The organism is [Flexibacter] sp. ATCC 35208 (genome assembly GCF_001975825.1).
Taxonomy (GTDB): Bacteria; Bacteroidota; Bacteroidia; order Chitinophagales; family Chitinophagaceae; genus Chitinophaga.
Genome location: NZ_MTKN01000005.1, coordinates 1 through 115343 on the forward strand (window position 1 = coordinate 1; position 115343 = coordinate 115343).

Below are 115343 nucleotides of genomic sequence, written 5' to 3' on the forward strand. Positions count from 1 at the left end.
AGGTACCCCCGGAGGGAAAATTGATAAACACCTTCACCTGACTTTTATTCCTGCTAAATAAGCAGGTACTATTGTGAGCACTGTCAAGAAATGCCAGCATCTGTTGCATGGGGTTCGTACTTACTTCACCTGGTGTACTGCTGGCGAGATACATGACCTTATCCTCTTTGAAGAGGACGATATTGTACTTGCTATTGTGGATGGTTTCTGTGCTATCCAATATACTGTGGTAGTTAGTCCCATCTATTTCAACAGTACCCCGCATACTATCCAGCAAGATTGCTGGTGTATGTTCATTCGCATAAGTATACAGGATATAATAGCTTGTGGGAACTGTAATAATCCTGTCCTGCACCTGTCGTACCAACTGCATGACTTTGGCAATCGCAGCAGTATCCTGTGCACATACGGGGCAGTAACAGATAGCCATTATTATCAATAGAATTATTCGTCTCATTTCTTCACTTTTTTTGATAATAGAATTTCATCTGCCATTTTTCACGACGTCTATTTTGCAGCCGGAACAGGTATGATTGTCCACTGGAAATATTTTTATCACTACCAAAATCAACTTCTAACAGGTTCATACCTGGCTTAACGGAGAGCGTACCTGTTTTTACAATCTTCTGGGAAGCATTGAGGGAAACAATTTCATAAATAACGGTGCTATCATTTGCATCATTTGTGTAACCACATTGAAATGCACCTGAACAGGTAATGGCAGAACCATCTATTTCCTTTTTCAATTGTACATATGCATATTTCACAGCCGCTACAGTATCAGTAGTAACAGGTTTGATTTTAAATGTCCAGACATCTGTTTGTGCAGAGAAAGTATTTCCATTGTTTGCCGTCACCGTCCAGGCATATGTTTTAGAAGTATCCAGTGCTACTGCTGATACCGGATAGTTCAGGAACAAATCTTTATAGTACACACTCCGGTATACAGGGATATTTGCTTGTATGGCTTCAGCAGCAGATTGCCCTGTGTGTAGTTCAACGATGGTAAATGTATAATTCAGGTCACTATAGATGGTGATAGGTGTCGGAGGCAACCAGGTAAACTGTGGCAGGTTGCCTTCCACGACACTTTCATCTGCAGGACTATTTAATAATGGTGGACTTACCGGCTCTACAGTGAAGGGTAAACAATCTTCTGCCAGCAGAGTATTCACTTCGCCTGATTCCTGGAATAAACTGTAACAGGCAATATAATTCCCGGCAGTGAGCAGACCATTTGCATTCCTATCTGCCGCAACAGAAAGATATTCATAGGTTACAGGAGAGACATCGCCTGCCTGTAGCTGTTTTGCTCCTTTATTCAGCAAAATAGAACGGGATACCCCTGTTAATACCGGTTGATTCGTTTCTGCATCTGTGACACGTAATTCAATAAACACATTCATGGAAGAAGATGCCGATACCAACAGGATATTCCATAACTGCGCTTTTTGTAGTACGCCTGTCGGGGGTAACTGCACCGTCATACTGACCTGTGCATTGGTCTGAATGGATAGCCATAATAATGCTATAATGATGTAGCTTTTCATTTAAAAGGTTTTTGTATAGGTGAGCCTTCCTGTATTATTTGAAACCAGCTTCTTTTCTGTGCCGGGAATAAATCCTTTGTCTGCCATCATTTCCAATTGTCCCAGGTAGCGAATCATCACCCTGAAATTGCCTGTATATCCTACTTTACTGAGGTCATACACAGATTGATAACTATACTTCAATCCTCCTCCTATTTCCAGCCATTTAAATGCTTTGAACTGTACACTGCCATTTGCACCGTATAGATCGTATTCCCCATTCATGGCAGCAGAACCGGTGCTTTGTACAGTAAAGCGCCCGAGGAACATCGTATGGTTGAGAAGTATGCTATTTGTATTGTAATAGACATAACTACTGTCATCCATCTTATTATAAAACCTGGTATATGAGAGCAGGGTATTCATCATGATTCGTTTTATTTTGTAGAAGTGGCTGACAGTGCCTACCATGGTATAGAAGGTATTCTCGATATAGGAACCGTCGCTCAGCTTTGTGAGCTGAGAGCTGGGGTAATAACCCAGGCTGAATACAGGGTAATGTTTAATATTCAATGTAGCCTGGATGGTTTTGTAAATAGTGTTACTCTGATAGTTAGCCTGTTGGTAAGTGGTGTTATAATCATTACGACGCACGGATGCAGTGATCATCAACTTCTTTTTAAAGAAAGGCTGATCCACACGTACAGACCAGGCGATTTGTTTAGCGCCTGTGGTATATAAACTAAAAGACTGGAAACCGGCCCCCAATACCTTGTATACACCTGTCAGTTTTGTGTGGGTTTTAGTGATCAAACCATTGGCAGATAATGAATACGCCAGGTTGCGATGTTCACTAAACCTCAGCATGCTTCTGACTTTAGTATCATCATCAGTAATCTGGTAATAAGGTAGCGATGATTTTGCTACTTCCCCCGTCACGTAAACGTTCTTACTGATCTGCCAACGGCTTTCTACAGCCATCCCCATTATATTATAATCAGGCGTGGTACTGTCTGTACCGGTACGCTGATTATAGAGTTGTTTCTTTCCTCTGAAAAAAGAAACATAAAGGTGATTCCCTTCTTTCATTCCATAGCCACCTCTGATCATAGTAAGGTATTGACCAGGCGAGCCATTGTATACCACATAATTCCGGAAACGGTAGTCAATCGTACCTGCTGCAAATGCCACGTAATATCTGGGGTTATACTCAACCTGTATACCCTGGATACTGATGGATTTGGCGGTGAGTTCAGAATAATCAGCAAGGGCACGACCTATTGAAAGCTTACGAATCGCCAGCAATGTTTTATAGCCTTTGGGCAGAACGGAATCCGGAAGATTCATACTATTTAATTGTGCGGAGAGTTCAGCATTATTCCGGCTAGTTGATATCTTTTGCACCATATCACCTTTTAAATTCCCTACCTGTAACTGATGCGCATGATAACTACTATCCATTTGCTGCCATCTTTTTTGCAGACTGTCAAGCTGTTGTTGCCTGGCAGTATATTGCGATTCAATACTGGTATCGGAGAGTAGTCTATTACTACAAGGCTCTCTGATACCAGCCTTGTAGCGTAAATTAATATTGGGTATAGATGGGATAACAGGAATTCCTGACAAAGAATCATTGTGTTTACCATATAATTCTTTTTCCTTTGCTTCCACCAGTCGTTGTAAAACAGCCGGAGAAGATAACCAGCTTTTCAACTGGCTGAGTTCTTTTTCCTTTGCATCCAGCAGGGCTTTCTCATCCATTAATTCCTTTAATTGTTTGATACGGGATACATCCCAGTTCTTTAGTTTTTGAATTAACAGGTTACGAAAGTCACGGTTGGTATATTGTATACTAAATCCTGTGATGTTACGGAACAGTGATGAGTTACCTTGTGTAGTAGAAAAGGCGACATGAACAGGATATTGATCGCGGATTGTAAGATCCATCCATGTAGACAAGGTATGCTGATACACATCTTTCTGCTGATATGGCGTATCAATTTTCCCCTGGTAGTAATAATCATACATCACATTGCCATGTACTACCAGGAAAGGTTTGTGGGGTGGTTGATGCCATACTCCAGTATCATAAAGTTTGTCGGGGAATACGGGGATCATGCGTATATTATTCCCTGTATCCGCTGCAAGCAGATAAGAGACTTGTCCTGAGGATTGTCTTATGCCGCGGGGAAAAACAACAATAGTGCCTTTACCGGGAGCGCCGGGAAGGGTGGTACTGCGTTGCAACTGTGCATAAGTATTCAGGCCCCTCATCATGAGGAGAATTAATATAAAACAATGATTCTTCAACCTGTATTAAACAGTTGGTAATAAAATAGGTAAAGGCTCAGTATTATGATCTATAATACAGCTCTATCAGGGTTGGTATTGTCCATTAACAAGTAAAGTAAATTAATTACATAAGGAAACGTTTATATGTTCGCGTTAAAATATAAGGGAAACAAGTAGTTAACGATAGACTAAATTGGTAAAAGCAAAATTAGTCAAATAATGAGTTATACAAAATAAATCTAAATATGGAAATTGCCAATTGAGCGATAAGAATCAGGGGTTCATAGCCATCAGTATTTTACATCATATATTTGGGGGATGGAAGAAGTTTCAGAGTTGCATGCAGATCAAAAAGAAATCCGGGGAAAATATACCTATGCGCAAAAATCTGTTGGACCATAATCTATGACATTTAGCATTAAAAAGAACTTCTGACATCCACCTATATTTTTATTGTAATAACGACCCGGTTCCCTCACTTCCGCAGTAAATGAATATTCTTCGATTACACACTCAGTCAAAATTAGAAAGAATGATGAGTTGCCAGCCTTCAATTTTGGCTATTCAATCTTTCCGGCAGGAAGCAGACATGATTGAAGTATCAGCTTATCCAAACCCGGTAAGTGACGTATTGTATTTTGATCTAAAACATAAAATGGGTAATTATACTGATAAAGTTGTCCGGGCTGCTACGCTTACGAATTTGGAGGGACAATTGCTATATCAGAAATTATTTACCAAAGGAGATGAATATCGTATTAATATTCCAGTAGCACTGAGGGGCATGTTTATTTTGAAATTAACAGACAACGATGGTGAAATACATACAAAGAAAATACTGATCAATAAAGAACTATAGAATATGGATGCTTAACCCCTTTTTATTGAAATGCCGGTTCCTTTCGGAACCGGCATTATAGTTACTTAAAGAGCTGTACCGTTGCGCCTATCTCAAAGGCGCCATCTACATAAGTCTTTATCCCTCCCGTCTGCGTTGTATACATCGCCTGTACCGACACCATTTGCCATGCTTTTACACCTATTCCCGCCGTCAAACTTTTGGATGAATGATACATCGCCATTATATTCGCCACATTATTCAGGAAACTGACATTCAAACCCGCATCCAGGATATTATCATATCCCTTCACGCCTCTATACACCAGTTTTGGTTCAATAGATGTGACCTCATCACTCCCTGGCAGGAACTTATAAGACACCGCCGTAAAGAAGAGGCCACCGCCGTCGGCCCCCAGGTTATTCCCTGTAAACAGGTTACGTACATTTGGTAATGCCGCCTGTACATTCAGGTGCTTATCCGTATATCCCATTCCAAACTCCGCTTCAAAATAGTTATCCCTGCGATTAAATCCACTAATGGAAGGATCATTTGAATCACCGTTCACTGCCTTTACATCCAGACGTTGTACATTCCAAACAGCAGATAAACCAAAATGAAACTGCTGCTCCTCTAACCCTAATGGGATACGATAGGCATACGTCATCGCAACACGGGTACGATCTATCAATCCAGCTTTATCGCTCATCACCTGTGCACCTACCCCTACCCTGCTATTCACCTGCCAATCGCCGGAGGCAAAGGCTGTGACCGGGGCACCGGGCATACCGCCCAACTGACGACGATAGGCAGCATTGAGACGCATGCCTTGTTCCAGACCAGCCATGGCCGGGTTGGCCAGGTACTGGTTCTGGAAATATTGTGTGCCGGAGGGTTCCAGCAATGATTGAGAATTCCCTAAGGACTGTGCCTTACTTTCATAGGCCATGCATAGACCTCCAAGTAAGAATAAGCATATATACTTTTGTAAGCTCATCACCTAATTGTTAATGGGATCAATGCTGGTCCCTGATGATTGTAATAAAGCCTTTAGCAGGTGTGTTATAACCGGCTGCTTTCAGGATATAATAATAAGTGCCTTCTGCCAGCGGACTACCATTGTAAGTACCATTCCATTCATTGCTGTAATTCTTTTGATGATATACAACACGACCGGTACGGTCATAAATAGTCAGGTCATTGTTTGGATAACGGCTCAGGTCATTAATGATCCATTTATCATTCTTGCCATCGCCATTTGGCGTAAGCAGGTTGATCGCATCTATTTTAAATTCATTCACTACTGTGATCGTCACCGCTCCTTCATTGATACAACCATTATTATCAGTTACCGTCACTGTGTATACTGTGTTCTCTACAGGCTTGATTTGCAGGGTTGCTGTTTGCTGACCGTCTACAATACCGCCGGCATTTGACCATTCATAACTGACACCGCCAGTAGCAGTGAGATTCATGGCTGTTCCTCTGGAGATCACGGTATCCTGATCGGCTGTGATGATGACTGTTGGCAATGCATTTACCTTGATGGCAAATGTGCTGACCAGCGTATCTACACCACCATAGGCAGTACCACCATTATCCTTCACTGTTACGGTTACATTGACTGTACCGCTGATGTTTGGTTGCAGGTAGTATGTAACCAGACCAGTTGCATTTATTGCCAGAGAAGTAAAAAATAGTTGGTCAGCGCTTACGGTGTAGCTCAGGGTTTGCCCGTCTTCTACAGCAGAAGCCCCGGTTGTTTGAACTGTCTGTACAGTTGGGATATCACATACTTCCTGATCAGCAATAGCGTCCAGTGTCGGTGCCTGGTTTACCTGACCTACCTGAATGGTAAAGGATCTTTCAGTGTATAAACCATTTGCCAGTGTAGCACGTATGCTGACATTGTAAGTGTTCCTCACAGCATAATCCAGTATGGCGCTGGTCAACAGCTGGTTTCCTGAAATCGAGAAGAATGCATTGTCAGGGGTGCCTGCAACTAAGGTATAAGTATATACCGGATCAGGTTCCGCTGTTACACCAGAGAGGTGACCTACGAGTGTTCCCACAGGTGTGTTTTCAACAATGATCTGGTTATCCAGGCTGATGTCTGTAGGCGGTAATGGTACGTATACCACACTTACGCCTACTGTGGCAGCATTGCTCACATTCATACCATCACTCACTGTTAGAGTCAGGGTGACGGTTGTATTGTTGTTGGCATTCAATGCAGCTTCATCTTTTACAGAGAGCATGCCCGTAGCAGCATTGATGGCAAAAGCACCGGAAGGATCATTGGTAATGGTCCAGTTTTGCAGCGTGCCTGTTGCTTCAACAGCATTGATCGTACCCACGGTGGTGCCTGCGGCACTATATTCATCTATACTGAATATCTGACCGGTGGTGATGACAGGAGCAGTAATATCTGATAATACAGAGATGGTATTAGAAGCAGTATTACCATTTGATCCTTTGTTCATTGCTACATCTGCAGGCAGGGTCACTGTTACATTACCATCTGCGGATGGGGTGATCGTTACTGTATAAGTGATGTTATCGCTTGTTTGCAGGTTGCTGGCGGCACCGTTAATAACAGTAAAGCCAGCGATTGAAAGACCAGTTACTGCTTCGCTGAATGTAGCGGTAGCGGTATAAGGCGCATTGACGTTTGTAACAGTGGTAGATAATGTCACGGTTGGATGTACGGTATAAACATATACACCTGTCGTACTACCTGCATTATTCAACGTAAGGTCAGCATTGTTAGTATATAAATCCTGAATGGTACCTGTAAGCGCAGATAATGAAATACCATCCAGGTCATTTTCGCCATCCTGAACGGTATAGCTGAATGACAAAGTGTTTGTACCTGTTCCGCCAGTGTAAGCAGCATTCACAGTTGTACTACCGATTGTAACCGGCAATACCGGCGTACCTGTTACATCCACCACGAAGTTAAACTGAACGGAGAAATCAAGTGTCTGACCAGCATGATAATAACCATTCGCCGGCACACTCACCTGTGAAATAACTGGTGGGATCGTATTTACTAACACACCAGTCGTAGAAGGCGCTGTGAAAGTCAGTACCGCATCATTATCAAAACCATCTTTAATACTACCACCGCTTAATACCCCTGTTGCAATACCATCCAGATCCTGATCGCCATCTTTCACCAAATATGTGAAGGACAATATGGTAGTACCTGTACCAATAAGATAATCAGCATATACTGTACTGTTACCGATAGTAAAAGCAATATGTGGAGTACCCCTTACATTCACAGCGTCACTAAATCTTACCTGGTAGAGCAATAAGCGACCTGTAGTATAATATCCATCAGCTGGCGCAGTTACCTGCGTAATAACAGGCGCTATCGTATTTACCAGTACATCGGCAGTAGAAGGTGCATTCAATGTCAATACCGCATCATTACCAGCCGCATCTTTAATACTACCACCACTTAATGCACCTACTCCAATACCATCCAGATCCTGATCGCCATCTACAACTGTATAAGAGAATGTCAACTCGTCAGTACCTGTACCACTGATATAATCAGCATATACCGTACTGCTACCCATTGTAATAGCGATATGTGGCATACCTGTTACATTCACCACTTCACTAAATGTCGCTGTGAAGTTTAAAATGCTACCTGATTTATAATATCCATCAGCTGGCGTAATGACATTGTTAACAACAGGGGCCGTAATATCAGCCAACAGGGCAAGCGTATTGGAAACTTTATTGCCATTACTTCCGATGTTCACCGCTACATCCACTGGCAAACTAACTGTTACATTGCCATCGGCAGATGGGGTGATCGTAAATGTGTAAGTAATATTATCTATTGTAGACAAAGCAATTGCTATCCCATTTACTACTGTAATATCAGTAGCTGTTAAACCTGTTACCGCTTCGCTAAAATTAGCTGTTACTGTAAATGTGCCATTCACCAAAGCAGGTAACAAAGTGGTCAGTACCACTGTAGGACGAATACCATTTACCTTAACCCCAGCTGCTACAGAACTGCTAAAAGTAATATTCAATACATTCCCGGCGGCATCAGTCAGCGAATTCCCATTCACCTGCAGCGGAGATACCGCTTCTATTCCGTCATTATCCAGATCTCCTTCCTGTACGGTATAATTAAATGTCCATTTGTTGGTTCCTGCACCTGATGCATATACAGCCTTCACAATGGCACTACCAATGGTCAGATTCACATAAGGTACATCTCCTGCATTGTCAGTATTCACCACTTCACTCATATTCAATGACAGCGTGATTACCTGCCCGATATGATAAGTAGCATTTGCAGAGAATTGTGCAGACTGAATAGTCGGTGCTGTATTGTCTATCGTCCAGGAATAAGTAGCAGCCTGCCCTAAATTACCTGCCACATCTGTTGCTCTCACGCTTACTGAATGAGGGCCATCACTCAACCCATTTATCGTATAAGGAGATGTAGCCGGCAGGAAAGGACTTCCATCTATGCTGGCAGAAAAACCAGTTACATCTTCATTTGCCGTAAATGTAAATGTGGATGAATTACTGTTTGTTGGGTTCGAAGGACCCGTTACAATAGTAACCACCGGTGCTGTCTGATCGAGATTAATCGCAGCACTTGTACCACTTACATTACCGGCAGCATCTTTCACCTGCATGTACACTTTTTGATTACCATCACCTGTTGCCAGCGTATATGATTTAGTCGCTGCAAATGTCTCATAAGCACTCCAATTACTACTATCTGCCGAGAACCGCATTTGCAGGCCAGCATTTGCATCTGTGGCTGTTTCCGACAATGTTACATTCAAAGAATTTGTAACAGCGGCTCCCCCATTAATAGCCAGTGAAATAACCGGCGCTGTCTTATCGATAATCATCACATCTCCGGTGGTAAAAGGTACATTTGACATAGCAGGGGTAATACCTGTGCCATTTACATCCAACCGGATCGTACCATCACCGGTACCTGTATATACAACTACATTATATGTTGTATTGTTTACCTTTGACACTCCTGCTATTGCGGCCCCTGTTACACCCGTAGTTGTCAGGGTAAAAGCATTTGTTCCCGGGGTCGATACATCCGTGCTAAATGTCACCATAAAGGTAACTGTGGTTGCATTGGTTGGTGAACCCCCATTTTTCGTCACACTTACTACTGTAGGCATACCCAATCTGATCAAGCGCCCATTTCCACTCGTAAAACCATCTGCAGCATACACCACACCATTATTATTGACAGTTAACCCTGTAGGATAAGTAACCCCAGATATCGTCAAAGATGAATCCAGTATAACACCCATTGCTGTAGGATCAGTATATTTTACTACTGCAGCAACACCTTTTCTCACTGCTTCAATTGTATACAAATTATTGTCAGCATCTGTGGCCAATGCAGAAAATTCCCTGCCCGTAGCCAGCGTAGATACTGCATAAGAGGGATATGTCAGTTTTATAATACCACCAGCCGGTTGTACTGGACTTTCCATGAAGTCTGTAAAATAAATATTCCCCTGTGTGTCTGTTGTCAGCCCCCAGGGATAAGAAGTACCTGCTGAAGGCACCGAAAGACCATCGAAAAGCCGTGTCCCACTATAGGCTTCTAAGCCGTAAGTATACCTCACAATATCAAATTTGGCCGAAGAGCTATTATACTCCATCGCCAACAGGTTGTTAAAAATATCTACTGTAATAGCTGCAAAATATCTTCCGGATTGTACCACTGTTGGTGTATACAAGCCCGCGGACAGTTTGATAATCTGGCCGGTACCTGTCTCAAAAGAATTGAGCACATACACATCGCCAAAGGCGTTAACAGCTATTCCCCATGGCTTATCACCCTGGATAGCTGTACCATGACTCAAGCCTGAATAGATCACAGTACCAGTGCCGGTGCCGCTTGTAAATTTCACTACATCATATAAATTTGTAGCGCTATTCAGCCTGGTGGTATAAATATTATTACTGGCATCTTTGGCAACAGCTGTGTAAGAACCGCCTGTTTCCAGTGTGGAAAGGATATACTGTGCCTTACCCGACAGCCAGACGGTTACAGCAACAATGATCAGGAGTAATACCCTGATACATCGTGTAAATGTATGCTTCATATAAACCTGTTAAATACAGAGAAAAGGGTTCTGCCAGCCAGAGATATTCTCTTGATGAATGATCTGTAAGCTGGCATCGTCATGACGAATTCCCTCGCCCTGGTCAAGAATAATTTTATTTATCTTTTGGGAAGTTGTATTCAGTTTTATAATGTTGGACACAGGCAATCCTAATCCGGTAGAAGGATGGAAACCTTTCTCTCCCCTGGGGCCACGGATCGTGTTCGTGCGTAGTTGTGCTTTTACTTTGTCCCAGTCGCCTTTCTGTGCATAGGGCAACAATTCTTTCCACACCAACCCTGCTTCATAACCCATCAATCCATATATATTTGCAGGCTGTTGTGCTTTGCGCTCAAATGTCTTTACGAACAGTTTATTTTCTTTTCGCTCATCTTCTTTCAGCCAGGTGAGTGCACTGTAGATTTCCAGTTCCAGGTGCCTTACATCATCCAGAATATCTTCGTAGGCCATCGTCTCCACTACTGTCAATGGAATAGTTTTACTGAAGGGGCTTTCTTTCCATGCAGCCAGAAAACGGGTACCCATATTCCCACCAAAAATAGCATGTACATAAGGAGGAGGATTCCGCTCTATTTCCGCAAAAAAACCAGTGAGGTCCATGGCATTGGTATCTGTAGGACTATTGGGTAATACAGTCACCCTCAGCTCCTGTGCACCTGCATTGAATGCCCCCTGTTGAAATGCATTTGTAAGATGATACCCGGCCTCATAAACTGGCATTACCAGATGCCCTGCATTACCAAAACGCTTTTGTGCCCAGCGACCCAGTGCATATTCTGATTGCCATATCTGATGAGATGCATAAAAGATATCCGGACTAATGGTAGCAGGATCAGGAATGAGCTCACCCATGTCAAAGAAGAAACCCAACTTACGCTGTGCTTCAACTACCGGCATGAGTGAGGACAAAGATTTATAACTGATCAACCCTGACAAGACATCGGTCTGATTAAAAAACAATAATTTCTTAGCTGCCTCAGTGGTCGTAGCCGGGCTACCACTTCTGGTGAACTCCGGCATGATCTGTAAAATTCGCTGACGTGCAGGATCCAGTCCCATTCCCAACATCCACCCGGTAATCAGGTGTGCGGAATAAAAGGGATATACACCGCTATACGGCGTCAGAAAACCAATATTCAATTGCTTCATATCAGGAACGGGAAGGGAATATTCCAGCTGTTGCAATACAGTAGTTCACCGCTAAGTAAGGCTGTATAATAGAAAATGGCTGGCTACCTCCCGCAACCATAACTGTAATCGTTCCTGAAACATCACCAGGTACCAGCGTAGCATCAGGGGAAGCAGTAGTATACCCATTCACATTAAATGTGTTTAACCCTGCACCTAAAGTTGGTAATTTAGCAGGCACCACAGTCGAACCAGGTACATTGGTAGTAGCTACACCTGTACTTGCCTTGGGTGCCGCAGTGAGTGTATGAGTGGTTGTATGTGTATGTGCAGGCATCTGATTGGTCGTAAGGGTTATTAATTCTGTTCCTCCCATTTGTCCAATATCATAATTAGAAAGCCCCTGCCCGGTTCCCATACCTACAGGTATTCTGCCACGCAAATCAGGAACAGCAAAAGTACTCATGCCATCACCTCCATAAAATGTGCCGATAAGGGAGAATAATGCCGTGTTCTGGGCAATTGAAATCAAAGCTCCATTACAAGCTAACCATCCGCCATAGGGGGTGAAGTTAAATGCAAAAGCTACGATAAGTGCCATGTAAGGGTCATTCATTGCAAGGAAAAATTATTAAAGTGTATATTAAATAAGATTACAATCAGGAAATGCCAATACCTTTCCTCCCTGCATTGCAGACTGACGACCCAATAAGCCAATCAGGCTATGAGTTGCCGCTGTATAAACAGGCAGTTGACCCTTCGGATTTTTTAAGGTATTTATCAATTCATTCAATGCCATGGCAACCGGAGAGGCAGCATGTTGTTGCAGGTGCAGTTGGTCAGCTTCCCATTGATTATCACCAACCCGCATAGCTTTTGCAAAATCGATCCAAAATACTTCTGTACCATGAATATGGGTGCCTGTTGAATATCCCTTTTCTGTTTGCAGATACACCCGCTGTCCCTGTGTAGTGGTCAGACAGATGAGTGGAATATTTCCATTCTTAATAATAGTCAATCGTTTACCCGTTTTAGGATCCACCTTATTGACAATATAGTCCCGCTGCTGTGTTGTAGCTGCGATCGTTTCAAATCGGTTGTCCTTTCCTAACAAACTTTGTAAAAATAAGGAGGGATATAACGGATACGTATCTACCTGGGGAGGCATTGCATCGTAAGGCGCACCTGCATATATTTTTTCCAGTGTACCGAAATTGATATTGGAAACCGCCTGCAGATCATGCCGGTAACTTTGCTCATCCAGGGCAAAGTAATGACGGCCAGTTTGTTGACTGGTTCTTACTATATCCCTGTGCTCTTCTACCGTTTCGCCCATCACAGGGCCACAGGCCACATGTTTACCCGCCAGCATCGCTGCTTTGGCAATCATATAATGGGTATGTGCAGGGGTGGCAATGATCACCAGGTCCAACTCATCGCTGGCCAGTAACTTTTCCCAGTCAGTGTAGACTACCGGACGATCAGATCCTTTAAATAATTGAAGACTTTCCTGTAAGGAAACATCCTCGGAATCACATATTGCTGTGATATCCAGATCTTTTTGGGGAAGTGCTGCGGTAAGATATTCTCGTCCCCAGATGCCGGTTCCGATAAACCCTGTGCGCAAACCTTTACTAACATTTTTAGAGAACAGAGACGACGGCATAACGGCCAGTACAGGCAATATATAGGCGACGTTTCTGAAAAATTCTCTCCTTCTTTGATTGTACATTTACAATGTATAGGGATGATTATTCAAATCGTTTACTTAATGGCTTTTTATAGGAATGAGGCTAAAAATCGAATTAAATTTTCCAGTTATGGTAGCACAAATGTATATATAAAATATACAAATATTAAAATATTTTTTCCAGCAAGGCAATAAAAAACCGGGACCTGCTCACGCAAATCCCGGTCAAACTTTAGGTATATGTGTCAGGCTCTCTGTTCTTTCACATTCAACACTGCCACAGCAGCTATAATCATAAATACGCCCCCCATTACCAACGCATATATAGGCTGATCGTGAAAACAATACCTGACGATGAGACCACCGAACAAGCCATTCACAATCTGTGGGAATGTGATAAAGAAATTAAAGATACCCATGTATCCCCCCGTCTTATGCGGAGGTATCACACCTGATAGGATAGCATAAGGCGTTGATAAAATGCTTCCCCATGCAAAACCAATACCGATCATAGGCAGTACCAGCAAGTCTGGAGATTGTATAAAAAAGATGGAGATCAGTGATACCCCTCCTGCTATCAAAGAGAAGGCATGTGTAACTCTCCTGTTTGTTTTACGCGCTATTGTAGGCAGGATCAGTGAATACACCGCTGATACCGCGCTATAAATACTGAATAAGAAACCTACTTTATTACCCGCATCTGCATAACCTGATGATGATGTATCACCCGGCATTACTTTATAGATATGCTGGGCCACTGCTGGTGTGGTAAACACCCACATAGAGAACAAGGCAAACCATGAACAAAACTGTACCAATCCTAACTGCCGCATTGCCGATGGCATGGCTGCAAAGTCTTTTGCGATTGTTCCCAATCCGGATGACACAGGTGTTTCCTCCGAAGGAGGATTAAACTGTGCAAACTCCTCCGGACTATACTCCCTGCTCATAAAAACAGACCAGAGGATCGTAGCTATTAACACCACCGCACCTATGTAAAAAGAATAAATCACATTGTTTGGCACCACACCCGGTGCCGCTACTTTTGATACACCAGCATACTCCGCCAGCAAATAAGGCAATGAAGAACCCAATACTGCCCCCGCCCCTATCAGGAAGGTTTGTACTGAAAAGCCCATACTCCGCTGCTCATCTGGTAAATTATCGGAAACAAGCGCACGGAAAGGCTCCATAGCAACATTGATACTTGCATCCATCAATGTGAGCATCCCTGCTCCTATCAGCATAGGAGGCAACAGGTAAGCCAGCATCGACGAATTTGGTAACAGTATCAGCGCCAAAGCCGTCAACAACGCACCTACAAGAAAGTAAGGACGACGGCGCCCCAACCTGTTCCACGTACGATCACTATAATGCCCGATAATAGGCTGTACGATCATTCCGGTCACCGGTGCGGCTAACCAGAATAGGGATAAATGTTCTACCTCTGCGCCATAGGTCTGTAGAATACGGGATGCATTTCCATTCTGTAATGCAAAACCAAACTGTATTCCGAAAAACCCCATGCTCATGTTCCAGATCCTTGCCGCAGATAAGCGTGGCTTTGTCATGCCTTTCATGGAATTCTTTTTTTTCTGAAAACGATTTCATTCCTCTTAGTGAATACCCGCTTTCATAAATGTTTTATTTGACAAGGTCCCTGTTGTTCAGTTGTACAACAGATCCCGCCTTTACTACGAATGTATCTTCATATACTTTTACGGCTACATCGCCGCCCTCTTTATTCTCCAGAACAACACGATTTTTGTTGATCTCCACTTTCAGGATATTACTCCTGAAACGAGTACTGAAAGCAAATGACTGCCAGCTTTCCGGCAGGAATGGTGTAAACTGCAACTGCCCATCACGTACCCGCATACCTGCAAATCCTTCTACTACACTCATCCAGGTACCCGCCATTGATGTGATATGCAAACCGTCTTCTGTATCATTGTTATAATCATCCAGGTCCAGGCGGGAAGTACGCAGGTAAAACTCATATGCCCGCTCTCCATCTCCCAGCTTCGCAGCCAGGATCGCGTGGATACAAGGTGATAATGAACTTTCATGCACCGTACGTGGTTCGTAGAAATCAAAGTTTCTCCGCAGCGTATCCATATCAAACCTGTCTTCCAGGAAATAAAATCCCTGCAATACATCTGCCTGCTTGATAAAACAACTTCTCAATATTCTATCCCAACTCCACTTTTGGTTCAATGGTCTTTGAGATGGATCCAGATCTTTTACAAGGATCTGCTCTTTATCCAGGTAACCATCCTGCTGCAGGAAAACACCTCGCTCCGCATCTTCAGGATAGTACATATTATCTATGATATGTTGCCATTGAGCGACTTCAGTACCAGCATCAAATGAAGTCTTCCGGATAATAGCATCAGTTACCTGCGCCAGTGACTCAATCGTATATTGTAAACACCACGTCGCCATTGTACTGGTATACCAGTTATTGTTGATGTTATTCTCATACTCATTCGGCCCCGTTACGCCCAGCATCACATACTGTTTACGTGCCTCACTCCAATTCACTCTTTGTGCCCAGAAACGTGAAATACCAATCAACACTTCCAGACCGTACTCAGCTAAATAAGCCACATCACCGGTATAACGGATGTAGTTGAATATCGCAAATGCAATGGCCGCATTTCTATGAATTTCTTCAAAGGTGATCTCCCACTCATTATGACACTCCTCCCCATTCATCGTCACCATCGGATACAATGCTGCACCCTTGTTAAACCCTAATTTACCCGCATTTTCTATCGCTTTATCCAACTGGTTATAGCGATAGACTAACAGGTTTCTGGCTACCTGCTGATCAGCAGTAGCCAGATAAAAAGGAATACAATATGCTTCCGTATCCCAATAAGTGGATCCACCATATTTTTCACCTGTAAAGCCTTTCGGACCTATATTCAAACGGGCGTCTTCACCTGTATAAGTCTGGTTCAGCTGGAAGATATTGAAACGGATACCCTGCTGTGCAGCAGCATCTCCTGTTATCACGATATCGCTCTCCTGCCATTTACCAGCCCATGCATCCAGCTGTTCTTCTTTTAACTTAGCAAACCCTTTGGCCGCTACTTTATCCACTACCTTCTTACATGCTGCCAGTAATTCTTCAGTAGCATGATTCTCTGAAGTCTGGTTAGCTGCATATTTAAATATCACAGTTTCCTGATTCCGTGTTGCTGCCACCGTCACCTTACCGCCTACAAATTTATCTTTATTCACTGCTGTAACTGCTGACGCAAGTTTGCGCCCCTGCTGATATACATGGAATAACATGCCCGTACAAACTTCAAAACCTGTTTTCTTTGTACGTAATGTAAGATAAGCTGTATTGTCATGTATACTACTTTCTACAAAATCCCAGAATCCCTCGTCATAATTCGCATCCTGGTTCCTCACAGCGCCATCTATAAAAGAGGTAATTTCAATCTCCCCATCAAAATTCAACGGCGTAATACTATAACGCAATGCACCTGCCTCATCATCTACAATACTGCAAAAGCGGGTGGCTTTTACCGCCACCTGTTTACCTGATGATAAGGTCGCTGTAAACGTACGCTCTAAATAACCTTCCTTCATATTCAGCACACGACGAAAGTCACTCACTGCTGCATCATGCAGGTCTAAAACCACCCCGTCAATCCTGATCTCTAATCCAATCCAGTTAGCAGCATTCAGTACTTTGGCAAAATATTCAGGGTAACCATTTTTCCACCAACCCACACGTGTCTTGTCAGGATAATAAATCCCTGCTACATAGCTACCCTGTAAAGTTTCGCCTGAATACGTCTCTTCAAAATTACCACGCTGCCCCATACGGCCATTGCCCAAACTGAAGATACTTTCTGAGATTTTGTTGTAACCCGCTATAAATCCTTCTTCGATGATATTCCACTCATCGACCTTTATATACTGCTTCATAATTATAAATCTTTTAAACGCTGAAGACTCATGTCTCCAAGACCACTGACAATCATATCTGCGTTACCAAGCACTTCTACCGAACCAATACCCACTACTTTCATTCCACCTGCCTTCGCTGCCTGTACACCCGCTATTGCATCTTCGAATACCACGCAGTAAGCAGGATCTGCATGCAAACTATTCGCCCCTTTCAGGAACACTTCAGGATCTGGTTTGGAAGCAGTGACTGAGTTACCATCTACCACCACATCAAACAATGCAGCCAACCCCACCCTTTCCAGGATAGTACCCGCATTCTTACTCGCTGAACCCAGCGCCGTTTTTACACCCGCCTTTTGCAGACTTTCCAAAAACGCTCTTGCACCGGGCAATACCTCATCTGGTTGCATATGACGGATCATATCCACATACCATTCATTCTTGCGGGCTGCCTGTGCAGCCTGTTCTTCAGGGGATAGCTGCACACCACCTATTTCCAGTATAATCTCGAGAGAGCGGGTACGGCTCAGGCCTTTGAGTAATTCATTTTGTTCGGCGGTGAAGTCGAACCCCAGCTCATTTGCCAGCCTTTTCCAGGCTTTGTAATGGTATTTGGCGGTATCTACTATCACGCCATCAAGGTCAAAAATACATGCGTCTATTCTGTCCATATCATCCATTTATTAGCTGTCTCAGTGAGCCAATTCCAGTACCAGTGTAGTAGTAGCCGGTACATGCAGACTGTCTGAAAGGCTATAGGTTTTATCAGTTACTATATCGTGCGCGCTGGAAAATCCAGTTGTTCTTTCTTTAAATCTGCTCACATCAATGGTGACAGGATCGCTGTTTGGATTCAGTATGATCATCACTGTCTTGTCAGCATTATACCTGAAGTAGGTGTATACATTATTCTGAGGAATGTATTGCATCAGTTTACCGGTTTGTACCACAGGGTTGTTCTTCCTGTAGTTAGCCAGCTTTTGTACATAATCATGCAGTTCATTTTCTTCTTCATTACGACCTGCTGCTGTGAACTTATTCACTTTATCATTCTTCCAGCCACCTTTAAAATCTTCACGTACTAATCCATCCGGTGCACTGAAATTCTTCATACCAATTTCATTACCGTAATACAACTGTGGAATACCTCGGGTAGTCAGCAACCACGCCAGCGCAGCTTTGTACTTACCTTTGTTTTCACCGATCACGGAATAGAAACGGCTCAGGTCATGGTTATCCAGGAATACGACATTGCGCATCGGATCCTGGTATTGATAGTCTGATGCGAGGGTTGTATACAACTTCACGGCACCATCATCCCACGCTGCTTTATCATTCATTGTGCCAGTGATGGCCCAGAGTGAATTGAAATCTGTGAGACCGGGTAATTGTGTATCCAGATGCTGGTTCACAGTTTTACCCTGTGTAAAGTATACCTGGTCTGCTACACCTTTCACCCATACTTCACCAAAGAAGGTAAAGGTTGGATATGCATCTTTGATCGCTTTGCCCCATGCTGCCATAAACTCGCCGTCATTGTAAGGATAAGTATCGAGGCGGAATGCATCCACACCCGCATACTCTATCCACCAGATATGACTTTGTGTAAAATAGTTGCGTACAAAAGGATTAGACTGATCCAGGTCTGGCATATGATTGTCAAACCAGCCATTGGTCATTATATCCTTATCATACTGAGATGCATAAGGATCAAAGTCAGGCTGTGCCCTGAAACTGGAACGGGTGAACTCAGGCCACTGGTGTACCCAGCTCTTCATCGGCATGTCTTTCATGGTCCAGTGCTGGCTACCGATGTGGTTGTGCACGAGGTCCATGACTAACTTCATCCCACGTTTGTGCAGATTATCTGCCAGCGTTTTGTATAATTCATTGGTACCATAGCGGGGATCAGTACGGAATTGTTCTGTAGCAGCGTACCCATGGTAAGATGCCTGTGGCTGATCGTTGGTGATCATAGGCGTCATCCACAGTGAGGTAGCGCCCAGCTCCTGCAGGTAACCAAGATGGTTAATAATACCCTGTATATCACCCCCATGGCGGTAATACATAGAGTCTCTGTTCAGGGTCGTCTCCTGCATACCTTTGATCACATCGTTCGTAGTATCCCCGTTTGCGAAACGATCCGGCATAATCAGATATATCAGATCGCCCGCATTGAGGCCTTGTGCTTTCGTGCCAGTATTCCTGGCTTTCAGCTCGTAACTAAACACCAGATCTTTGCTGCCTTTCTTCAGGAACCTGATCGGGAATGTACCCGGAGCCGTTGAAGGATCAATATTGAGATCAAGAAACAGGTAGTTCGGGTTTTCCACTTTATTCACCTTCAGGAGTGTTACCCCGGGATATTCCAGTTTGACGTCTCTTTCTGCGATCTTATTACCATGTACTATCAGTTGTAAAAAGGGCTGTTGCATTTTCACCCACCAGTTGGCAGGTTCAATACGCTCCAGGCTGGGAATTTGTGCCATTGACGTACTAGCCATCAACAGCAGCATCGTGATCCACCGAATCTGTTTCATGCTATTATTCTAGTTATTGAGCTGTGAGAGAATAAGTATAGTTTCCGGGATTACTTAAGTTCATACTGATTGTATAAGTACCCGCTGCATCTACAGTAATAGCGCCTGTTGTACCTGAAGCCAGAGTACCATTGTTGCTGACATCGCTCAGGGTGATGGCATCTGCACTGTTGGCTCTGAAGTAGAAGGTACCTGCACTTAATGTAGTCGTCACCGTCCATGCACCTGTGCCAGCGTTAAAAGTCATAGCAGCATCTGCACTACCAAGGGCACTCCCATAGATGCTCCAGGTGGTATTCGTCATCGTGTATGTGAGTTGATTGATATCTACTGTGAGGCGATAATAACCTGCTGCTGATACGGCGATATTACCACCGCTGGATGACAGGGATCCACTGCCACCATCGCCATAGTTCACATCCCAGCTCTTTGCAGTCGTTACTTTAAACTCTGTTGAACCGGTGAGGTACATATAACCTTCGTAGTTACCATCGTTGTTTACAGAAGCCACGCTATCCAGCCCTGCATTGTCAAATGACCAACCTTCATAAGCACCCGGTAAATACAGGTATGTATATACTTTAGGCACATAGTAAGGTGTCACTGTCAGAGAAATACTGTCTGAATACACCTCATCACCTACTTCATCTACAGCTGCTTTTACACGGATCACGAGATCGTGTTGACGGCCGGCTGCCAGTCCCATATTATTAATTACCTGATTCAGACCTGCTACGGTATAGGCTTTCGTCAATATGCCAGTACCAATGGTCACATCTGTTGCATTTTTAAAACCGTTGCCTTTCTCATCTATTTGCAGATAGTAAGTAACAATAGATTTGTAGCCCCAATCCTCAGAGGCTGTCCAGTTATAAGTTACTGCCGCGCTGGCAGCATCTGCTTCCGTAAATACAAATACGGAATCAGTCGCTGTAAAACCGGGCGTAGTACCGCTTTTCACCTGGGTAAAGCTGCCGTCCTTTTTACAGGAGAACAGGGTCAGCATACTAAAGCTGAGGATGTATATATAATTGAAACGGAACTTCATGATGGAAAATGTTTTGATTAGTAACCACTGTTCTGTTTGAGATTAGGATTAGCCACCAGTTCTGTAGCAGGAATCGGATACAGTGTACGGAAATCTCCCACAGCTGTACCTGCTGCTACACCGCCTTTCCATGGCCACACATAACTGCTGCCTGTGAAGTATCCATAACGGATCAGATCTGTTCTGCGATAACCTTCCCAGTAGAATTCACGACCTCTTTCATCCAGGATGAATTGAAGGTTGAGCTGACCACTGGTAATATCTCCGCTCGCATCGCCATAAGCTCTTTCACGAATGTTATTTACATAAGTCAGTGCTTCGGCTGTGCTACCACCGGTACCACCTCTCAATACAGCTTCTGCATAGTTCAGGTAAGCTTCCGGTAAACGGAACAACGGAAAGTCTGTATCTACAAATGTTGTGCTGGAACCAGTACCACCAGTAGATGTTTTGTTGCTCCACTTGGTGACCGCATAACCATCGGTGAAAGTGGTCAGGTCTGTGATTTCCAGGTTTTGTCCGCTGGTATAAAACATCGCACGGCTATCAGTCGCACCTGTTACATCAGGGAATAATTTCACCAATGCGCTGGTAGTACGTAAACCAGCCCAGGCACTGCTTACACCAAAGTCAGAAGGTGTCATCGTTCCCCCTAATTCCGCGCAGACCAGGTAAGTAGTACCACCATAAGTCTGGGTTCTGGAACCGTCAAAATTGGACGTGAGCAGAAACTCTGATTTGGAAGTAGCGTTGTTATCTGCTTTAAACATGTTTGCATAACTGAAGGCCAGTGAATAACCGGAGTTGATCACTTTGGTACTATAGGTAATCGCATCGGTGTAACGATCAGTACCTGTATATATCTGTGCATTCAGGTATAACCTGGATAAGAGCATCCATACACAGGCCTTATCTGCACGACCATATTCATTGGCACCTGGATCTGCCAGCAGTGTTTCCAGTTCTTTCAGCTCTGACTCTATATATGTGAACAGTTCTGTACGGGAAACCTGATTAGGATAATAGTAAGATACTTCGTTCGTATCGGTAGAGAAAGGTACATTACCAAACATGTCCAATGCATGATAGTAACTCAGTGCACGCAGGAACCTGGCTTCTGCCCTGAATGTTTTTGCTTCTTCTGCATTCGTACCAGTAATACCATTGCTGCTCAGTTTTGCATCGGACGTCTGACGGATAAACTCATTACACTGGGAGATCTGGTAAAAGAGGCGGGCAAACATGGCAGTGATGAAGTTGTCATCAGCTGTCCAGTTCATTTTGTGGAAGTTTTGAATAGTACCATCATTCCATCCCATCACCGCTTCATCAGTAGGTAATTCCTGCATCTGGTAGTAAGCACGGATGTAATTAGAGGTACCTTCGTCTATACCACTGATATCAGCACTACCGGTTGGTCCGGTTTGCCCTGTAGTAGCCAGACCTGCATACAGCTTGGCCAGGATACTTTTGTAGTTACTAAAATCTGTATATACACTGGCCGTTGTTTCTTCCGTGATTGGATTGCGGTCCAGGTCTTTGGTACATGCTGCCAGTCCCCAGATCATCACGCCGGCAAGTAATGTATTATATATGAATTGCTTGATCATAACGTTCCTGTTTGTTAATTAGAAATCAAGGTTAACGCCCAGGGAATACACTCTTGGACGTGGATAGAACTTATCATCTATACCGCTGAATACTTCCGGATCCTGACCACTGTATTTAGTGATCACGAATACATTCTGTACGTTCGCATTTACACGCACACCTAATTTCTGATGCCAGATACGACCAAAATCATACGCCAGGTTCAGATAATCCATACGTACGAATGAACCGTTTTCTACATAGTAATCAGACCAGTATTGCGGGTTGGCAAAGTTTGTCTTCAACACACTGGAAGACATATTGGCCAGGAAGGAAGCATTCTGGAAAGACTTATAGTTGCCGAAGTTGGAAGCCTGGTTGTTGTAGATGTAGTTGCCAATGTTACTACGCAGACTAAAACCAAGGGTCCACTCTTTGTAATTGAAATTTGAATTGAAGCTCAGGTATAAAGTCGGATTCGGTGATTTGTAACGGTATTTATCTGCCGCTGTAATAGCACCATCGCCATTTCTGTCTTCATATAAACCTTCAATCGGTTTGCCATTCTTATCGTAAATCTGTTTGTATACGTAGAAGGAATTGATAGCATAGCCAGTTGAATTGATCTGGATAGTATTACCAGTACCACCGGAGATATCGCCTGTAGCGAAACCTACCGCTGTATCACTCTTCACTTTGGAAAGAGACAGGATCTTGTTGTGATTGTAGGTGATATTGAAACCTGCATTCCAGGAGAAGTCTTTTGTCATGATAGGTGTAGCATTGATAATGAATTCCACACCCCTGTTTTCCAGGCTACCTACGTTAGTGAACAGTGTATTAGTCAGGTTAGTACCTGCAGGAGCTGTTACGGTCGCCAGCAGATCGCTGGTTTTCTTATAGTAGAAATCTACGCTACCGTTGATCCTGTTATTCAGGAAACCATAATCCAGTGCAACGTTGTAAGTCGCAGTTTGCTCCCACTTAATGTTCTGATCGTAACCTGCTGCACGCAGGGTTTGATAATAAGTATCTCCCAGTTGGTAGGAAGAAGCGGCATCACCCCAGGTATAGCGGGATACAGCGGCATAATCCTGCTTGATATCTTCCTGACCGGTTACACCATAACCCAGTCTCAGTTTCAGGTCAGAGAGTACTTTAGAATTCTTCAGGAAAACTTCGTCTTTAATTCTCCATGCCAGTGCTACAGAAGGGAAGTTACCCCAATGCTTAGCGAAGCGGGAAGTACCGTCACGACGCAGGGTAGCAGTCAGCATATACTTCTCATTGAATGTATAATTCAAACGGCCAAAGAAGGAAACAAGTGTATGTTGTGATTTACTATAGTTACCCGCAGCAGTCGTAGTATCTCCGGAACCATCCAGTGTTGCAAACGCTGGTGTGGTGGTGATGAAATCCTGGTAGGAATAACCGGCAGTCGCATTAACAGAGCTCTTAATTGCCTTTAATGCTTTGCTATAGTTCAGGTAGAAATCAAAGAGTTTGTCCTGTTTTTCCTGTTCGTAGTGATGATAGGAACCGCCACTACCATTGTAATAAGACAATGCAGCATAAGCAGGTATATTTGTATTACCGGTACCTTTAGAGTAGTCATAACCCAGGTTCATATTCGCATGCAGGTCAGGCAGGAAATGGAACTTGTAGTCGAACTGTAAGTTGCCGATACTTCTCTTTACAGTAGATGCATCATTCTTCAGTTTAAGCATACCCAGCGGGTTTCTTGTAGCCAGCGCAAACAAATCACCATTTTGCAGCCACTCATAGTAACCACCAAAGTTGTCATTACCAGAATAAACAGGTTTAGTCGGATCAAACGCAACTGCTGCGTTGATAGCTCCCTGATCAGCAAAACGGTTATCGGCAACAGATCCTTTCAGGTTCAGGTTTATCTTCAGGTGATCGTCGAAGAGGCTTGGAGAGAGGTTGACTGCACCGGAAGTTCTTTTCAGGTTGGATGTTTTAAGTATACCATCCTGGAAGAGGTGACCTACAGAAACGCGGTAAGGTAATTTTTTCCAGGAACCGCTGATGCTCAGGTTATTGTCAGAGCTCAGGGCTGACTGGTAAATTTGTTTTTGCCAATCGGTATTATCAGTACCCAGCATGCCGATCTGTGTATCATTGCCGTGTGCTTTCACTATATCAGTAAATTCTGCAGCAGATAATACAGGAGAATAACTGGTCACTTTAGACACCGCATTGTTGGTGCTGAAAGCCAGTTTTAGTTTATCGCCGGCACGACCTTTCTTGGTGGTGATGATCACTACGCCATTGGAAGCCCGGGAACCATAGATAGCGGTGGCAGATGCATCTTTCAATACGCTGAAAGATTCGATATCATTGGGGTTCACCATCGCGAGTGCATTGGAAGAACCGCTTACATTACCGTTTTCAACAGGTACGCCATCTATTACAACCAGCGGATCGTTGGTAGCATTCAGAGAAGCACCACCACGTACGCGGATGGTACTACCACTACCTGGTGCACCACCATTGGAAGTGATCAGTACACCGGGTACTTTACCAGTGATGAGTTGTTCAGGAGAAGACGCAGGGCCTTTGTTAAAATCTTTCGTAGTTACGAGGGCGATAGAGCCGGTAAGGTCGCTTTTCTTTTGCGTACCATAACCGATCACTACGACTTCGTTTAATCCTTTGGTATCAGTTTTCAGTTGGATGTTCAGTTCCGTATTGTCATTGCCTACAGTGATGGCTTTTTCTACGCCTTCGAAACCGGCCATTCTTGCTACCAGTACATAACTACCGGCACTTATACCTTTGATAGTGTAATGGCCTACACTATCAGCAACTGCATTTTTGCTGGTGCCTTTTATAAAAAGGATGGTTCCCGGAACCGGACTATTCGTGTCGTCCGTAACGGATCCGCTGATACTTCCTGATTGGGCATATACGCCTAAGGTAACCAGGATAAAACACAACAGCAGCGCTAACCGGGTAAAGTGTGTTCGTTTCATTTAACGTTTCATTTTAAAGACAAAGAATTGCTGTTACGCTACTGCCATATGCAGTGCGTTTAATGAAAAGACAAGAAAATGGCTGTAGAATTCCTTATTAGAATTCAGTGCTATTCTTCATTGTTGTAATGGGAAGGGATAAATGATAAGTTCAAAAATAGGTCCCAGTCCCCCTGTTGCTTGTCCGTAAGTTCTAAGTTGAAAGCATAATGTATCAGTGTTGAACATTTCCGGGAACGTTCCCGGAACGTGGAATAAAATAGATTTATGACGCTAAAGTATACAATTTTTTGTTTTTCCTAACATTTTGTTTCATTTTTTTTCTTTTGCTTACACTTTTGCCGAGGAATGGCGGGGGATGAGCCTGGAACCCAATACGATATGATTGTTCTGAGGGGGTGTTCCTTCCAGCACTTTGAAAAGCATTTCTGCAGCATGTGTGCCTAAATCGTAGGCTGGCTGTGTGATGGTGGAGAGCCCGGGATTGAGTAGAGAGGCAATTTCCAGACTCGAAAAGCTCACGACTTTCACATCCTTAGGAATATTGATGCCCAGGTCATTGCAAACGTAATAACTTGAAATAGCGAGACGTTCTACGGCAGTGAAAAGGCCGTCAGGACGTTCGTGCAGTAAGAAATCGGTCAGGATCTGGTAGTTCTTGTCATAATCATTGCTACAATCTACCACCAGTTGTTCCTGAAATGGGATGCCTGCATGCTGCAAAGCGTCTCTGTAGCCCTGCATACGAACATTACCAATCGACAGACTCTTATTAATTACAAGGAAAGCGATCTTCTGACAACCTGCTTCTATAAGGTGACTGGTAGCGGAGAAAGCACTTTCATAGTCATCAGTGGTGACTTTTGGTACGTCTACATCATCATATACCCTATCAAAAAAAACCAGCGGAATACGTTTGTTCCCCATATTATTCAAATACCGGTGATCATTGGCTTCGCCGGAGGCTGACATAATGATACCATCCACACGACCATTGTATAATTTCTCGATGAACATGACTTCTTTGTCATAATCATCGTCGGTGAGGTAGATCAGGGTGTAATAATCTTTTTCACGGGCTACACGCTCTATACCGTGGATGGCCTGAGAGAAGAAGTTATTCGCGATTTCCGGTACGATGATGGCGATGGTATTGCTTCGCTTATCCCGCAGATTACTGGCATGGTGATTTGGCTGGTAATTGAATTCCTTTGCTGCAGACAAGATTCTTGCTTTAGTTTCCGGATTGATATCGCTGTTACCTCTAAATGCCCTTGAAACAGTAGATGTGGATAGGTTGAGCTTTTCTGCCAATCGTTTTATATCAACACGCTCCATAAAAGGTGGTTTTTGACCTTAAGGGGCCAAGGTAGAGAAAATAGTGGAATTGGAAAAATGATCAGTATCCCTTCCCTGACCAAAATCATCCCCCCTCCACAGTGAGCAGGTTTTCTTTTTACGATCATATATATATTTATATTTGTCGGTATATTTACCTATAATGCGACGTTGAAAGGGACTATTATTGTTAACACTAACCCGAACTATATATGGCCATCAATTTACAGAAGGGACAAAGAATAAACATCGGATTAAGCAAAATCACTATCGGACCAGGTTGGGACGCGAGATCACAAAGTACAGCCTGTCAGGCGATGCAACGTTGAACGGAATGTTTGCCATGGTTTTTGCTGAAGCATACAGGAAAGATGATAGCTGGAAGTTCAGGGCTCCCGGCGAACCTCATCAAACAGATAGTTTTGTAGAAATCCTGAAAAAACATATGTAACCCATGAGACGATTACCCGTTTATTTATTGATTGATACCTCCGGCTCTATGGGAGGCGAACCTATCGAAGCTGTAAAGAATGGCGTGCAGGTCATGATCAGTTCTCTGCGGCAAAATCCGCAAGCCATTGAAACCGCTTTTCTCAGTGTCATTACATTTGACACGACTGCACAACAACTCATTCCGCTCACTGACCTCGTGTCATTTCAAATGCCTGATATCAAAGCTGCCGGCGTGACTTCACTGGGTGAAGCCTTAAAGTTGCTCAGCCACTGTATCGATACGGAAGTAAAGAAAACTTCTGCCGAAAGCAAAGGTGACTGGAAACCACTCGTCTTCATCATGACAGACGGTATTCCCACAGACGATAACTGGCAGGACGGACTGAACGAATTCAAAAAACGTAAAGTAGGCAACACGATTGCTTGTGCCGCAGGCCATAGTGCAGACCCAAAAATTCTGAAACAGATCACGGAAAATGTAGTGAGCCTGGATACGGTTGATAGCGCGGGTGTGTCTAAGTTCTTTGCATGGGTGACTGCAAGTATTGGCGTCGCTTCTGTAAAACTGGAAGATGGGGGCAAAGAAGTAAGTGGCATAAATGAACTACCCGCTCCCCCTTCTGAACTGAATATTGTAACCTGATAAATATTTCAACAATACATGAGAAGACTACCCGTTTATCTGTTGCTGGATACATCCGGATCTATGAACGGTGAACCCATACAGGCATTGAACAATGCATTAAGTGGTATGATCAATAACCTGCGATCAGATCCATTAGCTATGGAAACACTTTGGATCAGCATTATCACGTTCGATAAAGTTGTAAAGGAAGTATTGCCCCTGACTGATCTGCCTTCGTACAATGTACGGGAGATCACCTGCCCCGAAAGTGGCCCTACACATACAGGACAAGCCCTTGAGTTTGTCTATGAAAAAGTAAAACAGGACCTCCGGAAAGGAACTGATACCCAAAAAGGAGACTGGCGGCCTTTGCTCTTTATATTTACTGATGGCAACCCCAACGATCTGTACCTGTACCAGGAAATGATTCCGCTGGTCAAGTCGCTGAACTTCGCCTCTATAGTAGGTTGCGCTGCAGGAAGGTTATCGAATGATGAATTCCTGAAAGAACTCTGTGATGTAGTGGTGCACCTTGATATTGCTGATAGTACGACTTTGAAAAGTTTCTTTAAATGGGTGTCAGAGACCATTGAGCATGGAAATAAAAGTATGGGTACTACAGATACCATCGACCTGCCACCACCACCGGATGAGATTCATTTTGTCATTTAAATTGATCGTATGCGAAGACTACCCATATTTTTCCTGATTGATGTATCTGAATCAATGGTAGGAGAACCTATTTCACAAGTGGAAGAAGGGATCTCTACTATCATCCAGGCATTAAAAACGGATCCAACTGCGATCGAAACAGTATGGATCTCTATTATCGCATTTGCAGGCAAAGCAAAAACCATCCTTCCTTTGCAGGATATCATCAGGTTCTATCCACCTAAGTATCCCATTGGCAGCGGTACGTCGTTATGTAATGGCCTGCGACACCTGATGAACGAGCTGGATAGTAATATAAAGAAAACTACCGCTAATTCTAAAGGTGACTGGAAACCCATTATATTCTTATTCACTGATGGCGTTCCTACTGACAATACCGATCCTATCATTGCTGAATGGAAACAAAGATGGCAGCGGCAGGTGAACCTCGTAGCAGTATCTTTTGGTAGTGAAGCGAACGCAGGCATCTTAGCACAATTAACAGCGCATGTATTGTTCTTTAAAAACACGAACATCGATTCTTACAAATACTTCTTTAAGTGGGTCACTGCATCTATTACCACCAGTAGTGTGAATATTGAAAATAATGGATCAGGACTGGAACTGGAAAAAACAGACAACGACTGGCTGTCGAAGATCGACATCTCTAAAAGTGCACCTTTCACACAAATGGTAGATGATAACTATGTAGTTTTATTAGCAAAGTGCCAGCAATCCAGCCGTCATTATCTTATCAAATACAGGAAGAGTATTGGTAATAATATCTGGGGAGGCATGAACCTCGAAACCCGTTCTTATCTACAGGTAGGAGCTTTTCCACTGAAGGATGATTATTTTGAACTATCTGATTCCTCATCAGATAATCATAAGATCAATACTGCCGAATTGGTAGGCGCACCTACCTGCCCTTGTTGCAGTAACCAGTTTGCACTGGCACAGTGTAGTTGTGGAAAGATCCATTGTATTGGATATGAGGAAACGAATACCTGTCCATGGTGTGGCAAGACATCCAGGTATGTGGTGGCAGAAGAGGGTGGAGGATTTGATGTAAACCGTACACAGGGCTAGCTTATGGAACATACGATTAAAAACAGGATTAACGATATTATAGCAGCACATATCAGTATTCCAAATGGGAGTGTGAATAAACCGTATAAGGCAGAAGTGAGTTTTGAAAAATGGAATATGGCAGATATTGTCTATGCTGAATGGAAAGGATTGGAGGAGATTGGATTGGTGTATCACAAAGAGCAGGCAACAATAGCAGGTACGCCGACTGTAAGCGGGGATCATAAAATTCAGCTTCTATTTAGTCTGGAAGGGGCACCTGTAAATGTCAAGGTGTTTAACCTGATTATAAACCCCGATCCGAGGAGCTTATGGAAAGATATACCGGGTGATGTGAATGATCCTTACTGGAAAGAAGATAATGTGATGGCGGCTGCTCAATTAGGCGATAAGCAAATGGTCGTTTCATCCAAAAGAGGTAGATCGCATAAGAATGTCGGTACTTTCAGAGATGATGATTTTGCTTATTATTCTTCTGATAAAAAAGGTTGGTCTGTAGTCGCTGTAGCCGATGGCGCAGGGAGTAGCCTGTTTTCAAGAAAAGGAGCTCAGATTGCCTGTAATGCAACGATTAATTATTTCCAACAATTTTTTGAAGAAAGCAAAGAAAAAGAAATAGAGGAAACTGATCATTCAGCTATTGAATCGCTCACTGTTGTTGCGAAGAAACATATGTACCAGGCAGTGAAGTATGTATATGAACAAATAAAAGCAGAAGCGGAAAAACATTCAGAACTAAATCCCACCTTATTCAATAACAAGAACAAATCAATACTTGAATACTACCATACCACTTTAATCTTTGTAGTGTTTAAAAAGTTTGATTTTGGCTATTTGATCTTATCTTTTGGCATAGGCGATTGCCCTATCATTTTATTACAGGAAGATAAAGTGCAACTATTGAACCAGCTGGATGTAGGAGAATTTGGTGGAGGTACCAGATTTATTACCCAACCAGAAATATTCCATTCAAAAGAGATCCCGATGAAATCCAGGTTCAACGTCACTATAGCACCCGATTTCTGTTATTTATTCTTAATGACCGATGGCATCTACGATCCTAAATTCGAAGTAGAAGCCAACCTGCAAAACCTTGCTCTCTGGAAGAAATTCATGGAGGATTTAAATGGCGATAATGAAGAAAAAGTAATAGTGGATTTTAAACAACCTGCCATTGAAGTTGCTACTCAATTATCAGCATGGATGGACTTTTGGAGCACCGGTAATCATGATGACCGAACATTGGCAATAATATATTAGGCTATGACTGTAAAAGTTGTGAATTCGATAATAAATCCCGGAATGACTTATCAATACATCGATAATGGCGAACCGTTAAGAGGTGGAATGAAAGATGTATATTTCAGTCCGGACAGATCGTATGTAGTCGCTATTTACAGAACGGATCCTGATTATAATTCCAAAGAACGGCTTAGAAAGATCGTTACCCAATACTTCGATAGTTTCTTTAATAAGGAAGGAGGTAGCTATTACAAAGAGCTGTACAGTTGGCCGGTAGATGTAGTAGAAGTGGATAAAAAAACCGGCATCATCGTACCTTGTTATAATAGCAACTTCTTTTTCAAAAAAGGGTATGCTAATAATGATCTCTTAAAAGGAAAGGAAAAAGAAGGTAAATGGTTTGCCAGTGCCCGATTCCGGTCTCCCAGGTCAAAAACAAAACTGGATGATTCAGAATTAGGTGATTGGTTAAGTTATTTTCAGGTAGGTGTCAATATCGCCAGAGGGGTGAAGCGGTTACATGCCGCAGGACTCGCACACTCTGACTTATCTTACAAAAATGTACTGATAGATCCCGTCAGTAAAACAGCGGCCATCATTGATATTGATGGGCTAGTGGTACCTAACCTCTACCCTCCTGATGTACTGGGTACAGCAGACTTTATCGCCCCTGAGGTAATGGCCACTAAAAACCTTGGCAAAAAAGATCCTGACAAAAAACTCCCGAATCGTTTAACTGATCTCCATGCATTAGCGGTATTGATCTACATGTACCTCTTTTACAGGCATCCTTTACGTGGTGGTAATTACTTTGGCCCGATTGAATCAGAGCAGGAAGAAGACCTGTTGATGGGCGGGAAAGCCCTGTTTATTGAACACCCTACCGACAGCAGTAACCGGAACTTTACACGGGAGTATGGTGATAACATGGCGATCTACTACCCATGGACAGATCTGAATAAAACACCCTATACCATTGCAGGTCCTTACCTGAAAGAATTATTTGATCAGGCATTCATCAAAGGGCTTCATGATCCTGTACAGCGGCCTACTGCCGATGCATGGGAACAGGCTTTGATCAAGACGAATGACCTGAAGTTAAAATGTGCAAATCCTGCCTGCAATCAGAAATGGTTTATCTATAACAACACCAAACAAACCTATTGCCCTTTTTGCGGCACGCAATACAATGCAAGCATACCAGTACTGGACCTGTATTACCAGTTCAAACCTACTGTATGGAAACCTGATAATTTAAGGCTTGTCATTTACCATCATGCTACCTTACATTACTGGCATGTAAACAGGAACATCCTGAGAAATGAACGGTTGGGCAATAATCTGAAAGAAAGAGTGGGGTATTTTTCTTATCACAATGGCCAATGGTTGTTTGTGAATGAAAAACTGACAAGTGCAAGGGATATAACCAGAGGTGTGGATATTGAAATTGGGGCGCCGGTAGTATTGGAAGATGGGATAAAGTTGCTATTGTCGAAGGAGGAAGGAGGCCGGTTAGTCACCATCACTTTTGCAAATAAAACGGAGTAGCTTTGGCAGCTACTCCGTTCATTTATTAAAGAGAGATTGTAATCGGGTATTTTTCGGCAACTTTGCCAATAGCAGGGGTAGGATTATAATTATCAATAATCCCCATTTGATATCCCCATAAGGATTGACCATCACTGGCACGCACACCATATACCCATCCCGTGCCACTCGCTACATATACCATTCCATCTTTCACAACGGCGGCAGCAGCATTGACATACGACTGTGTCGTCCATTTTGTAGCACCTGTATTTGCATCTACAGCATAGAGCAAATTATCAGCTGCTTTCACATAAACAATTCCATTATCCACTGTCAGGGAACCATAGCAACCCTTGCCTTTTAAAGCTTCCCATTTCACTTCGCCGGTCACTTCATCCAATGCATACAAACTATATCCACTTACATATACATTGCCATTGGCTACGCCTCCCCCAGGTAAACCAGTTCCCGTCTTAAAAGTCCATAAACGTTTGCCTACAGCAGCATCAACGGCATAAAAGATACTATCGTGGGTACCAAAAAAGATAGTGCTATTGTGTAAAACCGGCTCCGCTGAACCGATATATCCTAGCAGACTAAGCGACCAGTTATATTGCCCGTTTAATGTATCTAGCCGATACAACAGGCCATTATAATTACCAAAAAGCACTGCATTTTGGTATAAAACCGGCTTTGAAGATACATTCCCATAGGTCCGGTATTTCCACTTCACATTTCCATTTATTGTATTAATTGAAAGTAGGTAGTCGTCATTCGTTCCAATATACAAAGTTGAACCATTTATCAATGGAGACCCTTCAATTCCTGTAGATGAAATGTTTTTTGTATAAAAGATCTCACCTGTTCTGGCATTAAATGCATACAGGTTACCATCAACAGCGCCTCCTACAAACACGGTATCACCCGCCAGTGCCGGCGCGGAATAGGCGAATCCCGCAGTGCCGGTATACTTCCATATCTGGGCACCATCTTTGGTATCCAGCGCTACAAGAAGGTTTTTTGACCCTACAAACAAAGTGTTGCGACGTGTCACTTTTACATAATAATCTTTTTTCGTACTATCACTTGCAGTCACAGTAAACTTCACGACATTAGTAAAGTCTATAGGTTGCGTTACTGATGGAGAGATAGACACGCCTTCATAAGTAATGACAGGCGTCAGTGACGACAACAATGCACTTCCGGGTACACTGATCAGTATACTATCTTCCTGAATATTGACTGTCGCTCTACCCGACTTCACTTCCTGAAACGTAAAGGAGTTAATGGCTTTGCCTGATACTTCTGGTATTGTTACAGGAGTTGTGGTAGATTCCTTCTTACTGCATGAATAAAATAGTGTACAAGCAATGGAGGCTACAAGTAATGCTTTAAATCTCATGGGTATAAATTAGAGTCACAAAGATAATGATATAATTTAAAAAACCTATCTTACATCACATGACCCTAACCATATTAATAAGAATTTTAGGTACAATAGCCATTCTATTTTTATTATCTTTCTTTAGCTTTCTATTTTATACAAGATCATATAGCAAAGCGTTAAAAATAAAAATCTGGAACGAAAGAATTAATCAATTCCACCATGCGGCCAGCCATCTACAAAGTGCTGAAAATCTATCCATCTCCCAACGCCTCTTTATCAAATACTTTTCTGAAAAAGAACAACCCATTCCTGTAAATGACTCCCCCCTCTACTTCACATCCGGACAATTCGTTACCGCCTCCGCATACACCTCCGTACCCCCATACTTTTTCTTCAACACATCCAGGTAAGTAGAATGATACGGCCCCTCCCTCTCATATTTATAAATCGTTCCTGACCAATTTTGTCTTTTTATCACATAGGCATTTCTATCTTTATCACACACACTCATCATCAACAACACTTTTGCACATAGCTCTTTCTGACTCCCTCCATACACCAATGCCTTCCGATACATATTCATCGCCGCCTCACACCTGTAATACGCAGCCTGATACCTTCTGTTCAAAGCACTATGCTCATACTCATCCCACCCTATATTATAATAGTACCCGGTATGCTCGCCCTTTCCATAATTCGCCAGCATCCAGCCACGACCACCGTAAGAAAGATTATACAATACATTGCCCATCTTATAATACAACGCCGCATTCTGCGGGAACTGTTTTAAACTATCGCTCAATGCCACAATATCACGCAGTATGCCCCGTTTATCTGCAAAAGGATACGCATCATTCTTCAGCGTCTCACCCGGTACCAGAAAATCTGCACTACCAATATATTTATCCGGCAGATAGCCACTATATGCATAATTGTCTCTCCAGAAATAAGCATCCATCTCCTCCGCTACGCCCAATGCCTCTTTGAATCGTTGCTGCCTTACGAGCAGAGAGAGTTTTACATCCTTGTAAAAATCATCCGGAGACCACACTCCTGGTGAAATGAATTTTTCGAAAGCAGTTTTATGTTTTGCATGCTTAAACTGTATTAGTCGATCAATATCCGCTGGTGTACCATACTGGTCGAAATAAGCAATTTTATGATAACTGATTTGCGTGGTATCATCCTCATAATTAGATCCATAATATCCATTTACCAAAATATTGGCCTTTTCGAATAAATGCCCTGCTGTAATAGCATCCTGCTGCTTTTGATATTGCTGACTCATCATCAGCAACAACAAAGGCAGTGATCTATCCTCTGCATTCTCATCATAATTATTAGGGTCAGGAAAAGTAGCTCCCAATGCCATCAGTTCTTTCACCTGCTTACTGAGATCTGCCTTTACTGCATTACTACTGATATCAGCCGCATGCATGATCGCTATCAATTGTTCTGTGATCCACTGACGGCGGTAAAAACTATTTTTACGGGGATGTATATCATTCAGATAGTCTATCGCTTTTGCGTACTCACCATCCATATTATACAGGTGCGCAATCGCCAGCGCATACACCACATGGTTACTATCAGACTTTGACAAAATGCTTTCCAGGTAACTCCGCACTGTACGCATGTAAGCCTGATCTTTCAGCAGGTTCTTCTTTGCATAATAATCATAAGTGGTATCCGGCATATCGCTGTTATAAAATCGCTTTACATCATACTCATTCAACTTCACACTTGAATTAAAACCCAATACTGTCGGACTCATAATCCAGTCTTCCAGCTTATTCACCTCCCTTACCACCAGCATCGGCAAATATTGGTATTGAGGCGCCACCCGGTGGAGTGACTGGATAATAGAAAGCCCTCGCCCGGGTTGCTTCAGTCCCTTAATAAACCAGGCCACCGGTATTTTTGGATACTGCTGCAACAAGGTATCCAGATCCTTGCTGGCAAGCGTATTGTAGATATATGTCTTCTTCTCTTCACTCCTTTCAAAAGTTTCACAGAGCAATTTCGTACTCGTTACTTTATCCTGCTTACATAGCGCATAATATAACAATCCCCAATCTGCCACAATCGTTTTATGCCCTTTCAGATAAGTGTCGTATAAACCGGGTAGCGAATCCCAATTTCCCCCTCCGTAATAATTTAGTTTTACCAGCTGAAATGCATACCGCTCCTTCAGAAAAGGATTCGTTGTTTTGGCAAATGCCAACTTTCCCAACCTGAGCAGCACCTTTGTTTGCTCCTGTCCTCCATTGTCATTGCCCGTTTGCCACGGATCGTATTCGCCAAACTGGTTAAACTCTACCTGTTTTGCAAAAGCCATATAATCCAGCATTGGCTTATTGGCTGGTTGTAGCAAAGCATGTAAAAAAGAATTGTCTTTTATATGATCCCATTTCGCATGCCGGTAGGCATACAAAAATTCATCGGGCTCCATGCCGTACTGTATATTGTAAATATCAGGAATGGTGCCGCCTACCTGTTGCTGCCACTCCCTGCAATTGCGCTGATAATCCTTTTTCTGCGGGTCGCTGTCCTTCAGCACACTCATGTGAATGTTATACCTGAGATCCGATAACCCGGGAGCGCGGGATAACTCCGGTTGAAAAAGCACAAAGCGGTAATCGTCACTGAAATAATCAGGACCACAACTCCATGTACGCATCCAGGGTAAAAACAACAGTAGCAGGATACTAATAATCTGCAAAAGTCTCTTGTATGATGTTTTCATATGCAGCAATTAAAGTGGGGTCCCAGTGATAAAATGTAACATGCCGGTATTCAGGAACTTTTTTCATAGCCAGGTCAATGGCGGATTTCAAGGTGGTGGAGTCAGGGTATTCCCGGCGTACCCGGTCTCCTTCTCTATAAAAACGACCATCCAGCACAGTATCCCGGCTAATTATATTATTGGAATTGATCAAACCGGCACCTGCCAGTTCACTCCCGTCATGAATGATCCCTTTAAATTTGCCTCCCCTAAACCAGGCATACCAGCCAAAAACGGGGAAAGATACATCCAGCGGCAATGGGTAATGGGTGCCAGACAGGTAAGAGTTGAGCACTTTTTCATCAAAGACCGAATTGGCAGTCGCCATTTGGTCAATGCGGTCCATATTATAACACATCAGCATCCCCCTGTCGATGGGCGGAATTCCCATTTTACGGTAGTATTTATAAGGATACAGGCGAATGGTAGCCGATAGCTCCCTGTCCTTATTGAGAGCCTTAAAAGCCCTTAGAAAGTGAAAGTATTTATCCCTTGTAGACGGGGTCCAGTCGCAGTCAATCTGCACTTCTTTGTGCAGAGGGGCACGTTTGGCTTTGATTTTAGCCTTCTCCTCCTGCCAGTTCATCCCTTCTTTGTACTCCAAACCGGCGGCCCTCTCCTCGAACTGATCCGTCATGGCATTGACCTTGTCGGTAATTTTCCCGGCCAGCCATTCACAGCTATCGGCTGCCAGCTGTTCAAATGTGCGGTTGGTAATGAAGACCACCGGGCAATAGGACCCTTTGACCAGGAATGCATTATTTGAATAGTGATAACGGGAACCTTTGGGAATAGGCATGTCCAGCGATTCACTCCAATCCACATCGAAATAGTGGATATAGAAATGATCTACATGTAATTGACTGATGAGTGCAGTATCGACGCCAGAGAAAGACTGGTCATCAAATTTCCAGTAATAAAAAGCATGAGAATGCTGTTTGGGATGATGATGACAACCCAGCAAAAAAGGTAACAACAAAATGAGGTAACGCATGAATAGGAATTGCTCTCTAAAGGTAGAATTCCCTTCGATATCAATGGTGGGTATAATTCAAATTCACACAAAATGGTGACTACTTCATCCTGTTAAGGCCATTCATCACCCCGGCAATGTCCTTCATTACCCTCCTTGTCTTATCTGCATTCCCTTCCGACTCCGCAAAGGAGGTCTTCAGCACCAGCAGACTGTCCATTATGCTTGCGGAACAGTTGCCGTACTTACCGAGGATGGTAAATACCTCCTCCAACTGAGGAGCCGCATAGCTATGAATCTTGAATGTATATGGCGGATCAAGAAAGTATAATTTGATCTCCGCCATCCGCACAGTATCCGTATTATTCATTTTCATACTGCAAAGGTACAAATAAAAAAACTGGCAGGGAATGATCCTGCCAGTTTAGTACAATCCATATTGTATGCACAATATGTCTAATTGTGAAAAGATATCTTTACTGTTCAGTTTTTCATAATTATTTCAGTTGTGGAAGGTAAAAAACTCAGTTTGACAGACTAAATCATCGCATAGGCATTATCCTAATATATCTTTTGCCATACGCCAGGGTAATCAATTACATACCCTTCATCGTCTACAATCAACTCCGAAATATACCCGGAGTGCTCATTCTCATACTTGTAAATCCTACTCCCCTTGTTCAGATAGCGCTGTTTCACCCTTTTCACATCTCCATTTTTAATATCTACCCATACAACGCTGATGTTCTGCCCCTCTCCTTTTGTGAGCTGCAGCCTGTTGATAGGCAATGAATTGGTAAAAGGCGTGAAAGAGATATCTACATCTACACAACCATCAAAGGCTTCCAGGTGCTCTCCTTTTTCATTCAACCACTGTTGTAAATCATTCTTATACAACTCAATGGTATAGTTCTGCTCAGACATTACTTCGATGAATACTGTCTGTGCTTCCCAACGTGGATTGAGTGTGAGCGTATATCTCACCAACCATGGCTTTCCGAAGCCCTCGCCGGTGATATATCCCTTGACGGTAGTCATTTCTTCCTTTTCAATACTGACAAATTCAGTCGTATTGATCGTACTGTTTTTCCAAACTATTATCTTTTGCATCTCTTAATGTAGGCATTTTAATTCTTGAATTCAAATAGCTACGCAAAAAATTAACTCCAATATAATTGCAGGAGAATAGATTATATTTGAACGCAATATATTTCCTATACATATTTATTACTGTATGTTCGAAACTATCATTTGTTTACTCCTGATTATTATCCTGATCATTATCATCAAATTGAAGAGTGACTTACTCGATCAGCTGAGTTCCCTGCATCGCAGGCTGGATAACCTCACACTGCCACAGGGAGAAAGGGACATTACACCACCACCTGCCTACTCGCCGCCGCCGGTTTATACACCGCCACCGGCTTATACACCGCCGCCGCCACCTAAACCGGAACCACCAACACCGCCGCCTGCCAGAGAACCGGCACCTGTTCCCGTTAAAGAAACGTATATTCCATACCCACCGATGAGCGTAGTAGAAACACCACCGGAGCCTACTCCTACCTTCTGGGAAAAATACCCTGATCTGGAGAAATTCATCGGTGAAAACCTCTTTAACAAAATTGGTATTGGTGTGTTAGTGATCGGTATTGGTTTCTTCCTGAAATACGCGATCGACCAAAACTGGATCAACGAAACCGGCCGTACTTTCATCGGCATTCTATGTGGCGGCATCCTGCTGGGTATCGCACACCGTATGCGCAAAACCTTTGCTGCATTCAGTTCTGTACTGGTAGGCGGAGGGATCGCTGTATTGTATTTCTCTATCACAATTGCGTTCCAGCAATATCATCTCATTAGTCAGACGCTGGCTTTCATCATGATGATATTGATCACTGCATTCGCCGTTTTTCTATCTATCAGTTACAATCGTGTGGAACTGGCCGTATTAGCAATCTTAGGCGGCTTCACCGCGCCTTTCCTCGTAAGTACAGGCAATGGTAATGCAGGTGTATTATTTACTTATATCCTCATTCTGAATACAGGTATGCTGGTGCTGGCTTACTTTAAAAAGTGGCACCTTGTCAATGTCATTTCGTACATCGCGACGGTGTTGTTATTTGGCACCTGGCTCTCTTATAGCATCGGTACTGAAACGCCGGCCAAACCTGTACCTTATATCACGGCACTGGTATTCGCAACCTTGTTCTATATCGTGTTCTTCCTCATGAATGTGGTGAACAATATTCGTTTGCACAGACCATTCAGGGAACCTGAAATCATCCTGCTGCTGAGTAATACATTCCTGTATTATGCCGCAGGTATGGTGATCCTCGCACATATTCACGGTGGCATGTTCCAGGGATTATTCACGGCGATGATCGCTGTATTCAATTTTGTCTTTGCATATGTATTGCATAGAAATAAATACGCAGACCGGCTGTTGATCTACTTCCTCATAGGATTAGTACTTTCTTTCCTGAGTCTTGCTGCGCCTATTCAATTGAAAGGACATTACATCACCTTGTTCTGGGCGGCAGAAAGTGTATTGCTGTTGTACCTCTACCAGCGATCTGCACTCAAACTGATGAAGATTGCATCGCTCATTGTAATGGTACTCACCGCTGGTAGCCTGATCATGGACTGGTTCAATCTATATGGTTATCACATGGTGCTAATGACACCTGTGCTCAACAGGGGCTTTATTACTAATGCAGCTGTTGTAGCCGCATTATTTATCTACAGGAAATTGCTGGCAAAGGAAAAAGATGAAAGCTTCTTCCCAATACTGCCATTGCCGCACATGCAGCTGCTGTTGAACATCGCTTTTGTTGTGCTCATCTATGCGACCATACAAACGGAAGTGTTCTTCCAGTTCCACTTACGCATACCACCTATAGCCGGTATGATGGCACATCTGGTCAACTACATTGCACTGGCCGTATTGCTGTACATTACCAGCAAAGGACATGCGATGTTCAGGTATCTGATCCTCCTATTCACCCTGATATCACTGATCGTGTTTGTGATTGATAATGACACAGCTGTGATGTTCCGGAATGCATGGCTGACAGGCGCCGGAACGGGTAGTTATTTCGGCACGTATTTCATCATTCCTCCTGTAGTGATAGTGATGCTATTCATGGTCTGGAAATTTATCAAACCTTTGTTCAAAGACAACCAGGTATTCCTGCTACAGATCCTGAATACATTGGTTGTGCTATACATCCTCAGTGCATTGCTGGATCACGTGGTTGTGCTGATCGCTATGCATCCCCGGGCGGATATTGACAGCATTGTGCATAGTAATCAGAAAACCGGTTACAGTATTTTATGGGGCATCTATGCCTTTGTACTGATGTTCCTTGGTTTAAAATGGGCGGACAAAAATGTGCGCATTATCGCGATCGCACTCTTTGGTATCACCATTTGTAAATTATTCCTGGTAGATATCAGTACCCTCTCAGAAGGTGGTAAGATCGCCGCATTTATATCACTGGGCGTATTATTACTGATTATTTCCTTCATGTATCAACGATTGAAAAAAATCATTCTGGATGACAAACAAGAACAAAAAACTTAATTTTTTATTGATCATATTCCTCCTTTGCAGTGCTTCACTGACTGCACAGGAGATAGCTGCGAAGGAGTTTTCGTGGCAGGCTGTCATTACCAATGTGCCGCGAAATGGATTTTATAATATCCTGCTCGGACCTGGCCTCATCAGCGGAAGCCAGGCACCGGGTTATACAGACTTTCGTATCTATCAGGATAAAAAAACAGAAGTACCCTACCTGCTGAAGAAAGAGGCCATGCACTATGACATTGCCAGTATCAAATCATTTGCTGTCATAGAAAATAAACAGGTAACTAATGGTACCTCTTCCTTCATTTTCAGTAATGCAACCAGCCAGCCAATCAATTATGTAACACTCATGGTCAAAAACTCATGGGTTTCAAAATCTATGAATGTCACCGGCAGCAATGATCTAAAACAATGGTATGGACTGGTACCGGATTTTTTCTTTGATCCGACCAAACCTCAGATCAATCTGCCAAACACGGATTATAAATATATCCGTCTGCTCATCAATGATTCCAGCAGTGCACCACTGAATATTACAGGTGCAGGACAGTATTATAATGAGCAAAAGTCTACAAGCCCTTTACCGGTTCCTTCTTCCGGGATAAATATCCGCCATGCAAACAAAACGACTATCATCAAACTTGCATTTCCCAAAAAGTATGTGATCGACAACCTCTCTTTCAACATCACAGCGCCTACCCTATACAAGCGGCAGGCATGGGTAGATGGGGAATCTTTCACACTTACTTCCGGCCAATCGAATGAAGTGGTATTAGCGCACGAGGTCAAAACAGATACCCTTGAAATACGCATTGACAACCAGGATAATCCTCCTTTAAAAATTGAGGATGTAAATGCCTGGCAACTACCACGATACATGGCGGCTTACCTGGAACAGGGAAAATCTTATCTGATATTAACAGGCAACGCTAATCTAACTGCTCCCGAATACGATCTCACCTATTTTGCAGATAGTTTGAATAAGGAGTTACCTCTGATCAGTATACCTAATGAGCAGATGAAATATATCAACAATCCAAAACCTTCACCAGCAAAAGGGTTCACCCTTTTTACCAGTCAGGTGTGGATCTGGATTGCCATCGTCGGTATTATCGCCCTATTAGGTTTCATGGCTTTGCGTATGTTAAAAGAAATGCAGGAAAAAAAGTAATACGCAAATCCAGTGCGTAGCGCTCCATGTACTTTTATCGTAACTTCGAAGTCATGGGAACACAAATCACCTGTCCTAACTGCAGGCACCAGTTTGTCATGGAGGATGCATTTGCAGCAGATATTGAAAAAGAGATGCGCGGTAAAATGGAAACTGAATGGCGCAAACGTGTGGATGCATTACAAAATGAGAAAAATCAACTGGCTCAAATCCGCCAGCAGGTAGAGCAACAAAAGCAATCACAACAGGAGGAGCTCACTAAGTTACTCGAAACTGAAAAGAGTAAACTACAAGCGACCCTGTCTGAGAATATCCGTAAGAGCATATCCGAAACTTACGAAAACCAGTTACAGCTCCTGCAACAGGCCAATACCGAACAGGAAGAAAAACTGAAGGAGGCCAGACGCCAGGAACTGGAATTCCTGCGTAAGGAACAGGACCTGATGGCCAAGGAGCAGGAAATCGAAATCTCTATCCAGAAAAAACTGCTGGAAGAGCGTAACCTGCTCACTGAAAAGATCCGCAGGGAAGAAGCTGACCGCAACCAGCTGAAAGACCACGAGTACCAGTTAAAACTGGCTGAAATGGCCAAACAACTGGAAGACCAGCGCAAGCTGGCCGAAGAAATGCGGCGTAAAGCAGAACAGGGTTCTACACAGTTACAAGGTGAAATACAGGAACTGGTGCTGGAAGAACTGTTGAAAGGCGCCTTCCCCTTCGACGAAATCGCTGAAGTGGGCAAAGGCGTAAGAGGCGCCGACTGTATTCAAATGATCCGAAACCAGTTCGGACAGGAATGTGGAAAGATTATTTACGAAAGCAAACGCACCAAAGACTTTGCAAGAGACTGGCTGGAAAAGCTGAAAGCAGATATGCGCAGCCAGGGAGCAGACATCGCTATCCTCGTGACCCAGGCCATGCCGAAAGACATGGAACGGTTTGGCGAAAAAGAAGGCGTATGGATCTGCACCTTTAACGAAGTTAGGGCACTGGCACATGTACTCAGAGAAGGTATTATCAAAGTAGCCGGTGCACTCAAAACACAGGAAAACAGGGGCGATAAGGTACACATGCTATATGGCTACCTGACCAGTGGCGAATTTGCCGAACAATGGAAAGCGATCCGCGAAGGATTTATGGCCATGAAGATCTCTATCCAGAAGGAAAAGGATGCCATGGAAAAGATCTGGAAGGCAAGAGAAAAGCAACTGGAAAAGGTATTACTCAACGCTGCACATATCAAAGGCTCTATCGAAGGTATTGCAGGAACGGATTCAGTAGATCTGAAACTCCTGGAAGATGCCGCCGATGCGATGCTGGATTAACAAAAAAGCGCTTTTACCACCCCGGTAAAAGCGCTTTTTTCTATTCAAATGGTAATTATTCCACAGCTAATATTAAAAATTGTTGCCTCCGTGCTACATTCCTATTCTCACTCATCTACTCACAATTTTTTTCTTTAGAACCGCAAATATTTAGCAATTCCTACCCTATCAATTCATGATAACCATAAGAAAATCAATTACTTAATCTTAAGAATACATGCTCCCCCCTGCTAACCATAAATAAGATTCTGCTTTCAAATACGTTATATGTAAAGTGATAAGCCTGTTTGGCATATTTCATGTTGTAACAATTGTAGACATTAATAGAGGGATATAGACAATTTAAAGGTGTAGATATTAATAGAGGGATACAGACAATTTAAAGGTGTAGACATTAATAGAGGGATATAGACAATTTAGAGGGATATAGACAATTTAACTTTCGTAGAAATTCTGATTGTGTAAAAAGGAATTATTTCATTATATTATTTTCTGAACTGGGAATTTTTTTGGACCTTGGTGACTGATTATTATTGAATTAGTGAAACCGTCCTATATTATTATTTCGTAAGTAAAAATACGTTTGCCTGCTGACTAATTTTGTGAGTTCTTCTTGCCGGCGTTCTTTATTTGAAAAATCACCCATTCAGACGAAAAATGAACTTATTCTTATTACGATTGTAATAAGAAGGAAGAGAGGTATATGTGTGGGTGATAGGGAAAAATGGATTTTCGCATATTCTATAAAAAACCAAAGTATGAGAGGGCTGCTATTTTTAGCAGCCCTAAATTATTTAGGGAACCCCGCAGAGAAGCTTTCCTGTATATTACCTTCAGCATCTTTATAAATAAAACCCGCTTCCAGCTGCAATTCCGGATGTAGCCGTATAAAAGCGAACGCTTTTTCTACACCCATTAAAATAAGAGCATTGTCAAAACCATCGGCAGTGATGGCATCTGTTGCCAGCACTGTGACACTGATAATATTATTGTGAATGGCCTGTCCATTTCGGGGATCGATGGTGTGAGCAAACCGTTTACCCCCTGAGTCAAAAAAACGACGGTAATTACCGCTTGTGGTGACTGCCCGGTTTTGTAACGGAATGACCCGCTGGTTTTCACCTTCTATACCGACCGTCCAATATTGCTGATGACTGTTTTTCCCTTTTGCACACAGTTCTCCGCCTACATCTACGAGGTAGTTATGAATGCCTTTGCTATCAAGGAAACGGCCTATTACATCGGTAGTGTAACCCTGGGCAATACCATTGCAATCGAGTGTTATACCAGCTTTGGTGCGGGAAAGTTCGGAACCTGTTATTTTCAGATATTGATATCCTACGTGAGATAAGATAGATCTTAAAGTATCGGGAGATGGAATTTTTCTTTCTGCCGGAGCATGCACACCAAATCCCCATACATCGACCAATGGTTTGACCGTGATGTCAAATGCACCTTTGGTGATCTTACTGATCAAAAGTGCTTTTTTGATGACGGCCTGCATGTGGGTATCCATTTGCACACGCCCCTTTTCATTGAATTGATTGATCAGGGAATGAGGTTTGTACAAAGACAGGGATTGGTCAATATCCGCGAAAATAGCATCGATCTCCCCCTGCAGTGATGTCGTATCTGCTGAGATGTATTTAATGACATAGTAAGTACCCTGTGCTTTTCCTTCCAATACTGTTTGGGAATGCGCCGTCAAAGGAAGTAATAATAACAATAATAATAGCCGCATATCAATGAAAAGCATCCAGTCCGGTGATGTCCATACCTGTAATGAGTAAGTGAATTTCGTGGGTGCCTTCGTAAGTGATCACGCTTTCGAGGTTCATCATGTGACGCATGACAGGGAACTCGCCTGTGATGCCCATACCACCCAGTATCTGCCTTGCATCGCGGGCTATCTGAGTAGCGATGGCGCAGGAGTTGCGCTTAGCCATAGAAATTTGAGCCGGGGTGGCTTTGCCTTCATTTTTTAGTACCCCTAAGCGCCAGTTCATAAGCTGGGCTTTGGTAATTTCAGTGATCATTTCGGCCAGCTTTTTCTGCGTAAGCTGAAAGCCACCGATAGGACGGCCGAATTGCTCCCTTTCTTTGGCATATCGCAGGGCGGTGTCGTAGCAATCCATGGCAGCACCGATTACACCCCAGGCTATACCGTAACGGGCCGAAGACAGACAGCTTAACGGGCCTTTTAGCCCTTGGGCCAATGGGAGTATATTTTCTTTAGGGACCCTGACATTATCAAAAACAAGTTCACCTGTAGCACTGGCACGCAGGCTCCATTTCCCTTTGGTTTCAGGGGTGGTGAATCCGGGCATACCTCTTTCTACAATGATACCTCTTATTATACCTGCTTCATCTTTTGCCCATACTACAGCAATCTGTGCAAAGGGAGCGTTGGATATCCACATTTTTGCACCATTCAGGATCACATGATCGCCGTCTTCTTTGAAGTGGGTGACCATGCCGGAGGGATTAGAGCCAAAGTCTGGTTCTGTAAGACCAAAGCACCCCATCCATTCACCAGAGGCAAGTTTGGGGAGGTATTTTTTCTTCTGTTCCTCACTGCCGAAAGTAAAGATGGGATACATAACAAGGGAGCCTTGTACAGAGGCAGTAGAGCGTACCCCGCTGTCGCCTCTTTCCAGTTCCTGCATCATGAGCCCATAGGCAATGTAGTCCATACCGCCGCCACCATATTCCGTTGGGATAGTGGGACCAAAACAACCGAGTTCGCCCAGTCCCGGGATGATCTGGGAGGGGAAAGTGGCGGTTTGACAGGCTTCTTCTATAATGGGAGACACGTCTTTCTTTACCCATTGCCTGACAGCATCGCGCACCATGATATGTTCGGAGGAGAGAAGGTCATCTATCCGGAAGTAGTCGGGGGATTGAAACAAGTCTTTCAGCATGTGGAACAGGTTAGATAAGGAATCAATTTAAAGAAAAGGGGCGAATAAAAAAACACCGCACGGAGGCGGTGTTTTTTATTATCGGTTTTAATTGAATAATTAGCAAGGATTATCTTGTGGCTGGCGCAACGTCTAAATATTCCGCCATTTCCAGTTGCAAAGCCTGCGCGGCAATTCTTGCATCCTGGGCAAAATCTTCTCCGTTTCCGGCATATATGATAGAGCGGCTGGCATTCACCAGTAATCCACAATCTTTATTCATCGCTACGGCTGAGATCTCCTGCAGATTTCCGCCCTGCGCACCTACTCCCGGCACCAGGAAGAAATGATCAGGTACCAGCTGACGAATATAGGCCAGTTGGGAGCTCTGGGTGGCACCAATCACGAACATCATATTGTCCGGCGTACCCCAGCTCATTCCAGCTTTCAGCACTTTTTCATACAGCAGCTCATCTCCACTCTGTGTGAGCTGAAAATCTTTGCTGCCTTCGTTAGAAGTCAGGCCCAGCATAATGGTCCATTTCTCATTGAAAGAGAGGAAAGGCTGCACACTGTCGCGACCCATATAAGGGGCTACCGTAACGGCATCAAAGTTATATGTTTCAAAGAATGTTTTGGCATACTGTGTAGAGGTATTTCCTATATCTCCACGTTTAGCATCGGCGATGGTAAAATGAGTGGTCGGGATATACTCTACTGTGCGTTGCAGTGTTTCCCATCCACGGATACCCATACATTCGTAAAAGGCTGTATTGATCTTGTAAGACACGCAAAGATCCTTAGTGGCATCGATAATTGCCTTGTTAAAAGCAAATACCGGGTCTGCATGTGAAAGCAAATGACGGGGAATCTTTGTAATGTCTGTGTCTAAGCCAACACAGAGATAAGATTGCCTCTCCTTGATCAGATTCACCAGTTCGTGTCGGTTCATATAAATACTTATTTGGGGCGCAAAGGTAAGTAAAACTTATTCAATGCGGGCGTAATGAGTGATATTATACTATTTTATTATGACTGCATGGCAGTATACTTCCCTATCGATGATGTTAAAGTTCTGGTAAATTTTTTAAAAAATGGAAAAAACCTTTTGAAAAGATATCGGGAGGTGGATTAATTCTTAGGTACGGCTTCGATCGTTGTTCGATCGTTGTTCGATGCTTGTTCGATGCTTCTTCGNNTTGTTCGATGCTTGTTCGACACTTCTTCGATGCTTGTTCGATGCTTCTTCGATGCTTGTTCGTCACTTCTTCGTCACTAAAAGGGCACCTCAATATCCCCTGGATAATGAAGTGCCCTTTTAGTGACCTTTTGGTATCGAAGTAACACTGAAGCTATACCGAAGAGCCACCGACCGCTTATCAAGAAGATTTTTGATTTTTTAAATAATGTTCCTACCTTTTCCTTCCACGCTTTATGGAAAGAAATATGAAAAACTCCCCTATCTGGCTCGTATGCCTTTTTTTATTCACTTGTTTGCAATCGAATGCACAAACCCGGTTGCCCACATTAGGTGTTACTACCACTTATAGAAATGACTCCATTTTACACGCCGCCGGATTTGATTATATTGAGGGCAGTGTAGGCAAACTCCTTTCTCCCGACATCCCGGAAGACACCTTCCAGGTATTTCTCAGAGACAAGCAAAAAATGCACTGTCAATTCAATACCTGCAATGGTTTTATTCCTGCCGAAATACCCATCGTAGGACCCAAAGCCGATGAACAAAAGATCCTGACTTATGTAGATAAAGTGATGCAACGGGCCAAAAAAGCAGGAGTATCTACCATCGTACTCGGTAGCGGCAATGCCCGCAAACTGCCCGAAGGCTGGACACCCGAAAAGGAAAGCCCACACTTCGTGCGCATCTGCAGGAAAATAGCCGAAACAGCGGCTAAATACAATGTGGTCATTGCCATCGAAAACCTGAACAGTACCGAAACGAATTATATTAATACACTGGCGGAAGCGAATGCCATCGTGATCGCTGTGAACCATCCGAATTTTAAACTCACGGCAGACATTTACCACATGCTGAAGGAAAATGAGCCTGCTGTGAACATCGAAAAAGCGAAAAAGAACCTGGTCCATTGTCACATTGCTGAGAGAGAAAAACGGACTGCACCTGGTGTAGCCGGTGATGAAGTGAGACCTTATATTGCAGCATTGGCAAACATCCGTTTCCAGGGTGGCATTTCCGTCGAAAGCCGCTGGGATCCTATGGATGTACAAGCTGCACCAGCACACAAATATTTACATCAACTCATCCTTGAACTGTATCATTAAAAATTAAATTCCAATGAAATCACGTCGTGAATTCCTGAAACAATCCCTGCTGGCCGGTGCAGGTGTTTCTATTACCGCTATGGGCATGCCAGCCAGTAGTTATGCCCGCATCATGGGGGCCAATGACAGGGTAAATATAGGATTGGTCGGATTTTCCGATCGTGCACGCCAGACACTCCTGCCCTGCTTCTTCAATAACAACAAGGAACTGAATTTTGATATTATCGCCGTATCAGACATCTGGAAACGGCGCAGAGAAGAAGGTCAGGCCTTTATCTCCAAAAAAGCAGGTCATGATATACAGGCATGTGTCAACAATGATGAGCTATACAAGATCAAAGATCTGGATGCGGTGATCATTGCTACGGCCGACTTCCAGCACGCTTACCACACTATCGAAGCAGTAGGTCAGCGGAAAGATGTGTACTGCGAAAAACCATTTGCAGAAACGATGGACGATGCCCGCAAAGCACTGAAAGCAGTGAAAGACTCCGGCAAAATTTTCCAGGTAGGTACACAGCGTCGTAGCGGGGATAGTTATCACGCAGCAAACCACTTTATCCAGGAAGGTAAATTCGGCCCCATTACCATGGTTGAAATGACCTGGAATGTGAACCAGCCAGGTCGCTGGCGCCGCCCTGAATTAGTAAAGGAAATCAGGGAACAGGATACTGACTGGACCCGTTTCCTGGCAGGCCGTCCGAAAGATAGCTGGGATCCAAGGAAATACCTCGAATATCGCCTGTTCTGGCCTTATTCTTCCGGTATCTTTGGTCAGTGGATGACTCACCAGATCGATACGGTGCATTGGTTTACAAATCTCAAACATCCACGTAGCGCAGTAGCAAATGGTGGTATTTATATGTGGAAAGATGGTCGTAAAAATGCAGATACGATCACGGCTGTTTTTGAATACGGACCAGACAATGATCCAACCTCCGGTTTCCAGGTACAATATAGCTCCCGCTTCTCCAACTCTGCTGGTGGTGTAAAGGAAATGTACTACTCTAATGGCGGTACTATCGATATCGATAAGAACAGGATCTCACCAACCGGAGGTTTGACTGAACATGAAGCAAAGGAAATGGGATTGCATGCGAACCTGCTGCCTGAAATGACATTGAGCAGTAGCGGTAGTGGCGTAGCTACATCTGCTGATATGGGTGGCGATCCACTAACGAATGCACACGTACGTAACTGGATGGAAAGTGTAAGAAAGAGACAGCAGGGAAATGCACCGATCGAAGCTGCTTATTCACATTCTATTGCGCTGATTATGGCAAATGCAGCGTATAGGACCGGGTTGAAGGCTACTTTTGATGAGAAAAAACAAGAAGTAATAGTAGGTGGCAAGCCTTTTATTATATAATCATGCGAATAATCCGCAAAAAAAGAGGGTGTATCTGAAATTAGATACACCCTCTTTTTTTGCGGATACCTGATGGAGCCAGATTCCACTGTATGCATTTCTCAGGAGTTTCATTTATTAATGATACACCTTCTTTTTTTCAGCGCCTGTGGCCAGCCTTAATGCCAGGCCGTTATGATTTCTTTATACAAATACTTCTACAATTCTGGTAGGCGCTACATTCGCATTCCTCATCGCAATGCTTCTTGCCGCCATACTTGCAAAGCCCATAAACGCCAGCTTGGTCGCATCCTCTCCACCCAGCATAGCCGGTACTCCTTCATCTCCACCTTCACGAATACTCTGAACGATCGGGATCTGACCCAGGAATGGAATTTCCAGGTCTTCCGCCAAACGCTTACCGCCATCTTTACCAAATATGTAATATTTGTTATCAGGCAGCTCAGCAGGTGTGAAATAAGACATGTTCTCCACCAGACCAATGATCGGTACATTGATTTGTGGACCATTGAACATAGCAATACCTTTCTTCGCATCAGCCAGTGCCACATCCTGCGGAGTGGTTACTATCACAGCGCCTGTAACGGGTACGGTCTGTACCAGGGTCAGGTGAATATCGCCAGTGCCCGGAGGCATGTCAATTACCAGGTAATCCAGCTCATCCCAGTATACGTCGGTAATGAACTGCTTGAGGGCGCTGCTGGCCATTGGACCACGCCATACTACTGCCTGTTTCTCATCGATCAGTAAACCGATGGACATCAGTTTGATACCATGCTTCTCCAAAGGAACGATCATGCCTTTTCCATCCACATTCACCATCATAGGACGGTGACCACGAACCCCAAACATAATAGGTACTGAAGGTCCGTAAATATCTGCATCCATCAACCCTACTTTGGCACCGCCTTCAGACAGGGCGAGGGCCAGGTTGGCCGCTACAGTAGACTTACCTACGCCTCCCTTGCCGGAAGCTACTACGATGATGTTTTTCACACCAGGCAGCAGGCTCTTTCCATCCTTACGGTTGGAGTTTACGTTGGCAGTCATATTTACATGCACTTCAGCATCTTTGCTTACCAGGTGATGGACAGCATTGATACAGGCATTTCTGATCAGATCTTTCAATGGACAGGCAGGGGTAGTAAGCACAACAGTGAACGTCACTTTATTCCCATCTATCTCAATGTCTTTCACCATGTTAAGCGTTACCAGGTCCTTCCCCAGATCAGGCTCTTCCACATTGCTCAAAGCCTTTAAAATCTGTTCCGTAGTGATCATAAATAGTTGTTAATTTTAATTCGAGGCTGTAAAGTTAACCTAATTGCTAGTTACTTTGTCAGCGCTGTCATAGTTTTTGTCAATTGGTTCCGTTCATCCATCTATATGTACAGGAAAAACATTCCTATGGCTTATGTTTAATTCAAATCATTTATCTTAGAGGCGGCATGCATAAGAAGATTTCCTACATACTGTTTTCGCTTTTGTTTCTACCTTTTCTGCTGAAAGCACAGTTAACGCAGTTCAAAGATAGTATCATACAGATTTCCGGCATTACAATGACGGCAGATAGTTTAAGAGCCGTTCCAGCAGTGAGTATTCTCATAAAAGGACAAAACAGGGGTACCATCTCCAATCCGCAGGGGGTGTTTTCCATCGTGGCTTTTAAAGGTGATACGCTTATCTTTTCTGCAATTGGTTACAAGAGAAAAGAATTTAGAATTCCTACCACGCTGCCAGGTAATGCATATTCCCTGTTGCAGCTCATGGTAGATGATACGACTTACCTGCCGGTAACGATCATTAAACCTTATCCTTCGAGGGAAGAGTTTGAGAAGGCGTTTGTAAGTATGGATGTGCCGGATGACCAGTACGAACTGGCCAGGAAGAATACGGAAGAGGCGAAGATGAGGGCTATTTCAAGGTATGTGCCACCAGATGCGGCCGAGGCGACGAATATGTACTTTAACAGGCAGGCACAGAACCTCTATTATGCAGGACAGTTACCGCCACAGAATATTATGAACCCACTGGCATGGGCACAGTTTATACAGGCGTGGAAGCGAGGGGATTTCAAAAGTGGGAGTAATAAACAATACGGGTACGGATATTAGTATTTAAAAATATTGACAAAACCGGATCAATCGCAAAGTGGTTGATCCGGTTTTGTATTTGGGGGATGGGAGAACGGATGGGGATTGCTGATAGATGAATAGGTTTTGTATTTGGGGGATGGGAGAACGATTGGGGATTGCTGTGATAGATGAATAGGTTTTGTATTTGGGGAATGGGAGAACGATTGGGGATTGCTGTGATAGATGAATAGGTTTTGTATTTGCGTTTTGGACCCTGCGGCGCCGGAAGAAAACGATTTTGAGTTACTTTAGTTAGCCTTCGAAGTTGAAAGCAATTGAATTTTGAAATTTGAAGTTTCAATTTCATATTCACTTAAATTTGATGAAATTCAATTCCATGTTTTCATCAAAAAATATTGCCGTGATCGGCGCCGGCACCATGGGTAATGGCATCGCACACGTTTTCGCCCAAAACAATTTTACAGTTACCCTGATCGACGTATCCGCACCCGCATTAGAACGCGCCTTGCAAACCATCGAAAAAAACCTTGACAGACAGGTAGCAAAAGCAACTATTACAAATGAAATAAAGTCCGGTACTTTAGGCAATATTACCACCACTACAGACCTCGCCACCGGTGTACAAAACGCCGATCTGGTCGTGGAAGCCGCCACTGAAAACACTACATTGAAACTGAAAATATTTCAGGACCTGGATCAATATGCAAACCCCAATGCTATCCTCGCTACCAACACCTCTTCTATTTCCATCACGAAGATCGCTGCGGCTACCAAACGCCCCGGTAAGGTAATCGGCATGCACTTTATGAACCCCGTTCCTGTCATGAAACTGGTGGAAATTATCAATGGCTATGCGACAGAAAAAAATGTGACAGACACCATCGTTGCTCTCTCTTCTCAGTTAGGCAAAGTACCGTGTGTAGTCAATGACTATCCGGGTTTTATTGCCAATCGCATCTTAATGCCCATGATCAATGAAGCCATCAGTTCATTATACGAAGGGGTAGCAGGTGTTGCAGAAATTGATACCGTGATGAAACTGGGAATGGCACATCCGATGGGGCCATTGCAGTTAGCTGATTTTATCGGACTGGATGTATGTCTTTCTATTTTACGCGTATTGCAGGATGGATTTGGGAATCCAAAATATGCCCCTTGTCCGCTGCTGGTAAATATGGTGACGGCGGGTTATCTGGGGGTGAAAAGTGGAGAAGGATTTTATAAATATGAGAAAGGGAGTAAAGACCTGGTCGTGAGTGATCGCTTTAAATAAATTGGTTCAGGCATCAGTGGCTTTTAGTGTGCCGGCACCGGGAGCGTTTTTTATAAATCATTGTATGTTTCAAATAATCTCCCTACGTTTTAAATAAATCGCTTTATGTTTTAGATAAATTGTAAGTTCAAATGATAAGCGCAACAAATTAATAAAATCACGGGTTGCACTTATTGCTTGAATACAGTAATCACTTTATGTTTTAGATAAATAAAGAAGGCGCTAAGCCTTCTTTATTTCTAACCCATGAATATCTTTTAGCTTCAACATCGCCAACTCCTGCACGGCTTTCGGGATCCCGATATCCATACTGCAAAACAGCTGTAACTCCTGTCCATATACGGTACAGTTCTGTTGCTTCACCACCATCATAATATCGTTCAGAATAGTGTAGTCAAAACTGAGATGATACTTTACCTCTACATTTTTCTGCACCGCAGGAATCACCTGCAGTACCATTGAAGCAGACATCTTATAAGCATTGATCAGACCCGGTGCACCTAATAATGTACCGCCAAAGTAGCGGACCACCACCACCAGTGTATCAGTCAATCCCTTGCTGTCTATCTGCCCCAGAATAGGCTTTCCGGCTGTACCAGAAGGTTCACCGTCATCACTGGCGCGAAACTGTAATCCATCTGTACCCAGCCTGTAAGCAAAACAATGATGCGTCGCTTTGGGGTGTTCTTTTTTCACTTCCTGCAGGCATTCTTTCACCTGCTCCACCGACTTCACCGGCCATGCATAGGCCAGGAACTTACTGCCCCTGTCCTTAAATTCAGCCGTTGCTGATTTTTCTATAGTAAAATAAACTTCCATGCTTAGTTGTTAAGGGGTATAATTGATCACCAGCAGGTTGTTCTGCTTCAGATCCGTTTTTATGCGCACGTATTTCCTGATCTTACCTGCGGTGATCTTCATCACAGCTGTATTGGGAGGAATACTCCCCAAATTGTCTGCCAGTAATATCATCCGGTTCTCGCCGGGTTTGAGTGTAACTGATAATTTTTGTCTGCGTTTTAATACGGGGAACCCACTGACTATAAATTTATCATTCAGGCGAATGGAAATGCTGTCACCATCTTCGGCGGCATCATCCCACAATTCCAGTTCTACATCACCGGTGTTCACAGTGATCTGGTCCAGCAGGTTGTTACGCCTTTCCGTCACCCTGTTATCTACTGTGGGTAAGGGTTGCTGCGGCTTAGGTTTCCTGTATACCTGTGCTACCAGGAAGGTAGAATAGTAATTGGATTTGTCATGAAAATCATAAATAGCATCCACACTATCCGTCTTGATCCTGAAGGAACCTGTGTTTGGGGGGAGTCTGCCGAAATTGTCTGCAAAGAATCCCAATATGTTCATACCTGTATCAAGCTTTACCTGGAAGAGGGAGCCCCCGGGACTTACATACTGCTGGTTCAGCAATGTTTTACCATTGTGTGTAAAGGTCACGGTATCTTTGTCATCTACATCTTCGTCCCTGATAAAGACGGGGATGATGGAATCGTACACGGTCACTTTATCATATACGCCGAAATAAATGGTATCGCCTTCGGGATGAATCATGCGGTTGGTATCCGGACTTTTCCAGGGGATGTTATCTTTCTTTTTTAATAAGATTGGTTTCTTCGATAGCAGTTCCCGCAGGTAATCCTTCATCATGCCATAGATTTCATCGTCATGATAAAACCCCTGCATATACAACTCGAAAGAGTTGATCCACATGCGTTCAATAGAAATGCCATTGGGTTTAAAATCCAGTGTACCATTGAGGTACAGCATCCAGGCGCCGATTTTGAATGGCGTTTCAGAGAGGGGGTATTTATTTCTGCCAATGCCGAGTTCGTGGTCGTTCTTTTTACATAACAACACTTCGTAGGAACCGGAAAAGGAGCCGTAATCAATCTTGAGGAGGGCCGGATACAGCATTTTGTTGGAAGGTTCGCTGATCTGCCATTCCATGCTGATGGTTTTGGAGCTGCCAGTGGGGGTGTAATCCATATGCCAGGTACCGGTCCATTTATCACCCTGGCCTACTGCCTGAAGTGAGTAAAGAATGAATATCCATATGCATATAGGTGCCCTGAATTTGTACATGTTATTGTTCCCTGTGGTAAATAAAAATATGATCGCCCAGTAGCGGGGTTTCAGAAGTTAGCTTTGCATGCTTTAACAGCGGTGCCGGAAGTCCTGCTGGCAATGTGATGGATCCTCTGATTATCCTTGCCTCATCCCACAATCCGGCTTCGATAAAGCTATTCAGAGTGGCGGCGCCGCCTTCTACCAGAACACTGAGCACCCGGCGCTCGTGCAGTTCGTGCATCAGCTGTGGGAGGCTGTCGCCGCTGAAGGCGACGGTCTCCTGACTACCATCGTTCAATTGATCAGCTTCAGGTAACCTGTGGTTTTGACTGTCTCCGCTGAAAAAGAAAGTCTCCTGACTACCATCGTACAGATGATGAGTATTAGGTACCCTGTGGTGGGGGTCTATCACAATGCGCAAAGGATCATTGCCTGTCCAGAGACGGTTATTGAGCCGGGGATTATCCATTACGGCAGTACGGCTGCCGACCAGAATACCTGCCTCCTCACTCCGCCAGCGGTGTACCAGTCTGTCGGAGTAGTGATTGGAGATACGAACAGGATGTCCGTCTTCAGTACCCATATACCCTGCCTGGCACTGGGCCCATTTTAATATTATATAGGGGCGTTGTTGCTCATGAAATGTAAAAAAGCGGCTGTTCAGTGCCCTGCATTCGGCTTCCAGGATACCTGTCCGCACGGTGACACCTGCATTTTGGAGGATGCTGATCCCTTTTCCGGCTACGGCGCTGAAGGTATCAATACAGCCAATGACCACTTCCCGGATCTTTTCTGTGACGATCAGGTTGGCACAGGGAGGTGTTTTGCCATAGTGAGCACAGGGTTCCAGGCTCACGTACATGGTGGCTGCAGGAATCAGGTGCCGGTTCCCATCTTTTACAGAATTGACACAATTCACCTCGGCATGCGCCTGCCCGTATATCCTGTGGTATCCCTCTCCTATTATCCTGCCTTCGTGCACCAACACCGCTCCCACCATAGGGTTCGGTGCTACATGCCCTGCTCCAAGGGTAGCCAGCTGAATGCAACGGGACATGAAAAATTCATCTGTAAGGCGGTTCATGACAGTATTTGTATCTTTACTTTACCTGCAAAGGTATCTCCCTGGATTTCAGGAATTATATCCTTGTCAGTGTTTGTATCTTTACTTTTACCTGCAAAAATATCACCCTGCATTTCAGGAATTACATCCTTGTCAGTGTTTGTATCTTTACTTTTGCCTGCAAAAATATCGTTTACGCAGGGAATTTCCCTTTTTTATACCAGAGCTTATGACCATTCAGGCCGCATTTGTACAGATCATCTCCGCGCTAACCCCCATCCATGGCGATCGGGAAGCTGCCAGTATCGCTCATATTTTAATGGAGCATATTACCGGTCTTGGCAGAATGGATAGGATCGTCTATAAAGATAAAGAACTTACTGAGGATCAGGAGGTTCAATTACCTATTGCACTGGAAGCCATGTTGAGAAATGAACCGGTGCAGTATGTGACGGGAACAGCTTGGTTTTATGGGATGGAATTGAAGGTAACACCGGATGTGTTGATACCAAGACCGGAAACGGAGGAATTGGCAGAGTGGATTATTGAGGATGTGCGAAAGGCGGGCACGCAACCAGGAATATTGGATATTGGTACGGGGAGTGGGGCGATACCGCTGGCGATTAAAAAAAATCTGCCTTTGGCTACTGTTAGCGCTATTGATATAAGTTCGGGGGCATTGAAGATCGCGATAGAAAATGCGAATAAACTATCACTGGCAATTAATTTTTCACTGGTGGACGTATTAGATGCCAATGCAACTGCGGCTTTGCCTTCTTATGATATTATTGTAAGTAATCCTCCTTATATCTGTGAACATGAGAGCGCAGGTATGCAGGAGCAGGTGGTGAGCTATGAGCCGAATATTGCACTGTTTGTACCTGATAATGATCCTCTTCGTTTTTATCGCAGAATAGGTCAGTTGGGGCAGGAGAAGTTATCTGCAGGTGGTGGGTTGTATTTTGAGATTAATGAGGCGTATGGGAAGGAAACGGTGAGTTTGCTGGAGGAGCAGGGGTATGTCAATGTGGTATTGAAACAGGATCTTTATGGAAAGGATAGGATGGTGAAGGCAACTAAATTTTAACATTACAGGGTAATAAACACTGGTATGCCAGGTTACTAAATTTTAACATTACAAATATTAAACCTGGGTAGCAATGTCGGGTCTTTATAGCAGCAGTCTATAACCTGCATGCGAGCTAACTTCTTTATTATTACTTCTCAATTGGCAAAAAGAACGGCTCCGGAACTTAAGTGGTCCGGAGCCGTTTGAATTTCGTATTGGTATAGTCGTTAGCACTATCTGGTAGAGTTGACCTTTGGACTTACAGTCATCAGATCTGGTTGTAAAAGTCGATCGTAAGACTTGCTTTAGTCGTTAGAGCTATCTGGTATTGATGATCATAAGAATTGCCATAGCCGTCAACCCTATTTAGTTTCAGGCGGTTTAGTAGTTGCCAATACAACCTTGGCACCTATTTCGCGCGCAATCTCCATAATAGACACCACATCCTCTACCGGAACTGACTTTTCTGCATTCACCACGATGGTAGGATCTACTTCCTTGGAATCACGGGCAATAGATGCGGCAAGCATCTGCTTCAGACTTCCAAAAGCTACCTTGTTGGTACCTACAAAGAATTCTCTTTTATCGTTGATGCTGACAACCACAGTCTGTTTAGACTTGGTATTGCTCTTTGCCTTTGGCAAAGTCAGCTTGATTACATTCGGATTGGCCAGCGTGGATACGATCAGGAAGAAGAGCAGCAGAATGAACAAGATGTCATTCAGCGCCCCGCTGTGCATCTCCACGTGATTTTTATTTCTTCTGTTGCGTAAGTTCATAAGCTTGATTATCTGGTTGGCTCCTGTAAAATATCGATAAACTCAGCAGAAGCAGCTTCCATCTTATTGATAGTCTTGTCTATCTGTGCGTTCAGGAAACTGTAGCCGATATAAGCCACCAGACCGATAATCAGACCAGATGCAGAAGTGATCATCTTCACATAGATACCACCGGCAATGGTGCCCAGTGTGATATCGGAAGTGATAGAGATATTGAAGAAGGTCTGAATCATACCAGCGATGGTACCCAGGAATCCGAACATAGGTGCGATACCGGAAATAATGGAGAGAATCACGAGGTTCTTTTCCATTTTATAAATTTCCAGTTTACCTACATTCTCCATGGATTTCTCGATGCTCTCAATAGGCTTACCTATGCGCTGTATGCCTTTGTCGATCATACGGGCAATAGGACTGTTGGTGTTCTTTGACAAAGAACGGGCAGCCTGGATGTTGCCATTGGAGATATGATCACGGATCATTGGCATGAAGTTATCTTCCAGTTTACCTGCTTTGGAGATGGTGAGATACCTTTCTACAAAGGAGAAAACAGCGATAACAGAGAGGATCCCGAGAGGGATCATGAGAATACCACCCTTTGCCAGCAGGTCTAATAAGCTGATATGCTGATCGGCAGCGGCGACGGTACTTGCGCCGGCAGCCACTGTATCGGGCTTAGGCGATAATAAGGAATCCTGGAGTAATGTTACTAATCCTAAGAGCATGAATAAAAATTTAACCTTGCAAAAGTATTACATCAAATGCAACAAGCAGGGAAAGATACCAATATTATGTAAACATTTAACGTATATGTCCCTAAAATATTATCCCCATGCATCATAAGTGGATGATGCACTTCCTCTTGCAGCCATTTCTATGCCAGATGTGAATCAGGTGCTTTTTCGTGCACCAGATGTGGTCAGGTGTTTTACTATAGCTGAATTGAGACACCCCTCTTTTCTCCCACACCTGCATCAGCTCTTCTCCTCCCAAACCTGCGCCAAATGCACGATCGTCTGCACCGCCTTTTGCATATCCTGTATGCTCACATATTCATACTTACTGTGCAGCGCCATCTCACCTGTAAAGATATTAGGACATGGCAACCCCATAAAAGAAAGACGGGAACCATCTGTACCCCCACGGATAATCATTTTCAATGGCTCCACTCCTGCCCTGCGAATCGCTTCTTCCGCATAATCAGTGACCTGCGGATGCAGGTTCAGCACCTCTTTCATATTGCGATACTGCTCTGTAACAGTGAGTTTCGCACTGGCAGTCGGATATTTTGGCATCACGGCATCCAGTATATTCTGCAGGAAAGCCGCATGGTCTTTTAGTTTAGCAGTGACGAAGTCACGAAGAATGAAATCAATTTCTGCATGTTCTACGATACCACTCACTCTCACTGGGTGAATAAACCCCTGACGATCTTCGGTGGTTTCAGGAGAAAGGCTGTCTTTGGGCAGTGCGTCTACGATTTCCGAAGCTATCTTGATGGCGCTCACCAATTTATCCTTTGCTGTGCCCGGGTGTACACTCACCCCTTCGATCACAATTTTGGCCGCATCGGCACTGAAGCTCTCGTCTTCCAGTGAACCCAGTTCGCCGCCATCGAGGGTGTAACCAAAGCTGGCGCCGAGCTTAGACATATCCAGTTTTTCTACGCCACGACCTACTTCTTCATCTGGTGTGAAGAGGATGCGGATGGTGCCATGTTTGATTTCAGGGTGCGCCATCAGGTAATGAGCGGCATCCATGATTTCGGCTATACCAGCTTTGTCGTCGGCACCCAACAGGGTATTGCCGGCGGCGGTGATGATGTCGTCGCCTATTTTGGAGGCGAGGTATGGATGAAGGGCGGTTTTGATGATGGTATTATCTTCAGGCAGTTCAATGTCGTTGCCATCGTAATGCATGTGGATGATGGGTTTTACACCTGTACCACTACAGTCACTGCTGGTGTCCATGTGGGAGCAGAAGCAGATCACAGGCACCTCTTTGGTAGTGTTAGAAGGAATGGTGGCGAATACATAACCATGTTCATCCATCTCAGCATCGGTGATGCCTATTTCGTGCAGTTCCTGGATGAGCAGGCGACCAAGGTCTTTTTGTTTTTCTGTGGAAGGAAAACTTTTGCTCAGTGGATCGGACTGTGTGTCTATCTGGACATAGCGCAGGAAGCGCTCAGTAACGGTGTATTTGTAATTAGTGAACATAGTGCAAACGTAAGAAATACTAGTAAAAGTAAAATTTACTATTTATTACTGACAATTATTATAAAAACAGCACATATGAATAGTTTTATTTCATTAAACAGAACAATACACCAAATATTACAACTTAAATAGTTCATTTTATCTTTCTTCATAGGTTTGTGTAGAAATTTGTGCTGCGGTATGGAACCGTGTGCAAATCACGGGCTGACGCGCAACTGTAAATGACGTATGCTGTCATGAAGCCAGATACTTGTCGCAGGCAGATATTTTTTCACCTTATTAAATAATGTAAGTATGCAAACGAATGTTCCCGGCTATCCGCGAATTGGTAGCAACAGAGAATTGAAGAAAGCAAACGAAGCGTATTGGGCAGGCAGGATCTCTTTGGAGAAGTTGCAGATGACTGCCAGACAGCTTCGCCGTCAGAATTGGGAAACCCTGCGTGATGCCGGGATTGATCTGATTCCTTCGAATGACTTTTCTTATTATGACCAGGTGCTGGATATGTGTTTGATGACGAATACGATTCCTGCCAGGTTCCTGGCATTGCAGGCTACACAGGTGTCGGCGAGTAGTCCTGAGTTGTATTTTGGTATGGCGCGTGGGTACCAGAAAAATGGGTTTGACCTGACGGCGTTGGAAATGACGAAGTGGTTTGATACGAACTATCATTATCTCGTACCTGAGTTTGATGGTACACAACAATTTGCTTTAACTTATAATAAAGCGCTGGAAGAATTTGAAGAAGCAAAGGCATTGGGGATACATACCAAACCTGTGCTCATTGGGCCTGTGAGCTTTTTGCTGTTGGGTAAGATCAAAGATGAAAAATTGCAGGTAGCTGATTTACTGGATAAATTATTGCCTGTATATATATCCCTGTTACAGTCTTTGGAAAATGCAGGAGCTACCTGGATCCAGATAGATGAACCTACGCTGGTGCTGGATCTGACACCACAGGAGCAATCAATGTTTTCATATGCTTATAGTAAGATTGCAGCCGTCCTTTCATCCGTTAAATTGTTGTTGACTACATATTTTGGTAGCCTGCAGGATAATACTGCGTTGACTTTGAAACTACCGGTAAATGCATTGCATATTGATCTGGTGCGTGCACCGGAACAATTAGAAGTTATTTTGGAGCATGCGCCCAAACACCTGCAACTGTCATTGGGTGTAGTGAATGGAAGGAATATCTGGAAGAATAATTATGAGAATAGTCTGGCATTAATTAAGAGAGCGATTGCCGTATTGGGTGAAGAGAGAGTAATGATTGGTAGTTCCTGTTCATTGCTGCATTCGCCATATGATCTGGATCTGGAAGAGCTGACACCACAATTGAAAAACTGGATGGCGTTTGCAAAGCAGAAGGTGTATGAGTTGGTGGATATCAGGAAAATTCTGGATGGGGAGGATGCGATTAAGGATGGAGATAAAGGGATTCGGACTGGTGAGCATGTGACTCTGGATGGCATTCATGCGATTCGAAATAGTGATCATACGACCCTGGATGGTATTCATGCGATTCTCGCAGCCAATAAAGCTGCTATGGAGGAAAGAGCCACGGCAGACATCATTCACAAACCAGCTGTAAAAGCCCGTCTGGCAGCATTGACAGTTAACGACGCCAATCGTAAAAGTGAGTTTACCATTCGTCAGCAGGCACAGGAAGCAGTGCTGAAATTGCCTTTATTCCCTACTACTACCATCGGTTCATTTCCACAGACAGAAGATATCCGTAAGCTGCGTGCAGATGTAAAGAAAGGAGCGATCACACAGGATGATTATGATATAGCAATTCGTAAAGCGATTGGTGAATCCGTGCATTTACAGGAACGTTTGCAATTGGATGTATTGGTGCATGGTGAGTTTGAGCGGAATGACATGGTGGAATATTTTGGTGAACAACTGGAAGGATTTGTATTTACAAAGAATGGTTGGGTGCAAAGTTATGGTTCACGATGTGTAAAGCCACCTATCATTTATGGTGATGTATCCCGTCCTGTACCAATGACAGTCGCATGGAGCAGTTATGCACAATCGCTGACAAGACAACCAATGAAAGGTATGCTGACAGGGCCTGTGACAATATTGCAATGGTCATTTGTGAGAGATGATCAACCTCGTGCAGATACCACTTTACAAATTGCACTTGCCATCAGAGATGAGGTAAATGACCTGGAAAAAGCGGGTATCCGGGTGATACAGGTAGATGAACCTGCTATCAGGGAAGGATTACCACTGCGTCGTGCAGATTGGGGAGCGTATTTGGACTGGGCCGTAAAAGCCTTTAGGGTAGCGGTTTCTGGCGTGGAAGATGCGACGCAGATCCATACGCATATGTGCTATTCTGAGTTCAATGATATCATTGATAGTATTGCAGCAATGGATGCAGATGTGATTACGATTGAAACAAGTCGTTCACAAATGGAATTGTTAGAAGTATTTTCCACATTCAGGTATCCTTATGAAATAGGCCCTGGTGTATATGATATTCATTCACCAAGAGTACCCACTATAGCGGAAATGACGGCATTACTTGAAAAAGCAGCGCAGCTGCTGCCCGCAAGAAATATATGGGTGAATCCTGATTGCGGATTGAAAACAAGGAAGTGGCCGGAGACGGAACAAGCTTTGAGGAATATGGTGAGTGCTGCGCAGCAGATGAGGGTCGCTATTAAACAGCCGATTTGATTGAGTTACTTATTTGATCGGGTTACTTCACTGAGCAGCATTACGGAACAGCGAAGCTGTTTCGTAATGCTGCTATGCGTTTGTCTGGAATGCTTGCTGATCAAGCATTCCAGACAAACGCTATATTTTTCGTACCTTTAAGCTATGGCAGAACATGAAACCGTCAGCTGTCCACGCTGTAACAAAACATTCGAATGCCGGGTCGGCTCTATTCTTCGCTGCCAATGCCAGGAGGTTACGCTTAATGAAGAAGAACGAATCTTCATCGCTACCCAATATTCAGGTTGCCTTTGCGCCGCTTGCATGGAAGAGATGAAAACGAAATACAAAGAGGAACAATTAAAAAGGAACAATTTTTAAAGCGATAAATCAACATTATGGCCTACGAAGCGCAAATAGCCAATTCCGTCACCCGCATTTTCAAAGCGGTGTTTCCAAACACAGTGAACCACTACGATACGTTATTCGGCGGCACCGCCATGCAACTCATGGACGAAGTCGCCTTCATTACCGCCACCCGCTTCAGCAGAATGCGCATGGTAACCGTTTCCAGTGACAAAATTGATTTTAAAAAAGCCATCCCACATGGCACCATTATAGAACTCGTCGGTGAAGTCGTTCATGTAGGCAAAACAAGCCTGAAAGTGGAGGTGAATATTTACGTGGAACAGATGTACACTACACACAGAGAAAAGGCCATATCCGGCTCCTTTACCTTTGTAGCCATCGACGACGAGAAGCGACCTATACAAATCGAAATAATGGAAGAAGAAAACGTATAAAAAGAAAAAGGGTGTTTGCCATAAAGCAAACACCCTTTTGTCTTATATCCTTGATTATACGATCTCTACAAGTTCAATATCAAAGACCAATGGCTCACCAGCCAGCGGATGATTCGCATCCAAAGTGATAAATTCGCTGCTGATAGCAGTTACCTTCACAGGAAACACCTGACCCTGTGGATTGCTCATCTGCAGTTCCATACCTACCTGAGGATTCAGATCTTCCGGAATATTCTGCTTAGGGAAATCCATGATCAATTCGTCGTTTTTAGGGCCATAAGCCTCTTCAACGGGAATATTTAGGGTTTTCTTATCACCTGGTATCATATCCACCACACCACTGTCGAAGCCTTTAATAACCATACCGGCGCCAACCTGAAATTCCAGCGGGTCTCTGCCTTCGGAGGAATCAAATGTAGTTCCGTCGGTCAGACGGCCATGATAATGCACACGCACCGTATCTCCGTTTTTAACTGCTTGCATAAAATAAATTGTTATGTGTTTAGGAATTTTATTACCTGCAAGGTAAGAAAAATGATTAAAGTGCCAAGTGGTTAGGTGCATTCTGTCTGCATTATAGGAAATTAAGCCTGTAAATTTTACTATTTTTGATCCTATGTATAAATTCCTCCTCTCCTTCATTATTTCGGCCTCTTTCCTGCTGCCGGCAAAGGCACAGGTCATTACCGGGGCAGACCGGACAGCAGAGTATCTTCCGCTGCTCAAAGGCAAAAGAGTCGCTCTCCTGGTCAATCAGACAGCCACGATTGGCAATACGCACCTCGTAGATTCATTGTTAAAACTAAAGGTGAATATCATAAAGATCTTCAGCCCCGAACATGGCTTCCGAGGCAAGGCTGACGCCGGCGAAAAAGTAGGCAACAGCAAAGACGCCGCCACCGGTCTCACCATTGTATCGCTCTATGGCAAACATAGAAAAGCTGATGCCAATGATCTGAAAGATGTAGACATCCTCATCTTTGATATTCAGGATGTAGGCACCCGCTTCTATACTTACATCTCTTCTTTACAGGAACTGATGGAATCTGCTGGTGAAAATAATAAACCACTCATTGTTCTGGACCGGCCAAATCCAAATGGTCATTATGTAGATGGCCCTGTTCTGGATACGGCGCTTCGTTCTTTTGTTGGTATGCAACCCATTCCTATCGTACATGGCCTCACTGTGGGTGAATATGCGAAACTACTGAATGGTGAGAAATGGCTGAAGAACGGCGTGCAATGTAAACTCACTGTGATCACCTGCAAAAAGTATGATCACCATACCTACTACGAACTGCCCGTGAAACCCTCTCCCAATCTGCCTAATATGGCAGCTATCTATCTCTATCCAAGTATGTGCCTCTTTGAAGGTACTGCTCTGAGTCTGGGCAGAGGTACGGACCTGCCTTTCCAGGTGTTTGGTAGTCCTGAGTTTCCTAAGAACCTGTACTCATTTACGCCACATAGCACTGAAGGGGCGAAAGAACCTCCGCTGAAGGATGTAACTTGCTATGGTTACAACCTGACGGGTACATCAGCAGAAAGTAGAGCGAAGATGAACAACCAGGTACAACTGAAATGGCTCATTCAGGCTTATCAATTGTTCCCAAATAAGGATAAATTTTTTATCAGTAGTTTCAACAGGTTAGCAGGGAATACTACCTTGCAGCAGCAAATCAAACAAGGATTGAGCGAGGCTGCTATTCGTCAGAGCTGGGAACCGGCTTTGAGTCATTTTAAAACTATCAGGAAGAAATATTTACTATATGCAGAGTGATTCTCTTAGGATCGTATTTATGGGTACACCAGATTTTGCAGTGGCGTCTCTGGATATACTGGTACAGAACGGATTTAATGTGGTGGGAGTGATTACGGCACCGGATAAGCCGGCGGGCCGTGGATTACAGCTGCAGGAGAGTGCGGTGAAGAAGTATGCGGTGAGTAAAGGATTGCATGTAATGCAGCCGGAGAAGTTGAAGAATCCGGAATTTCTGGAAGAGTTGAGGGGGTTGAAAGCAGACCTGCAGGTGGTGGTAGCGTTTCGGATGCTGCCGGTAGTAGTGTGGGATATGCCGAAATTAGGGACGATCAATGTGCATGGGTCTTTGTTGCCGAATTATAGAGGGGCGGCGCCGATTAACTGGGCGATTATTAATGGGGAGAAGGAGTCGGGCGTGACGACGTTTAAGTTGCAGCATGAGATTGATACGGGAGATGTGATGTTTAGTCAGGCGGTGGCAATAAGAGAGGATGAAACAGCAGGGGAATTGCATGATGCGTTGATGGCGACAGGGGCTGAGTTGTTGCTGAAAACGGTGACGGCTATTGCGAAAGGGGATGTGCATGAGGTGCCGCAGGCCGATATTAAGGCGGAAGATATTAAGCATGCGCCGAAGATATTTAAGGAGGATTGTCAGGTTAAGTGGGAGGCTTCTATTGATCATATTTATAACCTTGTTAGAGGATTGAGTCCTTATCCTACTGCATGGGCGACTTTGCAGGGGAAGAGTGTGAAGATTTTTAAAGCGACGAAAGAGAAGGCGGTTCCTTCAGTAGCTCCCGGTGAGTTTGTGACGGATGGGAAGAGCTATTTAAAAATAGCAGCGAGTGATGGGTATTTGAATCTGGTGGAGATACAACTGGAGGGGAAAAAGCGGATGGATATAGAGGCGTTCTTACGTGGGTTCAGAGCGAATTGATAAGTGAATTAATAGGCAAATTAATAGGCAAAAAAAGGCCTTCATCTTCGATGAAGGCCTTTTTTTGTGAGTCGAAAGGTTTTGCTTTTGCTGTCGCAAAAGCAAAACCTTTCGGTATAAGTTTGCGGTTCTTTGTGCTTTGTTCTTAGTTACTAACAATTAGTTCTTAGTAACTAATTCTTGGTTTCTAGTTCTTGGTTTTTAATTCTTGGTTTCTAGTTCTTGGTTTTTAATTCTCGTAGCTCAATTCACAGTAGAACTTCGGATCATTTGTACCCAATGCTTCCAGCGCTGAATCACTCAATTTAATTATCAAACCAGCATTCTGCTTGATCTGCGGAATCGTCTCCAACACTTTTGCATAAATATACTTACCATTCAGCGGGTTCGTTACTTTAATGATCGTACCGCGCTGCGCTGTATTGTGCAATGCATAATATTTACCTGCAGCTGCATTACTCTTGAACCATCCACCAGGCCCTTTTTCTGTGGTAGCATTTTTACCATTGCCCGTCTGCTGTACATACAATGATTCAAATGTAGAACCTGCGGTAGTAACTGGTTTGGTTGTTTCTGCAGGTGCAGGAGCCGGTGCTGGCGTAGATGGTGCCGGATTAGACTCTACTGGCGGAGCAGGGTTATTATTACTAACCGGAGCTGTTGGTGTAGGTGCCGGTGTGTTATTTACCGGAGCAGGCGTTGGCGCCGGCGTAGATGGTGTCGGAACTGGTGCTGGTGTAGGGTTGTGTGCAACCGCTCCACCACCGCCACCTTTCAGGTAACCGATAATCACATAGGTATCCTTCTTCAACCCATCGCCAGACATGTTGTTCCAACGACGAATATTATCCAACGGCACCTTGTTATGATTGAGACTCAGGCGATACAATGTCTCACTGGCTTCTACTTTATGATACAATGGCGCACCACCACTTGCAGCATCCGCCTTTTGCGAGAAGTTTGTACCATTCAGCGGGATCTTGACATTCTGTCCCAGCTGCAGACCTTTATCGGCAGAAATGTTATTCTCCGCAGCTATATCCTTGATAGGCAGACTGAATGTCCTGCCCAGGCTATATAAAGTTTCACCTTTTTTCACTGTGTGCAGTACGTACAGGTCAGGAGTAGTTCCCTGCACCTGGATGATATCCTGTGCATACGCGCCTGCTACTGATAATACAAGTACCGCTAATGTCATGAACGATTTTACCATACTTCGCTGTTTATACCTTTCGGGCAACTAAATTATAAATATTTTATGGTTTGAAACCTATACAGGATTTCAAGCCTGAATTTCTTTCAGAATACGGAGTTCCTTAGGATAATAATTATTGATACGGTTTGGCAATACCTTGGCCCAGCCCAGCGACATTCCTCCATATTGCATTAATGCCCATCCTTTTATAACTACAGCAATGGCAGGATCCTCTTTTCTCAGGTACTTCAATGCCTGTTCACGGGTCAATGCTACTTTTTGCACATCTCCTGCCACCAAAGGACTCATGGACAACTGGTGATCTGGTATCAGTTCCTTTGCGGCCAACTGACCTGCTTTCACGCCAGCCTTTCGCAAATATAAGTGCTGCTGCAATACGGCGACAGCTGGTTGCATCATTTCAGGGAATAATAGTACCTCGCCCTGATGCGCCATCATAAAGATGCCGTCACTGTCCTGTAACCACGGGGTTACCTTATCCCTGTCTTTTTTATCGACTGCTGTGAGTGTATGCCGTTGTTTCGTAGCGCTATATTCCTCTCCTGATTTTCTGCGGAAGCAGGTGATGAAGAACCCCTCTCCCTTTACTCTATCAGGATAAAAACGATATCCTTCTGCTGCGGTTTTTACTATGTGCCAGTCAGGTTGTAAAGGCACCGGAATATTTTCCAGCTCAAAATTAGCCTGTAACCAGTCCATGATCTCCTCATCTTCTTCCCTGCTGTAAGAGCAAGTGGCGTAGATCAGGATCCCTCCTTCTTTCAGCGCCGGCATGGCATCGGCCAGGATCCTTTGCTGTCGCTGACTACACAACATCACATTTTCTTCTGACCACTCATTGATCGCCTCCGGTTCCCTGCGAAACAACCCTGAACCAGAACAAGGCGCATCGACCACCATCACATCGAAGAAACCCGGCAACCGACCAAAATCACGGGGATCATTGTTTGTAACCACCACATTGGCAGCTCCCCACCTGGAAAGATTGTCTCCCAGCAGTGCCGCCCGGGTTTTGATCACCTCATTGGATACCAACAGGCTCTCCGGACTGATCAAAGACTGCAACAATGTAGACTTACCTCCCGGTGATGCACAAAGGTCCAGCACTTTGAGAGGAGCAGTCAGGTCACATGCCTGACGTAATACCTGTTCCAGGAACATGGAAGAAGCCTCCTGTACGTAGTAGGCCCCTGCGTGAAAATATGGATCAAATGTAAAAGATGGCCTTTCAGCCAGATAGTACCCGTCAGTCGTCCATGGGACCCGGCTGTACCCATTGGTAGCCAATTCTCCCAGTATTTTTTCTGTCGTGTCCCTATCCTTTATCTTGTTCGGATTAATACGCAGCGAAGTTACCTTTTCTTCCGCCGCATGTACACGCAAAAAAGCTGCCAAATCCATTTCAGGCAGCGAAATCAGACTATCAGTAAATTTTTTTGGAAGATCCAACCCGCTTTTTGCGGCAAAATACTGAAAATAAAGGTATGATCGGCTCAGATAAATTTAAACGGATCGAACAGGGAGATGCTGAAATCACAGAAGATCATCGGCTCTGATAGTTAAACGGATCGAACGCACACGCAGCGAACAGACTGAATGCCAACAGTAATACCAATGTTTTCAAGGGCTAATTAAATATAGTTCAGGCCGTAAGTTATATTTTTTTTGCCTGTGCTATCTCCGCTATTTACACCTGTACTATCCCCGCTATCTACACCTGCACTATCTCCATTATCTACACCTGCGCTATCTCCGCTATCAATTGCTGCATCACGGCTTTCGCATCTCCAAACAGCATCGCTGTCTTTGGCCTGAAAAACAATTCATTCTCTATGCCTGCGTAACCGGGCTTCATACTTCTTTTATTTACAATCACTGTTTTTGCACTTTCCACTTCTAATATCGGCATGCCGTAAATTGGCGAGGCAGGATCACTTTTGGCAGCCGGATTCACTACATCATTGGCGCCTAATACCAGCACCACATCTGTTGTATTGAACCGTGGATTTGCCTGTTCCATTTCCAGTAATTTCTCATAAGGTACATCTGCCTCTGCCAGCAACACATTCATATGTCCCGGCATTCGTCCTGCTACAGGATGAATGGCATATCTTACCTCTACACCTTTTTCTTCCAGCATTACTTCTAATTCATGACAGGCATGCTGCGCCTGTGCTACCGCCAATCCATAGCCAGGTACGATCATTACCTTATGAGCATAAGCTAATACCACAGCGGCATCTGACAAACTAATCTCCCTGTATGCACCCTGTTCTTTATGACTGCTTGTAGTAGTACCTCCACCAAAACTGCCGATCAATACATTCTTCAGGGAACGGTTCATTGCTTTACACATCAGTATCGTCAAAATAGTTCCCGCAGAACCTACTAATATACCGCCAGTCAACATCACCGGATTATCATACAAAAAACCGCCACAAGCCGCTGCCACACCAGTAAATGAATTCAACAATGAAATCACCACAGGCATATCCGCACCTCCTATCGGCAACACAAAAAACACGCCATATAACAGCGATAATAGTAGCACGACCAACATACACCACAACATTGTAACCGGCTGCACTCCTATTACGAATGCAGCTACGGCTACAATTACCACAAGCAATAATAGGTTGAAAATATGCTGGCCTTTGAAGGCAATGTCTTTGATCTTTCCATTTAGTTTTCCCCATGCAATCACTGATCCCGCAAATGATACGCTTCCGATAATTAATCCAGCAAATATGATCAGTAAATGCAGGCTTTCTGTTGCTGCATTTACATGCTCAAATTCTACTACTGATATCAATGCCGCACACGCACCACCCATACCATTGAATATACTTACCATCTCTGGCATTGCCGTCATCTTCACCTTCTTTGCAGACACCAATCCTATTACCCCTCCTATCAATAATCCGCCAGCGATCCACCAGAAATTATGCAGGTGTTCCCCATTACGCGTATATAAAAATATCGTACCCAATATTGCGATCGTCATCCCTCCCGCGGCTATGAGATTGCCTTTGCGGGCAGTAGCGGGATGACTTAACATTTTCAGGCCAACAATAAATGTAACAGAGCCAATCAGGTATATCAATGATAACATGAACTATTTATTTTTCTTTGACTTGAACATTTCCAGCATACGGTCCGTCACCACAAAACCACCGACTACATTCAGCGTGCCTAAGATGACAGCGAGAAAACCTAAGATCAGTGCGAGGTAATTATCTTTCTCCGCCTCTCCCATCACGATGATAGCCCCAATGATCACGACCCCATGAATGGCATTGGCACCACTCATCAGGGGTGTATGTAATACCGACGGTACACGGGAAATAACTTCTATACCCAGAAAAACGGAGAGTATCACCACATAGGTCATCTCCATATGTTGTTCGAAAAACGAAAAAAGGTCCATTGTGCTATTATTTTAATACGGCCTGTAGTCTTTCACTGGTCACTGCACCTTCGTGGGTGATACAGGCACCTTTTACGATATCGTCTTGTGGGTTATTGACTAACTGACCGTCTTTGATCAGTAGTTGCAGGAAGTTGAATACGTTCTTAGCATACAGTTTACTGGCATCAGCAGGCATGCTGGCTGCGAGGTTGGAGTCCCCAATTATTGTAATACCATTGTGCCGGATGGTGGCCTGGTCCCTGGTCAGGGCGGTGTTGCCACCTGTACCTGCGGCAAGGTCTACGATCACACTACCGGCACGCATGCTGTTAATCATATCTTCTGATACCAATATCGGTGCGCGTTTTCCGGGTATCTGTGCGGTAGTGATCACGATGTCTGCTTTGGCGATACTGGCAGCGATCAGGGCTTCCTGTTGTTGTTTGTAATCTGCTGTTTGTTCTACTGCGTAACCACCGGCATGCGAGGCATCGGCAGCGCCTTCTACGGAGATGAATTTGGCGCCGAGACTCATCACTTCTTCTCTTACTACCGGTCGGGTATCAAATACTTCGACCACGCCTCCCAGTCTGCGTGCAGTGGCAATGGCCTGTAACCCTGCCACGCCGGCGCCCAGTATCAATACTTTGGCAGGTGCAATAGTTCCTGCTGCCGTCATGAACATGGGGAAATAACGGCCATACGAGACGGCTGCTACCAATACCGCTTTGTAACCGGCAATGTTCGCCTGTGAGCTCAGTATATCCATCGATTGTGCACGCGTAGTTCGGGGTATGTTGTCCAGACTGTAAGTAGTGAGAGAATGCGCAGCCCATTGCTGCATTAATTCGTGGTGATGTAATGGTTGATAAACACCGGCTAAGATAGTGCCAGCCCGGAGTAACTGCCAATCTTCCGGCATCTGTATGCTGCATACCAAATCTGATTGTTGCAGGATCTCCTTCCTGGGCCTGACAGCGGCCCCGGCCTGTATATAGGTATCATCGGCATAAAAAGCGGCTGCGCCCGCATCTGGTTCTACCCAAACAGTTACGCCCTGTTTTCCCAGCTGCTTTACTATGTCCGGTACTAAAGAAACCCTTTTTTCTGGTAGCTGTTCTTTTAGAACCCCTATGATCATTCAGTGGAATTTATGTACTGAATGTACGGTTCTTTTTTGCCATAAACAAAAACGCATTTTATAAAAAAAGAGGGTGTATCTGAAATTAGAACACCCTCTTTTAATTCGGATACCTGATGAAGCCAGATTCCATTTTATGCGTTTCTCAGGAGTTTCATTTATTTATGATACCCCCCTCGAAAGGATAGCCTGCGGCCGGCTTTAAAAAATCCGCGCTACAATAGCTTTCGCCCCTGTTATGATTCCGGGGATAGATACTCCCGTCACATAATTTCCTGCTATTATTATTCCCGGGTATTTTTCTTCAAATGATTTGATCTGTTGTCTGGTAGCTGCAAAGCCTACATTCAATTGCGGAATGGCTTTGTGCCACTCACTGAATTTTTGTAATTCAGGAGGCGTGGTCAATCCCAGCAATGCCATGAATTCTTTTACCACAGTTTGTTGCAATTGTACAGTTCCCATCTGCTCAAACAGAGATTCCTGCTGTGCACCACCTATGAATACTGTAAACAATACCTTTCCCTCCGGTGCCCTTGATGGGAATACCGCTGAATTACAAATAGCTCCCAGGAAATGTTTCTGCTCCGCATGTGGTACCAGGAAACCAAAGCCTTCAGGAATTTTGTCCTTTGCTTCCTGTCCAAAACCAAGGTGCAGTACACCCATATGTGGATAATGGAGATCTTTTAATGTAGCAGACAAGCCTGCATCGAAACCTGCAATCGCACCCGCTGTGGCATAAGATGGCGTGGTAAAGATCACATGCCCCGCATTCAGCATCTGTGTTTGTCCATTTTCCTCATACTGCACGATGTAATCAGTCGCTCCTTTGGTAATACCGGTTACCCTGCACGCCAGTTTTACTTCTGTTTGTAACAGTGATACCAGTCGCTCAGGCAATACCTGGTTACCTCCTTTGAAAGCAATGATCTTACGCCCCCCCATTTCGCCTTTGCTCTTCATCATACCTTTGGTCACACTACCATAGGTTTTTTCCCACTTTGGCAAAATGGGCAGCACTTCCTGTATAGATAATTTATCAGGATTACCTGCATAAATACCAGACAAAACCGGTTCAAATACATACTCCATGATCTCCGTACCAAAACGACGGGTCACAAAAGAAGTAACCGATTCTTCGGTTGTCGTTTTATCTGCTTTGCGGAAACTCTCCGTGAACAATCGCCACTTAGCGCCACCGCTTACATATTTCGAACTGATAATCTTCGCCGGGTTGGGCGAAATACCATGTAACTGTCCGTTCCTTACAAGAAAACGATTCTTACTGGCAGCCGTCGCTTCCATCACTACATCTTTCAATCCGATCTCTTCAAGAAACGACAATGTATCAGGTGTAGCACCAATAGAATTAGGTCCTGCATCCAGCTCATAGCCATCGATATGCAAAGAGCGGATCACGCCTCCGGCCTTATCTCCTGCCTCCAGTATCTGATAAGGGATTCCTTTTTTCTGTAACTCGTAGGCGATGCTTAGCCCGGCTATACCGGCGCCTACAATGATAACAGGTTGTTGTGTATCCATGATTAATTATTGGCTTGCAACGCCCCCATCCACTTCACGATTGCCTGCACCCACAGTGGGTGTATGTTCAAACAGGGGATCATAGTGAAACTATCTCCACCGCTACTGATAAAAGAATGCTTTCCTTCCACCGCTATTTCTTCCAGCGTTTCAAGGCAATCGGATACGAAAGCCGGACAGGCTACCAGCAGGCGTTTTACACCTTGCTTTGGCAACTCTTCCAGTTTTACAGCCGTGTATGGCTTGAGCCATTCTTCCCTTCCCAGTCTGGACTGGAAGGATACACTCCATTTCTCCCGTGGAATTTTCAGTTTTTCTGCTACCAGTTCTGCAGTAATATGTACCTGATGACGATAACAATAATCATGCGCCGGTGAATCTACATGACAACAATCCGCTACCTGCAGGCAATGTTTACCTGTGATATCGCCTTTGTGTATATGCCTTTCCGGTACGCCATGATAACTGAACAGCAGGTGGTCAAAGTCCTTCGTTACGTAAGGACGCATGCTCTCTGCCAGTGCATTGATGTAATCAGGTTCTTTATAATAAGGAGGTACGACCGTGAGTTTGAACGGGTACTTCTTCTTTTTATGTACGCTCTTCGCATGCTCTACCGCCGTTTCATAAGATGACATGGCATAGTGCGGGTACAGCGGCAGTAATACCACTTCTTTCAGGTTGGGATTCTGCTTCAACAGATTTTCGTAGGCCGCTTCCTGAGAGGGATTACCATAACGCATCGCTATCTCTACGGGCATATCCAGGTCGTGGCGTACAGCATTCTGCAATTGCTTTGTCAACACGATCAGGGGAGAGCCTTCCGGCCACCAGATAGACTGATATGCCTCAGCGGACTTCGGCGCGCGCCGGGGTACTATGATACCTTTGATCAGCAATAAACGGAACAGGTAAGGGTAATCGATCACCCTTTTGTCCATCAGAAATTCATTTAAATATCGCTTCACATCAGGTACTGCGGTAGAATCCGGTGACCCCAGGTTCATCAGAATAATTCCTATATCAGATTTAGCTTCCATAGACTCTTTAAAAATTGATGCAAATGTAATAGGTTTGGTGCCCTGAAAATGTCATACAATTGTTGAAATAACTGATTAAGGCTCATCTGACCAGAATTAACACACAAACTGATAAAAATCATTTTTCTGCTAAACCTGATCACCATCAGTGGAAATGACTAACTAATGACAGCCTGATGCCTGATGTTGCATCGTATGAATGTATTTTTGCACCGGAAGCTTATAATAAACAATGCAGGGTAGTCAATCAAAGGATATAGCCCATTATCATATAGTTGGTATCAACTATAAAAAGACAGATGCAGCTATAAGGGGGTCGTTCGCAATTAATCAGGCACAATACGGGCAATTGCTCGAGCAGGCAAAAACTGCGTACCTCGATGATGTGTTCGTACTCTCCACTTGTAACAGAACAGAGATCTATGGCTTTGCTGAAGATCCACAACAACTGGTAGAAATGGTGTGTCGTCAGACTGATGGCGATTGCAACCTTTTCAGCCAGCTCTCCTATGTTAAATCAGGCGAAGAAGCCATCAAGCACCTGTACCAGGTAGGTACCGGTCTCGATTCTCAGATCCTGGGTGACTATGAAATCATCGGTCAGATCCGTAACGCTACAAGATTTGCAAAAACCAACGGATGCCTTGGCGGTTTCCAGGAGCGACTTGTAAATAGTGTACTGCAGGTATCAAAACTGATTAAGAATGAAACCGCCCTCAGTGCCGGTACCGTATCTGTCGCTTTTGCCGCTGTACGTATGCTGGAATATAAGGTGCCGGACATTCTCAATAAAAAGATTTTACTGGTAGGTGTAGGAAAGATAGGGCGTAATACCATTAAGAATATGATGGATTACCTCGGGGTAACCGATGTGACACTGGTGAACAGAACACTCGCTACTGCCGAAGAATTCGCCAGACAACACGGGCTACGCCACGCTCCCTACGAGCACCTGGCAGAAGAGCTGAACAGAGCCGATATTATTCTGGTAGCCTCCAATGCACCGGAACCCAATATCCTCAAACAACACTTTGAAAGTGCAGGTCCTAAATTAATTATCGACCTCTCTATTCCTTTCAATGTGGCACCGGATGTCAGTGAACTCCCACATATTTCTCTGGTAAACGTAGATGAATTGTCTAAGATACAGGACGAAACATTGCAGATGCGCCAGCAGGAAGTGCCAAAAGCACTCTCTATTATAGAAGAGCATATGAACGAGTTCCTCTACTGGTACAAAATGCGTAAGCATGCAGTCGTACTCAAAGCCGTAAAAGATAAGCTACAGGAAATCCATACCAAAGAGATCCGGGAGCAAAAAAACGGCGCACAATATAAACTGGAAGATATGGAAGCTGTCTCGTCGCGTATCATCCAGAAAATGATCAACCTGATGGCTGGAAAGGTGCGCCGGGAAACAGATAAAAGTGATCAGTACATCGCGATGATCAACGATATATTTGAGGCAGGAGTTAAGCAGGATTAATCATAATGAGTAAAGAAATTAAGATCGGCACAAGGGAAAGCCAGCTCGCACTGTGGCAGGCTAATAAAGTTAAAGACCTTCTGGAAGCACAGGGATACTCCACTGTGCTGGTGCCTATAAAAAGCGAAGGCGATATAGACCTCGTCACTCCACTGTATGAGATAGGCGTACAAGGCATATTCACCAAAAGCCTTGATATCGCATTGCTGAACGGACGAATTGATATCGCCGTACATTCTCTCAAAGACGTTCCCACTCAACTGCCTACAGGTATTATACAGGCCGCTGTTCTTGAAAGAGGCCCTGTAAAGGACCTGCTGGTATATAAAACAGATACCGCTTTCCTGGATCAACCGGAATATGTTGCGAATATCGCTACCAGTAGCGTACGTCGTAAAGCACAATGGTTGCGTAAATATCCACAGCATCAGCTCCATAACCTGCGAGGTAATGTGAATACACGCCTGCAGAAACTGGCTGCTGAACACTGGGATGGCGCCATCTTTGCTACTGCTGGCCTGGAAAGAATTGGTGTACGCCCCTCTACTTCTGTAGAGATAGACTGGATGCTGCCGGCACCTGCACAGGGTGCAGTGGTGTCTGTGTGCCGTGAGAATGATGATTACTGCCGCCAGGCACTGGAAGCACTGAATGATCTGTCGACTGCATTGTGCACACGTATTGAACGCGACTTCTTACGTACGCTGATGGGTGGTTGTACCACTCCGATCAGTGCATATGCATCTATTAAAGATGGAGTGGTGGAATTCAATGGTGAGCTGTGTAGTCTGAATGGGGACACGTTGCTGAGTATTGCTGATCGTGCGCCTTTGGAAGAGGCGGCGGTTATTGGGAAGCGTGCTGCTGAAAAAATTCTCACACAAGGTGGGGATAAAATTGTAGCGCAGATAAAAAATGGCAAATAAGTACAACATATTAAGTACAAAAACGCTACCGGCTATTCTTCATGAATTAGCTGAGGAAAATGATGCCCAGCTTCGCATACATGGTTTTGTAGAGATAGCACCCATTTTCATTTCTCCTGAATTTCGGGAAGAAATCAATCAGCTGATACAAACATGCAATGTCACCGTTTTTACCAGCGCAAATGCTGTGTTAAGTATTAAAGGTGTTACTGCTCCCACACAAGTCTGTTGCCTGTCAGGCAACACGCTCGAAACTGTTCAAAAAATATTTCCAAAGGCTACCATCGTTGCCACCGCCGATCATGCAGCGGAACTGGCCCATCAAATGATCGCCACCCGCAATATCCATTCTGCTGTTTTTTTCTGCGGCAACAAACGTCGTGATACACTGCCGGATCTGCTTCAACAACATCAGATCGATCTGAAGGAAGTCGTAGTCTATGAAACGATTCCTGTCCCGGTTCCCATTGAGGGACATATTGATGGGGTGCTTTTTTTCAGCCCCAGTGGCGTAGAATCCTATTTTCATTATAATCAACTGGCACCAGATACGGTTTGCTTCGCTATCGGGCAGACTACCGGCGATGCGCTGAAAGCATATACCAGTCAGGTAGTCGTGATGAATGAAGAAAAACCATCGGCAAAGAACCTGCTACAACTTGCAATAACTTATTTTAAAAATCATAACTGAGACTAATGAGTGCATTAAAGAATGACCTTTTACTGAGAGCTTTACGCGGAGAAAAAACGGAACGTACACCTGTATGGATGATGCGCCAGGCCGGCCGTTATCTCCCTGATTATATCAAGCTGCGGGAAAAATATTCCTTCTTTGAACGCTGTATGAAACCTGAACTGGCTACAGAAATCACTGTGATGCCTGTACACCAGGTAGGCGTTGATGCTGCCATTATCTTCTCCGACATTCTCGTGGTACCTCAGGCTATGGGCCTCGAAGTACAACTGATCGAAAAAACCGGCCCGGTTTTACCAGATCCGATCAGAACCGTGGAAGACATGAAAAGGATCTGCGTTCCCGATGTAAATGATAAACTCGGTTATGTATTCGATGCCCTGCGCATGACCAAACAGGCACTGGATGGTGCTGTTCCTTTGATCGGTTTTGCAGGTGCACCATGGACCCTGCTCTGCTATATGGTACAAGGCCGTGGTTCCAAAACATTTGATGGTGCAAAGCAATTCTGCTATCAGCAACCAGCAGTGGCACATCAGCTGCTGCAAATGATCACAGATACTACCATCATCTATCTGAAAGAACAGGTGAAAGCCGGTGCTGACCTCGTACAGATCTTTGATTCATGGGGTGGTATGCTGAGCCCTGAAGACTTCGAAATTTTCTCTCTTCAATATATGCGCCAGATCGTAGCTGCGCTGAAAGATGTTTGTCCTACCATTCTCTTTGCAAAAGGAGCCTGGTTCGCACTGGAAGAAATGGCTGCAACCGGTGCCCATGGCCTCGGTATTGACTGGTGCATCAAACCTGAACTGGCAAGACAGTTTGCAGGTCCGAACGTAACTTTGCAGGGCAATTTCGATCCTGCCAAATTACTGGCACCTATTCCGGAAATCGAAAAAGCAGTGAAGAACATGCTGAAAAGCTTTGGTGGCCACAGACATATCGCCAACCTGGGACACGGCATTCTGCCAAACGTTCCGGTAGACCATGCAAAAGCATTTGTTGAGACTGTAAAAGCGTACTAATGAGCGTTAAAGAAAAGTTCATTTCCTTTATACATCAGCTGCAGGATGATATCTGTGCAGCATTGGAAAAGATTGATGGGAAAGCGACCTTCCGCGAAGATCGCTGGGAACGCCCTGGTGGCGGTGGTGGTAAAACCCGCGTGATCGTAGATGGTAATGTGTTTGAGAAAGGTGGTGTAAACACTTCGGTCGTAGAAGGAGAATTGCCGGAAGTAATGGCGAAACAGTTTGGTGTAACCGGCGGTCAGTTTATGGCCTGTGGTATCTCGCTGGTAATCCATCCGCTCAATCCTTATGTACCTACTGTACATGCCAACTGGCGCTACTTTGAGCTGTACGATGCACAGGGTAATATAAAAGATAGCTGGTTTGGTGGTGGGGCGGATCTCACGCCTTATTATATGGATGAAGAAGATGGCAAACACTTCCATCGCACATTCAAAAATGCCTGCGATCCTTTTGGCGCAGCATTGTATCCGCTCTATAAAAAACAATGCGATGAATACTTTGTAAACAAACATCGCAATAATGAAACACGCGGCATAGGCGGTATCTTCTACGATTACCTCCGCCCTGATGCCGGCAGAACTGCGGAAGACTTATATCGTTTTTCCAAAGCTACCGGAGAAGCTTTTATTCCCGCTTACCTGCCCATCGTGGAAAAGACAAAAGATTTACCTTACACCACTGCCAATAAAGACTGGCAGGAATACAGGAGAGGTCGTTATGTAGAGTTCAACCTGATCCATGACAGAGGTACTTTATTTGGTCTTAAAACCAATGGCAGAATTGAATCTATCTTAATGAGCTTACCACCCAGGGCCCGCTGGGAGTACGATTATCACCCGGAACCAGGTAGTGCTGAAGCCAGGATGGTGGAATACCTGCAACCCCGTGAATGGGCATAAATTGCTAACTACAAAAACAGAGATAATATGATTCGCCGTAACAGAATTTTGAGAGCTACTCCCGCCATACGTGCTATGGTTGCGGAAACGATTTTAAGGCCGAGCGATTTCATTGCCCCCTTATTCATTGTAGAGGGGAAAAATGTGAAGGAAGAGATCATTTCCATGCCGGGTTATTTCCGGTATTCATTGGATCTGATCGTAGAAGAGGTAAAAGAATTGTGGAGCCTGGGTATTAAGAGTGTGTTGCTGTTCGTAATGGTTCCTGATAACCTGAAAGATAATAAAGGTACAGAAGCAGTAAATCCGGATGGATTGATGCAGCGTAGCATCAAAGCCATCAAGGAAGCAGTTCCTGGAATCGTTGTGATGACGGATGTGGCATTGGATCCTTATTCCATCTATGGTCATGATGGTATCGTAGAGAATGAGCAGATCGTAAACGATGCGACTGTGGAAGTACTGACCCGCATGAGCCTCAGCCATGCACAGGCAGGTGCTGACTTCGTAGCCCCAAGTGATATGATGGACGGCCGTATTCTGGCTATCCGCAACATCCTGGAAGAAAATAATTTTACCAAGGTAGGTATCATGGCATATAGTGCAAAATACGCTTCCTGTTTCTATGGTCCGTTCCGCGATGCACTGGATTCTGCACCAGGTTTTGGTGACAAGAAAACTTACCAGATGGATTATGCAAACTCCACAGAAGCAATCCTGGAAACACTGCAGGATATAGAACAAGGCGCGGATATTGTAATGGTAAAACCAGCATTGGCTTACCTGGATATTATCCGTATTTTGAAAGATAATGTACATGTACCGATCAGCGCTTACCATGTAAGTGGAGAGTACGCCATGATCAAGGCTGCTGCACAAAAAGGATGGCTGGATGAGAACAAGACCATACTGGAAACACTGACCAGCATCAAGCGTGCAGGAGCCAGCCTGATTGCTACTTATTTTGCGAAAGACGCAGCTAAATTATTACAATAAACAGCTTAACTACTACCATGTACGAGCAAAGCAAGAAATTTTTCGAACACGCTAAAAATGTCATTCCCGGTGGTGTAAACTCCCCGGTACGCGCATTCAAAAGTGTAGGCGGTACGCCTATCTTTATGAAGAGTGCTAAGGGAGCTTACCTCTACGATGTAGATGGCAACCGCTATATTGATTATATCAATTCATGGGGACCAATGATCCTGGGTCATGCGTATGAACCAGTGATAAAAGCCATCCAGGAATATGCGGGCTATTCCACTTCTTTCGGTGCGCCGACAGAACTGGAGACTAAGATTGCGGAGCTGATCGTGCGCATGGTACCGAATATTGAAATGGTACGTATGGTGAACTCAGGTACAGAAGCCTGTATGTCAGCCATGCGTGTAGCCAGGGGTTATACAGGCCGCAATAAGTTCATCAAATTCACCGGTAACTACCATGGCCATGCCGATGCATTTCTTGTAAATGCAGGCAGTGGAGTGGCTACTTTAGGTATACAATCTGTGCCTGGAGTTACGCAATCTGTTGCAGAAGATACGTTGACCGTTCCTTACAATAATTTACCGGCTGTGGAAAATTTAGTGAAGGAATATCCTGACCAGATAGCAGCTATTATCGTAGAACCAGTAGCGGGAAACATGGGCTGTATCCTTCCCCAGCAAGGTTTTTTGGATGGCCTTCGTTACATCTGCGACGAGCACAATATACTGCTCATCTTCGACGAGGTAATGACAGGTTTCCGTTTGGCCAGAGGAGGTGCGCAGGAACTGTTCAATATTAAAGCAGATTTGGTTACCTTTGGCAAGATAATTGGCGCAGGGATGCCTGTAGGTGCTTTCGCCGGACGTAAGGAAATCATGGAAAATGTTGCGCCAGCGGGTAAAGTCTATCAGGCTGGAACATTGAGCGGCAATCCTATAGCCATGATAGCTGGTTATACACTGTTGCAGACGTTAAACGACAATCCTGACATTTACCGGCAATTGGCAGAAAAAACAGCATACCTCTCAGGTGGTTTACAATCAGTATTAAATGCGGCTGGCATCGTTCATCAGGTAAATAGCATTGGTTCAATGCTGAGTGTGCATTTCGCAGAATATCCTATTATTGATTTTGACGCAGCCTCTGGCGCAAACAACGAATTATTTAAGCGTTTCTTCCATACTATGCTGGAAAAAGGTATTTACCTGCCTCCTTCCGCATTCGAAAGCTGGTTCGTAAGTAATGCTTTGACAATCGAAGATCTGGACGAAACAATTGCAGCCGCAAAAAGCGCAATTGCGTCCCTGAAATAGTTAACAATTCAAATCCTGTGCAGAGTGGAAAAACGCCCCGGTCAAGTCGGGGCGTTTATTTTTTTATTTACACTTGTGTCAGCGTTTTTTATTTACGCTTGTGAGTGCGTTTCTTTATTTTCACTGGTAAGAGCGCTTTTTATTTACGCTTGTGTGAGAGTAACCACGGTATTAAATCCGGTTCGGCAAAAGCATTGTCCCAGCTATTGTGACCTACACCCGGGTATTCTGAATATTTTACTTCAGCTTTCAATCCTTTCAGTGCTGCATAATAATCCCTTGAACCTTTCACAGGTACGGCAGGATCTGCATCTCCATGGAATATCCAGACAGGCACCGTTTTGAATTTCTTTGCATTTTCCACATTACCTGCACCGCAGATGGGGAAGCCAGCCGCCCACTTTTGCGGGTAGCGTGCCAGCAGGTCGAATGTACCCATGCCTCCCAGCGATAATCCGCCGATATAGACTTTCTTAGTATCGATCTTGCCTGTTTTATTTAAACTGTCTACCAACTCTCCTACTAATCTGCCAGATGCGGTAGGGGGTGCATCAGCGGGGAACATACGGCCATTACCTGAGCGTTCGAACGGCCCCCAGGTAGAATCGTTGGGAAGTTGCGGGAAGATGACGAAGGCAGGGTATTTATCACGAATGGAGTCTTTTAAAAAAAGTGCACCCCCATGTGTGAGTTGGGCCGCATTGTCACGGCCACGTTCACCTGATCCATGCAGGAATACGATGAGGGGGTATTTTTTGTGGATATCGTAGTGTAAAGGTGTGAGCATACGGTAGCGAAGGGTATCACCATTGTGAATGTATTCTTCGTAACTGTATGCGCTGTAATCGGGTGTCTGTGCTTTGGCGAAAGATACTATTATGCATAGCAGCAGGGTACAAATTGTTTTCATCATGGAATAAACGTTATGCACCTAAAGTAATAAAAAAGGGGATCGATTGATCCCCTTTTTCTTAATATTTCAATACAAAGTGTTGTTTTATCTTCATATCCGGCAGGAAAAACACCAAACCGATAAAGAACAAATCGATCGTAAAGGTTACCCGTGGATGATCCTGGATCGTTTTCCATGCTTTCTCCATATCCTCCGTCCAGTGAATATCATCGAAGATAAAAATGGAATGATCATGTGCTTTGGCGAGACACTGTTCAAAGTATTCCAGTGTAGGTACAGAGCGATGGTTCCCATCAATGAATACATAGTCTACCTGTGGCAACTCATCCAGCACACCTGCCAGTACATGGTCAAAATTTCCTACCCGCTGGGTGATATTCTGTAATCCCAGTGACTGAAAATTTTTCCCTGCCTTTGCCGCAATATTCGGACAACCTTCTATCGTATAGACTTTCGCATCCGGTGCGGCTGCCTTTGCCATATAAGAAGTAGACAACCCCATAGAAGTACCCAGTTCCAGTAAATACTTTGGCTGGTAATATTGAATGAGTCTGTAAAATAACTGTCCGAACCTAGGCGGCTTGGCCGCATGCTTTGTAATATCTCTCACTGCCCGCTCATTGCCGGCATTCATAAGCGACCCTGCACCCAGATCGGTGACCTGCAGGGTTTCATTACTCTTTAACAGCTCTTTCCGCAGTTGTTCAACTACTTTAAAATCCGCAGGTTGGCTTTTATCCCTCAGTACATCTTCTATCATAGCGTACACAAACGGAGAGTGCACATCATGCCGGTTACCGGCTGTGAAGTAGTAATTCAGGTATTTTTTAGCAAGTTGCCACTGTACATTCATCTGATTAATAAATTTTCGCCCGGATCAGCCCCATTTTATGGAAGCGGTGTTGCAATGATACGCGCAATACCCCTAATCCGTATATACTGCTTCTTTTAAAGTTGATACTGGATGCCTCATCAAAGTACTTGGTAGGGCAGGTTACCTCCCCTATTTCGTATCCTTTCATAAAGATCTGGGACAACATCTCATTATCAAAAATAAAATCGTCATTGTCAGCCATATAGTTGATATCCCTGAGTACGGTCGCTGAAAATGCACGGTAACCGGTGTGGTATTCACTCAGTTTTTCGTTCATGAGCAGGTTCTGAAACAGGGTCAGGAACCGGTTAAAGAAGTACTTATAACCTGGCATTCCACCTTTTAAGGCCCCTTTTCCAAGGATCCTGGAGCCGAGCACTACCGGGTAAACATCATTGGCAATGATCGAGCTCATGGCAATAATCAGCTTGGGAGTGTACTGGTAATCAGGATGTAACATGATTACAATATCCGCGCCTAATTCCAGGGCTTTGTTGTAACAGGATTTCTGGTTTCCGCCATATCCTTTATTATTATCATGGCGGATGATATGTTGGATACCTAATTTTTTTCCAACGGCGACGGTATCATCCTTACTGGCGTCGTCAACCAGTACTACCTCATCAACTATATCAAAAGGTATTTCCTGGTAAGTTTTTTCCAGTGTTAATGCAGCGTTGTAGGCAGGTAATACCACCACTATCTTTTTATTATTCAGCATGAAAGTGGATAATTTGGTCGCAAAGGTAATAAAGTAGTTGAAAGACTGACAATTTCAACTTAGTATAAATTGTTATCTTTGTGCCAAAATGTATTTTGGCACCATATTTTCTTAACGTTTAGGTTGATATAGTTCCAAAATGCTACTAATAGCATGCTAATTCACTTACAGGTCTCAACTGCCGGTTATTGATTTTATAACCTTAGGAGGAGATTGTACCTGACAGTGAACAATTTGCAAATCAAATCAGGCCAATATCATGCATTTTAATTCTATGAGATATCTGACACTACTATTGATCTGTCTTGCCGGCACTCAAATTGCCATGGCTCAGGAACCTAAGCCTCAACAACCAACGGATCCTAACGCTGAGTTAAAAAATGTGGTGATGCCACAAGTTAGGAGCCAGGACACTACCATTCGCAGAATAATGGAAGAATTGCAAAAGATCCAGGCAAGCGATCAATCAAATTCAAGCGCTATACAGGGATTACTGCAGGGCCGGGAAATTGACAACATTACCAAGTACCAGCTGATCAGGAACAACATTGTTTACGCCAGCGAAACCTACTACCTGTTAAACAAAAAAATCATTGACCTTAAGTCACGTACCACTACCAACAATCTCGATGTATTCATCACATCGCTGAACAACCCTGAAAGTAAAGAACTGGGTTTCTCGCTGAGTGATCGTATCGTAGAACTGGTAGAAAAAGTGGTGCTGAAAGGTAAGAAGGACAAAAACGATGACAAGAGCAACAAGATCGTAGAATCGACTAAGTCTATCATCGCTTCTCCTATTTTCCAGAGCTTTACTTCATTGACGCCTCCTTTGGCGATTGCTAACTCTGTGATGAACTTTCTGCACAGTGTGAGTGTCAATAATAAGGAAATCAATCAGCAGACACTGAAAGAGTTTGAAAAAGAACTGAACAAATATGTAGTGTATTATACAGCGTTGAACGATGCGAACAATAAGTTTGAATATGGTCTGAACTTCAACAAAGACCAGCTCAACCTGTTGCACGATAACCTGTATGATCACATCATGTTCACCGCCAGTGCTCTGAAATTTAACCTGCCACAGCGTGGTAACAAGTCTCTGGGTGAAACACTGAACGACTTCTTCTTTGACTTCAAGAAAGAGAAAGTAGTATTGTTCTTTGATGACCTGGAGAATAAGTATACCAAAGGCAAGAAGGTAGATTACGAAGCGCTGCTGCGTGAAAATCCAAATCTGAAAGAGGTGAATAACCAGCTGGAAGACCTGGTATTGCAGACCAAACGCTTTGAGAACCTATACAATGAATACTTTACACTGTTGGATTCTTACTATGGTAAAGTAGCGAATGCGCTGAAGATTGCACAGGATAATGGTCTGGCTGATAAAGCGACTATTGATGCAAAGCAATCTGAGTTCCGTAACCTGAAGGATGAAGCAGTGAAAGAAATTCAGGCTTCCATCAATATCAAGGAACTGTACAACAATACAGATAAGATCAAGTATCGTTACAGGATATTCTAACATTCGCATATTATGATGCTGACACGCTCCCCGGGAATTATTACCAATAATTTTCGGGGAGTTTTTATTACGTTACTTTTGTGTATGACTACAGTTCAACTAGAATATATCGTCGCCGTGGACACCTACCGCAGTTTTGTCGTCGCCGCCGAGAAATGCTTTGTTACGCAACCTACGTTGAGTATGCAGATTCAGAAGCTGGAAGATGAGTTGGGGGTGAAAATATTCGACAGGAGTAAGCTACCGGTAGTACCTACCGAAATAGGAGTGGAAATAGTCGAGCAATCGCGCATCATACTGAAAGAAAACAGCCGGATCAAAGAGATTGTATCCGGGCATAAAAAAGAAGTACAGGGCAATCTGCGCGTAGGTATTATTCCTACATTGGCGCCTTACCTCCTACCCCGTATCCTCACAGGTTTCATGAAGAAATATCCCAAGGTAAAATTAGAGATATGGGAGTATCCGACAGAACAGATTGTACAGCAATTAAAGCTGGAGCAACTGGATTGTGGGTTACTGGCGACGCCGCTGGAGAATCCGAACCTGGAAGAGCAACCGTTGTTTTATGAATCTTTCGTGGTATATGCGGCGAAGACGAATCCTTTGTTTGAGAAGAAGATTGTGCGGCCGGAGGATATTGATGTGAGGGAGGTGTGGTTGTTGAATGAAGGGCATTGTATGCGGAACCAGGTGTTGAATATATGCAGGGATAAGTTTACGATGGGGGAATATAAGAATCTGGAATATAATACGGGTAGTGTAGAGACATTGAAGAGGATGGTGGATCTGAATGCAGGGTATACGATTTTGCCGGAGCTGTCATTGCAGGATCTGTCTGCAAGGCAGATGAATATGGTGAGGTTTTTTAAGTCGCCGGAGCCGGTGAGAGAGATAAGTTTGGTAATGCATCGGTTCTTTGTAAAACAGGCGTTGATTGCTGCGTTTAAGAAGGAGATACTGGCACATGTGCCGGAGAAGATGAAGGCGCAGAAGAATAAGAAGGTGATGGATATAAATGCATAAAAAATCAATTTCTGAGGACTGCTTTCAGCAGTCCTCAGAAATTGAAAAAACAAAAAATGAGGCTGACCAAAAAGTAATGGTCAGCCTCATTTTATTCGGGTACCTGATGGAGCCCTGTCATCGTTTAAGCAATTGTCAGGACCTTCATTTTGCTTTTTGGTCAGCCTCATTTTTTGGGTCCAGCCCAAACGCTTTTGCCTCCGGCAAAAGCGTTTGGGCTTATCTTATTTAATTACTTAACTGGTTTGTAGTACTTCATCGCCTCTGGCATCAGACTTTGCAACTGTGCAATCCTTCGCTCATCACTCGGGTGTGTACTCATCAACTCCATTGGCTTGCTACCACTCGCACTAGCACTCGCCATCCGCTGCCAAAAAGGAATCGCCTCCTGCGGATTATACCCCGCCATGGCCATAAATATCACCCCTAAATGATCTGCTTCCAGCTCATTCTGTCTTGAAAACGCCAGCAACCCTAAATTACCACCTACACCAAAAGACTGTAAGAAGATATTCTGTGCCTGTGGATTCTTATTCAAAGCCACAGAACCTGCGATCTCAATACCCTGAGAAACTAATTGCTGGCTCATACGCTCATTACCATGCCTTGCAATCGCATGCGCAATTTCGTGGCCCATTACACACGCCAGTGAAGTTTCGTTCTGTGTAACCGGCAGCAGGCCAGTATACACCACTACCTTTCCACCTGGCATACACCATGCATTCACCTCTTTATTATCCACCAGGTTGAATTCCCATTTATAACCAGCTACTTCATTCCCCATATTATTCTGGGTCATGTACTGGGTTACAGCTGCACTGATACGTGCACCTACCCGTTTAACCATGTCAGCATCTTTGTTGCCGGCAGTGGTGACAGTTTTGTTTTCTGTCAGAAATGTCTGATACTCTGTCAGCGCCATGGACTGCATGGTGCTTTCAGGAATGAGGTTCAATTGCTTGCGACCAGTGATAGGCACTTTCGCACAGCTCATCATCATTGCTACACTTACTCCAATAAACAGGAATTTTTTTTGCATCTGATACAAATTTGAATTTTAAAGGGGGCGTCCCTCGAATGCTACAGTATAAAAACAGAATTTGATCATGACTATTACGAAGGTCGTAATAACCATGATCAAAGATTATAATAATTTGTGAAAGTGTGCAAGAGATATGCCAGAATGAACAGGATTATTTCCTGTCTCTGTGCCTGAACAAAGGCACTTTGCTTTCGTTACCATTCAGTAAGCGGAAGATGTTCTTCTGATGGGTGAGCACCACCATCAGTGCGACAGCAATTGCAAATATGCGATAGAATGTCTCAGGCTCATTAAAGATGAAAAGTATGAGTATCGGGAATGCAATACTTGCGATGATTGAGCTAAGGGATACATATCTTGTCAGGAACAGGATCAGCAGGAATACCGCTACGCAGCAGATAGCTACCAGTGGCTGAATGGCCAGTACTAATCCAAACAGGGTAGCAATACCTTTACCCCCACGGAAACTTGCCCAGATAGGGAAGATATGTCCTACTACAGCTGCCAGCCCCAGACCTATCTGTAAGTTGACCAACTGAGTCAGGTGCTCAGGATTCTGATAGTAACCTACTAATAATGCCAGACGTACTGCCAATACTCCTTTTACCATATCCACGAGCATCACAAATGAACCGGCTTTTGGACCCAGGACACGGAAGGTATTTGTAGCACCGGCATTGCCGCTACCATATTCCCGGATGTCCATACCAAATACGCCTTTACTCACCCATACTGCGGTAGGTATGGACCCGATCAGATAAGCACAAAAAAGCAACAATAATTCTGTCATACAATAAGTTAGGTTTTGCTAAGATAGTATTTTTCGCTGTTAAAGTCTGTTAAAGTTAAGAAAATATTAAAATTTACATTAACACGAACATTGGATTATCAGCGCTTATTATATAACCATGTTATAACATATAACTTATTTCCTGGCTAATAATTTCATTGCCAGCCAATTATCCTTATCTAGTACAGTTTCCAGGACTAAACCATTTTTCCTGGCGGCTTCTAAAATGGCCGTTTCATCCTCTTTCAGAATACCACTCAGCAATAAAATACCGTTTCTTTCCAGTAAAGAGCGCATATCGGCCATAAATTCCAGTAAAATATTGCGGTTGATGTTCGCCAACACTATATGATAAGTATTCCTGATATTCTTCAGGGTATCTGATTGCCATACCTTGACTGCGAGCGCATTGTTGTTATCAATGTTCTCTTTCGTGTTTTCTACGGACCATGTATCGATATCGATCGCATCAATTACGGCAGCGCCCATTTTGGCAGCAAGGATAGCAAGAATACCGGTACCGGTACCAAAGTCAAATACCTTTTTGCCACGGAAGTCAATGCCCTGCATCAACTTTATCATAGAAGCTGTGGTTGCATGGTGACCTGTGCCAAAAGACATCTTGGGGGTGATAACGATTTCGTGCAGCGGAGCAGGATCAAATGGCTCGTGGAAAGATGCCCGGATACCACAGAAACTGTCAACCTGTACAGGTTGGAAATTACTTTCCCATACGGCGTTCCAGTTTTCCTGTCCTACCCTTTCGCTCGTATACGTTACGCCGTACGTCGTCGTGAGAGCTTTTACTGCTCCTTCATCAAAATTGTTTTCTGGTATATATGCTACCAGTGTAGCACCTTGTTCTTCAAACCCGTCGAACCCTTTTTCAGATAACTCAGCTATAAGAATATCTTTTATTTCATTGGTACAGGTAATGGTAATAGCTGTATGTGTCATGTAGCAAATATATTAAAATCAGCAAATCCTGTATATGATGGTAACACCTTAAAGCCTCATTTTCATGTTATTGTAATGTTAATGGTAAAATATCCCTGTTTACAGCTATATAACACATAATATGTTAATTTTATATTTGCATTATAGTTAATATAAAATTTGCATCCTATGAAGACCTGTTTACTTGCTATCGCTGCCCTCTTTCTTTCCCTCATGACCCAGGCACAAGACGTTGTGAAGTTGTTCCATGATGATACCATGGTGGATTCAATTACTTATACAAACAAAACCACCACAATTGTGATCAACAAAGTGGACCTGGTGAACTATTTTAAGACACTGGACACCATGCTGTTCAACAACTGTTACGATCCGAAGAGTTTCCGTAACATCCAGTTCGCGCACCTGACCAACCTTGATGTAGAAAACCATTTCAAAGCAGCCAAGGCATGGCTGGACGATTCCACCCATACTGAGTACAATTTTAATACTGATAAATTCACATTGTTCTGGACACAGGGCGAAGGCATTCTGTTACCATATATCGAAGATATGATGTCGCAGTTGCTCGTGGATGGCCGTCTGGCTGTAGTGGAGAATGCTACGAAAGTACGTGTACCTCAGTACTCGATTTTCTACGAATATATTGGTGGAGGAGAGTACAAGATCTATAAATTACCGAATGGCAAGATCATCTTCAGGGAAAGTAATTTCTACCTGGAGCAGCTGTCAAAAAGCTAACTAATCCGTATCTGATAAATATTTCATGCTTATTGTAAAATGGCGCCTTACCGGGTGCCATTTTTAGTATTCTGAATAAGGAGTGGCATGACACAAAATAATATCCTGGTGAGATACATTATGGGCATAATAAGTATCCCCTATTAACTTCTTCCATTCTGCATCGGCACCAAATGCTTTCCAATGCGCCTCTCTTTCTGCCCTGCTTTCAAAACTCGTCATATACATCAGGTTCGGCATTTTGCTACCACTCAGTACACTGGCATAAAACACTGCATTAAAGCCTAAGCGCTTAAATATGCCCACTTCGTTCCCTTTATTGAACATCTCTACCTTGTTCTGGTATAAGCGCTCTGTAGACCCCTCATAACTGCGTAATTCATAGATCCTGGCAGTGTCAGGTCCCTTCAATTCAGGAGCAGATAGCTGAGGCATTTCCGGGAAAGCCTCTAACACGATCGTTTCCATTCTGCTATAAACAGGCTGATCCCAGGCCGTTTCTACATAGTCCTTTCCGTTTTGCAGGTATGCAGCATCTTTCAAGGCATTTTCAGGCCATTTCAGCAGCTTTTCCAGATTTGTTGAAGGTATGAGTATATAAAGAGTAGTATCGTTCGTTACAGGCTTAAATACCCCTATCTTACCAAATCCCTGTTTATGTAAAAATGGGATCAGTGCCTGTTGGCAATAGGTGTCCAGTCTGGCCTCCTGCCCTTTATCTTTCAGATGATATACCAGCAAACTATAAAATTCCTTTTTTGGTGGTACAGGATGTGCCTGTGTCATCCAGGGCAGGAGAAAAAAGAACAGGCAAAGCACATTAAAATTGTTTCCGTTTAAGAAATAGCGGGTGTTTCTCAATGCTTGTGGAATCTTCATAATAAAATTCAATCTGTTATGAAATTATAATAGAATATCTGATAATGGGATATAAATGTTAGGAGCGGTCAATGGGGAGGGATAAGCAAAAAAACAGGTGTACCAGTTTCCTGATACACCTGTTGATTTATTTGAAAAATATAGACTAAACTATTCGTCAAACATTGGTTCCATTGGCTCATCGGCCTGGGAAGAGATTGGAGGGTCCTGTTGTGGACGCTGACCACGATCACCGCCATCGCGGTCACCACGGAAACCACCACGGTCGCCGCCTCTGCTTCCACCGCGGTCACCACCACGATCATTGCGGAAACCACCACGGTCGCCACCTCTGCCACCACGATCACCGCCATCACGACGATCGCCACGGTCACCTCTATCACCACGCTCCGGACGGTCACCTTCAGGTCTTTCTACATAACCCTCTGGTTTTGGCATCAGGATACGACGGCTCAGTTTGAATTTGCCGGTCTTAGGATCAGTACCTACCAGTTTCACTTTCACTTTCTCACCTTCGGTCAGCACGCCTTCCATATTTTCCAGGCGTTTCCAGGAAACTTCAGAAATATGCAGCAAGCCTTGTTTACCAGGCAGGAATTCAACGAAAGCACCGTAAGGCATTACTGATTTTACAGTAGACTCATACACTTCACCGATCTCTGGCACCGCAACGATACCTTTAATCCATGTGAGTGCTTTTTCCAGGCCTTCTTTCTGTGCAGAGAAGATGCTCACTTCGCCGGTTTCACCAACTTCTTCGATGTTGATGGTGGTACCGGTTTCACGCTGGATCTCCTGAATCACCTTACCACCTGGTCCTATCACAGCACCAATGAATTCGCGGTCGATGATCAGTTTCTCCATACGAGGAGCGTGTGGTTTTGGTTCAGGACGGGCACCTTCGAGGCAACCGTACATTGCATCGATGATGTGCAGACGACCTTTACGAGCCTGTTCCAATGCTTTACGCATTACGTCCATGCTCAGACCGTCTACCTTGATATCCATCTGGATACCACAGATACCGTCGCGGGTACCAGTTACTTTAAAGTCCATATCACCCAGGTGATCTTCATCTCCGAGGATGTCTGTCAGTACAGCCCATTTGCCATCAGAAGCACGGGAGATCAGACCCATTGCCACACCAGATACGTGTTTAGGCAAAGGTACACCCGCATCCATCAGCGCCAGGGAACCAGCACAAACAGTCGCCATTGAAGAAGAACCGTTTGATTCCAGGATATCGGATACTACACGTACTGTGTAAGCATACTCACTACCTGGCATCATCTGCCTCAGGGAACGCATAGCCAGGTTACCATGACCTACTTCACGACGGCCAGGACCACGCATTGGCTTTACTTCACCTGTAGAGAACGGAGGGAAGTTATAATGGAGGATAAATTTAGAATACTTGGAAGTGGCAGCGCTTTCGATCAGCAGCTCATCATCCGGAGTACCGAGGGTAACAGTAGTCAGAGACTGTGTTTCACCACGTGTAAACAGGGCAGAACCGTGAGGAGAAGGCAGAATATCAACTTCCATGTTCAGCGGACGAACCTGATCGAGGCTACGGCCATCGAGACGAACGCTTTCGTCCAGGATCATGTTACGGATTACCTCTTTTTCGAGGTCATGGAAATATCTGCCTACCAGTGCTGCATCTTCATCAGGCAGTTCGCCGAGAGATTCTTTCAGTTCTTCACTGATCTTCTCAAAAGCATCACCACGCTCATGTTTGCCAGAACCGGACTTAGCTACTGCCAGGATAGGGTCTTTAGCAAATGCAATGATCTTCGCTTTCAGTTCCTCATTTTCATAAGGCAGTACGTAATCACGTTTAGCAGTTACGCCAGCCAGGTCACGCAGTTGTTCCTGCGCTTTCACCTGAACACGGATCGCGTCATGAGCGAATTCAATTGCTTTAATAATATCTTCCTCACTACATTCCTTGCTCTCACCTTCCACCATCATGATGTTCTTTTCAGTAGCACCGATGATAAAGTCCATGTCAGCTTTTTCCAGCTGGGAACGGTTTGGATTTATAACTAATTGCCCTTCAATGCGGGCAACTCTTACTTCAGAAATGATTTCCTGTACAGGTACATCAGATACTGCGAGTGCAGCAGATGCAGCCAGACATGCCAGCGCATCAGGAACTACCTCAGTATCGGAAGATACCAGGGTAACCAATACCTGTACATCGCAAAAATAATTATCCGGGAACAAAGGGCGCAGTGCGCGGTCGATCAAACGTGATATTAAAACTTCGTAGTCAGATAATTTCCCTTCTCTCTTGAAGAAAGAACCTGGGATACGACCAGCAGAAGCAAATTTTTCCTGATAATCAACTGTTAGGGGAAAGAATGACTGTCCGGCTTTGGGTGTTTTGTTGGCTACAACAGTAGCTAAGAGGATACAATTTCCCAGACGAACCGTAACAGCACCATCAGCCTGGCGGGCTAACTTACCAGTCTCAAGAGTGACTATGCGGCCATCTCCTATATCGAAATTAACTGATTTAGGTGTCAGATTCATAATAAAGTGAAGATTAAAATGGTATACCTAAAAAAAAGCTATTCCCAACCTTATAAGTTGGGAATAGCGTTATAAAAAAGTTTCAGTTTTATTTTCTGAGACCTAACTTCTCAATCAGTGCGCGGTACCCTGTGAGGTTTGTTTTAGACAGGTAAGAGAGCAAACGCTTTCTCTGACCTACCATTTTCATTAAACCGCGGTGTGTAGAAAAGTCCTTTTTGTTTTCTTTCAGGTGACTGGAAATGCTGTTGATACGCTCCGTCAGCAGTGCAACTTGTGCTTCTACGGAGCCTGTATTTTTCTCGCTTCCACCAAATTCTTTAAAAATATTGGCTTTCTTTTCAACAGTTAAGTAAGACATCTTGTAATAAATAATAAAATGATAAAGGTTATTAGTCGCTATTTTTCCGGGGCAAAGGTAGAATAAAATTATTAATTAACCATCATAAGTAAAAATATTCCCTCCGGAGTAGAGGCTGTCGCCCCCCGGCTAGGAATTTTACACCCGGATTATAAGCTGTTTCTTTTATACAAAGTTGACGGTGGCATGGTCAGACACACGTCCGTTCTCCGTTCTCAGCACTCTTGACGGAAATTTCTGTAATAATATATAGTCATGCGTAGCCATCACCACTGCTGCCCCCTCTTCCCGGCTGATACGGAATAATAACTGCATAATACCGTCGGAAGTTTCTGGATCCAGATTGCCCGTAGGCTCATCTGCCAGGATCAGCTTAGGCGAGTTCAGCATAGCACGGGCTATATCCACACGCTGCTGCTCTCCCCCACTCAGTTCGTAGGGCATTTTGAAGCCTTTGGTGGTCAGACCCACCTTTTCCAGCACGTCGTCAATCTTTTCTTCCATCCTCTTTTTGTCTTCCCAGCCAATGGCACGCAGCACAAATTTCAGGTTGTCATGCACATTTCTGTCCGTCAGCAGCTGGAAGTCCTGGAATACCACTCCCAGGTTACGGCGCAGGTAAGGTACCTTTTTCCAGTCCATCTTTTTCAGGTCAAATCCTACTACCTGACCGGAACCCTCTTTCAGGGCCAGGTCGCCGTACAGGGTTTTCAGCAGACTGGACTTGCCTGTTCCCGTCTTTCCTATCAGGTATACAAATTCACCCTTGTTCACCGTAATATTTACATCTGACAAGATCAGGGAACTACCCTGATATATATTGACGTTTGATAACTGTATAATCGGTTGTTCTGCGCTCATGTACTTTTGAAAATGGGTTTAGTATAACAAAAATAGCTAAATCCATGCTAGATTGTTAGAACTAATTTATTAGTTTACATTATAAATTAAGCGACATGTCGGGGATAAAAACATTGACCAAAGCAGAAGAACAGATTATGCAGGCCTTGTGGCAGATAGGACCTGCCTTTGTAAAAGACATTATTGAAACCCTTCCTGAGCCAAAACCGCATTATAATACGATCAGTACGCTGGTGAAGATCCTGATTGATAAAGGATTTGTGGATTTTAAGGCGTATGGGAAGTCACATCAGTATTTTCCATTGATTACCAAAGAAGCGTATAGTCAGAATACGCTGCAGCAGATGGCAAAGGGGTACTTTGCAGGTTCTTTTAAAAATATGGTGTCTTTTTTTGTGAAAAAAAACGATCTCAGCATCTTAGAATTAGAATCTCTGCTGGAACAAATCAAAAAAGCTGAAAAGAAATGATGCTTCCGTATATCATTAAGGTATTGATCTGCTCAGGGGTGTTGTACTGTTATTATGCAATAGCATTGAAGAATAGTACCCTGCATACATGGAATAGAGTCTTTTTGCTGGTGGCGCCGGTAATTGCATTAGTGCTGCCACTGATACAGTTTCCTTTTGTGCAGCAGGGGATGATGATGAAGATGCTGGCGGTGAGGGCGTATGCTTCCGGCCCTGTTTCAGCATCAGGCGATTCTTTTAATGTAGAGACCTTATTATATACCTTATATATACTGGTAGGCATTTTTTTGGGGGGCCGTATAGTGCTGAACTGGAGGAAACTACGGCAACTGGCTTTGCAGGGAGAAGTAAAAGAGGATTCGGGGTACAGGATTATCCGGCATGCTGCTGTGGAGTCACCCTTTTCTTTCTTTAACCAGATCTTTTTGAATGATCGTTTGGAGGAACCTGTATTGCGACACGAACTGGCGCATGTGCAGGGATATCATACCATAGATAAATTGTGGATGGAGGTGGTTTGTGCAGTGTGCTGGTGCAATCCTTTCTTTTATTTAATGAAGAGAGAGCTTGCGATGGTCCATGAGTTCATAGCAGATAAGGCAGCTGCTTCGGATATGCAGGCCGACTATGCAAAGCTGCTGTTGCAAACAGCCTTGCACACATCTTCCCTCGCAGGGGTGAGTACATTTGGACAATCGCCGGTGAAGAGAAGGATCACGATGTTGCTTGCAGATAAGACGAATTACATATTTATAAAGAAGACTTTTATTATCCCTATAGCTATTGTTTTATTGCTGATTATGGGTAGTCAGCGACCCACCATGGCAGTAACCAGCCCTGCTGCCATGGATGAGGTGTTTACTTTTGTAGAGCATCCGCCGGCGTATATGGGTGGTGAGGAGGAGCTGGTGAAGTACCTGTCGCAGCATATTCATTATCCGAAGGAGGCGCAGAAAGCAGGTGTGAAGGGAACGGTGTTTGTGCAGTTTGTAGTGGGAGCGGATGGGGTGATACATGATGTAAAGACGGTGGGTAAACAGCATGGGTATGGGTTGGAGGAGGAAAGTATCAGGGTGGTGAAGGCGATGCCGAAGTGGGAACCGGGGTCACAGGAGGGGAAGAAGGTGAGTGTGATGTTTAATTTGCCGATCAGGTATGAAGTAGAAATATGATTCGTACTTCCTAAGCGTAAAAAATAAATATTTTCTTTAGTTTGCCGCCACTATGCGACACATCATACCTGTATTATTTCTGTACCTGAGCACAATTTCTCTCAACACCTTTGCACAATCCCCCGTCACAGATCCGACCGGAACGATCTATTACAAAACAGACGTCCCACCGGAATTTCCAGGTGGCGAAACGGCATTGGCCGATTTCTTAACCCATAATATTCATTACCCCCGCTCTGCACAGAAAAACAATGTACAGGGTACGGTATTTATCCAATTTGTTGTAGATGAAAATGGTAACATCATCCATCCAATCAGTAAAAGTCCGAATACGGATACCTCATTACAGAGAGAAAGCTTAAGAGTAGTCAGTATCATGCCCCAATGGAAACCGGGTCTGGTAGATGGTAAACAGGTAGCTGTACAGTTCAATCTTCCTATCAGATACCGCCTGGAAGGATCAGGATCCTATTCCAACTTTTCTTATCTTGGGCCTGTTGTTCCTAAAACAGTAACGCCAAAAGATTCTGCACTCAATAAGATCTATTATACTAACCCGGCTAATAAACCTGAATTTCCAGGTGGCGATAATGGGTTAGTGAAGTACCTGAAAAAGAACTTCCAATACCCACAGGAAGCACTGGAATCTGGTATAGAAGGCACTGTCACAGTTCTATTTACTATCAATGGCGAAGGAGGGATTGAAAATGTAAGTACGATAAGTCCTAAGCTGGGTGGACATTTGGAAATGGAGGCTATCAGGCTGGTCAGGTCTATGCCTAAGTGGAAACCTGCGATGGAAAATGGGAAAGGTGTTCCGGCGCAATGTAATATTCCAATTGAATTCAGCCTGAAGGAATACTACTCTAAGAAGAAGAAGAAAGTATACCCGATGTTTTAAATAGAAATAGGCTGATCAGTGATCAGCCTATTTTTCTGAAAATAGTTTTCATTCCCTGTTGGTGAATTCCCTCTTTCATGAAGGTTTTTATTTAAAAGGAAAAATCTCTTTCATTTTAGTGATAAATAAACTCACCCTTTTCACTCCTCACCGTCACCTGTTTCTTCTCTGCCGCCTCTACCCTTCCTACTATCTTCGCTTCTATATTAAAGCCCTCACTAATTTTAATAATATCCGCTGCTATCGCCTCAGGTACATACAATTCCATTCTATGACCCATATTAAACACCTGATACATCTCCTTCCATCCTGTACCGGATTGCTCCTGTATCAGACTAAATAACGGTGGAATCGGGAACAGGTTATCCTTAATCACATGCACGTTGTCAACAAAGTGCAACACCTTTGTTTGCGCACCACCACTACAATGTACCAAACCATGAATCTGTGCACGATATCCTTCCAGCACTTTCTTAATCACCGGAGCATATGTACGGGTTGGAGACAATACCAGTTTACCCGCATCAATACTACCAAAACCCGGTACCTCTACCTTATCTGTCAATGCTTTTTTACCACTGAAGATCAGGTCATAAGGAATACCCGGATCATAGCTCTCCGGATATTTCTCCGCTATCGTTTTATTAAATACATCATGACGGGCAGAAGTCAGACCATTGCTGCCCATACCGCCATTGTAAGCTGTTTCGTAAGAAGCCTGACCATAAGAAGCCAGTCCCACAATCACATCACCCGCCTGAATGGTATGATTGGAAATCACGTCTGCTCTCTTCATTCTGCAGGTCACGGTAGAATCCACGATGATAGTACGTACCAGATCTCCTACATCCGCAGTTTCACCACCCGTAGAGAAAATGGAGATACCATACCCTCTCAGTTCTTCCAGGATCTCTTCCGTACCATTGATAATGGCAGCAATCACCTCACCAGGTATCAGTCCTTTATTACGTCCAATGGTAGAAGACAGGAGGATGTTTTCAGTTGCACCTACGCACAGCAGGTCATCAATATTCATGATGATAGCATCCTGTGCAATACCTCTCCATACAGAAAGATCACCAGTTTCTTTCCAGTAAGTATAAGCCAGAGAAGATTTGGTACCAGCACCATCGGCATGCATGATATTGCAGTAATCTGCCTGTCCACCGAGAATATCGGGTACAATTTTGCAGAACGCTTTTGGAAACAGGCCCTTGTCAATGTTCTTTATCGCATTGTGCACGTCTTCTTTTCCAGCTGAAACACCGCGCTGGGCGTAGATATTCTGATCCACCAGTTAATTTTAATGTGATTAATCAAAGTGCAAAAGTAACGGATTCCCCCTTCCCGCGCAAACCCTTCACTTTCAAATAGGCCGCAGGAGCAGGAGGAATAATCAAAACAGACGAGAGGAATAATCAAAATGCACCGTCCCCTTTCAATCATTTATATCGAAATGTTGTAATTTGCATAGATATTTATATCGAAGGCGTATTATGCTCATACACAGGGACCTTACCCAATTGCCAGCTTTTAAGCGGGCAGTTATTACCATCGGAACATTTGACGGCGTTCATACCGGACACCGCCACATCATCCGACAATTACAACAGGCTGCCACTGCCTGCGATGGTGAGACAGTGATCGTCACCTTCGATCCTCACCCAAGGGAAGTACTGCAACCGGGGAGTAATCTTGTCCGACTCCTGACCACTTTAGATGAAAAGATTGCTTTACTGTCGGCACAGGGAATTGATCACCTGGTGATTGTTCCTTTTACACGCGAGTTTTCTGAGCTCTCGGCCCAGGCTTACCTGGAGGATTTTCTGATAGAAAGATTCAAACCTCATACGATTATCATTGGTTACGACCACCGATTCGGGCATAACCGCGAAGGTGGACTGGAATTGCTGGAAGCGGAGCAGACGCAGTATGGATTTAGTTTGATCGAGATTCCGCAGCAGATTGTGCATGATCTGACAGTAAGTTCTACCAAAATCAGGAAGAGTTTGCAGGAAGGGAATGTGCATCTGGCAAATGAATTGCTTGGTTATCAGTATTTTCTGGAAGGAACGGTGGTGCATGGAGATAAGATGGGGAGAAAATTAGGATATCCGACGGCAAATATTCAATTGCCAGATCAGCGGAAATTGATACCTGCACAGGGGATTTATGCGATCCGGGTACATGTGAAGGAGCAGGAGCAACCATTGAATGGGGTGATGAGTATTGGAACAAGGCCTACTTTTAATGGAAATGATTTGCGCCTGGAGGCACATATATTTGATTTTAAAGGGGATTTATATGAGCAGGTGATTAAGGTGGAGATGGTGAGCTATATCAGGGCGAATCAGAAGTTTGACAATGTGGACGCGCTGATAGCGCAGATGGATAAAGATAGTACAGAGGCGAAAACCTTGTTAGGATAAAAATTACAAAATCAAAAAGCTTTTACCTTCGGTAAAGGCTTTTTGATTTTGGGCCGGGCCTGCGGCTGGCTTAATGCATAAATGCGTCTTAGTTCATTATTTTATACGCCAGTTCTTTCATTAATTCTCCATCCTCTACCCCACTGTCGTTGATACCGATGCTCCTTAAATTATAATGATGTAAAAGCAATATCGCCTTCTCCGTTCCCTCTACCCCATATTGCCTTGCCGCCGCCATATAATCCTTTACAAAAAACGGATGCACCCCCAACGCCGCTGCAATCTCCTTCTCCCCTCCTTTCACACCAAAGAGCTGACTCATCTTACTAAAGAAATTATACAATGCCGGCAATACCATTTGTATAGGCCCTGCCTTCGGATTAGCGGCAAAATATTGGATAATACGTATCACCTTACCCATATCCTTCTGGCCAATAGCATTCTGTAATTCAAATACATTGTATTCCTTACTGATCCCTACATACTTCTCAATATCATTCTCATCAATCTTCTTTTCAGGCGCCAGGTTCACCAGCAGTTTTTCAATCTCATTCGCCATACGGGACAGGTCATTGCCGATATGATCAACCAGCAAAATACCTGCTTTCTGAGAGATGGCCCTGCCCAATCCATTCACATATGCATCTACCCAGGCCGGCAACTGATTATCATACATCTTCTTGGTACTGAGTAGTACCCCTCTGTCTTTTATCAGTTTTGCTATCTTACTGCGCCCATCGATCTTACCCTGTTTATGTGCCACCACAAAAATGGTGGAATCCAGTGGTTTATCGATATACGTCTCCAGTTTCAGAATATCCTTCATAGCCTGGGCCTCTTTCAACACCACTACCTGCCTTTCGGCAAACATAGGGTATCGTCTACAGGCATTAACCACCGCACTCCAGGAGGTCTCCTTACCATATAATATAGTAAGGTTGAATCCCTTCTCTGATTCATCCAGCAGGTGATGCTCCGCATAGTTGGTCACCTGATCGATAAAGAAGTCTTCATCTCCTTCCAGCCAGTATAACGACTTGAACTTCTTTTGTTTCCAGTCTTTTATTATATCCTGATAATCCATTCCCTAAATTATTTAATATATACGACATCCCCATCTTCCATCAGGGGCACTCCCTTGAACCGCATCAGGAGCTGGCCTACTGCTACCACGTCTTTCTGACAATAGGTAACAATCCTTTCCAGTCCATTGGCTTCTTCATAATATACTTTTGCCACCATACTTCCATCGATATCATCTTTGGGCGTCGGTATACCAAGTATCGCTGTTAATAACTTCAGGGAAGTATAGTTTTTAAAGTCGCCAAACCGCCATAACTGCATCGTATCCAACATAGGTACTTCCCAGGGTTTTAGGTTATGCAGTTGTAAAGCAGGTGGCAAAGATAGCTGATGGATCACAGACCGCCTGCAAATAAAAGGAATATCAAATTCTTTGATGTTGTGACCTGCAAACTGGATTTTGGGATTTTTTATATAGAACTTATTTACCAATTCTAAAAAACTGCTTAATAAAACCTTTTCATCGTCATGATAAATTGATTTGATACGCAATTGATAACGACCATTTTCTACGGTAAAAAATCCAACGGAAATACAAACGATTTTTCCAAATTCGGCATAGATCCCCGCCCGGTCAGCGTATAGGTCTTCCCCTTCGGCTGAATCTGGCGCAGTTTTTGCGATTTTGTCAAGCCAAAGCATTTGCATGTTTTCCGGAAGACAATCAAAAGCCTTAACAGCAGGTGTTGTCTCTATGTCAAGCAGCAGTAATTGATCTAATGCGATATTCGGTAACACAGTTGAAAAACAGTTTATAAATTTTTATAATTAAAGTATTTTTAACACTTACATTTGTATAATCAGTTTTAACCATATAACAATTAAAATTAAATAAATAATAACGACTATGACTGAGAACACATTTAACAAACCTGCTTCGGGCTCTCCCGGATCTGAAAAACCAAGAAGCCGTAATGGACTGATATATGGTATTTTAATTGCAGCACTGGCCGGTACCTGGATCTACATGCTGTATGACAAAAATAAATCCAGCGAAATTCAAACGCAACAAACTGCGCAGATTGATTCCATTTCTTCTTCACGGGACGCACTCCAGCAGGAATATAATGCAGCCAACGCACGTCTCGATGACCTGATCTCCCAGAACACCCGCATGGATAGTCTGGTGAAAACAAAAGATAAGGAAATTGCAGACATGAAATCCAGAATCAATAGCATTTTGACCAACAAAAATGCTACCCAGTCTCAGCTGGCTGAAGCTCGTCGTCTGATCGAAAACTGAAAGGCAACATCAGTTCATATCAGGAAACGATCGAAAAACTGGAAGGCGAAAAACTGGTACTCACCGACGAACGTAATACTGCACGTAAGGAAAGAGACTCAGTAGGTTCTATCAAAGATAGCCTGAACAAGAAAGTAAATCTTGGTTCCGTATTACACGCTTCCAACATTCATTTACAGCCGATTATGCTGAAAAAGAATGGTAAAGAAGTAGAAACAAGCAAGGCAAAACGCGCTGATATGATGCGTGTGACCTTTGACCTGGATGAGAACAGAATTGCTCCAACCGGTAACAAAGAACTGTATGTTGCTATCTCCGCTCCTGATGGTACACCACTGGCTGTTGAAGCCCTTGGTTCAGGCAGATTCACACTGGACGATGGTACAGAAAAACTGTATACTGCAAAGAAAACTGTAGCCTATACCTTAGGTCAGAAACAGACCGTGGTAATGGACTGGAAACAAAACTCCGATTTCAAACCTGGTGATTACAGTGTTGAAATCTACCATGATGGTTTCAAAATCGGTCAGGGTAAAGTAACACTGAAGAAAGGCGGATTGTTCTAGTAGTTTTCTTCTATATATTATTAAATGGGTCCCGGTGTCTTATGATGCCGGGACTTTTTATTTAAGAAAAAGATAGCACTCCTTTCAAAAGTTAACACAACAGTCATTTGTTAATGATTAGTTATTTGGAAAAAGACATATATAAAATTCTAATTAATTCCCCCATCTTTGCACTAATCTTTTATGGTATAGATGGAAACCCATGCCCAAAAGGTTGCAATTTCATGTGAAAACCGGGGAATGCATAACCTTGCATCACCATGTGTCCCCCCCTATCTTATATTGTATGTTATTGGGATTGAGTTCAACAAACAGTGTTAAAATACAGGAACCGATTATGCAGGAAAACACGAAGCAGGTGTACGTCGTAGACGATGATGAGATCTTTCATTTCATCCTGAAAAAGATGTTGGAACAACAAGCCGACAATCTGGAAATCACCAGCTTCCTCTGCGCAGAAGATGCGCTGGCTCAGTTACAAGACCAGCCGCAGTACATGCTGCCCTCCTTAATCATCCTGGACATGAACATGCAACGTATGAATGGATGGGACTTCATCGAAGCCTATAAAACGATTAAACCAACCCTCAATCAACATATTCCCATCATCATGTGCTCTTCATCTATGGACATGCGGGATATGCAGAAAGTACAACGCACACCGGAACTAATGGCCTACATAACCAAGCCCTTAGACCCCATGAAGATGAAAGTGATCACCGATGTACTTGCCTGAGGACCTGAATCAGATTATGGAATGGACAATACAATAAAAAAACGCCGGCGTTCTGCCGGCGTTTCTCTTTATAATCTGTTGTGATTAAGCTAATTGTACCTTACCACCATACATCTCTTCTCTCATCGCTTTCACTCTCTCGTCAGCCAGGTATTCATCAAAGCTCATCAACCTGTCAATCACACCCTTCGGCGTAATTTCGATGATACGGTTCGCTACAGACTGCATGAACGTATGGTCATGGGTTGTGAACAACACGATACCTTTAAAGTTGATCATGCTTTCGTTGAATGACTGGATACTTTCCAGGTCAAGGTGGTTGGTAGGCTCATCCAGTACGACTACGTTTGGATCCTGCAGCATCATGCGGCTGGTCATACAACGTACTTTTTCACCACCACTCAGTACACTGGTCTTCTTCATGATCTCATCACCACTGAACAGCATCTTACCCAGGAAACCACGCAGGAACGGCTCATCTACATCTGTTACATGCGATGGCACGAACTGACGCAGCCAGTCCATCAGGTTGATATTGTTATCTGTAAAGAACTGGGCATTGTCATTTGGCAGGTAAGCAGTGGTTACAGTTGTACCCCACTCAAATTTACCACTATCAGCCTTATCCTCACCATTGATGATTTCGAAGAATGTACTCAGCGCTACGTGATCCTTAGACAGGAAAGCGATCTTATCGCCCTTGTTCACTGTAAAGGTAACATCGCCGAACAGTTTGTTGCCTTCTATAGATTTTTCCAGTTTCTCTACATTCAGGATCTGGTTACCTACCTCACGCTGTTGCTTGAAGATGATACCTGGGTACTTACGGTTAGAAGGCTGAATGTCTTCGATAACAAGTTTTTCCAGGGCTTTCTTACGGGAGGTCGCCTGTTTACTCTTGGAAGCGTTGGCACTGAATCGGGCAATGAAGTCCATCAGGTCTTTACGCTTATCTTCCATTTTCTTGTTCTTATCGGCAATCTGGCGGGCCATCAACTGGGAAGACTCGTACCAGAAAGTATAGTTACCGGAGAAGATCTGAATCTTGGCACGGTCTACGTCCGCCACGTGGGTACATACCGCATCCAGGAAGTGACGGTCATGGGATACCACGATCACGATGTTTTCATAATCAGCCAGGAAGTTTTCCAACCAACCGATGGTTTCCACATCAAGGTGGTTGGTAGGCTCATCCAGCAGCAGGATGTCAGGATTACCAAACAGTGCCTGTGCCAGCAGTACACGAACTTTTAAGCTACCACTCAGGTCTTTCAATAGTACCGAATGCACATCTGCGTTTACACCCAGATCGCCCAGCAGGGTACCTGCATCACTCTCGGCAGTATAACCGCCCATTTCACCGTATTCCGCTTCCAGCTCACCTGCACGCATACCATCCTCTTCGGTAAAGTCTTCCTTGGCATAGATCGTATCTCTCTCATGAGCGATCTCCCAAAGTTTCTTGTTACCCATTAAGACGGTATTCAACACAGTCACCTCGTCAAACTCAAAGTGGTTCTGTTTCAATACGGACATGCGTTCACCAGGGGTGATTTCCACAGTTCCTTTGGTGGGATCGATCTCGCCTGAAAGTATTTTCAGGAAAGTAGACTTACCGGCGCCATTTGCACCGATTACACCATAACAGTTGCCTTTGGTAAAGTTGAGGTTAACTTCATCAAACAACACTCTTTTTCCAAAAGAAAGCGATACGTTTTTAACACTGATCATGCTGGCTAAAGAAATTTAAGGCGCAAAGTTACGAAAAAATATACGGTTTCAATATTTTATCGCATTAATCAAAATTTAAGCCCGCAGCAGGTCAACACCCCAAAACAAAGGGCTTTTGACAAGCGCTCCCCCCCTTTACCCAGGTAATTTTTCTTCTCATGCTAATACCTTAATTTTAAACCCTGCATTGATCCACCTAATTCACTTTCGCCATGACTAAATACGACGAGATCTTCGAGAACAACAGACGTTGGATAGCCTCCAAAACTGCTACCGACAAGGAATTTTTTGAAAAAATGGCCAACGAGCAGAAGCCAGAATACCTCTACATAGGCTGTAGCGATAGCAGGGTACCCACCAATGAGATCATGGGGTTGGATGCCGGTGAAGTCTTCGTTCACAGAAACGTAGCCAACCTGGTCAATAATGTTGACCTGAACGTAATGTCAGTCATCAACTACGCCGTTCGCCACCTGCAGGTAAAACACATCATCGTATGTGGCCACTACAACTGCGGAGGTGTAAAAGCAGCCATGCAATCAGCCGACCTCGGTCTGCTCAATCCATGGCTCCGCAATATCCGCGACGTATACCGCCTGCACAAAGAGGAGCTGAACAACATTGAAGACGAGCATGCACGTTACAATCGCCTGGTAGAACTGAATGTACAGGAGCAATGTGTGAATGTTATCAAAACCGCCGCCGTACAGCAATCCTACCTTCTGAACAAGTTCCCTACCGTACACGGCTGGGTGTATGACCTGAAAAACGGACAACTGATAGATCTGAAAATTGATTTCGAAAAAGTCCTCCACGAAATTCAGGAAATCTATGACCTGACTGGTACAGGATTGATGAAAAAATAAAGAAATGACAACTGGGCCAATTGGCGTATTCGACTCCGGCTATGGAGGACTCACGGTGCTCAAAGAGATCATCACCTCCCTGCCACAATACGATTATATCTACCTGGGCGACAACGCCCGTGCCCCCTATGGCAACAGAGGATTTGAAACCATTCATACCTACACACTGGAATGTGTACAGCACCTTTTTGACATGGGCTGTCCTTTGGTAGTGCTGGCCTGTAATACGGCCTCTGCCAAGGCACTCCGCACCATTCAGCAAAAAGACCTGCCGAACATAGCACCGGATCGCAGGGTCTTAGGGGTGATCAGGCCGACTACCGAAATGGTAGGCACACTCACCCAGACCGGCGAAGTAGGAATATTGGCGACAAAAGGTACGGTGAGCTCGGAATCGTATCCTATTGAAATCAAAAAGTTCTTTCCACACGTGAAAGTACATCAGTTGGCTTGTCCGATGTGGGTGCCTTTGATTGAAAATGGGGAGGCAGATAGCGAAGGGGCTGATTATTTTGTGAAGAAATACCTGGATCAGATATTGACGGATGCACCGGATATTGATACGCTGGTGTTGGCGTGTACTCATTATCCGATTTTGACCAGGAAGATAAGGCAGTTTTTGCCCGCGGGGATTACGCTTTTATCACAGGGAAAGATTGTAGCCCATAGCCTGAAAGATTATCTGGTAAGACATCCTGAAATGGAAACGAGATTGAGTAAGAATGGTAGCAGGAGATTCTTTACAACAGATGATCCGGTTATTTTTGAAAAGCTGACAAACATCTTCTTTGGAGAGACAGTTAAGACTGAATTCTTAGAACACAAGAAATAAAATGAATTAAGCCGGCCGCAGGCCATTGCGCGATTCCAATAAAAAAGAAGGTGTATCATTAATAATTGAAACTCCTGAGAAACGCATACAATGGAATCTGGCTCCATCAGGTATCCGAATTAAAAGAGGGTGTATCTGAAATTACACCCTCTTTTTTATTGGTAGGAATTTAAAATAGTTTAAAATTATTTCCCTTCTAATCCTAACAGAAACGAATACTGCAATGCCACATCTTCCAAAGGCTTAAACCTTCCTGAAGCCCCGCCATGCCCCGCTTCCATATCTGTCTTGAACAACAATAAATGCTTATCCGTTTTCAACGCTCTCAACTTCGCCACCCACTTAGCCGGCTCCCAATACTGCACCTGTGAATCATGCAGCCCTGTCAACACCAGCATATTTGGATAATCCTGCGCTACCACATTATCATAAGGAGAATAAGATTTCATATAATCATAGTACTCCTTATTCTTTGGATTGCCCCACTCATCAAACTCTCCCGTGGTCAATGGAATACTCTCATCCAGCATAGTCGTAACCACATCTACAAATGGCACCGCCGCTATCACACCATTCCATAACTTAGGCCGCATATTCACAACAGCACCCATCAGCAAACCACCAGCACTACCACCCATCGCATACAAATGCGTACTATCCGTATACTTTTGTGCCACTAAGAATTCTGCACAATCAATAAAGTCATAAAACGTATTCTTCTTCTTAAACAACTTTCCATCTTCATACCACTGTCTGCCCATCTCTTCTCCTCCACGAATATGCGCTATTGCATATGCAAATCCTCTATCTAATAAACTCAGCCTGTTTGAACTAAAACCCGGATCAATGCTATGACCATAAGAACCATATCCATACAGTAACAAAGGTCGCTTGCCATCCTTTTCAAATCCCTTTTTATACACGATAGAGATCGGCACTTTCACACCATCTCTCGCTGTTGCATACACACGCTCGGTCACATAATTTTTCGGGTCATAACCACCCAATACTTCCTGTCTTTTCTTCAGCTCATTTGTCTTCGCATCCATGTCATAATCATAGGTGGAAGAAGGCGTCGTCATTGAAGTATATACATAGCGCAATGTCTTCGTATCAAACTCAGGATTGATAGACACACTCGCTACATAAGCAGGTTCATCAAAGTGCAGGTAATGTTCCTGATGTGTATGTGTATTGATCACACGCAGTTGTGTGAGACCATTCTTACGCTCACTCAGTACCATATGCTCTTTGAACAACTCCTGACCTTCCAGCAAAACATCTGTACGATGTGGAATCACCTCTTTCCAATCCCTGATACCCGTCTTGTCCAGCGGGCATTCCATCAGTCTGAAATTCTTCGCCTGGTAGTTTGTTCTGATATAAAAATGCTGATCCTGATGGTCTACATCATACAGCAGATCATGCTGACGTGGATAAAATACTTTCGCATCGCCCATTGGTTTGGATGCATCCAGTATCCGGTATTCAGAAGACAATGTACTTTCACTTGCGATGAAGATGTACTGTCCTGATTTACTTCTGTAAGCAATGGTATTAAAGGTCTCATCTTTCTCATGGAACACCTCTTTATCCTTTGCAGCTTCAGTACCTACCACATGTCTGCCGATCCTGTCTGCCCGCAAAGTAACAGGGTCTTTTCCTGTATAGAAAAAGGTCTTGTTATCGCTGGCCCACGCAGCACCGCCGGTGGTATTCAGAATAGCATCAGGAAGTATTTCACCTGTTTGCAGGTTTTTGATACGAATGGTATACTGACGGCGGCTCACGGTATCTACACCAAAAGCTAACCATTGCCCGTCAGGACTTACCGCCATACCACCTACCTGGTAATAATCATGCCCTGCTGCCATTTCATTGACATTGAGGGTGATTTCTTCCTTGGCTTCCAGGCTACCTTTTTTACGGCAGTAGATAGGGTATTCTTTTCCTTCTACATAACGGGTGTAATAGTAATACCCTTCTTTCAGATAAGGCACACTGGCATCCGTTTCCATGATCCTGCCACGCATTTCTTCGTACAGCTTCTTACGCAGCTGTGTTGCAAAAGCCATCATGGTATCCAGGTAAGTATTCTCTGCATTCAGATAAGCGAGGACTTTAGGATCATTACGATCATTCATCCAGTAATAGCTATCTATACGGGTATCACCGTTTATAGTAAGCGCTGTATCTTTCTTTTCCGCTACCGGAGCGGCTATCGTTGTCGTTGATTCTGCTGACATAACTTTCTTTTTTTCCTTACAGGCAAACAGGGCCATAGCTAAGATCACGTAATAAGCAGCGGCTATCCTCATAGGTGGTAATAATTGAGACTACTAAAGTACAAAATTAACCCACCTCCACCATCTTCACGGGGTCCCACTTTATAGGTCGTTGCTGAAAATAACTTTCATTTGTCAGCAACGCAGGCCCTGCAGCCCTTAATCCAAAGGTAGCATCTTCTACTACTTTTTTGCCAGTACGAACAGATTCATAAAAATTAGCCAGGTGATCAATGTGGGAATCATAACCGGGAGGTGCATTAAAAACACTTTCTCCTTCCTGTACAGGTTGCTGCCTTTGTGCAGGGGTATATTTTTCATTGTATTCTTTGACATAAGCCTCCTGTGTGGCTTTGGGCCATGTATTATATGTATCCCAGCCACCATACCCTGGTGCTGCCGCCAGTTTATGTTTTTTGATCTTAAAGCTATCCCAGCCCAGTTCCAGTACACCTTCAGTGCCTATTAGTTTTGTGGCTTCACCACCTCCCCCACCATCGGCAAAGTTCACCCTGAGGTTCACCTGGAAACCTGGGTAATCAAAAAGGGCCATCACCACATCAGGTACATCGCGGCCATCATTCCATTGTTTCAGGTTGCCAGTGGCATATACCCGATGAGGACCTGCTACCCCTGTCATGAAATGTAACCCTGAAATAAGGTGTACAAACAGGTCTCCGGGAATACCTGTGCCATAAGCTTTGTAATTGCGCCAGCGGAAAAAGCGAACAGGATCGAAAGGAATTCTGGCAGTGTCTTTCAGCCAGGTATCAAAATCTACTGTAGCGGGCGAAGCATCGGGTGGAATTGAATACTGCCAGGCACCCAGCGCATCATGACGATCCATATGTGCCTCGACCATCACCAGTTCGCCGATATCGCCTGCCAGGTAGCGGTTTCTTGCTTCTGCAAGGCCTATGCTACTTACACGCTGACTCCCCACCTGGAAGATGGCTTTTGTTTTTGCCTGTGTGGCAATAACGGCATGTCCTTCGGAGATCTGCTGTACCATGGGCTTTTCGCAATACACCGCCTTACCTTTTTCCATAGCAGCAATAGAGATGGTGTCATGCCAGAAGTCAGGGGTCGCAACAATGATCGCATCGATGTCTTTTCTTTCCAGCAGTTCTCTGTAATCACGGGTGGTAAAGATATCTTTACCATATAGCTCTTTTACTTTTGTGAGATGGCCGGTATAGAGGTCGGCTACGCCAGCCAGCTCTATGCCGGGGAGCGTAAGTGAGTCCCGCACATCAGCAAAACCCATGATCCCCATACCGACACAGCCTATCCGTATCTTATCGTTAGGGGAGATGTTGGCTAAGGAGGAAAGAGGGCGTACGCTTAGGAGGGCAGTGGTGCCACCAAGATTGCGCAGGAATGTTCTTCGGGATTGATGAGTCATAACGGAATTTTTTTGGGAACTACAGGAAATTACGAATTATGACTGCAATAAATAAAAGAAAATCGGGGTTGCACTTTTGGCGAAGGCAAAAGTGCAACCCCGAAAGCAGTTTTTTGTTGCTGCTATCGCAGCAACAAAAAACCGGAATAACTAAAAACTCAAATTGCTACATAACCTGTAATATCTAAAAAAAGGATGTACCGAATTGGTACATCCTTTCAAATTTCAATTACGACGATATTCAATTACTACAATATTCAATTATCGACGATATTCAATTACGCCAATATTACTTTTCGTAAGTAAAACCAGCACCGATAAACTCCCTGTTCAGACGGGCGATGTTAGTCAGTGAGATCTCTTTCGGACATTCAGCTTCACATGCACCTGTATTTGTACAGCTACCGAAACCTTCTTTATCCATCTGTGCAAGCATGTTCAGGACACGGCTCTTCTTCTCAGGTTGACCCTGTGGCAGTAATGCCAGCTGAGACACCTTAGCAGATACGAACAGCATAGCAGAAGAGTTTTTACAAGCAGCTACACAAGCACCACAACCAATACATGCAGCAGCAGCAAATGCAGCATCTGCATCATCCTTAGGTACCGGAATGTTATTCGCATCCTGTGCATTACCTGTATTTACAGATACGAAACCACCTGCTTCAATGATACGGTCAAACGCAGCACGGTGTACAGTCAGATCTTTTACTACAGGGAAAGCACCAGCTCTCCATGGCTCTACAGTGATGGTATCACCATCCTTGAAAGCGCGCATGTGCAGCTGACATGTGGTAGTACCCTGCCATGGACCATGTGCACGGCCATTGATATGCATGGAACACATACCACAGATACCTTCACGACAATCGTGGTCGAAAGCTACCGGGTCTTTTCCTTCGTTAATGAGACGCTCATTCAGCACATCAAACATTTCAAGGAATGACATTTCAGAAGAAATCTCACTTACCTGATAATTTTCGAAATTACCCTTCGCCTCTGAATTTTTCTGTCTCCACACTTTAAGTGTGAGATTCATGTTATAATGTTCCATATCTGGTTGGACTATTATTGTTGTAAATAATCTGGCCGTAGCCAGACAAGACCTTATTTATAGTTACGCTGAGTAGGTTTACAAACCTCAAATACCAGCTCCTCTTTATGGAGTTCGTATTGGTTAGGACCTTTGTATTCCCATGCAGAAACGTAGGAGAAGTTTTCGTCGTCACGTTTTGCTTCACCACCATCTTCCTGAGATTCTTCACGGAAGTGACCACCACAGGATTCTCTACGATTCAGCGCATCGCGGCACATCAGTTCACCCAGTTCCAGGAAGTCAGCCACACGGCCAGCTTTTTCCAGTTCAGGGTTGAACTCATTTTGCTCACCAGGGATACGAACGTCACTCCAGAATTCTTTCTGCAGCGCGATGATCTCTTCGATAGCTTCTGTCAGGCCCTTTTCGTTACGCGCCATACCGCATTTTTCCCACATGATCTTACCCAGTTTCTTGTGGAAGTAGTCTACGGATTTGGTACCCTTGATACCCATCAGTTGATTGAGGGTATCCTGTACATGCTTCTCAGCTTCGTCAAAAGCAGGATGCGTAGTAGGGATCGCTTTGGTTCTGATATCGTCTGCCAGGTAGTTACCCAGTGTATAAGGTATTACGAAGTAACCATCAGCCAGGCCCTGCATCAGTGCAGAAGCACCCAGACGGTTTGCACCGTGATCGGAGAAGTTAGCTTCACCCAGTGCATACAAACCTGTTACAGAAGTCATCAGTTCGTAGTCAACCCACAGACCACCCATGGTATAGTGTACTGCAGGGTAGATACGCATTGGCACCTCGTAAGGGTTCTCACCGGTGATCTTAGCGTACATATCGAACAGGTTACCATATTTCTCCTGCACAACTTCTTTACCCAGTTTGGTGATCAGGGCAGGAGCTGCATCGTGCATCTGTCTTTTGTTTGCTTCAATCTTACCATAACGCTCGATTGCAGAAGCGTAATCGAGATATACAGCTTGTTTGGAGCTACCTACACCATAACCGGCGTCACATCTTTCTTTGGCAGCGCGGCTAGCCACGTCACGAGGCACTAGGTTACCAAATGCAGGATATCTTCTTTCCAGGTAATAATCCCTTTCATCTTCAGGGATATCACCTGGCTTACGGTTGTCGTTTTGTTTTTTAGGCACCCAGATACGACCATCGTTACGCAGTGATTCAGACATCAGTGTCAGTTTGGACTGATGATCACCGGAAACAGGGATACAGGTCGGGTGGATCTGTGTGTAACAAGGGTTACCGAAGTAAGCACCTTTCTTAGTTGCCTTCCATGCAGCGGTTACGTTAGAACCCATTGCGTTGGTAGACAGGTAGAACACGTTGCCATAACCACCGGTACACAGTAATACCGCATGACCGAAGTGACGCTCCAGCTTACCGCTTACGAGGTCACGGGCAATGATACCACGTGCTTTGCCATCGATCGTTACGATTTCCAGCATTTCGTGACGGGTATACATGGTTACGTTACCCAAAGCCACCTGGCGCTGCAGTGCAGAGTAAGCGCCTAACAGCAGCTGCTGGCCGGTTTGACCTGCTGCGTAGAAAGTACGCTGTACCTGAGTACCACCGAATGAACGGTTGCTCAGCATACCACCATACTCACGTGCAAAGGGTACACCCTGTGCCACGCACTGGTCTATAATATTGCCACTCACCTCTGCCAGACGATGCACATTCGCTTCGCGGGCACGGTAGTCGCCACCTTTTACAGTATCGTAAAACAAACGGTAAACAGAGTCACCGTCGTTCTGGTAATTTTTTGCAGCATTGATACCACCCTGTGCAGCAATACTATGTGCACGGCGGGCGCTATCCTGAAAACAGAAAGCTTTTACTTTATATCCTAACTCGCCCAATGACGCAGCAGCTGATGCCCCTGCGAGACCGGTACCCACAATGATCACTTCCATGTTGCGCTTGTTAGCCGGGTTTACCAGCTTACAATGCCCCTTATATTCTTCCCATTTTTGTTCTAATGGTCCGGCAGGAATTTTTGAGTTCAACATATCTCCTTACTTTACTTAATGTTTAAAATAGATAATCACGGGAATAAGCGCGAAACCAATAGGAATCAGTACTCCAAATACCCATACACCTACAAAATTGATCAGGCCATTGTACTTTACATGGTTCAGACCAAAGGTCTGGAAAGCACTCTTAAAACCATGGATCAGGTGGAAAGACAAACCAACCATACCGATAACGTACAGGATCACCAGCCACAGCTGAGTGGTAAACGCTGTGTACACGGTGCTGTACAGGTCAGTCACTTCTTTACCTCCGAAATTTCCTTTAGGCAAATCACCGTAGTGCATAGCCCACCAGAAATCTTTCAGGTGAATGAGCAGGAATACCAGCAGAATACTTCCCATGATCGCCATCTGACGGCTGAACCAGGAAGAAGTCTG

97 protein-coding genes and 1 riboswitch (1 of these 98 running past the window's edge) are annotated in these 115343 nt (G+C 44.1%); of the genes, 39 read left to right on the plus strand and 58 right to left on the minus strand.

The annotated features are described in order from the left end of the window. The 3 genes from BW716_RS05000 to BW716_RS05010 all read right to left on the minus strand — a co-directional run. Positions 1 to 457 (minus strand): hypothetical protein (locus BW716_RS05000; RefSeq protein WP_143708723.1); only part of this gene is annotated, 457 nt, incomplete at its 3' end. A 4-nt stretch (positions 458 to 461) separates the two neighbouring features. Beyond that, positions 462 to 1550 carry a hypothetical protein gene (locus BW716_RS05005; RefSeq protein WP_083721430.1) on the minus strand — a complete coding sequence of 363 codons (1089 nt, stop codon included), beginning with the start codon at positions 1548 to 1550 and terminating at the stop codon, positions 462 to 464. Further along, entirely contained in the window at positions 1551 to 3806 is a 2256-nt protein-coding gene (locus BW716_RS05010) for a hypothetical protein (RefSeq protein WP_143708724.1), read from the minus strand. It lies immediately after the preceding gene. A gap of 547 nt (positions 3807 to 4353) precedes the next feature. Here BW716_RS05010 and BW716_RS05015 point away from each other — a divergent pair. Next, entirely contained in the window at positions 4354 to 4680 is a 327-nt protein-coding gene (locus BW716_RS05015; RefSeq protein ID WP_179090998.1) for a T9SS type A sorting domain-containing protein, read from the plus strand. 61 nt (positions 4681 to 4741) lie between these two features. On the opposite strand, the gene BW716_RS05020 is transcribed toward BW716_RS05015, so the two are convergent. From BW716_RS05020 to BW716_RS05080, 13 genes are all read right to left on the minus strand, one after another. Next, positions 4742 to 5608 (minus strand): PorP/SprF family type IX secretion system membrane protein, encoded by an 867-nt coding sequence (locus BW716_RS05020; protein WP_179090999.1) that lies wholly within the window; start codon positions 5606 to 5608, stop codon positions 4742 to 4744. Between the two features lie 67 nt (positions 5609 to 5675). Beyond that, positions 5676 to 10784, minus strand: coding sequence for a gliding motility-associated C-terminal domain-containing protein (locus BW716_RS05025; protein WP_083721434.1), 5109 nt, complete (start codon positions 10782 to 10784; stop codon positions 5676 to 5678). 9 nt (positions 10785 to 10793) lie between these two features. Beyond that, positions 10794 to 11954 carry an ABC transporter substrate-binding protein gene (locus tag BW716_RS05030; protein ID WP_083721435.1) on the minus strand — a complete coding sequence of 387 codons (1161 nt, stop codon included), beginning with the start codon at positions 11952 to 11954 and terminating at the stop codon, positions 10794 to 10796. Between the two features lies 1 nt (position 11955). Then, positions 11956 to 12549 carry a phage tail protein gene (locus BW716_RS05035; RefSeq protein WP_083721436.1) on the minus strand — a complete coding sequence of 198 codons (594 nt, stop codon included), beginning with the start codon at positions 12547 to 12549 and terminating at the stop codon, positions 11956 to 11958. Between the two features lie 27 nt (positions 12550 to 12576). Then, positions 12577 to 13665, minus strand: coding sequence for a Gfo/Idh/MocA family protein (locus BW716_RS05040; RefSeq protein ID WP_083721437.1), 1089 nt, complete (start codon positions 13663 to 13665; stop codon positions 12577 to 12579). A gap of 203 nt (positions 13666 to 13868) precedes the next feature. Further along, positions 13869 to 15203, minus strand: coding sequence for an MFS transporter (locus BW716_RS05045; protein ID WP_083721438.1), 1335 nt, complete (start codon positions 15201 to 15203; stop codon positions 13869 to 13871). A gap of 64 nt (positions 15204 to 15267) precedes the next feature. After that, the gene (locus BW716_RS05050) at positions 15268 to 17571 is read right to left on the minus strand and encodes a glycoside hydrolase family 65 protein (protein ID WP_083721439.1); all 2304 of its coding nucleotides are present in this window, start codon (positions 17569 to 17571) and stop codon (positions 15268 to 15270) included. Positions 17572 to 17573: 2 nt separating this feature from the next. After that, entirely contained in the window at positions 17574 to 18224 is a 651-nt protein-coding gene (gene pgmB / locus BW716_RS05055) for a beta-phosphoglucomutase (protein ID WP_083721590.1), read from the minus strand. A 21-nt stretch (positions 18225 to 18245) separates the two neighbouring features. Beyond that, complete coding sequence (locus tag BW716_RS05060) at positions 18246 to 20093, minus strand: glycoside hydrolase family 13 protein (RefSeq protein ID WP_083721440.1); 1848 nt, start codon at positions 20091 to 20093, stop codon at positions 18246 to 18248. 13 nt (positions 20094 to 20106) lie between these two features. After that, positions 20107 to 21141, minus strand: a complete 1035-nt coding sequence (locus tag BW716_RS05065) for a SusE domain-containing protein (RefSeq protein ID WP_083721441.1) — start codon at positions 21139 to 21141, stop codon at positions 20107 to 20109. 17 nt (positions 21142 to 21158) lie between these two features. Next, positions 21159 to 22751 carry a RagB/SusD family nutrient uptake outer membrane protein gene (locus BW716_RS05070; protein ID WP_083721442.1) on the minus strand — a complete coding sequence of 531 codons (1593 nt, stop codon included), beginning with the start codon at positions 22749 to 22751 and terminating at the stop codon, positions 21159 to 21161. Positions 22752 to 22769: 18 nt separating this feature from the next. Continuing rightward, entirely contained in the window at positions 22770 to 25727 is a 2958-nt protein-coding gene (locus tag BW716_RS05075; protein WP_083721443.1) for a TonB-dependent receptor, read from the minus strand. A gap of 330 nt (positions 25728 to 26057) precedes the next feature. Then, on the minus strand, positions 26058 to 27065 hold the full coding sequence (locus tag BW716_RS05080; RefSeq protein ID WP_083721444.1) for a LacI family DNA-binding transcriptional regulator: 1008 nt from the start codon (positions 27063 to 27065) through the stop codon (positions 26058 to 26060). Between the two features lie 280 nt (positions 27066 to 27345). Here BW716_RS05080 and BW716_RS36640 point away from each other — a divergent pair, with 280 nt between their 5' ends. The 6 genes from BW716_RS36640 to BW716_RS05110 are packed head-to-tail and all read left to right on the plus strand — an operon-like array spanning position 27346 to position 32673. Next, positions 27346 to 27516 carry a TerD family protein gene (locus BW716_RS36640; protein ID WP_179090997.1) on the plus strand — a complete coding sequence of 57 codons (171 nt, stop codon included), beginning with the start codon at positions 27346 to 27348 and terminating at the stop codon, positions 27514 to 27516. 3 nt (positions 27517 to 27519) lie between these two features. Next, positions 27520 to 28161 carry a VWA domain-containing protein gene (locus tag BW716_RS05090; protein ID WP_083721446.1) on the plus strand — a complete coding sequence of 214 codons (642 nt, stop codon included), beginning with the start codon at positions 27520 to 27522 and terminating at the stop codon, positions 28159 to 28161. A gap of 18 nt (positions 28162 to 28179) precedes the next feature. Beyond that, the gene (locus BW716_RS05095) at positions 28180 to 28815 is read left to right on the plus strand and encodes a VWA domain-containing protein (RefSeq protein ID WP_083721447.1); all 636 of its coding nucleotides are present in this window, start codon (positions 28180 to 28182) and stop codon (positions 28813 to 28815) included. 9 nt (positions 28816 to 28824) lie between these two features. Then, complete coding sequence (locus BW716_RS05100; RefSeq protein ID WP_083721448.1) at positions 28825 to 29883, plus strand: TerY-C metal binding domain-containing protein; 1059 nt, start codon at positions 28825 to 28827, stop codon at positions 29881 to 29883. 3 nt (positions 29884 to 29886) lie between these two features. Further along, positions 29887 to 31143 carry a PP2C family serine/threonine-protein phosphatase gene (locus BW716_RS05105; protein ID WP_083721449.1) on the plus strand — a complete coding sequence of 419 codons (1257 nt, stop codon included), beginning with the start codon at positions 29887 to 29889 and terminating at the stop codon, positions 31141 to 31143. Between the two features lie 42 nt (positions 31144 to 31185). Beyond that, entirely contained in the window at positions 31186 to 32673 is a 1488-nt protein-coding gene (locus tag BW716_RS05110; RefSeq protein ID WP_235643484.1) for a helix-hairpin-helix domain-containing protein, read from the plus strand. A 25-nt stretch (positions 32674 to 32698) separates the two neighbouring features. Here BW716_RS05110 and BW716_RS05115 read toward each other — a convergent pair whose 3' ends face one another. The 5 genes from BW716_RS05115 to BW716_RS05135 all read right to left on the minus strand — a co-directional run bounded on the left by BW716_RS05115 (position 32699) and on the right by BW716_RS05135 (position 38910). Beyond that, positions 32699 to 34057 carry a PQQ-binding-like beta-propeller repeat protein gene (locus BW716_RS05115; protein ID WP_083721451.1) on the minus strand — a complete coding sequence of 453 codons (1359 nt, stop codon included), beginning with the start codon at positions 34055 to 34057 and terminating at the stop codon, positions 32699 to 32701. 313 nt (positions 34058 to 34370) lie between these two features. After that, complete coding sequence (locus BW716_RS05120) at positions 34371 to 36788, minus strand: hypothetical protein (protein WP_083721452.1); 2418 nt, start codon at positions 36786 to 36788, stop codon at positions 34371 to 34373. Then, positions 36751 to 37821, minus strand: a complete 1071-nt coding sequence (locus BW716_RS05125) for a hypothetical protein (RefSeq protein WP_083721453.1) — start codon at positions 37819 to 37821, stop codon at positions 36751 to 36753. The genes BW716_RS05120 and BW716_RS05125 overlap by 38 nt, the downstream gene beginning before the upstream one ends. Positions 37822 to 37900: 79 nt before the next feature. Beyond that, on the minus strand, positions 37901 to 38176 hold the full coding sequence (locus BW716_RS05130) for a hypothetical protein (protein WP_083721454.1): 276 nt from the start codon (positions 38174 to 38176) through the stop codon (positions 37901 to 37903). A gap of 185 nt (positions 38177 to 38361) precedes the next feature. After that, the gene (locus BW716_RS05135) at positions 38362 to 38910 is read right to left on the minus strand and encodes a putative glycolipid-binding domain-containing protein (protein WP_083721455.1); all 549 of its coding nucleotides are present in this window, start codon (positions 38908 to 38910) and stop codon (positions 38362 to 38364) included. Between the two features lie 124 nt (positions 38911 to 39034). On the opposite strand from BW716_RS05135, the gene BW716_RS05140 reads away from it, so the two are divergent. Genes BW716_RS05140 through BW716_RS05150 form a run of 3 tightly spaced genes read left to right on the plus strand, consistent with a single transcriptional unit; the run spans position 39035 to position 43885 of the window. Further along, a complete protein-coding gene (locus BW716_RS05140) occupies positions 39035 to 41386 on the plus strand; it encodes a DUF2339 domain-containing protein (RefSeq protein ID WP_083721456.1) in 2352 nt (783 codons plus the stop codon). Continuing rightward, the gene (locus BW716_RS05145; RefSeq protein WP_083721457.1) at positions 41361 to 42560 is read left to right on the plus strand and encodes a hypothetical protein; all 1200 of its coding nucleotides are present in this window, start codon (positions 41361 to 41363) and stop codon (positions 42558 to 42560) included. Before BW716_RS05140 ends, BW716_RS05145 begins: the two co-directional genes overlap by 26 nt. A 53-nt stretch (positions 42561 to 42613) precedes the next feature. Continuing rightward, the gene (locus BW716_RS05150; protein WP_083721458.1) at positions 42614 to 43885 is read left to right on the plus strand and encodes a DUF2130 domain-containing protein; all 1272 of its coding nucleotides are present in this window, start codon (positions 42614 to 42616) and stop codon (positions 43883 to 43885) included. A gap of 790 nt (positions 43886 to 44675) precedes the next feature. Here BW716_RS05150 and BW716_RS05155 read toward each other — a convergent pair. The 3 genes from BW716_RS05155 to pyrF form a co-directional block, all read right to left on the minus strand. After that, positions 44676 to 45641, minus strand: coding sequence for an FAD:protein FMN transferase (locus BW716_RS05155; RefSeq protein ID WP_083721459.1), 966 nt, complete (start codon positions 45639 to 45641; stop codon positions 44676 to 44678). Further along, positions 45628 to 46806 carry an acyl-CoA dehydrogenase family protein gene (locus BW716_RS05160; protein WP_083721460.1) on the minus strand — a complete coding sequence of 393 codons (1179 nt, stop codon included), beginning with the start codon at positions 46804 to 46806 and terminating at the stop codon, positions 45628 to 45630. The genes BW716_RS05155 and BW716_RS05160 overlap by 14 nt, the downstream gene beginning before the upstream one ends. 109 nt (positions 46807 to 46915) lie before the next feature. After that, the gene (gene pyrF, locus BW716_RS05165) at positions 46916 to 47737 is read right to left on the minus strand and encodes an orotidine-5'-phosphate decarboxylase (RefSeq protein ID WP_083721461.1); all 822 of its coding nucleotides are present in this window, start codon (positions 47735 to 47737) and stop codon (positions 46916 to 46918) included. A gap of 542 nt (positions 47738 to 48279) precedes the next feature. On the opposite strand from pyrF, the gene BW716_RS05170 reads away from it, so the two are divergent. Beyond that, a complete protein-coding gene (locus BW716_RS05170; RefSeq protein WP_179091000.1) occupies positions 48280 to 49089 on the plus strand; it encodes a sugar phosphate isomerase/epimerase in 810 nt (269 codons plus the stop codon). A 13-nt stretch (positions 49090 to 49102) separates the two neighbouring features. Next, the gene (locus BW716_RS05175; protein WP_083721463.1) at positions 49103 to 50458 is read left to right on the plus strand and encodes a Gfo/Idh/MocA family protein; all 1356 of its coding nucleotides are present in this window, start codon (positions 49103 to 49105) and stop codon (positions 50456 to 50458) included. A 183-nt stretch (positions 50459 to 50641) separates the two neighbouring features. Here the strand turns inward: BW716_RS05175 and BW716_RS05180 are convergent, their stop codons facing one another. Further along, positions 50642 to 51739 (minus strand): Mrp/NBP35 family ATP-binding protein, encoded by a 1098-nt coding sequence (locus tag BW716_RS05180; protein WP_083721464.1) that lies wholly within the window; start codon positions 51737 to 51739, stop codon positions 50642 to 50644. Positions 51740 to 51906: 167 nt separating this feature from the next. Between BW716_RS05180 and BW716_RS05185 the strand changes: the two genes are divergently transcribed. Together BW716_RS05185 and BW716_RS05190 are read left to right on the plus strand one after the other, a co-directional pair. Next, complete coding sequence (locus BW716_RS05185; protein WP_083721465.1) at positions 51907 to 52572, plus strand: carboxypeptidase-like regulatory domain-containing protein; 666 nt, start codon at positions 51907 to 51909, stop codon at positions 52570 to 52572. Between the two features lie 358 nt (positions 52573 to 52930). After that, positions 52931 to 53827, plus strand: coding sequence for a 3-hydroxyacyl-CoA dehydrogenase family protein (locus BW716_RS05190; RefSeq protein ID WP_083721591.1), 897 nt, complete (start codon positions 52931 to 52933; stop codon positions 53825 to 53827). A 222-nt stretch (positions 53828 to 54049) separates the two neighbouring features. Here BW716_RS05190 and BW716_RS05195 read toward each other — a convergent pair whose 3' ends face one another. From BW716_RS05195 to ribD, 3 genes are read right to left on the minus strand one after another with little or no spacing between them, the layout of a single operon-like run. After that, on the minus strand, positions 54050 to 54646 hold the full coding sequence (locus BW716_RS05195) for a YigZ family protein (RefSeq protein ID WP_083721466.1): 597 nt from the start codon (positions 54644 to 54646) through the stop codon (positions 54050 to 54052). 9 nt (positions 54647 to 54655) lie between these two features. Then, positions 54656 to 55927 carry a hypothetical protein gene (locus BW716_RS05200; RefSeq protein WP_083721467.1) on the minus strand — a complete coding sequence of 424 codons (1272 nt, stop codon included), beginning with the start codon at positions 55925 to 55927 and terminating at the stop codon, positions 54656 to 54658. A 1-nt stretch (position 55928) separates the two neighbouring features. Beyond that, entirely contained in the window at positions 55929 to 56996 is a 1068-nt protein-coding gene (ribD, locus tag BW716_RS05205; protein ID WP_083721468.1) for a bifunctional diaminohydroxyphosphoribosylaminopyrimidine deaminase/5-amino-6-(5-phosphoribosylamino)uracil reductase RibD, read from the minus strand. 208 nt (positions 56997 to 57204) lie between these two features. Between ribD and prmC the strand changes: the two genes are divergently transcribed. Beyond that, positions 57205 to 58062 carry a peptide chain release factor N(5)-glutamine methyltransferase gene (gene prmC / locus BW716_RS05210; protein WP_179091001.1) on the plus strand — a complete coding sequence of 286 codons (858 nt, stop codon included), beginning with the start codon at positions 57205 to 57207 and terminating at the stop codon, positions 58060 to 58062. Positions 58063 to 58406: 344 nt separating this feature from the next. On the opposite strand, the gene BW716_RS05215 is transcribed toward prmC, so the two are convergent. The 3 genes from BW716_RS05215 to pepT form a co-directional block, all read right to left on the minus strand. After that, positions 58407 to 58823, minus strand: coding sequence for a biopolymer transporter ExbD (locus BW716_RS05215; RefSeq protein WP_083721470.1), 417 nt, complete (start codon positions 58821 to 58823; stop codon positions 58407 to 58409). 8 nt (positions 58824 to 58831) lie between these two features. Beyond that, entirely contained in the window at positions 58832 to 59548 is a 717-nt protein-coding gene (locus BW716_RS05220) for a MotA/TolQ/ExbB proton channel family protein (RefSeq protein WP_083721471.1), read from the minus strand. 249 nt (positions 59549 to 59797) lie between these two features. Next, positions 59798 to 61042: a peptidase T gene (pepT, locus tag BW716_RS05225; protein ID WP_083721472.1), complete on the minus strand. Its 1245-nt coding sequence runs from the start codon at positions 61040 to 61042 to the stop codon at positions 59798 to 59800. A 135-nt stretch (positions 61043 to 61177) separates the two neighbouring features. Beyond that, positions 61178 to 61315, plus strand: a riboswitch (cobalamin riboswitch). 21 nt (positions 61316 to 61336) lie between these two features. On the opposite strand from pepT, the gene metE reads away from it, so the two are divergent. The 3 genes from metE to BW716_RS05240 all read left to right on the plus strand — a co-directional run bounded on the left by metE (position 61337) and on the right by BW716_RS05240 (position 64518). After that, the gene (metE, locus tag BW716_RS05230) at positions 61337 to 63736 is read left to right on the plus strand and encodes a 5-methyltetrahydropteroyltriglutamate--homocysteine S-methyltransferase (RefSeq protein ID WP_083721473.1); all 2400 of its coding nucleotides are present in this window, start codon (positions 61337 to 61339) and stop codon (positions 63734 to 63736) included. Positions 63737 to 63880: 144 nt separating this feature from the next. Then, positions 63881 to 64096, plus strand: a complete 216-nt coding sequence (locus tag BW716_RS05235) for a cysteine-rich CWC family protein (RefSeq protein WP_083721474.1) — start codon at positions 63881 to 63883, stop codon at positions 64094 to 64096. Positions 64097 to 64113: 17 nt separating this feature from the next. After that, positions 64114 to 64518: an acyl-CoA thioesterase gene (locus BW716_RS05240; protein ID WP_083721475.1), complete on the plus strand. Its 405-nt coding sequence runs from the start codon at positions 64114 to 64116 to the stop codon at positions 64516 to 64518. Between the two features lie 54 nt (positions 64519 to 64572). Here BW716_RS05240 and BW716_RS05245 read toward each other — a convergent pair whose 3' ends face one another. Beyond that, complete coding sequence (locus BW716_RS05245) at positions 64573 to 65001, minus strand: peptidylprolyl isomerase (RefSeq protein WP_083721592.1); 429 nt, start codon at positions 64999 to 65001, stop codon at positions 64573 to 64575. A 133-nt stretch (positions 65002 to 65134) separates the two neighbouring features. On the opposite strand from BW716_RS05245, the gene BW716_RS05250 reads away from it, so the two are divergent. Both BW716_RS05250 and fmt read left to right on the plus strand, forming a co-directional pair. Next, positions 65135 to 66298 carry an exo-beta-N-acetylmuramidase NamZ domain-containing protein gene (locus BW716_RS05250; RefSeq protein ID WP_083721476.1) on the plus strand — a complete coding sequence of 388 codons (1164 nt, stop codon included), beginning with the start codon at positions 65135 to 65137 and terminating at the stop codon, positions 66296 to 66298. After that, positions 66288 to 67220 (plus strand): methionyl-tRNA formyltransferase, encoded by a 933-nt coding sequence (gene fmt, locus BW716_RS05255; protein ID WP_083721477.1) that lies wholly within the window; start codon positions 66288 to 66290, stop codon positions 67218 to 67220. The genes BW716_RS05250 and fmt overlap by 11 nt, the downstream gene beginning before the upstream one ends. A 229-nt stretch (positions 67221 to 67449) precedes the next feature. Here the strand turns inward: fmt and BW716_RS05260 are convergent, their stop codons facing one another. From BW716_RS05260 to hemH, 7 genes are all read right to left on the minus strand, one after another. Further along, complete coding sequence (locus tag BW716_RS05260) at positions 67450 to 68433, minus strand: LysM domain-containing protein (protein ID WP_083721478.1); 984 nt, start codon at positions 68431 to 68433, stop codon at positions 67450 to 67452. Positions 68434 to 68502: 69 nt separating this feature from the next. Continuing rightward, the gene (locus BW716_RS05265) at positions 68503 to 69885 is read right to left on the minus strand and encodes an RNA methyltransferase (RefSeq protein ID WP_083721479.1); all 1383 of its coding nucleotides are present in this window, start codon (positions 69883 to 69885) and stop codon (positions 68503 to 68505) included. A gap of 286 nt (positions 69886 to 70171) precedes the next feature. Next, the gene (locus BW716_RS05270; RefSeq protein WP_083721480.1) at positions 70172 to 71548 is read right to left on the minus strand and encodes an NAD(P)(+) transhydrogenase (Re/Si-specific) subunit beta; all 1377 of its coding nucleotides are present in this window, start codon (positions 71546 to 71548) and stop codon (positions 70172 to 70174) included. Positions 71549 to 71551: 3 nt separating this feature from the next. Continuing rightward, on the minus strand, positions 71552 to 71863 hold the full coding sequence (locus tag BW716_RS05275; protein ID WP_083721481.1) for an NAD(P) transhydrogenase subunit alpha: 312 nt from the start codon (positions 71861 to 71863) through the stop codon (positions 71552 to 71554). A 7-nt stretch (positions 71864 to 71870) separates the two neighbouring features. After that, positions 71871 to 72986 carry a Re/Si-specific NAD(P)(+) transhydrogenase subunit alpha gene (locus BW716_RS05280; RefSeq protein ID WP_083721482.1) on the minus strand — a complete coding sequence of 372 codons (1116 nt, stop codon included), beginning with the start codon at positions 72984 to 72986 and terminating at the stop codon, positions 71871 to 71873. Positions 72987 to 73187: 201 nt separating this feature from the next. After that, the gene (hemG, locus tag BW716_RS05285) at positions 73188 to 74531 is read right to left on the minus strand and encodes a protoporphyrinogen oxidase (RefSeq protein WP_083721483.1); all 1344 of its coding nucleotides are present in this window, start codon (positions 74529 to 74531) and stop codon (positions 73188 to 73190) included. A 2-nt stretch (positions 74532 to 74533) separates the two neighbouring features. Then, positions 74534 to 75571, minus strand: a complete 1038-nt coding sequence (hemH, locus tag BW716_RS05290) for a ferrochelatase (RefSeq protein ID WP_083721484.1) — start codon at positions 75569 to 75571, stop codon at positions 74534 to 74536. Between the two features lie 232 nt (positions 75572 to 75803). Here hemH and hemA point away from each other — a divergent pair, with 232 nt between their 5' ends. Genes hemA through hemL form a run of 7 tightly spaced genes read left to right on the plus strand, consistent with a single transcriptional unit; the run spans position 75804 to position 82913 of the window. Next, complete coding sequence (hemA, locus tag BW716_RS05295; protein WP_083721485.1) at positions 75804 to 77057, plus strand: glutamyl-tRNA reductase; 1254 nt, start codon at positions 75804 to 75806, stop codon at positions 77055 to 77057. Between the two features lie 5 nt (positions 77058 to 77062). Next, on the plus strand, positions 77063 to 77983 hold the full coding sequence (gene hemC, locus BW716_RS05300) for a hydroxymethylbilane synthase (RefSeq protein WP_083721486.1): 921 nt from the start codon (positions 77063 to 77065) through the stop codon (positions 77981 to 77983). Next, positions 77973 to 78674 (plus strand): uroporphyrinogen-III synthase, encoded by a 702-nt coding sequence (locus BW716_RS05305; protein WP_083721487.1) that lies wholly within the window; start codon positions 77973 to 77975, stop codon positions 78672 to 78674. Before hemC ends, BW716_RS05305 begins: the two co-directional genes overlap by 11 nt. Before the next feature lie 5 nt (positions 78675 to 78679). Further along, positions 78680 to 79705, plus strand: coding sequence for a uroporphyrinogen decarboxylase (hemE, locus tag BW716_RS05310; protein WP_083721488.1), 1026 nt, complete (start codon positions 78680 to 78682; stop codon positions 79703 to 79705). Then, positions 79705 to 80613 (plus strand): oxygen-dependent coproporphyrinogen oxidase, encoded by a 909-nt coding sequence (gene hemF / locus BW716_RS05315; protein ID WP_083721489.1) that lies wholly within the window; start codon positions 79705 to 79707, stop codon positions 80611 to 80613. The genes hemE and hemF overlap by 1 nt, the downstream gene beginning before the upstream one ends. Before the next feature lie 27 nt (positions 80614 to 80640). Next, positions 80641 to 81609, plus strand: a complete 969-nt coding sequence (gene hemB / locus BW716_RS05320; protein ID WP_083721490.1) for a porphobilinogen synthase — start codon at positions 80641 to 80643, stop codon at positions 81607 to 81609. A 17-nt stretch (positions 81610 to 81626) separates the two neighbouring features. After that, positions 81627 to 82913, plus strand: coding sequence for a glutamate-1-semialdehyde 2,1-aminomutase (gene hemL, locus BW716_RS05325; protein WP_083721491.1), 1287 nt, complete (start codon positions 81627 to 81629; stop codon positions 82911 to 82913). A gap of 139 nt (positions 82914 to 83052) precedes the next feature. Here the strand turns inward: hemL and BW716_RS05330 are convergent, their stop codons facing one another. Genes BW716_RS05330 through BW716_RS05340 form a run of 3 tightly spaced genes read right to left on the minus strand, consistent with a single transcriptional unit; the run spans position 83053 to position 85421 of the window. Next, the gene (locus BW716_RS05330; protein ID WP_083721492.1) at positions 83053 to 83826 is read right to left on the minus strand and encodes a dienelactone hydrolase family protein; all 774 of its coding nucleotides are present in this window, start codon (positions 83824 to 83826) and stop codon (positions 83053 to 83055) included. Between the two features lie 58 nt (positions 83827 to 83884). Further along, a complete protein-coding gene (locus BW716_RS05335; RefSeq protein ID WP_083721493.1) occupies positions 83885 to 84679 on the minus strand; it encodes an O-methyltransferase in 795 nt (264 codons plus the stop codon). A 4-nt stretch (positions 84680 to 84683) separates the two neighbouring features. Beyond that, positions 84684 to 85421: a glycosyltransferase family 2 protein gene (locus tag BW716_RS05340; RefSeq protein WP_083721494.1), complete on the minus strand. Its 738-nt coding sequence runs from the start codon at positions 85419 to 85421 to the stop codon at positions 84684 to 84686. 274 nt (positions 85422 to 85695) lie between these two features. On the opposite strand from BW716_RS05340, the gene BW716_RS05345 reads away from it, so the two are divergent. Together BW716_RS05345 and BW716_RS05350 are read left to right on the plus strand one after the other, a co-directional pair. Beyond that, complete coding sequence (locus BW716_RS05345; protein WP_143708725.1) at positions 85696 to 86946, plus strand: hypothetical protein; 1251 nt, start codon at positions 85696 to 85698, stop codon at positions 86944 to 86946. 84 nt (positions 86947 to 87030) lie between these two features. Continuing rightward, the gene (locus BW716_RS05350) at positions 87031 to 87972 is read left to right on the plus strand and encodes a hydrogen peroxide-inducible genes activator (RefSeq protein WP_083721496.1); all 942 of its coding nucleotides are present in this window, start codon (positions 87031 to 87033) and stop codon (positions 87970 to 87972) included. 232 nt (positions 87973 to 88204) lie between these two features. Here the strand turns inward: BW716_RS05350 and BW716_RS05355 are convergent, their stop codons facing one another. The 3 genes from BW716_RS05355 to prmA form a co-directional block, all read right to left on the minus strand. Continuing rightward, a complete protein-coding gene (locus tag BW716_RS05355; RefSeq protein WP_083721497.1) occupies positions 88205 to 89011 on the minus strand; it encodes a M48 family metallopeptidase in 807 nt (268 codons plus the stop codon). A gap of 154 nt (positions 89012 to 89165) precedes the next feature. Beyond that, positions 89166 to 89804 carry a glycerol-3-phosphate 1-O-acyltransferase PlsY gene (plsY, locus tag BW716_RS05360; protein WP_083721498.1) on the minus strand — a complete coding sequence of 213 codons (639 nt, stop codon included), beginning with the start codon at positions 89802 to 89804 and terminating at the stop codon, positions 89166 to 89168. Between the two features lie 135 nt (positions 89805 to 89939). Further along, the gene (gene prmA, locus BW716_RS05365; RefSeq protein WP_083721499.1) at positions 89940 to 90761 is read right to left on the minus strand and encodes a 50S ribosomal protein L11 methyltransferase; all 822 of its coding nucleotides are present in this window, start codon (positions 90759 to 90761) and stop codon (positions 89940 to 89942) included. Positions 90762 to 90929: 168 nt separating this feature from the next. Between prmA and BW716_RS05370 the strand changes: the two genes are divergently transcribed. Further along, positions 90930 to 91502 (plus strand): hypothetical protein, encoded by a 573-nt coding sequence (locus BW716_RS05370; protein ID WP_083721500.1) that lies wholly within the window; start codon positions 90930 to 90932, stop codon positions 91500 to 91502. A 63-nt stretch (positions 91503 to 91565) separates the two neighbouring features. Here the strand turns inward: BW716_RS05370 and BW716_RS05375 are convergent, their stop codons facing one another. The 4 genes from BW716_RS05375 to BW716_RS05390 all read right to left on the minus strand — a co-directional run bounded on the left by BW716_RS05375 (position 91566) and on the right by BW716_RS05390 (position 96141). Further along, positions 91566 to 92381: an NIPSNAP family protein gene (locus BW716_RS05375; protein ID WP_083721501.1), complete on the minus strand. Its 816-nt coding sequence runs from the start codon at positions 92379 to 92381 to the stop codon at positions 91566 to 91568. Positions 92382 to 92531: 150 nt separating this feature from the next. Beyond that, positions 92532 to 94919 (minus strand): polyribonucleotide nucleotidyltransferase, encoded by a 2388-nt coding sequence (locus BW716_RS05380; RefSeq protein WP_083721502.1) that lies wholly within the window; start codon positions 94917 to 94919, stop codon positions 92532 to 92534. A gap of 88 nt (positions 94920 to 95007) precedes the next feature. Further along, positions 95008 to 95280 (minus strand): 30S ribosomal protein S15, encoded by a 273-nt coding sequence (rpsO, locus tag BW716_RS05385; protein WP_072361215.1) that lies wholly within the window; start codon positions 95278 to 95280, stop codon positions 95008 to 95010. A 165-nt stretch (positions 95281 to 95445) separates the two neighbouring features. After that, positions 95446 to 96141: a cell division ATP-binding protein FtsE gene (locus BW716_RS05390; RefSeq protein ID WP_083721503.1), complete on the minus strand. Its 696-nt coding sequence runs from the start codon at positions 96139 to 96141 to the stop codon at positions 95446 to 95448. A 95-nt stretch (positions 96142 to 96236) separates the two neighbouring features. Here BW716_RS05390 and BW716_RS05395 point away from each other — a divergent pair, with 95 nt between their 5' ends. From BW716_RS05395 to BW716_RS05405, 3 genes are read left to right on the plus strand one after another with little or no spacing between them, the layout of a single operon-like run. Further along, positions 96237 to 96611 carry a BlaI/MecI/CopY family transcriptional regulator gene (locus BW716_RS05395; protein WP_083721504.1) on the plus strand — a complete coding sequence of 125 codons (375 nt, stop codon included), beginning with the start codon at positions 96237 to 96239 and terminating at the stop codon, positions 96609 to 96611. After that, a complete protein-coding gene (locus BW716_RS05400) occupies positions 96608 to 97783 on the plus strand; it encodes a M56 family metallopeptidase (protein WP_083721505.1) in 1176 nt (391 codons plus the stop codon). The genes BW716_RS05395 and BW716_RS05400 overlap by 4 nt, the downstream gene beginning before the upstream one ends. 52 nt (positions 97784 to 97835) lie before the next feature. Then, on the plus strand, positions 97836 to 98684 hold the full coding sequence (locus tag BW716_RS05405; RefSeq protein ID WP_083721506.1) for an energy transducer TonB: 849 nt from the start codon (positions 97836 to 97838) through the stop codon (positions 98682 to 98684). Positions 98685 to 98799: 115 nt separating this feature from the next. Here BW716_RS05405 and BW716_RS05410 read toward each other — a convergent pair whose 3' ends face one another. Continuing rightward, the gene (locus tag BW716_RS05410; protein ID WP_083721507.1) at positions 98800 to 99978 is read right to left on the minus strand and encodes an AIR synthase related protein; all 1179 of its coding nucleotides are present in this window, start codon (positions 99976 to 99978) and stop codon (positions 98800 to 98802) included. A gap of 202 nt (positions 99979 to 100180) precedes the next feature. Here BW716_RS05410 and BW716_RS05415 point away from each other — a divergent pair, with 202 nt between their 5' ends. Next, positions 100181 to 101113, plus strand: a complete 933-nt coding sequence (locus tag BW716_RS05415; RefSeq protein WP_083721508.1) for a bifunctional riboflavin kinase/FAD synthetase — start codon at positions 100181 to 100183, stop codon at positions 101111 to 101113. A gap of 88 nt (positions 101114 to 101201) precedes the next feature. Here BW716_RS05415 and holA read toward each other — a convergent pair whose 3' ends face one another. Next, positions 101202 to 102197, minus strand: coding sequence for a DNA polymerase III subunit delta (gene holA, locus BW716_RS05420; RefSeq protein ID WP_083721509.1), 996 nt, complete (start codon positions 102195 to 102197; stop codon positions 101202 to 101204). Between the two features lie 8 nt (positions 102198 to 102205). Then, the gene (locus BW716_RS05425; protein WP_083721510.1) at positions 102206 to 102934 is read right to left on the minus strand and encodes a ribonuclease H-like domain-containing protein; all 729 of its coding nucleotides are present in this window, start codon (positions 102932 to 102934) and stop codon (positions 102206 to 102208) included. Between the two features lie 109 nt (positions 102935 to 103043). On the opposite strand from BW716_RS05425, the gene BW716_RS05430 reads away from it, so the two are divergent. The 3 genes from BW716_RS05430 (at position 103044) to BW716_RS05440 (ending at position 104741) form a co-directional block, all read left to right on the plus strand. Then, a complete protein-coding gene (locus tag BW716_RS05430; protein WP_083721511.1) occupies positions 103044 to 103439 on the plus strand; it encodes a hypothetical protein in 396 nt (131 codons plus the stop codon). A 185-nt stretch (positions 103440 to 103624) separates the two neighbouring features. Continuing rightward, complete coding sequence (locus BW716_RS05435) at positions 103625 to 104005, plus strand: hypothetical protein (protein WP_083721512.1); 381 nt, start codon at positions 103625 to 103627, stop codon at positions 104003 to 104005. 337 nt (positions 104006 to 104342) lie between these two features. Then, positions 104343 to 104741 carry a response regulator gene (locus BW716_RS05440; protein ID WP_179091002.1) on the plus strand — a complete coding sequence of 133 codons (399 nt, stop codon included), beginning with the start codon at positions 104343 to 104345 and terminating at the stop codon, positions 104739 to 104741. An 84-nt stretch (positions 104742 to 104825) separates the two neighbouring features. Here BW716_RS05440 and BW716_RS05445 read toward each other — a convergent pair whose 3' ends face one another. Continuing rightward, the gene (locus BW716_RS05445) at positions 104826 to 106472 is read right to left on the minus strand and encodes an ABC-F family ATP-binding cassette domain-containing protein (RefSeq protein WP_083721514.1); all 1647 of its coding nucleotides are present in this window, start codon (positions 106470 to 106472) and stop codon (positions 104826 to 104828) included. A 212-nt stretch (positions 106473 to 106684) separates the two neighbouring features. On the opposite strand from BW716_RS05445, the gene BW716_RS05450 reads away from it, so the two are divergent. Then, positions 106685 to 107338: a carbonic anhydrase gene (locus BW716_RS05450; protein ID WP_083721515.1), complete on the plus strand. Its 654-nt coding sequence runs from the start codon at positions 106685 to 106687 to the stop codon at positions 107336 to 107338. A 4-nt stretch (positions 107339 to 107342) separates the two neighbouring features. Next, positions 107343 to 108170 (plus strand): glutamate racemase, encoded by an 828-nt coding sequence (murI, locus tag BW716_RS05455; protein WP_083721516.1) that lies wholly within the window; start codon positions 107343 to 107345, stop codon positions 108168 to 108170. Positions 108171 to 108355: 185 nt separating this feature from the next. Here murI and BW716_RS05460 read toward each other — a convergent pair whose 3' ends face one another. From BW716_RS05460 to BW716_RS05480, 5 genes are all read right to left on the minus strand, one after another. Continuing rightward, on the minus strand, positions 108356 to 110416 hold the full coding sequence (locus BW716_RS05460; RefSeq protein WP_235643489.1) for a S9 family peptidase: 2061 nt from the start codon (positions 110414 to 110416) through the stop codon (positions 108356 to 108358). Positions 110417 to 110522: 106 nt separating this feature from the next. Then, on the minus strand, positions 110523 to 111860 hold the full coding sequence (locus tag BW716_RS05465) for a Gfo/Idh/MocA family protein (protein WP_083721518.1): 1338 nt from the start codon (positions 111858 to 111860) through the stop codon (positions 110523 to 110525). A 289-nt stretch (positions 111861 to 112149) separates the two neighbouring features. After that, the gene (locus BW716_RS05470) at positions 112150 to 112899 is read right to left on the minus strand and encodes a succinate dehydrogenase/fumarate reductase iron-sulfur subunit (protein WP_235643492.1); all 750 of its coding nucleotides are present in this window, start codon (positions 112897 to 112899) and stop codon (positions 112150 to 112152) included. A 68-nt stretch (positions 112900 to 112967) separates the two neighbouring features. Beyond that, positions 112968 to 114941: a fumarate reductase/succinate dehydrogenase flavoprotein subunit gene (locus tag BW716_RS05475; RefSeq protein WP_083721520.1), complete on the minus strand. Its 1974-nt coding sequence runs from the start codon at positions 114939 to 114941 to the stop codon at positions 112968 to 112970. Between the two features lie 15 nt (positions 114942 to 114956). Next, positions 114957 to 115343 carry the 3' portion of a succinate dehydrogenase cytochrome b subunit gene (locus tag BW716_RS05480; protein WP_083721521.1) on the minus strand. 297 nt of this gene lie beyond the right edge of the window, so only the last 387 of its 684 coding nucleotides appear in the window; its start codon lies off the right edge, out of view; the stop codon is at positions 114957 to 114959.

Excerpts from the sequence above, each read along its gene's own strand:
- BW716_RS05005 (WP_083721430.1), bottom strand. The coding sequence starts at position 1,550 with ATGAAAAGCTACATCATTATAGCATTATTATGGCTATCCATTCAGACC.
- BW716_RS05010 (WP_143708724.1), bottom strand. The coding sequence starts at position 3,806 with ATGATGAGGGGCCTGAATACTTATGCACAGTTGCAACGCAGTACCACC.
- BW716_RS05015 (WP_179090998.1), top strand. The coding sequence starts at position 4,354 with ATGATGAGTTGCCAGCCTTCAATTTTGGCTATTCAATCTTTCCGGCAG.
- BW716_RS05020 (WP_179090999.1), bottom strand. The coding sequence starts at position 5,608 with ATGGCCTATGAAAGTAAGGCACAGTCCTTAGGGAATTCTCAATCATTG.
- BW716_RS05025 (WP_083721434.1), bottom strand. The coding sequence starts at position 10,784 with ATGAAGCATACATTTACACGATGTATCAGGGTATTACTCCTGATCATT.
- BW716_RS05030 (WP_083721435.1), bottom strand. The coding sequence starts at position 11,954 with ATGAAGCAATTGAATATTGGTTTTCTGACGCCGTATAGCGGTGTATAT.
- BW716_RS05035 (WP_083721436.1), bottom strand. The coding sequence starts at position 12,549 with ATGAATGACCCTTACATGGCACTTATCGTAGCTTTTGCATTTAACTTC.
- BW716_RS05040 (WP_083721437.1), bottom strand. The coding sequence starts at position 13,665 with ATGTACAATCAAAGAAGGAGAGAATTTTTCAGAAACGTCGCCTATATA.
- BW716_RS05045 (WP_083721438.1), bottom strand. The coding sequence starts at position 15,203 with ATGAAAGGCATGACAAAGCCACGCTTATCTGCGGCAAGGATCTGGAAC.
- BW716_RS05050 (WP_083721439.1), bottom strand. The coding sequence starts at position 17,571 with ATGAAGCAGTATATAAAGGTCGATGAGTGGAATATCATCGAAGAAGGA.
- pgmB (WP_083721590.1), bottom strand. The coding sequence starts at position 18,224 with ATGGACAGAATAGACGCATGTATTTTTGACCTTGATGGCGTGATAGTA.
- BW716_RS05060 (WP_083721440.1), bottom strand. The coding sequence starts at position 20,093 with ATGAAACAGATTCGGTGGATCACGATGCTGCTGTTGATGGCTAGTACG.
- BW716_RS05065 (WP_083721441.1), bottom strand. The coding sequence starts at position 21,141 with ATGAAGTTCCGTTTCAATTATATATACATCCTCAGCTTTAGTATGCTG.
- BW716_RS05070 (WP_083721442.1), bottom strand. The coding sequence starts at position 22,751 with ATGATCAAGCAATTCATATATAATACATTACTTGCCGGCGTGATGATC.
- BW716_RS05075 (WP_083721443.1), bottom strand. The coding sequence starts at position 25,727 with ATGAAACGAACACACTTTACCCGGTTAGCGCTGCTGTTGTGTTTTATC.
- BW716_RS05080 (WP_083721444.1), bottom strand. The coding sequence starts at position 27,065 with ATGGAGCGTGTTGATATAAAACGATTGGCAGAAAAGCTCAACCTATCC.
- BW716_RS05090 (WP_083721446.1), top strand. The coding sequence starts at position 27,520 with ATGAGACGATTACCCGTTTATTTATTGATTGATACCTCCGGCTCTATG.
- BW716_RS05095 (WP_083721447.1), top strand. The coding sequence starts at position 28,180 with ATGAGAAGACTACCCGTTTATCTGTTGCTGGATACATCCGGATCTATG.
- BW716_RS05100 (WP_083721448.1), top strand. The coding sequence starts at position 28,825 with ATGCGAAGACTACCCATATTTTTCCTGATTGATGTATCTGAATCAATG.
- BW716_RS05105 (WP_083721449.1), top strand. The coding sequence starts at position 29,887 with ATGGAACATACGATTAAAAACAGGATTAACGATATTATAGCAGCACAT.
- BW716_RS05110 (WP_235643484.1), top strand. The coding sequence starts at position 31,186 with ATGACTTATCAATACATCGATAATGGCGAACCGTTAAGAGGTGGAATG.
- BW716_RS05115 (WP_083721451.1), bottom strand. The coding sequence starts at position 34,057 with ATGAGATTTAAAGCATTACTTGTAGCCTCCATTGCTTGTACACTATTT.
- BW716_RS05120 (WP_083721452.1), bottom strand. The coding sequence starts at position 36,788 with ATGAAAACATCATACAAGAGACTTTTGCAGATTATTAGTATCCTGCTA.
- BW716_RS05125 (WP_083721453.1), bottom strand. The coding sequence starts at position 37,821 with ATGCGTTACCTCATTTTGTTGTTACCTTTTTTGCTGGGTTGTCATCAT.
- BW716_RS05130 (WP_083721454.1), bottom strand. The coding sequence starts at position 38,176 with ATGAAAATGAATAATACGGATACTGTGCGGATGGCGGAGATCAAATTA.
- BW716_RS05135 (WP_083721455.1), bottom strand. The coding sequence starts at position 38,910 with ATGCAAAAGATAATAGTTTGGAAAAACAGTACGATCAATACGACTGAA.
- BW716_RS05140 (WP_083721456.1), top strand. The coding sequence starts at position 39,035 with ATGTTCGAAACTATCATTTGTTTACTCCTGATTATTATCCTGATCATT.
- BW716_RS05145 (WP_083721457.1), top strand. The coding sequence starts at position 41,361 with ATGACAAACAAGAACAAAAAACTTAATTTTTTATTGATCATATTCCTC.
- BW716_RS05150 (WP_083721458.1), top strand. The coding sequence starts at position 42,614 with ATGGGAACACAAATCACCTGTCCTAACTGCAGGCACCAGTTTGTCATG.
- BW716_RS05155 (WP_083721459.1), bottom strand. The coding sequence starts at position 45,641 with ATGCTTTTCATTGATATGCGGCTATTATTATTGTTATTATTACTTCCT.
- BW716_RS05160 (WP_083721460.1), bottom strand. The coding sequence starts at position 46,806 with ATGCTGAAAGACTTGTTTCAATCCCCCGACTACTTCCGGATAGATGAC.
- pyrF (WP_083721461.1), bottom strand. The coding sequence starts at position 47,737 with ATGAACCGACACGAACTGGTGAATCTGATCAAGGAGAGGCAATCTTAT.
- BW716_RS05175 (WP_083721463.1), top strand. The coding sequence starts at position 49,103 with ATGAAATCACGTCGTGAATTCCTGAAACAATCCCTGCTGGCCGGTGCA.
- BW716_RS05180 (WP_083721464.1), bottom strand. The coding sequence starts at position 51,739 with ATGATCACTACGGAACAGATTTTAAAGGCTTTGAGCAATGTGGAAGAG.
- BW716_RS05185 (WP_083721465.1), top strand. The coding sequence starts at position 51,907 with ATGCATAAGAAGATTTCCTACATACTGTTTTCGCTTTTGTTTCTACCT.
- BW716_RS05190 (WP_083721591.1), top strand. The coding sequence starts at position 52,931 with ATGTTTTCATCAAAAAATATTGCCGTGATCGGCGCCGGCACCATGGGT.
- BW716_RS05195 (WP_083721466.1), bottom strand. The coding sequence starts at position 54,646 with ATGGAAGTTTATTTTACTATAGAAAAATCAGCAACGGCTGAATTTAAG.
- BW716_RS05200 (WP_083721467.1), bottom strand. The coding sequence starts at position 55,927 with ATGTACAAATTCAGGGCACCTATATGCATATGGATATTCATTCTTTAC.
- ribD (WP_083721468.1), bottom strand. The coding sequence starts at position 56,996 with ATGAACCGCCTTACAGATGAATTTTTCATGTCCCGTTGCATTCAGCTG.
- prmC (WP_179091001.1), top strand. The coding sequence starts at position 57,205 with ATGACCATTCAGGCCGCATTTGTACAGATCATCTCCGCGCTAACCCCC.
- BW716_RS05215 (WP_083721470.1), bottom strand. The coding sequence starts at position 58,823 with ATGAACTTACGCAACAGAAGAAATAAAAATCACGTGGAGATGCACAGC.
- BW716_RS05220 (WP_083721471.1), bottom strand. The coding sequence starts at position 59,548 with ATGCTCTTAGGATTAGTAACATTACTCCAGGATTCCTTATTATCGCCT.
- pepT (WP_083721472.1), bottom strand. The coding sequence starts at position 61,042 with ATGTTCACTAATTACAAATACACCGTTACTGAGCGCTTCCTGCGCTAT.
- metE (WP_083721473.1), top strand. The coding sequence starts at position 61,337 with ATGCAAACGAATGTTCCCGGCTATCCGCGAATTGGTAGCAACAGAGAA.
- BW716_RS05235 (WP_083721474.1), top strand. The coding sequence starts at position 63,881 with ATGGCAGAACATGAAACCGTCAGCTGTCCACGCTGTAACAAAACATTC.
- BW716_RS05240 (WP_083721475.1), top strand. The coding sequence starts at position 64,114 with ATGGCCTACGAAGCGCAAATAGCCAATTCCGTCACCCGCATTTTCAAA.
- BW716_RS05245 (WP_083721592.1), bottom strand. The coding sequence starts at position 65,001 with ATGCAAGCAGTTAAAAACGGAGATACGGTGCGTGTGCATTATCATGGC.
- BW716_RS05250 (WP_083721476.1), top strand. The coding sequence starts at position 65,135 with ATGTATAAATTCCTCCTCTCCTTCATTATTTCGGCCTCTTTCCTGCTG.
- fmt (WP_083721477.1), top strand. The coding sequence starts at position 66,288 with ATGCAGAGTGATTCTCTTAGGATCGTATTTATGGGTACACCAGATTTT.
- BW716_RS05260 (WP_083721478.1), bottom strand. The coding sequence starts at position 68,433 with ATGGTAAAATCGTTCATGACATTAGCGGTACTTGTATTATCAGTAGCA.
- BW716_RS05270 (WP_083721480.1), bottom strand. The coding sequence starts at position 71,548 with ATGTTATCATTGATATACCTGATTGGCTCTGTTACATTTATTGTTGGC.
- BW716_RS05275 (WP_083721481.1), bottom strand. The coding sequence starts at position 71,863 with ATGGACCTTTTTTCGTTTTTCGAACAACATATGGAGATGACCTATGTG.
- BW716_RS05280 (WP_083721482.1), bottom strand. The coding sequence starts at position 72,986 with ATGATCATAGGGGTTCTAAAAGAACAGCTACCAGAAAAAAGGGTTTCT.
- hemG (WP_083721483.1), bottom strand. The coding sequence starts at position 74,531 with ATGGATACACAACAACCTGTTATCATTGTAGGCGCCGGTATAGCCGGG.
- hemH (WP_083721484.1), bottom strand. The coding sequence starts at position 75,571 with ATGGAAGCTAAATCTGATATAGGAATTATTCTGATGAACCTGGGGTCA.
- hemA (WP_083721485.1), top strand. The coding sequence starts at position 75,804 with ATGCAGGGTAGTCAATCAAAGGATATAGCCCATTATCATATAGTTGGT.
- hemC (WP_083721486.1), top strand. The coding sequence starts at position 77,063 with ATGAGTAAAGAAATTAAGATCGGCACAAGGGAAAGCCAGCTCGCACTG.
- BW716_RS05305 (WP_083721487.1), top strand. The coding sequence starts at position 77,973 with ATGGCAAATAAGTACAACATATTAAGTACAAAAACGCTACCGGCTATT.
- hemE (WP_083721488.1), top strand. The coding sequence starts at position 78,680 with ATGAGTGCATTAAAGAATGACCTTTTACTGAGAGCTTTACGCGGAGAA.
- hemF (WP_083721489.1), top strand. The coding sequence starts at position 79,705 with ATGAGCGTTAAAGAAAAGTTCATTTCCTTTATACATCAGCTGCAGGAT.
- hemB (WP_083721490.1), top strand. The coding sequence starts at position 80,641 with ATGATTCGCCGTAACAGAATTTTGAGAGCTACTCCCGCCATACGTGCT.
- hemL (WP_083721491.1), top strand. The coding sequence starts at position 81,627 with ATGTACGAGCAAAGCAAGAAATTTTTCGAACACGCTAAAAATGTCATT.
- BW716_RS05330 (WP_083721492.1), bottom strand. The coding sequence starts at position 83,826 with ATGATGAAAACAATTTGTACCCTGCTGCTATGCATAATAGTATCTTTC.
- BW716_RS05335 (WP_083721493.1), bottom strand. The coding sequence starts at position 84,679 with ATGAATGTACAGTGGCAACTTGCTAAAAAATACCTGAATTACTACTTC.
- BW716_RS05340 (WP_083721494.1), bottom strand. The coding sequence starts at position 85,421 with ATGCTGAATAATAAAAAGATAGTGGTGGTATTACCTGCCTACAACGCT.
- BW716_RS05345 (WP_143708725.1), top strand. The coding sequence starts at position 85,696 with ATGAGATATCTGACACTACTATTGATCTGTCTTGCCGGCACTCAAATT.
- BW716_RS05350 (WP_083721496.1), top strand. The coding sequence starts at position 87,031 with ATGACTACAGTTCAACTAGAATATATCGTCGCCGTGGACACCTACCGC.
- BW716_RS05355 (WP_083721497.1), bottom strand. The coding sequence starts at position 89,011 with ATGCAAAAAAAATTCCTGTTTATTGGAGTAAGTGTAGCAATGATGATG.
- plsY (WP_083721498.1), bottom strand. The coding sequence starts at position 89,804 with ATGACAGAATTATTGTTGCTTTTTTGTGCTTATCTGATCGGGTCCATA.
- prmA (WP_083721499.1), bottom strand. The coding sequence starts at position 90,761 with ATGACACATACAGCTATTACCATTACCTGTACCAATGAAATAAAAGAT.
- BW716_RS05370 (WP_083721500.1), top strand. The coding sequence starts at position 90,930 with ATGAAGACCTGTTTACTTGCTATCGCTGCCCTCTTTCTTTCCCTCATG.
- BW716_RS05375 (WP_083721501.1), bottom strand. The coding sequence starts at position 92,381 with ATGAAGATTCCACAAGCATTGAGAAACACCCGCTATTTCTTAAACGGA.
- BW716_RS05380 (WP_083721502.1), bottom strand. The coding sequence starts at position 94,919 with ATGAATCTGACACCTAAATCAGTTAATTTCGATATAGGAGATGGCCGC.
- rpsO (WP_072361215.1), bottom strand. The coding sequence starts at position 95,280 with ATGTCTTACTTAACTGTTGAAAAGAAAGCCAATATTTTTAAAGAATTT.
- BW716_RS05390 (WP_083721503.1), bottom strand. The coding sequence starts at position 96,141 with ATGAGCGCAGAACAACCGATTATACAGTTATCAAACGTCAATATATAT.
- BW716_RS05395 (WP_083721504.1), top strand. The coding sequence starts at position 96,237 with ATGTCGGGGATAAAAACATTGACCAAAGCAGAAGAACAGATTATGCAG.
- BW716_RS05400 (WP_083721505.1), top strand. The coding sequence starts at position 96,608 with ATGATGCTTCCGTATATCATTAAGGTATTGATCTGCTCAGGGGTGTTG.
- BW716_RS05405 (WP_083721506.1), top strand. The coding sequence starts at position 97,836 with ATGCGACACATCATACCTGTATTATTTCTGTACCTGAGCACAATTTCT.
- BW716_RS05415 (WP_083721508.1), top strand. The coding sequence starts at position 100,181 with ATGCTCATACACAGGGACCTTACCCAATTGCCAGCTTTTAAGCGGGCA.
- holA (WP_083721509.1), bottom strand. The coding sequence starts at position 102,197 with ATGGATTATCAGGATATAATAAAAGACTGGAAACAAAAGAAGTTCAAG.
- BW716_RS05430 (WP_083721511.1), top strand. The coding sequence starts at position 103,044 with ATGACTGAGAACACATTTAACAAACCTGCTTCGGGCTCTCCCGGATCT.
- BW716_RS05435 (WP_083721512.1), top strand. The coding sequence starts at position 103,625 with ATGCTGAAAAAGAATGGTAAAGAAGTAGAAACAAGCAAGGCAAAACGC.
- BW716_RS05440 (WP_179091002.1), top strand. The coding sequence starts at position 104,343 with ATGCAGGAAAACACGAAGCAGGTGTACGTCGTAGACGATGATGAGATC.
- BW716_RS05445 (WP_083721514.1), bottom strand. The coding sequence starts at position 106,472 with ATGATCAGTGTTAAAAACGTATCGCTTTCTTTTGGAAAAAGAGTGTTG.
- BW716_RS05450 (WP_083721515.1), top strand. The coding sequence starts at position 106,685 with ATGACTAAATACGACGAGATCTTCGAGAACAACAGACGTTGGATAGCC.
- murI (WP_083721516.1), top strand. The coding sequence starts at position 107,343 with ATGACAACTGGGCCAATTGGCGTATTCGACTCCGGCTATGGAGGACTC.
- BW716_RS05460 (WP_235643489.1), bottom strand. The coding sequence starts at position 110,416 with ATGTCAGCAGAATCAACGACAACGATAGCCGCTCCGGTAGCGGAAAAG.
- BW716_RS05465 (WP_083721518.1), bottom strand. The coding sequence starts at position 111,860 with ATGACTCATCAATCCCGAAGAACATTCCTGCGCAATCTTGGTGGCACC.
- BW716_RS05470 (WP_235643492.1), bottom strand. The coding sequence starts at position 112,899 with ATGAATCTCACACTTAAAGTGTGGAGACAGAAAAATTCAGAGGCGAAG.
- BW716_RS05475 (WP_083721520.1), bottom strand. The coding sequence starts at position 114,941 with ATGTTGAACTCAAAAATTCCTGCCGGACCATTAGAACAAAAATGGGAA.